Raw genomic sequence first — 82,390 nt, forward strand, 5'->3', positions numbered from 1 at the left:
CGTTGCCGATGTACATGCCGACGTGCGAGAGCCCGACGGTGTAGGTGTTCTGGAAGAAGACCAGATCGCCCGGTTGCAGGTTGCCGTACTGGATCGGCGTGCCGGTGCCCTATTGGGTCCAGGTGCCGGCGCCGATATCGCCGAGCACGTTGATCACGACCCAGTAGGTGAAGCCAGAGCAGTCGAAGCTGTTCGGACCGTGGCAATGCCCAGACATAGGGATAGCCGAGATAGCGCATGGCGAAATCGACCAGCGATTGCCCGGTCGCCGAGCCCAATCCATTGCCCGCGCCCGCGCCGCTCTGGTGCTGCCGCCAGCGCTGCTGTATGGGCCGGTAGTGGAAAGGGCTGCTGCGGTGGTAGCTCTGATAATCCCCGCGCATGTAGCCGGAAACGCCGCCCCACTGGTCCGGATAGAACCCGCTGGACCGGAGAACCGGTTACACGCACCAGTGCCGACCGCTGCCACCCCGAGCACAGTGGTGAGCAGCTGGCGTCGCTGCGGGAAACCAGCGTCGCTTTGACACGCGCGTTGCTGCCAGCGCCGAGATTGGTGCCACCAACACCGGAGAATTGCCGCCCGTGTTCCCTCCGGTTCCGCCGCCGGACGAATTTCGGCTCAGATAGTCACCATAGATGAATCCATTGCGGCCACCATAGGTAATGGCAATCCAGCTACCGGAGCTTCCAAGGTGCAGGGTAACGGTTGTGCCCTCGCTGAGTACGGCAACAACCGCGCCATCGTATCCGGCGCTGGCGCGGAATCGACTCCATCGCTGGTTCCGGACACTGTGGCGACACCGGTGGCCGTCCCAGTCCGCCGGTGGCTTCCGCCATTGGTTCCGCCGGTGTTGGAGACGTTGCCAAGGAAAGCCAGGCGATTGCCGGCGCGTCCTGCGCAGGTGACCGGCTGCCAAACCCCGACTGCCGATCCGCGTGAAGCAACGGACGTTCCTCGGCCAGGACCGTGATGATCGAAGCGGTCAGGCTGGCCCCAGACCGGCAGCGAACGCCGTCGCCATCGGTGTTCTGCACGACGCCGGTGGCGCCGGTCAGCGCTGCTGATGGCTCGACTGGCTGTTCGTCAACTGCCTTCTCGCCGGAGGCCTGCAGGAATCGCGACGCCACGAACCCGGCCTGCGTTCCACAGACCACCGGAGTCCATCCGTTGCTATCCGCGCCCGTGGCCGAAACCTGGGCGCCCAACGGAAGCACGATCAGCACGGGGCTTTCCAGCGACCCGCTGCGGCATCGCAGCCCTCCGCCGCCTGTGTTGTAGACCACGGCAGTGCTCACAATGGACGCCGAAACGACCTCGGAAATCGACTGCTGGACGACCGGCGAATCGACCACTTCCGGAATCGTCTGGCCCACTTCGACCGTGGGAGTCTCCTCGACCACCGTGGCCGTGATTTCGATCGTGGCGGTTTCTGTCACGATGACTTCGGTGGCGGTCTCCTCCGGAATGATTTCGGTGTCGACTGGAGCCGGAGTCTCGGTTTCCGTCACCTCCGCGGTCGGGGTTTCTTCGATGACGACGTCAGTTACCGTCGGCTCGGCGATCTCCGTAGACGTTTCCTCAGGGAGGACAATCGTCTCGGTTGCTTCGGGAATCTCGGTGGCTTCGACAGTTTCGATGACCGTGGCGGTCTCGATCACCTCGGTGGCTTCCTCGGTTTCGACGACCGTGGCCGTCTCGATCACCTCGGTTGCCACTTCGGTCGGTTCGGGAGCCGGGAGATTGCTGGGATCGAAAACGAGGCTGGACGGCAGGTAGCCGAGCTGGCCAGCGCAAATCACTGGCTGCCAGCCGTCGAGCGCTTCACCGGACTTGTCCACCAGACTGCCGCTGCTATAGGTGAAGAGCCAGGCGGCCTCCCAGTCTGGCGCGGCGAGACAGCCGATGTCGGCGCCGTCTGTGCTGATGACCACGCCATTTCCGGTCACGACTGGAGGCGCGGGAGCTGGCTCGACTTCGGGTGTGGTGACTTCTTCGGCGACTCCCCACGCAAGATCGGCCTCGGCGATGTATCCCGTCAGGCCGCTGACCTCGATCTGATACCAGAGGAGGCCGTCAGTTCCGGCCAGCGGGCCGGCAATGATCGTGGGGGAGATGCCGTTGTCGACCTGCACCATTTCGGCCGCCAACGGGTCGGGCGCGGTCCTGATCGACGCATAGGGCGCAGATAGGCTGGAAACCACAGCTGGCGCGCCAGGATAGAGATCGGACGCCGCACGCGCTTCCAGAGAAGGCAACGCGAGGGTGGCGATCAACAGCGCTGCAATAACGTATCGAACAGTCCGACCGACTTCCGTGGGCACCGGCATCTCTCCGAGCGCGAACGCTCCGATTTCGGCGATTCGGTCGGGAATACCCAAGCGCGCGCGGTCGGGGAGCGCGTAGTGGGCCTGCGCCGTAGGTTGTAGCAACGATGGCATGAGCTCGAGGCCTGCCATCTTCTAGACTACGAAGCGGCGTGCTGGCAGTCGAGGAGAATACGTAGCCCGATAGTCCTAGATCGGCCGAGAAAACGGGTGATAGACGAAACCAGGCGGGAGCATCGATGTCGATGGAAACGGTGAAACAATCGCTGGACATGCTTTGGTGCAGCGGTGGCCCGACTGAACGCGGCCAGCAGCATGGAGAAGCGTTGCGCCCTTTGATCGATGAAGGGGTTGGCCGCTGGCTGGACGTGCTGGCGTCCACTCATGGCATCGATCCGGATGAATACATCGTCGAGTTCCTGCGCAATACCTCCTATCGCGCATCGATCGAGCGATGGGCGCCGGAACTGTTGCTGGAGGTGCATGGGATTGCCGCCGGATCGGGTCAATCGGTCGACCGCCTGCTCGTCTATTCGATGCTGGACGAGGAGTGGCACTACTCCAAGACCCGGAGCTCTGCCGAGGCCCCCGGGTGCACCGCGGTCGGTGTGCGCGCTGGGAATGGCCGCCCGACGCTCATCGGTCAGACCATGGATATTCCATCGGTGCACGACGGCACCCAGGTGGTCGTCATCCACGAAGAACAAGGTGCGCCCACCCAGGCAGTGTTCACCGGCGCCGGTATGATCGGGTTGATGGGTGTCAACTCCGCCGGGGTTGGCCTCTGCGTCAACAACCTGGAGATGTTGCCGGCCGCGCGCTTCGGCATGCCGGTGACCTTTCTCGAACGCAAGCTCCTGGACACGTTCTCGGCGGAAGAGGCGAGTTACGCCTTGCAGGCCATGCAGCACACAATTGGACAGCACTACCTGATCGGCGACCCAACGGAGTTGCTTTCCTTCGAGGCCGACGCGGATCGAACCGTCCGGGGCGCAGTCGATCTGCGCGTTGTCCCCCATGCGAATCACCCGCTCTACGAACACTCCGATGGGCCGGACGGAGAGACGTTTGCCATAGGCCCAAACACACTCTCCCGGCAAGCGTGCATGGCCACGCTCACCGAAACGGCCAGCACGATCGATGAGATCGAATCGGCGCTTGCCGACACGACCGCGCCGATCAGCCGTGAGCCAAAGAACGGGTTCATGACCTTCGGCGCCATGGCAGCCGAGCTCTCATCGCCGCCAGTGGTGCGATTCGCGGCGGGGCCGCCGCATCTGTGGCCGTTTGTCGAGGTGTCGTTCGAGCGTTGAGTCACGTGCCGCGTGGTTCGATGCCGCGGGACGTGACACGGGAAGCGCGAATGCGAGACGTCATTGCGCGACAATGACCTCAGCAATCGGGATGTATTCGGGCGGCGGGGATCCGCCGGGAGGATCGAGAACTATGGCGCAAGCGGAATTCGAGTTTCTGGACGACCGATTTGGCAACTGCGTCAACACCAATGCGACGGTCGAAAAACTCTTCACCGGTTGCCGCTGGGCGGAAGGGCCGGCCTATTTCCCGGCTGGCCGCTATCTCGTTTGGAGCGATATTCCGAACGACCGGATGCTGCGCTTCGATGAAACGGACAACTCGGTCAGTGTCTTTCGGCATCCGGCTGGCTACACCAACGGGCACACCATCGACCGTCAGGGGCGGCTCGTCTCGTGCGAGCATGGCGGCCGGCGTGTGTCACGCACCGAGTTCGATGGTTCGGTCACCACGATCGCGGGCTCTTTCGATGGAAAACGGCTGAACAGCCCGAACGATGTGGTGGTCAAATCGGACGGATCGATCTGGTTCACCGATCCGACCTATGGCATCGACTCCGACCTCGAAGGTTTCCAGGCGGAAAGCGAGGTCGGCGACTGTCACGTCTATCGCGTCGATGGCGAAACGGGAGCGATCACGATTGCCACCGATGCGCTCGTGCGGCCGAACGGACTCGCCTTTTCGCCGGACGAGCAGTTCCTCTATGTCTCCGACACCGGCGCGTCCCATGTGAAGGGGCATCCGGCGCAGATTCGCGTTTTCGAAGTCGAGGACGGCAAGACGTTGCGGGGCGGCGGGGAGTTTGCAACCTGCACAAACGGGTTTTTCGATGGTTTCCGGCTCGATACTGCTGGCCGAATCTGGACGAGCGCCGGTGACGGAGTGCACGTCTACGATCCGGATGGCACGCTACTCGGCAAGGTTCTCGTGCCCGAAGTGGTGGCCAACGTCGAGTTCGGCGGCCTAAAGCGCAATCGCCTCTTTATCTGCGGGACCACGTCGCTCTATTCGCTCATGGTGCCGGTCAACGGGGTCAAGAAGGTCTAGACGAGACATTGTGCGGAGTCCTGAGACCGGAGGTTTCGCCCTGGACTCAGGACCTTATTCCTCGACGGCCAACGCTTGCGCGGCCTCGACGATCAGGTCGCGCAGGCCAAATCCGTTGATTTCCCAGTTCGGGTCGGTGATGACCGCGGCAATCGCGAACCATCGCCCATCCGAGGCGCGCTGCAGCAGGAAGTTCTCCGACATCACGCCGGTTTCGTAGCCACCCTTGTAGCCAACGTAGCTCCAGACCGCGGGGTCGAACACGATCTCCGGCTTGAGCGAGAGCGCGTTCAGCACGGTTTCCATACCGGGTTGCGACCCTTTTTCCTGAAGATAGGCGAGAGCGCGGCAAAGGTCTCCCGAGGAGGCAAACCACTCGACATCGTAGGCCCAGCGCGAACCTGGCCAGAGCTCGGTCTCTTCGATCGTGTCGGCAACCGGATCGGCCGTTTCCCGCAGGAAGTCCAGCTTCTCCGCGTCGTCCAGGGCCAGATAGTCTTCGATCTGATCGTCGGTGAAACGCATGCGCAGCGCGAACCACTCGCGGGTCAGCATGAGCGGCACGTTCACGGATGGGTCCGCCTGTCCCATCTCGGCAAAGGCTGACTGGACCGCTTCCCGGCCGAGTCGCCCGATGAGGTGGTCGGTGGCGGTGTTGTCGGATTTCGAAATCATCTGCTCGGCGAAGTGGGCGACGGAATACTCGGAACCAACCGGCAGATAGCGCATTTCACCGTTCGGCTGACTGATGAATTGCGGATCGATCGGCAACAGCTCATCCCAAGAGGCCGTTCCCGCTTCCACCTGGCGCGCTGCCTCCCCGAGCACATACAGCTTGAACGACGATGCGATCGGGAGCACGAGATCAGGGTCGACCCGGGCGATGGGCAGGCACTCTCCTCCGTCGACCTCGGCAATGGTCACGCTCACGTTCGGGGCGATGGCAGCGAAATCGTCCTTCAGGTCACTCCAGCCCCGTGGAACACTCGCGGTCGCGGGGGGAACATAGACCGGCTCGAACCACATCAGGTCGATCTTGTGGGACGGATCGGGCGTGACCGTCAATTCGACCCGCCAGTAGCCGGAGGGCACCTGGACGATCACATTTGTACGCAGGTCAGTGGCCCCACCCTCGTAGCGCACGACGGTCATCGGTCCGGCCGGAGCGATGTACTGCCCGAAGTACCAAACCAATTCGGACGGTTTGATCACGTCGAGATAGGCATCGGAGAAGTGGTCAGGAATATCGGCCTCGGTCAGATCCCCGGCGCCGGAGTTCACCTGATCCAGCGCCCAGATGAGCTGACGGCCGGCCGGAGAGTCGGGGATAGCCAGCTCGGCCGACGCATGATCAGGTGGCGCCAGCAGCCCGATCGAGCAGATGGTCGCGATCAAGAGAGCGATGAGTGGGATTCGGGCGCGTGTCATGAACAACCGGGACGAAAATCGAGATTCCGGAACGAATCGTCACACATGCTGCTACGCCTGAGCAACCAGCCTGGTTTCCCGGACATGCGCGAAATGCGGAATCCGCCATTTCGCTGAGCAAAACCGGGGAAGACACTGGGAATCCGTCGACTTTATCGATCCGTAGACCCCAATGACCAGTGTTTTCGGGAGGCCGTCTGGTCCGGCCTCGAGATCCCGCGGAGGTTGCATGGCTGGCAACGAGGGAAGAACAGCAGTGACCGCGGCCCACAGGGTTGCAGGTCCTATGGAATGGGGGAAGGCGCGCCGACTGGCTGCGGCGCTTCTTGTTGCGTTCTCGATGATGACTGCGGCAAGCGTCGTGTTTGCAGGCACGACCGCCGCTCAAACGGAATCTGATGCGGTCTTGCAGTGGCTGCCTGAGATTCAATCGGCGGCGGCGGCAACGGGCGTTCCGGCTGAGGTGATTGCCGCAGTGATCCGCGTCGAGTCCGGCGGCGATCCGAATGCGGTCTCGGTGGCGGGCGCGATCGGGTTGATGCAGGTCATGCCGGCCGAGTTTCAGAGCCAGGGCATATCGGAAGATCTCTGGTTCGACCCGGCGACGAACGTCATGGCCGGTTCGACCGAGATCGGGAAGTTCCTGGCCGCGACCGGGTCGATCGAACAGGCATTGGCAAGCTACTTCGGAAGCGGGTGCGATGCGGTCGGTACCTGCACCGATGGATACATCAGCACCGTCATGAGCTATGCCGCGGCCTATGCCACCGCCATTGCCAACGGCACCGCGGTCGACCTGTCGGGGGTATCGGTTTCCACCGGAAACGGCACGACGACGGAGGGCGGCTCCACCGACACCGGGTCGTGGACGACCGACGACAGCTACACCGACGATGGTTGGACCGATGATGGTTCCTGGCAAGGCGCGCCACCTCCCGCTGGCGACGGTTCGTGGCAGGGCGGTCCGGGGGGCGACCCGAACTGGGATGACCCCAACGGCGACGGTGATGCGACGGGAGACGACGGCGCCGATACCGGGGACGAATCCAGCGGCGACGGGACCGAATCCGAGACTGATGGCGACGACACTGGAACCGATACGGGCACGGACGACGGAACCGGCATCGACGAGGGCGAAGCGGTCGGCTGATCGCGTCGCGCCATCTGATCGCCCCGGGCGGTGCAACTGCGCTGCCCGGGGTTGCTTTTTGCCCGCTTCGTTCCATTGTTTGCGTTGCTTCGGTGGGATACCATGACCATGTGGGAAAGTGTGCATGAGGGTCACAACCCGTTGTCGGTAAGCCGCACAGTGACTCCTGGCTTCCCCAACCGCATCGCCGGTCTCCTGTACCGGTGCTGTGGCGTGACTTGCAACTGCAACCGGGATAGGGAACGATGGGCGCTCGCTTTCACCGTTTTGGTTTGGCAACGGCGGTTGCCATCGTCTTTTCGCTGCTTGCCGCGCTGATCCCATATCAGCCACCGGCCGCCGTGGCGCAGACCGGGATTCTTCCCGATCTCTTCACACTCGAACCGGGAAACATCCATCTCACTCGTGAGCGGTTGGATGACGGCCAGCTTCACTACTTGCTGCGATTCGACAACACCGTTGGCAATCTGGGCGGACCATTCGAGATCACGGCCGAGATCGGCTACGGCAGCCCGATCTACCAGAATCTCTACAACAAGCTCTCCGGAGGGTCGATCGTCCGTAGCCAGCGCATTGCCACCGATATCGTCTACCACCCGACGCACAACCATTTTCACCTGGGTGACTTCGGGCGCTATGACCTGCTGAAGAAGAGTCCCACGACGGGACGGTATCAGCAGACCGAGTTCCGCGGCACCAAGACCAGCTTTTGCATTATCGACCTGTTGCGCGTAGCCGATAGCGCTCCGGTCAATGGTGGCTACCAATACTGCGATGACACCGTGCAGGGGCTTTCGCACGGATGGGCCGACATCTACGACTGGCAGCTGCCGGAGCAATGGATCGATCTCGGCTCCGGGATGCTGCCGGATGGCGAATATGCCATCCAGTCGACAACCGATCCCATGAACAAGTTGCTGGAATCCGACCGCAGCAACAATGTCGGTATCCATTACTTCACCGTTTCCAATGGGCAGATCGTTGGTGGCGACGAGCAGACCGACTGTTTCGCAACACCCAGCGCAGCCCAGGTCGGGACAACTGTTTCGATTAGTTGCAACCGTCTGAACCCCGGCGATGTGGTCGATTTCCGCATGGATGCGAACACCGGTCCGATCATCGGCACCGCCACGGTGAGCGAAGACACGAAGGCGTTGCTCCAGCTGACGGTGCCAAATGCTCCCCAGGGGCAACATCACATCTTCGCCAACCCGCGGGGTAGCGGAGCCGTGCATTCCACCGTCATCAATATCCAGCCGAATCTGATCCTGGGCGGTAGTTCGGGAGCGGTGGGAACAGTGGTTCCGTTCAACCTGACCGGATTCGGAAGCTCGGAAGCGGTTTCGATCCGTGTCAACAATGTCGAAGTGACCCAGGTGGCCGTGCAGCCGCAGGGCGATGCTGCGGGCTCGTTTGTTATGCCTGGGGCGAAATACGGCAACAACACGATTTCCGCGGTTGGCGTCAAGACGGGCAATAGCTCGACCAAGCAATTCTCGGTGTCTCCCACACTGGTGCTGGGGAACAATTGGGTCGCGGCCGGCGGGTCCTTGTCGAACACGCTGAGCGGATTTGGCGCTTCGGAAAATGTCACGCTTGTGCTCGCTGGCGGGGTTAGCCCAACCGAAGGGAGCCCAGTCGCTGCCGCGGACACCACCCTGGCGACGGTCCAGGTCGCAGCCAATGGCGGATCGACCGGCAACGTCACGATCCCTGGCGGAATCGCGCCGGGCACCTACTCGATCACGGCCACGGGTCAGACGAGCGGCGCCACCTCCACGAGCCCGATTCAGGTGATTGCTGCTGACGCGGAAACGCCGACCGCCACCAATACCCCGACGATCACCACCACGCCGACGACCACACCAACGCGCACCGCCACCCGCACGGCGACGCCGTCCCGAACGCCCACACGCACGGCGACGCCTCCGAACACCGTGATCGGAATCGGCAGCATCGTGCAGAACACCACGGCCACCAATGTGCGCACTGGACCGTGCACGAGCTATGGCGTGATTTACACCGCCCCGGCGGGAACGCGGTTCTCCGTGCTTTCGCTCGGTCAGGTTTGCGACAACTACACGTTCATTCGCGTCCGCCAAACCTCCGGCGGCGCGAACAACGGCACTATCGGGTATCTGGCTGCGCAGAATGTGAGCCTGATTGCCACCGCTACCCCGACCCGCACGCCAACGCCGATTGGGCCGTCGTCAACGTCGACCGCGACACGCACACCCTCGATCACGCTCACCCCGTCGATCACGCTCACCCCGTCGATCACGCTCTCCCCGAGCTTGACAGCGACTCAGGGATCGCAAACAGCGACCCCGCTCGGCGGATGGAGCGCGGGCGATCTCGCGCAGACCACGGCATCCGTGAACTTCCGCTCCGGGCCAGGCACCAACTTCACCGTGATCACCGTGCTCCGGTCAGGGACAGCCCTGCTGGTCACCGGTCCCGCACAGATGGGCACGGGAGGCCTCTTTGCACCTGTTCGCTATAGCGGCCAGGACGGCTGGCTGGCGGCTGCCTATCTGACCAAGACCGGAACTGCAACACCGACTGCAACCGGCACGGCCACGCGCACGCCGTCGGTTTCGGTCACGCCGAGCCAGTCGCCGACCGCTTCCAGCACGGCTTCGATCACCAATACGCCATCATCCACCGCGACCGCTACGGCTTCCAGCACGGCAAGCGCAACCTCGAATGCCACTCACACCGCAACGGCGAGTCGCACCGCGACCACTTCGCCAACACCGCCGGGCGGGTTCGGCATGGGCGACATCGTGGAAGTGCAGGCTTCGCTCAATCTCCGTTCTGGACCGGGAACTGGCTTTAGCCCGGTTACCGTGCTCTCGTCCGGCAGCCAGTTGCTGGTTACCGGATCTGGCGTTTCATCCGGTGGCCGCATCTGGATTCCGGTGACGTTCCAGGGGCAATCTGGCTGGGTCGCGTCGGAGTATGTCGTCAAGGTTGGTGTCGCAACGGCGACCCGCACCTCTTCGGCGACTGTTGTCAACTCGCCCACGCGAACGCCTTCGGTCACGCGCACCCGCACCGTGACAGTCACGCCAATTGGCGGTATTGGAAACCGCGATATCGTCCAGGTGACCGAGGCGGTCAACCTGCGCGACAACCCGGGCCTTTCGGGCAACGTGCTGACGGTGCTCCAGGCTGGCGATCAGTTGCTGGTCACGGGGTCGGGAGTCTCGGCCGATGGATACGTCTGGATCCCGGTGCAGATGGGGGCGACCAATGGCTGGGTGGTGACCGAATTCGTCACCAAGATCGGGGTCGCCACCCAGGTCGCGACAGCAACGCGCACCGCGACCTCGACGCCTTCGAGCACCGTTGCCGGCGGAGCGACCTTCACACCGGGTCCTGGCGGCTTCCTACCGGGAGATGTGGCGCATACCCGGGTGCGGGTGAACCTGCGAACCGCTCCGGGCACCTCGGCGACGGTTGTGATGGTCCTCACCGCAAACACCCAGCTCACCGTGACCGGCTACGGACAACCGGCGAATGGCTACTTCTGGCTTCCGGTCGAAACCCTGGGCGGCATGAGCGGTTGGATTGCCGACAGCTTCATCACCACGGGGGTAACTCCGGCGGTGGAGAACACAGCAACCTCGATTCCGACTGAGGGTCCGGCTGAGATTCCGTCGGCGACAACGGTTCCGAGCGAAACCGCAACGACCGAGACCATCATCGAGAATCCGCGCTACGACGATGCCGTGCTCCGCTGGCTGCCAGAAATCCAGTCGGCGGCCGCGAACAGCGGTCTGAGCCCGGCGCAGGTTGCCGCGCTGGTCGCGCTCATGTCGGGCGGCGAACCGGCTCTCGTGTCGCCGCTGGGAGAAATCGGTCTGACACAGGTCAAGCCGGAAGAGTTTGCGGCCTGGGGTATCGGCGAAGGACTCTGGTACGACCCGGCGACGAATATCTCGACCGGAAGCGCGATTCTTTCCGGAATGATTGCCAGCGCGGGTTCGGTGGATGGCGGGTTGGCCGTCTGGTTCGGCGAGGGCTGCGATGATGGCGGTCTCTGCACAGCCGATTATATCCAGTCGTTCTTCACACTGGCGGCGACATACGACGGCATCCTGGCAGATCCAGCGGCTGCGGGCTATGTGCTCCTGCCGGCTGATTGGACTCCGGTCATCGGCGCTCCATGGGTTGGAGCGGCGCCGTACCGCTTCGACCCGGTTCCGCCGACCGAAGTTCCCACAATCGAGATCGTGCCGACGGAGGAACCGACGATCGAGATCCCGCCGACCGAAGAACCAACGATCGAGGCGCCGACCGAGGAGATTCCTACGGAAGAGATCCCGATCGAGGAGCAGACAGTGGAAGAGGCGACTGTCGAAGCCTGAGTCGGGATACTCCTGACCTGAGCAGATTTCCAGATCCAGGAGGGGCGCCTATTTGGGCGCCCCTCCTGCATTGAAAGAGCGATTCTGGCCCCGAGAGTGCGCAAGATGCGTGCCAGCTTTGCCAGCCATGAAGGTCTGCAACCATGTGGAGACGTCGGGCCGCACGCACCTGCTCGAACTCTTCTCCGGACCCCGGATCAAACATCACACCGGAGGCCAGGTCAACATCCAGCCGCCGTCCACGAAGTGGGTTTGACCTGTGCAATACGACGCCTGGTCGGATGCAAGGAAGAGCGCCATGTTGGCGACGTCCTCCGGGAGCCCGGCGCGGCGCATCACGATCTGGGCTTCCGCCTGTTCCAGATACTCGGGCTCGCTGATGGCGCGGAAGTTCATCGGCGTCAGAATCATCCCGGGAGCGATCGTGTTGACTGTGATGCCGTGGGGACCGAGCTCGGCCGCGGCCGTGCGCGTCAGGTTGCGTAAGGCGCCCTTGGAGCAGTTGTAGCCCGCCGCTCCTGCGGTGCAGGCTTCCTCGTGCACCGATGTGATGTTGATGATGCGGCCGCCCTCGTTGCGGGAGATCATGCGCCGTCCAGCTTGTTGGATGAAGAGCCAGGGACCGTAAAGATTCGTGCGCATCACGCGCTCGAAGTCTTCGAACGGCTGATCGACGATGTTTTCGGTCATGCCGATGCCGGCATTGTTGACCACGATATCGACCCGGCCAAAATCGAGATCGAGTTGCTCGAAGATGCCGCGGACGACCGCGGGATTGCCGATATCGCCTTGCGCAATCCCGGTACGGCGGCCAAAGGCGCGGCAATCGGCGGCGGTTTGCTCTGCCCCGTCGCGGTCGGAGTAGTAGCAGATCATCACGTCTGCTCCCGATTCCGCCAGGCGTAGCGCGATCCCGCGCCCAATTCCACTGTCGGCTCCGGTGATGATCGCCACCTTGCCGTCGACTCGCAACTCCATTCAGTTCTCCTCGCTTCGCATCTCATTCGGCGCGTATTGTCCACGAGCCCGATCGAATCTCCCACCACGGCTGGTACCATCTCGCGGTGGAATCAGTAACGAGTGCGAACAAGGAGCATCCGTGTCGATCGAAACGAACAAGCAACTCGCGATTACGTTCTTCGAGGAGATCTGGAATCAGAAGGACGAATCGGCTATCGACCGCTATGTTGCGGAGAATGCCGCCGGGAACGACAAGGACTTCGGTGTGGGACGGGAGGATTTTCGCGTCCATTGGAAGTCATGGATCGCGGCTTTCCCCGATTTGCACTTCGAGATCGTCGATCTGATCTCGGAAGGGGACAAGGTGCTCACCCGCTGGACACTGACGGGCACCTTCGAAGGTGAGCTGTTCGGCAAGCAGGGTGACGGCCGGAAGATCCGCGTCGATGGAATGAGCCTGGACCGCATCGAGAACGGCATGGTGGCGGAAGGGTTCGACGGCTGGGACAACTACGGGTTCCGCCAGCAGCTCGGTGTCGTCGAGTAAATGCCCGAACCGGCACGACTCTATTTTCTTCGGCACGGACAGACGACCTGGAACGCGGATGGCAACCGCTATGCGGGCGCGTCTGACGTGCCGCTGACCGAACTCGGTGTCCAACAGGCGCGGAGCGGCGGCGATCTGATTCGCGATATCGAATTCGATGCCGTTTTCTGCTCGGGATTGCGCCGCGCTCTGGACACCGCCAGGCTGGCCCTCGATGGGCGAGACATCCCGATCGTGCAGGACCCGCGGCTGAACGAAATGAACTACGGCGATTGGGAAGGCAAGACCCATGCCGAGATTCTGGCCGAACCCGGCAATCGCTGGCTCGACTGGGCTGCCGATCCGGACGCCACACGGCCCGGAAACACCGGCGAGCTGGCCAGCGAGCTGGTGGCGCGGGTGACGGCATTTCTCTACGACGTCATGCAACCGGGCCGGACGGTGCTGGCGGTTGCGCACCACACGACGGGACGCTTGCTGATCGCGCACAGCCTGGAAATGCCGCTGGCCAACTACCGCAGGCTGCAGCTGGACAATGCCAGTCTGAGTCTCCTGGAGCGCAGCGACCGCGGCGACAGCTGGCAGTTCATCAACCGGACTTAGCTGGCAGCACGCGGCAGGCGGCACGCAGAGTCTGGATTAACGGACAGACGTTGCAATCAACGAGTCCAGCCGCCCACGCTCGGGCTTCTGGACTCGTTGCTTTCTGCCTGCTGCGTGCTGCCTGCTGCTTGCTATTCGGCGGCGGTGCGGCTCATGGCCCAGTAGTTGTAGGTGCCGATGTTGACGGGATTGATGAAGATCCCTTCGACATCGTTGCGGAAGTAGACCACCCAGGGCGACTCGACGTAATAGACCGATGGCGGATCGTCTTTCGACAGTATCTCCTGCATCTCGGACATGGCGGACATGTAGGTGGCATCGTCAGGCGCATTCCGAGCGGTGTCGAGGAGTTCCTGGACCCGATCGTTGCAATAGAAGCCCATGTTCGAACCCGCCGATCCCTGCGCATCGCAGGACACCTGCGGATAGAGGTGGTTCCATGCGTCGTTATAGTCGGGCCACCAGCCCCACCACATGAAGTTGGGCCGCTCCTCCGGTCCGGCTTCGCCATACACCAGTGACGTGTAGGATGAGAGATCGATCACCTCGATCGACAACTCGATGCCCAGTTCCGCCAGATTCTGCTGGAAGAGTTCGGCAGCTGCTTTCGGCTGGTCGAGCCCGGTTTGCATCACGAGCGAGAGCTTGGCGCCTTCCTCTACACCTGCTGTTGCCAGCAGCGCCTTCGCTTGCTCGAGATCGGTGGTGTACTGGAATGTCTCCGGGTCATGTCCGCGGATTTCCGGCGGTACCGGGCCTCGCGGCTGGCGGCTGCGGCCACCGTAGACGCCCTCCAGCACCTCCACCCACGGCCAGGCGAAGTTCATAGCCTGACGCGCTTCCGGCGTCTCCAGCGGTCCCGCGACGGCCATGGCGAAGTACTGATTGCGGGTGACGAACTGGGAGAGGATGGTGATGTCCGGATTCTCCAGCAGGGCATCGTACGCTTCGACGCTCAGCGCGTCGACGATGTCCGCGTCGCCCTGCTCCAGGAGCTGGCGGCGGGTTTCCGTTTCGCTGACCACGCGCACGATGACTTTCTCGAAGTGATTGCCATCCCATCCGCGCCAGTAATCTTCGAACCGTTCCATTTCCAGGATCTGGCCGGGTTCGAAGTTGGTGATGCGGTAGGGTCCGCTGCCGGTGCCCTCGGCATTCGTCTGCGCCCAGACATGACCCCAGTCCCCATCCTCCTCATGCTCTTTGAGCAGTTTCGCGTTGACGATGAGCGGGCCATAGGTCGAGGCGATGGCCAGCGGAAAGATCGGCTGCGGCACACCGAGATCGAACACAACCGTCGATGCGTCGGGCGCCGTGATCTTCGCCGGATCGGAGACAAACCGGGTCAGTACGCCGACCGGTCCCAACCCGAGTGTCAAGAACCGTTCGTAGTTGAGGCGCACCGCCTCGGCGTCGACGGGGTCACCGTTCTGAAAGGTGACGCCTGGGCGAATCTTGAACGTCCAGACGCTCATGTCCTCGTTCGATTCCCAGGACTCGGCAATGATGCCTTCGAGCTCGGTCGTGCTATCGCCCTTGAGACCGATCAGTCCTTCATAGGCTCCCAGGATGGCCATGACGGACTGATAGTCATAGGATGAATGCGGATCGATGTCGGACGGCGATCCGGCGGCCGCGACCACCAGAGTCGTGGGGTCGCCTTGCTTCCGGGCAAGAGATCTGGCCGATCCCGGAGCTGGCGCCGCGCCGGTCTCCAGGGTCGGCAATGCCGCCGCGGCGATTCCCGCAGTCCCGGCTCCCTTGAGCAAGGTTCGGCGATCCAGAGCGGATCGAAGAAGCGACTTCTCGGTCACAGGTTGTTCCCTCCCACAAGAAAGGCTTGTTCAGTTTGTGCGTGCACGGGCCGAATGATAGCAGGGGCATGGTTGGACCTCACAACGGAAAGGCTCGGGTATCCTGACGCAACTGATGAGAGAGATTGTTTCAAGGAGCGCGCGAGAACCATGCTGACGACCCTGATTGGCCTGCCGATCGAAGAGCTCGACACCCCGGCGGTGTTGATCGATCTCGATGCGCTCGAATCCAATATCGCCACCATGGCAGCCGATGTGAAGTCGCGCGGGGCCGGGTGGCGGCCGCATTCGAAGTCGCACAAATGCCCGGCGATCGCGCATCTGCAGGTGGAGGCGGGAGCCATCGGCGTTGCCTGCACCAAGCTCGGCGAGGCCGAGGTCATGGCGGCAAACGGCATCCGCGACATTCTCGTGCCCAACCAGATCGTGGGGCCGATCAAGGCGCGCCGGGTGGCCGCCCTGGCTACGCAGGCCGATATCTGCGTGTCAGTCGATGCCATCGAGAACGTGCGCGAGCTCGACGAAGCTGCGCAACGGTTGGGAACCCGTCCCCGCGCGGTGATCGAAGTGGATACCGGCATGCAGCGGGCCGGTGTGCAGCCAGGTGGCGAAGCGCGCAAGCTGGCCGAGCAGATGGCCGCGTGCGAGAGCTTGCGTTTCGCCGGCGTGATGACGTGGGAAGGGCATTGCTGGGCAATCCAGGATCCGGACGAACGGCTCGCCGAAATCAACCGCGCGGTTGGGTCATTGGTCGAGACGGCGGAACAGATTCGCGCTGACGGAATCCCCGTCGACATCGTTTCCGCAGGCGGAACGGCGACCTATCTGACCACCTCGGGTATTGCTGGCGTGACCGAAATCCAGGCAGGCGGCGGCATTTTCGGCGACATCGAGTACCTGCAGCAGGGCGCGAATGTGCAGCCCGCCGTCGCGCTCATGGCGCAAGTGACCAGCCGCCCGACGAAGGATCGCGTCATTACCGACGCCGGCCGGAAGACGATCGATCCCGGCAATCGCCAGCCTGAGCCGCGTGGCCTTTCCCTGAACGGCCCGATCGCCTTTTCCGCCGAGCATGGCATATTGCAATTGGCGAAACCGTCTGCCGAACCGCGCGTGGCCGAGCGGGTCTTCTTCAACGTCGGCTATTCCGACCAGCTCAACCATTTGCACGAGAACTTCTACGGTGTGCGCAATGGGGTCGTCGAGACGATCTGGCCGATTCTGGGCCGCGGGAAGATTCAGTAGTCTCCGACGTTCCTGGCTTGACTGGAGCGTCGACAAGCACGGAATCTGCTTACCCGAGCCGAGGATTGAACGTCCAGGCGCCTACACCGTGAAGCGCGTGAGGTAGCTGTCGAACTCAGCCAGTTCATCCGCGGCGCGGTCTTTCGTCCAGCCGAATTGGGATTGCCCGATGCGAGCGGCGCCTTCGGCAACGGAGCGGCCGAGATCTGCGTCCCAGGCGGCGACCGCGCGGCGGACGACGGCGTCGCTCAAGCCGACCGCCATCTCGTTCTCGAACGCCCAGACGATCTCGGCTCCAATTGCCAGCGATCCTTCCGCCAACGGCGCGGCGAGCGCCGGATCGGACGCGGCCAGTTCCGCGATCTCCGAAGACCTGGCGCCATAGACCGAGCTCAACCGCGTGGCGGCCGGACCGCTCAGGCCGAACGCACTCATCAGTTCTTCCCGCAGCGGTTCGATCCCGTCACCTGGTGAATTCGGGAATGGAAGGTTGCGCGTGCGGCAGGGCTGCCGGTTGCCGAGCTCGTGAGCGATCTTGTCGACGACCTCTTCGGCCAAACTGCGATGCGTGGTCAGCTTGCCGCCAATCACGGAGTAGAGCTCTTGCCGCGATGGCGAGTGATCGATCAGGAAATGCCGCCGGGTGATACCGCCGGGGGACGAGGCATCGACATAGGGCAACGGGCGGACACCGGAATAGGTGAAGCGGACGCGCTCGCGCGCGGTGTCGAAAGCAGGAAGCAGGCGCCTGGTTTCCTGCAACAGGTACGAGATCTCGTCCTCGGTCGCCGCGACATCGTCCAGGTCGCCGGAATAGGGAAGATCGGTCGTGCCGATCATCGTCATCCCGTTCCAGGGAATGATGAAAAAGGGGCGCCCGTCCGATTCGGCTTCGGCATAGATCGCGTCATGCGGTTCCGCGCTCGTGGCGTCAAGAAAGATGTGCGATCCCTTCGTGCCGCCGATCTCGCGTTTCGGCTCCGGATGGAGTGAGGAGAGCACGGAATCGACCCACGGACCAGCAACATTGACCACCGTCCGCGCGCGAACCCGGTGCGTCGTTCCTCCGAGCTCATCGAGAAAGGTCACACCGGTGACGACCGCGCCATCGGCGTCGATCGCGGTGACCCGCGCGTAGTTCAACGCCACTGCGCCGAACGACACCGCCGAAGCGATCTGCTCGATCACCATCCGTTCTGGAAACGTCGCCTGGGCATCGAAGTAGCGAAACGACCCCAGGAGCCCTTCCATAGTCAGTTCTGGCCAACGTGCTCCGGTTTCCTTGCGAGAGAACCACTTGTGCTTGGGCATTGCATCGCCGCGGGAAAAGAAGTCATAGACGTACATCCCGACCCGCAACTTGGACGGCGCGTGCTTGCCGCCACGAAACACCGGGAGCACCAGCGGGAGGGGAGCAACCAAATGGGGCGCGTTTTCCAGCAAGCGCCCCCGTTCGACCAGCGACTCGTGCACCAACTCGAACTCGAAGTGTTCCAGGTAGCGCAGGCCGCCATGAATGAGCCGCGTCGACCAACTGGTGGTGCCAGACGCGAAGTCGTCTTTCTCCAGCAGGATGACCGACAAGCCACGCAGCGCGGCGTCACGCGCGATGGCCGCGCCATTGATGCCGCCGCCGATGATGGCGAGGTCGAATCGGCGGGAGTCCAGGTCGTCGGGCAGCATTCGTTTCATGCGGCTATTGTCCGGCGAAACGGCTCCCTGCGCTAGGATTCCTGCCAATCGATGGATCGCGGCTGGAGGGAACGAGCACACGTGCATGCAGGATTGACGGGACGGACCGCGGTGGTGACCGGCGCGGCGAATGGAATCGGCCGCGCGGTGGTCGAGCACCTGCTGGCGGAAGGCGCCAATGTGGTCGCGCTCGACATCGAACAAGAGTCGCTCGCCAACATGGTGGCTGAGCTGGGCGATCCCGCCGCGCTTCGCGTGTCACCGGGAAGCGTTCGTGTGCGATCCGACGTGCGCGCCGCGATTGCGGCCGCGCTCGATTCGTTCGGCGCGCTCGATGTGATGGTCGCCAATGCGGGAATCGCCGTTGGCCAGAGCTTTCTCGATATCGACGACGAGACCTGGACCCGCATCATCGAAACCAACCTGAATGGCGCGTTCTACAGTGTGCAAGAGGCCGCGCGGGTGATGGTTCCCGCTGGCGCGGGGTCGATCGTGGTCACCTCCTCGACCAACGCCTTCTATGTGGAATCGACACTGGCCCATTACAACGCGTCGAAAGGCGGCATCGACGCGCTGATCCGCTCGGCGGCGCTCGAACTGGCGCCGATGGGTATACGAGTCAATGGTGTCGCGCCGAGCATGGTGCGCACCCGCGCTGCCTTCGTCACCACCGAAGGGTCCGGATCGAGCACCTATCTCGAACGGGTTCCCATGGGCCGGTTCGCGACGCCGGAAGAGGTCGCCGAGGCCGTTGGTTTTCTTGCCTCCGACCGTGCGTCGTTCATCACCGGCCAGGTGCTGGTGCTCGATGGCGGGACGACGCTCGGCATCGTACTCCCCGAGTCCAAGGTGTAACGGATTACGATGGGATCCCGGCTTTCGAGGCGACAGTTCACCGCGGGAGTGCTGACAGCGGGCGCTGGTCTCACGCGTCCATCGCTGCATGCGCGCGCTCAGGACGAGCAACGGGTGCTGCGCATCCTCGGTTGGCCGAGCTACTTCTCCGACGAGATCACCGCGCCGTTTCGCGAAGCGAACAACGTGCGCATCGAGGTCACCGGCATCGCCACACCGGACGACACCATGCTCTTCCTGCGCGCGGGCGGGGTGGGGCTGTATGACATCGTCGCGCCGGTGATCGGCCTGGTCGCGCCCTTGGGAGAAGCGGGACTGCTGGCTCCGCTCGATCCCGGGCTGATACCGAATGCGTCCGGGCTGTTCTCTCAGTTTCAGGATCTCCCGGAGACCCGATCCGGTGATGATCTGTTCGGCATTCCACTGCTTTGGGGCACCTTCACCCTCGCCTATGCCGCCGGTCAGGCCAGCGCGCCGGATGATTGGCAGGCGCTACTCGACGCGGCGTACACGGACCAGTTGGTCATGCCAGACGATGGACTTGGACATTTCTGGATCTGGAATTGGGCGCGCGGCGCGGGCGATCCCACCCGCGTCAGTAAGGATTTCCTGGCAGAAACCGCCGATGTCCTAATCCTTCTCAAACAGGACCGAGCGATATCGTTCGGGGGAAGCACGTACGACACCATGATGAAGGTTGCCAATGGGACCGGCCGGTTTTCGACGATTGGCTGGCAGTCGGCATCCCTGTTGACCACACAGAAGCAGCAAGCCCTCGCCACTGCGCTTCCGACCCCGGGCGGCGCCAGCTTCTGCGACTGTATCTCCATGGTGACGAACTCCCACGATCCGGAGTTGGCTCAGCAATTCATCGACTACATGATCTCGCCAGTCGCCCAGCGCGACCTGGTCGATAGCACCCGTTGGGCCACCGTGGCGCAAGGCGCGCCGCCGATGATCCAACCCGACATCGCTGCCCTCTATCCGTATGACGATATCGATGGCTGGCTCGCCACGGCGCCTGTTCGTGGCTACCCGCCCGTTTCAGCCGATGGCGACATTGCGACGTATCTCGACTGGATCATCGCGTGGGACCGTGTCCGGCAGGCCAAGCTCTAGCTGACTGCTCAAGTCCGTAAGCAGGGAGCCCGACGCAGCTTCGAGTCGTCTCATGACCGAAATCACAGGACTCAGGGCGCGGTCTGGCATACTTTCGGGTCGAGAATAGCCGCGCGCAGGAGCACCAACGCCGTCCATGGATCAGCAAACCGCCATACCGAATCCTCTGTGTGAAGTGGGGCGCACCCACCCCCGAGACAAACACCGCATGAAGCCAGTCGAGGGGTATTCCACCGTTTGGGAATGCACCAAGCACGGTATCTACGCCACGGTGCTGCCAGAAGAAGTCGCCGACGCGATCGAACGCGGTTCGGCGTACACCATGCACAACGGAGAGCAAGGTGTGGCCGGGCGTACGGGCGATGACCGCCCGGGCGGTATCGTCTTCTACTACCGGCCGGAGCGCGGATAGCTCGCCCGCATGCGCTTTGCCCTGTCGTTCGAACATCGCGACTGGGCGCGCGGCGGCGCGGCGAACGCCACCCTGCAGCTCGCGCAAGAAGCCGATGCGGCGGGGTTCGACGCCATCTGGGTAACCGAGGATCCTGACGGCTGGGACGCCTTCGCGTTGCTTGGCGCCATCTCGCAGCGAACCGAACGGATCGCGCTTGGTACGGGCGTCACCAATCCGTATCTGCGGCATCCCAATCTGATCGCAGCCTCGGTCGCGACACTCGATCGCCTGGCCCCGGGCCGGGCGTTTCTTGGGCTGGGCCGCGGGCAACCCGAGTGGTACGAGCACGCGCTCGGGATGGAGCGTGGCCATCCCGTCGCGCGGCTGGAGGAAACCATGCGCCTCCTGCGCCAATGGTGGTCTGCAGGATCAGCGTCAATCGACGGCGAGTTCCGGGTTCGTGAGTGGAAGCGTGTGGTCGGGCCGACGCAGATGCCACCCATTTACCTCGCCGCTGTCGGTCCGAAAGCGCTCGAAGTGGCCGGGCGACACGCGGACGGGGTTCTGTTCAGTCTCATGTCGACTCCGACCTATCTCCAGCGCGCGATCGCCACCGTCCGGACGGCGGCTTTTGCAGCGGACCGTGATCCAGCGCAGCTGCGATTCATCGCCGATCCGGGCATTGTCGTGACCGATGCTCCGGACCGTTTTTTCACGAGTCGGAAACGGTTCGTCGCCAACGTGCTTGCCTTGCCAGGGATGGCGGCGGTGCTGGAGAACCCTGCGCTCGATGTCGAAGGCATCATGCATCGGGTGCGGGCCCATATGCGCATCGACGAGTTGCTTGCCGCGGGGCGCGCGTTTGCCGACTTTGCCGAGCATGGGGACGTGGACGCAGCCGTTGCCGAAATCCCGGACGCGTTGGTCGCCGCCGGAAGCATGGTGGGGCCGATCGATGAGATTCGCGAGCGTATCCGGGGCTATTCAGCGCTCGGTGTGACCGATCTCATGGTGTCGCGCGCCGGCCTTCCGCGCTCGGTCGATGGCATGGCCGAATATCTCGACGCGCTTCGCCACTGAGCCGCGAAACGTTCCTCATGATTCTTGCGTTTCAGCAACAGTCGAGCAAGAGGCAGGCTTGCGGTGCGAGATGCCTCGGGTATGATGAGATGGACCTTGGCGTCCGGTGCGCGGCATTGGACGCGTGAGGGATCTTTCGCGGATCCGATCCGGGTAACTGGATCCCCTCGGGGCGTTCCGATAGGGACGCGGCGAAACCCATTCTCGACCGGGAAGTTTTCCAGCCTGTTGCCGACCATTTGGGGAAGCACGTAATGAGTACTGGTGTGGAGCGGAGGAAACGTATGCGCGCCCGCAGTTCACGATCGACAACATTGTCCGCCGCGAGCAGCCGGCCCGGACCGAACCCGAAACCTCCCGGAGCCGGGAGAGGACGCGCGTTCTCGTTCCTGACCGTGCTGATGCTCGTGCTCGGCATGTTGGTTCCATTCTCCATGGTGCAGCAGGTCGCCGCCGCCCCGGTGGGCGATCCCGATCTCGCGGTCGAGGGAGAGGCACTGCAAGGCGGTCCGCCGCCGTTGCAGGGCGTCTTCGCTGTCACGATTGGGGGCGACGTCGCCAACGTGGTGGGGCCGGTATCGCTGGGCAATCAGGGCAATGGCGTCTGGCAGGGCACCGCGCCGCTGCCTCCAGGGTCCTATGGCTTCAGCGTCATCGTCTCGACCAACGATGGTGATGTGAACGCCGGCAACTCGCAGGTCAACGTGACCGATGACGCTGCTGGCGCTGTCTTCGAATTCGATGCAAACACGGGCCAGATTTCCTCTGGACCACTCCTCGTAACACTCAATACCGACTATGGCGTCTTCAACATGGTTGGTGACGGCGGCGGCAACTTCGTCAGCAACTTCGACGCCAGTCCCTTCTCTCCGGTCAATGTGGAAACCGCCCTCAATGGCGTGCCTACCGGCAGCACCGCGCAGCCGGTGGCCGGTAACGAAGGCCGTGTGCGGGTAGTCTCTGACGCGAACGGCAACATCTTGCAGGCGGGCGGCGTCGATACCGGCCAGCTCCAGGTCTTCAAGACGGACGACGAAGGCAACCCGCAGGCGGGCGCCTGTTTCGCCGTGTCTGGTGGCGGAGGGGTTGCCAGCCAGGCGTGCGACTCCTCGGACGGCAGTCTCGATGGCAGCACCACCCTGTATTTCCCGAACGGGATCCCAGGTGGAGGAAACCTGGTCGAGACCTTCACCCCTGACGGGCAGGACGCGGCGGACCCGCAGCAGATTGGCCTTTCGCCGGGCTTCAATCAGGCGCAGGCCTTTGTCGAAGGCGCCGGGGGCGGCGGAGGCGCTGATCTGGACGAGCCAGGCGACGAACCAATCGGCGATCAGCCGGATCAACCGGATCAACCAGATCAACCGGTCGGGCCAACCACGGCCACCATCCAGTTCATTTCCGTTGATCAGAACGGCAGCATTCTGCCCGGCGCATGCTTCTCAATCGATGGTGTCGGCCAGCAGTGCGATGACGACTTCGATGGAGTCGTGACTTTCAGCAACGTGCCGCTCGGTTCCTACAACATCAGCTCCACGCAGGCGCCGCAGGGTTATCAGAACATTCAGCCGACCCAGATCAACGTCCAGGGCGACCAGCAATTCAACGTTCCGTTCCAGCAACAGGCGCCCCAAACCGGGACCATCGCGGTTACCACCATCGACGAGAACGGCAACGAGCTGCCGGGTGTCTGCTACAACCTGTCGCAGTTCGGCCAGCAATGCGATGGTGACGACCCCGACAATGTCATGACCCAGACGGACGTGCCGGCCGGCAACTACACGATCGAGCTGATCGTGCCGGACGGCTATCAGGCGGTGGGCCAGCCTCAGCAGCAGATCACCGTGCAGCCGGGACAGACGGCCTCGGTGCAGTTCCAGGTGCAGACGGCGGCTCCGACGACCTTCTCGGTCAGCATCACCACGGTCGATCAGAACGGCAGCGTTCTGGCCGGCGCGTGCTATCAGATCGATGGTGTCGGCCAGCAGTGCGACGACGACTTCGATGGCGTGACCACCTTCACGGGTGTGAACGCCGGCGCATACAACATCTTCCAGACCCAGGCGCCGGAAGGCTTCGAGCTCGCTTCGCCGCAACAGGTCGATGTCCAGAGCGATCAGCAATTGGTCTTCGCCAATCAACCGACGGTGGTCGAACCGGAAGCCACCGAGACCAGCGAGGTCCCGGTCGAGCCGACCGAAGAGCCGACCGAGCAAGTGGCGCCGTCCGAAGGATTCACCATCGGTCTGGTGGCGCTCGATCCGGACAACAACATCGTTCCGGGCGCCTGCTATTCGCTCGACAACGGACCCGAACAGTGCGATGACGACGGCGACGGCGCGGTGACCTTCACCGGCGTTGCCGCGGGCAATCACGTTGCAACCATGACCCAGGCTCCGGCCGGGTTCCAGAATGTCGGAGCGCTGGGCGTCGACGTCACCGGCGACCAGCAGTTTGCCGTTCGCCTCACGCCCAGCGAGGAACCGGGCGAGGGCACTGGCACGATCGCAGCCTCCGTCATCGACGAAAACGGCGTCGCCATTCCAGGTGCGTGCTTCGAGATCGTTGGCATCGACCAGGACTGCGATGGTGACGACGATGACGCGATCATGACCCAGCCGGATGTTCCGGTGGGCGCCTACACCGTCAACCTGATCGTGCCGGACGGCTACACCGCGGTTGGGCCGACCAGCCAGCAGGCGACGGTCACTGCCGATCAGATCACCAACGTCCAGTTCCAGGTCACCTCGCAAGCCGAGGCCCCAACCGACACACCGACCGAAGAGGCTGTCGAACCGTCTCCCACCGAGGAAAGCGTGGAGCCGTCTCCCACCGAGGAAACGGGCGTCATCCCGTCGGAGGGTTTCGGGGCGATTCAGGTCGTGGTGACCGATGACGGGTTCCCGATTCTGGGAGCATGCGTCGCCTATTCCGGCCCCGCCAACGGGGAGGTCTGCGACGGCGACCCCAACGATGCCGATCCGAACCAGGCCAGCATCCTGATCCAGGATCTGCCGGCCGGGCAATACCAGGTCGGGATGCCGAACCCGCCGTCGGGATTCGATCCGGCCGCGCCGCAGACGGTGCTGGTCTCGGATGGCCAGGTGCAGAACGTTGTGCTCCAGACCGGCGGCGAAGTGGCTCCGCCGGCCGAGCCGACCGAGACGCCGACCGAAATCGTGCCTCCGACCGAGACGCCGGTTCCAACCGAAACTCCAACTCCGGAACCGACGACCGGCGATCTTGTCATCACCACCACCGATGAGAACGGTTCGCCGTTGCCTGGCGCCTGCTACTCGCTGAATGGCAGCGCCCCGATCTGCGACAACGGCGAAGGCGATGCCGACCCCGCGGTGGGCTCGATTCGCGTGGTCGATGTGAGCGCGGGTGACGTAACCGTCACCGAAACTCAGGCGCCCGAGGGCTTCCTGGCCTCCGATCCGCAGACTGTATCGGTTCCCGCAGGTGGCGAAACTGCCGCGCAGTTCGTCAACGCCGTTGCTCCGCCGCCCACTGGATCGTTCCGGGTGGTCAAGCGAAACGAAGACGGCAACCGCATTGGCGGCTCGTGCTGGACGCTGACCGGTGCAGAGAGCTTCGGCCCATATTGCGACAACGATGCGAGCGATATCGACGCGCGCGACGGCGTGATCGAAGTCGAGAACATCCCGGTCGGGGACTACACCCTGAGCGAGACGACGACGCCCGAGGGATACCTGGCGGTTGCCGATCAGGCCATCACCATCACCGAAGGTGAGCGCACCGGCATTTCACTGATCGATGAGACAGCCGCTGGCTCGTTGGTCATCACCAAGACCGATGATCAGGGTGTCGCGCTCGGTGGTGCGTGCTTCACCGTCGGCGATGTCAATGTCTGCGACGACGGTGATGGCGACACGGCCAACACCACGCCGGGCACGATCCAGATCGATGGCCTCAAGCCGGGCGACTACGACGTGACCGAAACCCAGGCGCCGGACGGCTATGTCGCGTCTGCCGATCCGGTGAGCATCACCGTGACCGCTGGTGAGCAAGCCACGGCGACCTTCCAGAACAGCCGTGAGACAGGGTCGGTGCAGATCACCAAGGTGGATGCGGCCGATGCGAGCACGACGCTGGGCGGCGCGTGCTTCACCGTGGCCGGTCAGTCGGTTTGCGACAACGGTGAAGGCGACGGTGACAGCGCAGACGGCGTCATCCTGATTTCCGGGGTGCCGGTCGGTCCGCAGACCGTGACCGAGACCCAGGCGCCGGAGGGCTTTTCCGCCGGCCAGGACACGAATGTGGAGGTCACGGCGAACGAGACCGCCGCAGTCACCGTTGGCAACGAAAAGCAGGCTGGAACGCTGCAGATCGTCAAGGTCGATGCCGCGGACGGCGCCACCACGCTCGGCGGCGCGTGCTTCAGCCTGAACGACGGCGAACCGATCTGCGACAACGGTGAGGGCGATACCGATTCGAATTCGGGCTCGATCGTGATCGAGAATCTCGCGCCGGGCGACTACACCGTTACGGAAACGCAAGCCCCCGAAGGGTACGCCGCCTCTGGCGATCCCCAGGCCGCGACTGTGTCCGCCGATGAGACGACGACGCTGACGTTCCAGAATGCGGTGGCACAGGGCCAGATCCGAATCCTGAAGGTCGATCAGGATGGCGGCGCCAGTCTCGGCGGGGCCTGCTTCACGATCGATGACGGGTTGCCGGTCTGCGACAACAACACCGGCGACCTCGATCCGGCCGAAGGCGTGATCCTGGTGGATGCCACCGCGGGAGAGCGGACCGTCACCGAAGTGACTGCGCCAGAAGGCTACGATCCGGTTCTTTCGCCGCAGACCGTTGCCGTTGCAAACGGGGAGACGGCGGAGGTCACCTTCGCGAACAGTGCGTTCACCGGCTCGGTGCGCATCACCAAGACCGACAACAGCACCCAGCAGCCGCTCGGCGGCGCCTGCTTCACCTTGCAGGACGCGGAGGGGAACACGGTCGGTCCGGTCTGCGACAACGGTGAGGGCGATTCCGATCCGGCCGAGGGCATCATCGTGCTCCAGGGCGTGACCGCCGGCACCTATGACGTGCTGGAATCGACCACTCCGGAGGGCTATGTCGCGCCGGAGGGCGCGGTCGCCACGGGTGTCCAGGTCACCTCGGGACAGGCGGCGGAGGTCGAGGTTGGCAATGAGCCGGTCGACGTTCCGACGCCGACCCCGCTCCCAGCCGGTTCGCTTCTGATCGACAAGGTCGATGAGAACGGCCAGGCGCTCGCCGGCGCTTGCTTCCAGCTGCTGGGCTCGACTAATGTCGGCCCGGTCTGCGACAACGGAGCAGCGGATACCGATCCAGCGGAAGGCAAGATCGGGATTGCCAACATCCCGGCGGGGGACTACACCCTGACCGAGACCCAGGCCCCGGCGGGCTTCAGCCAGGCCGCAAGTCAGAACGTGACGATCGCAGTCGGCGAAACGCTGGATGTTCAGGTCGTCAATGTGGCCAGCACTCCGGCGGTCGGTATGCTCGTCATCAACGTGACGGACGACGCTGGCAACGCGCTGGGCGGCGCCTGCTTTACCTATGGCGGCACGAACATCTGTGACAACGGCATCGGTGACGAAAACCCGGCGCCAGGGGTCATCCAGGTTTCTGGTGTGGCCGTGGGCGACTACCAGGTGGTTCAGACGGTTGCGCCGACCGGTTTCCAGATCGCCGACGCGCAAGCAACCTCGATCACCGCGGACCAGACATCGGTGCTGGACTTCGTGCAGACGGCAGCCGAGCCGGAGACCGGCGGTCTCCAGATCGACCTGACCGACGACGAGGGCAACCCGGTCGAAGGCGCCTGCATCTCGGTCACCCCGTCCAGCAATGTGACGGGCGGTGAATCGATCGTTCTCTGCGACGGCGGCGAAGAAGACACGAATCCGGCGCCAGGCGTTCTGGTGGTCGAGGACCTGCCGGTCGGCACCTGGACGGTGTCGCAGGCATCGATTCCAGGAGAGGAATCGGCGCAGGTGGCTGGCATCGACTTCAAGGTCCAGCCGTTGCAGGGCGACGTCGCGTCAGCCGCCGCCATCAGCAGCAACTCCAAGACGGTCACGGTCAAGGCGAACGTCATCGTCATCGTGATCATCATCATCATCGTGAACCCGCCGACCGAGGGCTCGCTGCAGATCGTCAAGCGCGCGCAGGACACCAACCTGCTGCAGGGCGGCGCCTGCTTCCGGGTCACCGGCCAGGGTAACGACATCGAGGTTTGCGACAACGACGGGGTCGACCAGAACACGACCGTTGGCGTGATCCTTCTCACCGAGCTTGGCGAAGGGGACTACACCGTTTCGGAAACCCAGGCGCCTGCGGGCTACGATCCGGCTCCGGATCAGATCGCCACGGTGCTTGGCGGGCTCAAGACTTCGATCACCTTCAAGGATCCGAAGTCGAACACCCCGGGCGAGCTGACGATCCTCAAGATCGACAACTACGGCGATCCGATTCTGGGCACCTGTTTCTCGCTCCGTCAGGGCAACAGCACGGTCTACGGACCGGTCTGCGACGCCGACGACGGTTCGAACGACGGGCAAATAACATTCACCAATGTCACGCCGGGCAACTACACCCTGCGCGAGACGACCACGGCCGGGCCGGACTGGCAGCCGATCAACGATATCGCGGTGACGGTCCATGCAGGCGTGAATCCGGACCTGCCGGTGGTCAATACCCTCAAGACCGGTAGCGTTCGCATCACCAAGCAGAACCAGAACGGCACCCAGACGCTGGGTGGGTCCTGCTTCGGTCTCGATCGTGGCAACGGGCTCGAGTTCGTCACCTGCGACAACCAGCCGGGCGATGCCGACCCAGCGGTGGGCATCATCCTGATCAACAACGTTCCGCCGGGCGCCTATGAGCTCGTCGAAACGCAGGCGCCTCCGGGCTACGACGTTGGCCCGAACGCCGATATTGCGGTCGACCCGGCCAAGGTTACGCAGGTTGCGGTGCGCAATACTCCGTCCGCCCCGCCGACCGATGTGGGCAACCTGACGATCCAGAAGAAGGATCAGAAGGGCGCGGCCCTGGCGGGCGCCTGCTTCGTCCTCAAGCAGGGCAACGTGACCAAGTACGGTCCGGTCTGTGATGAAGACGACGGAGCGAGCGATGGAACCATCACGTTCACCGGTGTGGGCGTGGGTGATTACGGCATCGTCGAGACGCGCAAGCCCTCGGCCGACTACCAGACCCCGCCGACGACCTATGTGACCATCACCAAGAACCAGACCAAGACCGTCACGATCACGAACGTGCTGCGGCCGGGCCTGATTCAGATCACGAAGGTCGATCAGAAGGGGCATCCGCTCACGAATGCTTGCTTCAAGATCACACCGGGCAACTTCGCGGTCCAGTGCACCGACGGTTCTGGCACGGTGGTCTTCCAGAATCTGCCGCCGGGTGTCTACACCGTCACCGAGACAAAGGCGCCGTATGGCTATCAGCTGGCGCCGGCCGTCACGAACGTTGTGGTCAATCCTGGCCTGACGACGCCGCTGACGATCGTGAACAAGCTGCTGCCGCCGCCGCCGGATGCAGGCTCGATCAAGTTGATCAAGTTCTACTGCCCGCAGACGTCGAATGCGGAGACATGGACTGTCTACGATTCGTCCGACTCGGTGCAGACGCCGCTGGCGCTGACTGCCAACTGCAAGAAGGGCGATGCGACCTTCACGCTGAGCCGCAAGGACGGCACTGGCACACCGATCACCTTCAGCACCGGACAGGATGGCGAGGCGCACCTGACGCTTCAGTCGGGTGTCTACATCCTGACGGAGAAGGGGACCGGGACCAAGGTCGAGGTGACCGTCTACGTCGGTCAGCAGACGACCGTGGTGGTGTTGAACTACGTCAAGCCGCCGAAACCGGCTCCGGTCACCGTCGAGGTGCGCAAGTTCACCTGCGATCCGGGCTTCAAGGGCCAGTTCTATCTCGACTTCATCAATGCCTGCGGCTCGGCCAGCGCCTTGACCAACGGTGTGGAGGTCCGTCTGAGTGGCGTGTCGATCAACCAGACCCGCTACACCGGCGACACCGGAGTTCAGGGGTTGACCCGGTTCACGCAGCTTCCGGCAGGGAACTACTCGCTGCAGGAGAAGACGCCGGAAGGAACCTCCGTTTACGTCTGGTGCGGTGTTCGGCTCGATAGTTACGAGTTCGGCGCCATCGGCAGCATCATCAACTTCCCGCTCGAGAGCGGCCAGACGATGTACTGCGCCTACTTCAATGTGCCGGATGTGGTGACCGATACGACCGGCACCATCGTGGTCGAGAAGTACGGTTGCGCGCTGCCGGCGGTGAAGCGCCCGGCGAACTTCGATTGGTTCGCCAACTGCGCGCCGCAAACCACCGGCGTCCGCTTCACCATCTCGAAGCTGGTCGATGGGCAGTACGTCCCGACGCTCGCAGGTGTGACGGATGTGAACGGTCAGCTCAAGTTCCCGAATCTCGCGCCGGGAACCTACAAGCTGCAGGAAGTCGGCGCCGACTGGTGCCACGCTGAGTCCGACGCGGTCAACGCCCAGGGCGACGTGGTGGTCACCGCTGGCAAGCGCTCGACGGTCTGGATCTTCAATTGCATCCCGACCAACCAGCCGCCGAACACCGGCGTTGGCTCGACTGCCGGAATCGTCCTGCCGGGCCTGGCTCCTCCGGGAGCTGGCTCGGGGGCGATCCTGCCGAGCGGGATCGCGCTGGAGTACCACCGTCGCTTCGTGGCCATTTTCGGCTAGGCCAGCGATCGCAACGTTCTCGAACAACGCCGGGGTCTCACCGCCCCGGCGTTGTCGAGTCCAGAGGCATCGGCATTCCGGAGAACCGCTGGTGACTCTCTGCCAACAAAGCTCGACCTGAGCTCGATTTGCATAGATGCGGTGTACGTATGGGTGGTCGCCGGGGAAAGCGCGCGCGTATGCTAGAACGCGTGTGGCATGGATCGGATGAAGTCCGATCCCGATTTCAGATGGACAAGCAGGGTTCGGCGCCAGGTAAACGGCAGCTGTGCCCGGAATGGGATCGGTAGGCATGGGTTTCGACACGATCTGGAGTCGAACGTCACTGCGTAGAAGCATGTCGTTGCTGCTGATGACGTTGCTCGTCATCTCCGGAATCAGCGCATCGGTCAGACCGGCGCCGATCGCCGCGCAGGAGCCCCAGCAAATTCCCTATGGAAATGTCATCGTCGTCTTGCAGGACGGCGTCGATCCGTCGCTGTTCGCCTCGGCATCGGGCGTTTCGCCGGCGTTCGTCTATGACACGCTCATCACCGGGTTCGCGGCTGATCTGACCGAAGAGGCGGCACGACGGTTGGCGCAAGTGCCGCAGGTGAGCGGGATCTTTCCCGATCTGCCCGTCGATCCGACCGCGCAAATCATTCCCACCGGCATCGAGCGGGTCAACGCTCCCCGGAATGCCTTTTTCCCGTTTACCAACGGTTCTGGCGGATCGGTCGGCGGCACGGTCGCCGTGGTCGATTCGGGAGTCGCCCTGCTCTCAGATCTCAACGTCGTTGGGGGGTACAACTGCACGTCGCCCGATACGACTGATTGGACCGATGGCTTCGGCCATGGCACCCATGTCGCCGGAACACTTGGCGCGATCAACAACACGGACGGCGTGGTTGGCGTGGCGCCGGGTGTGGGCATCTTCTCCGCGCGCATGCTCAATTCGGGCGGGAGCGGCAGCCAGTCGCAGCTCGTCTGCGCGTTGGAGGCTGTCGCGAACCAGGGCGGAATCAGTGTCGCCAACCTGAGCTTGACCACGAATGATTCCACCCCTGGTACGTGCGGCGTCAACGCATCGGCGCTGCACCAGGCAATTTGCAACCTGGTGGCCGGCGGAACCTCGGTCGTGGTTGCTGCGGGGAACTTCGGTCTGGAAGTGGCGGCAACGACCATGGCCGGGTATCCCGAGGTCATCTCGGTATCCGCGTTCCAGGATTTCGATGGTCGTCCGGGTGGACTGAGCTCGACCCTATGCGCCTCGGGTTCCGTCGATGACACCTTCTGGGCAAGCAGTAACTGGGGTTCCCTGGTCGACATCATGGGACCAGGCGTCTGCATCCGTTCCTATAACCAGAGTGGCACGCAGGTGTATCGCAGCGGCACCAGCATGGCGACGCCGCATGTGTCGGGCGCTTTGGCGCTCTACTACGCGGCGAATCCAGGAGCGTCGGTGAGCGCTGCCCGCAGTTGGTTGCTTGGCACGGCCGCGATCTCCCAGGCTGCGGCAGGGGTTTCTGGTGGGAAGTCGGGCGAGCCGGTCCTCAGTCTCGGGGACGACTTGCCGACGCCAACTCCGACAGCAACGCGGACTGCCACTGCAACGCGGACGCCGACATTGACTTCGACGCCGTCCAGCACGTCCACGGCAACGGCAACCGCCTCGGTGACGAATACGGCCACTGCAACCATGACACCGTCGAACACCGTCACGGCGTCGGCAACCGCAACGCCCTCCAGCACCTTTACGGCGACGTCAACGGCCACTGTGACCAGTACCGTCACGGCGACCAGAACGCGGACGGCAACGCAGACACCATCGAACACCGCGACTGCGACGGCCACTGGCGCAACCTCGACCCCGACGGCTACCGCCACGCGCACACCATCGGTCACTCCGACTCCGCCGTCTGGTCTCGGCCCTGGAGCGGTGGGGCAAACCACGTCCAGCTTGAACTTGCGGTCGGGGCCGTCGACGGGCTACCCGGTGATCGCCGTGCTGCCAAAGAACACGCAGGTGCTGGTGACCGGGTACTCTGTCAACTCCGGAGCCTATGTCTTCATTCCGGTTTCCACCAGCTACGGTGACGGTTGGGTGGCGTCGGAGTACGTCACGCTCGTCGGCACTGCCACTCCGACCAGAACCTCGACCACGACCAGTACCGTGACATCGACGCGCACGATCACAGCGACACCGTCTGCCACCACGCCCGGCGGAACCGCGACCCATACACCGACCGCCAGTGCCACCCGCACCGCTACGACTGCGGGCGGGTTCCCGATCGGGAGCGCCGTGCGCACGACTGCTTCGATCAACCTGCGCACCGGGCCAGGAACCGGGTTCAGCATTATCACCGTGCTTTCGAGCAATTCGTATGGAACTGTGCTCGACGGACCGGTCCCTAGTGGTGGCTTACAGTGGTACCAGGTCGATATGGGGAGCAAGGGCACCGGCTGGGTGGCCGGGAACTACCTGGCGCTTGTTTCCGGGGTTACCACGACACCCACGCGTACACCAACACGCACTCCGACGGTCACACAGACCACCGTGAGCGGCGGATTCCCCGCCGGAAGCACCGTGCGCACGACCGCAGGTGTGAACATGCGCCAGGGACCCGGAACCGGGTACTGGTGATTACCGTTCACAAAACACCAGTTGCATGCGGCCTGTCCGACCCCGGCCAACGGCTACCAGTGGTACCGGCTGAGCTGCTCAGGGTACGGGACTGGATATGTGGCCGGAGAGTACCTGTCCCAGGTTTCCGCCTCGGCCGTGGACACTGAGACGTCGACATCAGTTCCATCTACCGCCACGACGGTTCCGACTGTGGTCGAGACGGCCACAGAAACGGTCGTGGTCATCTCACCGGAAGCGGAAACCGAAACCCCGTTCCCGACCGAGACAGCGACCGAAGAGATCGTGGTCATGCCGCCGTCAGTGGAAACAGAGACTCCCGTCCCACCCGAAGCGACGACAGAGATCGATCTCGGGCCACCGCCAGCCTCACCGGGCATTCAGGAACCGGAGGTGCTGGAAACGCCCACCGACATTCCGGTCACTGAACCGCAACCGCTGACAATTGCCCGCATCCAGCGGAGCGAGGGCTCGAGCGCCGGTCAGGTGTTGGTCGATCATGATGCAGGTACAGTCTGGTCGACAGATGGATCGGCTGTGGTGCCGCTTGCAGCCTTCATCGTCGATCTCGACGCGCCCCAGTACGTCAGTGTCGTCCGTTGGCAGGTGGGAGCGGAAGGGCTGGCGGGCACGCTCTACGTCTCGGTTTCGACCGATAACGAGAACTGGACCGACCTCACCTTCGACAGTATCGCCGCGCCCGGCGAATGGCAGGAGCTGGCGGTTGCCGCGGACGTTCAGTACATCCGCTTCGTCTTCGTCAACGATGACGGGCTACCCACGGCTGGAGGCATTGCCGAGGTGGAAGTCTGGCCGTAGCGGAAAGCGATCTGACATCGATACGAAACGGGCGGCTCAACCGAGCCGCCCGTTCTTGCTATATTCGCTCGTGTTCGTGCTGGCGGCCCTGTCCTCGGCGCCCGATGCTGGTCGACCCGTCAGGATACTGGCCGCGTGCGGTGCCGGGATGCGCCTAATCCTCGAAGCCGAAATCGGACGGCGCCGGCGGAAGTTCCACATCCTGCCCGATACGCTCCGAAAGCCACTCCTGGATGGCTGCGGCGTGGTCGATATGCACGTGCATCATCGAGAACCCAACCAATGCCGGTCCGATCGGATAGTCCGCAATCTGAGGATCGGTCTCGGCAAAGACGCCCGGTGTCAGCAGGCGATCGTCCGGGATTGCCTCCACCGCATGCTGCATGCGGTCGAGCAGTGAGAATGCCTCGGCGACGACCTCGCTCAGAGGCTTGGCGCGGCCCTGCTGCAGGAACCAGGCATTGATCTCATCCACCTCTTCTTCGGTGGTGTCAGTCAGTCTTGCCGGCCAGGGGGGTACCGGGGGTGCGCCATTGGCAGCAGCCTCCAGCCGGGCAACGGTCCATCGTCGCCAACCGTTGACATGCTCGATCACATCGCGAACGGTCCACTCCCCGTCGATAGGCTCATCACCGGTAATCGGGCCGCCTTGCTCTGCCAGATCGACAACCGCGCGCCACCAGACGCGCTCGGTTTCGATCGACCGAATCACATCCATCTTTGTGACTGGTGGTTCGTTCATCGTCGTGTACTCCATTGCAGCCGGTCACAGTATCCAGGGTCTCGAGGCCAGGGTATAGAATCGTGGACGATTTGCGCACGCTCCGCAAAGATTTGATAGAATTAGAACAGAAATTCTAATCTTCTGCTGAGGCTCCAGCCGGATGCGGGGCCCGCTCCACAAAGGACACAACATGGCTCAGGACGACCGGGACAAAGCGCTGGACCTCGCGATCGGGCAAATCGAGCGCCAATTCGGCAAGGGCTCCATCATGAAGATGGGCGAGGCTCATTCGATGCAGGTGGAAGCAATTCCGACCGGCAGTATCGCGCTCGATCTGGCGTTGGGCATCGGCGGCCTGCCGCGCGCCCGCATCACCGAGATCTACGGTCCGGAATCGTCCGGCAAGACCACGCTGGCGCTGCACGTCATTGCCGAGGCGCAAGCGGCGGGCGGCATGGCTGCCTACATCGACGCGGAGCATGCGCTCGATCCCATCTATGCTGCTCGGCTGGGTGTCGATCTGGACGAACTGTTGATCTCGCAACCGGATACGGGCGAGCAGGCGCTGGAAATCGTCGAAGCGCTCGTGCGTTCGAACGCGATCGATGTGATCGTGATCGATTCGGTGGCTGCCCTGGTGCCCAAGGCGGAGATCGACGGTGACATGGGAGATTCCCATGTCGGTCTGCAAGCCCGGCTCATGAGCCAGGCGCTGCGCAAGCTCACCGGCGCCATCAGCCGCTCGAAGACCTGCGTCATCTTCATCAACCAGTTGCGTATGAAGATCGGCGTCATGTTCGGCAATCCCGAAACCACCACGGGAGGCAACGCGCTCAAGTTCTACTCATCGACCCGGCTCGATATCCGCCGAATCGAGACGATCAAGAACGGTACCGATTCGGTTGGATCACGCGTGCGCGTGAAGGTCGTCAAGAACAAGGTGGCGCCCCCCTTCCGCCAGGCCGAGTTCGACATCATGTACAACCAGGGCATCTCGAAAGAGGGGAGTGTTCTGGACGTTGCGACCGATATGGGCATCGTCCGCAAGCAGGGCGCCTGGTTCTATGTCGACGACGACCGCCTCGGTCAGGGACGTGAGAACGCCAAGGAGTTCCTCAAGCACAATCCCGACGTCATGGACGCGATTCTCGAACGGATCAAGGCCGGTTCTCCAGAGCTGAACCGGCTCGCGCTGGATGCGCAGGAAGACGTTGCCGTCGGCCCCAACGGTTTGGAGGAGCCTGCCTTCTAGTCCAGAGCCGTCAGGCGACGCGCTCGGCGGCGATTCTATGTTCCAGGGCTGCAGAAACCCCTCGTCTCCCGAACAGGGCGAGGGGTTCCTTTATCCCCGCTCGATCGAATCGATCGCCCAGACCCCGTCGACCATCGTCAGTTCGTAGACCTCGGTGCTTCGATCGGTATACCCGGCGCGCGCCTTCACTATCTGTCCGGAACCGCCAGTCAGTTCGATCGAGCGCAGTGTAGGGGTGTCGCCCTGGATCTCGGCAGTTCTGAGCACATCGGCCAGTTCGGCCTCCGGGATGCCGAGCTCATCGGCCAGCCGTGCCCGATACCTGGGAGAGCAGACCGCCAGTCCATCTACGAGATTCCCATCTCGTCGTGCGCGCAGGAGGCGCTCGATGGAGGTTGCCACCTCCGCGAGTGTCACATCCTGTCTGGGCGTCGAAACGCCGGTGAGCCACACCGGCGTCACCGGCGGCCGAGAAGTCGGCGGGCGTGAAACGGCCGGAGGACGCTCGACGTGTTGTGGGGCAATGGGAGATTCTGGCGTCCGGGCTTCGGGGGACTCGCGACGCTGCGCGCTTTCGCGTCGGAAAAGCAGAATCGCCAGCGCAAACATCGAGAGCACGAAGCCCGTCAGCAAGACCAGCGTCACTGCATCGAGCGTGCTTTCGTCCAATCCATCTGTGGTTGTTTGCAGCGCCAGCAGCACGGGCACGCCAGGCCTTTGTCCGGTCGGGTCGTCGATGAGGCAGACTCTATCCGATCCTCCCCGCGGGACGGATCGGGCGCGCGCATTTCAGGACCAAAGTACCGCTCGGCCGCTACGACGAAACGGGGAGATTGGCGATCTCGATCACGGGAACGTCATCCGCTGGCACGAAGTCGAACACCTTCCCGAAGAAGTAGAGCGAGCTGTCGAGCGCGTGGCGAATGTTTTCGCTCTTGCGGAAGCCGTGCTGCTCTCCTTCGTAGATCACCAGCGCTACCGGCTTGCCGTTCGCTTCGACCGCGTCATACATCATCTGCGCCTGGTTGGGTGGGACGACCTTGTCTTCGTCTCCCTGGAAGATGAGGAGCGGCGCGGTGATATTCTCGACATAATGCACCGCCGAACGTTCCTTGTATCGATCGATCGCCTCGGGGTAGGGACCGATCAGGCCATCCAGATAGCGGGACTCGAACTTGTGGGTGTCGTGCACCATCGCTTCCAGATCGCCGATGCCAAAGTAACTCACCCCGGCTTTGAAGAAATCGCGGAAGGCGAGCGCCGAGAGGGTGGTGTAGCCGCTGGCGCTCCATCCCTGGATGATGATCCGCTCTGGATCGACCAATCCCTCCTCGATCAGGTGCTTGGCCCCGTTCACGCAATCGTCGATGTCGACGATGCCCCAGTTGCCATTCAACCGGTCGCGATATGCGCGTCCGTAGTTCGTGCTGCCGCCGTAATCGACATCCAGCACGGCAAAACCGCGACTGGTCCAATACTGGATCTGCGCGCGCTGCGCGGTGGAGGTTGCGCCGGTCGGGCCGCCATGGCTTTGCACGATCAACGGCGGCAGCTCACCGTCCGGGGCGGCAAAGTCCTTGTTCTGGGGCGGGTAGTAGAACCCGAACGCGGTTCTGCCGCCGGTGGTGGGGAATTCGATCGCGCCGGGAACCGAAACGTAGCCTCGCTCGAACTCCTGGTCCGAGGTCGCCCGCAGCTTCTTCAGTTTGCCAGTGTCGACATCGAGTTGCACCAGCGCGGTCGGCTCCACCGGTGACCCAGCCTTGAACACGACCTTGCCGTCATGTGCATGGACAGAGCTGATCATGGTCGATGGCAGGTCGACCGGATCGAGTTCCCGTGTTTCCAGATCGATGACGTTCAAACGCCAGCGGCCATCCTTGAACGAAGCGATGGCGACGCGCCCTTCGTCCAGGAAGCCGAACGTCGACTGCGAAAAGACCCAGAGCGGGAGTCCATACTCGGCAGCGTCCTCATAGACGATCTCTACCCCGTTGTCGCCCTCCCGGTAGAGATTCCACCACCCGGTGCGGTCCGAGACGAAATAGAGCCGATCGTCGAGCGACCAGGCCGGTTCGAAGATCGACTCGCTCGCTCCGCCCGCCACCAGCCTGCGGTTGCCAATCGAGCCATCCGCTTCGATATCGCCCACCCAAAGCTCACATCCATCCCAGGGCATGTTTGGATGGTCCCAACTCAGCCAGCACAGGCGTTTTCCGTCGTGGCTCACACGCGGAGTGGCGAAGAAATCATGTCCTCCGACCAGCACCTGTCCGGTTTGGGAGCCATCCAGCGGAATCGAGCCAATCGAGTTGACGGCTTCCTTTGCGCCGGTGGTGTGATCTTCGCGCACGGCGATCAGGCGATTGTGCGCCCGATCGAAGGTGAAATCGGCATGTCGAATATCACTGGCCGGGGTCAGCGGAATGTTGTCGCCATCGACGACGAGCTGGTAGACCCGCTGGTCCGCGTCGTTCACGAAATAGACGGTGCCGTCCACCACGGTGAACGCCGCCCCGCCGTATTCATGCACGCGAGTACGGGCGCTCCATGGCGCGGGGAGCAGTTCCTCGATCGTGCCCCCGGGCGCCCAGCGTTCGATCGCATAACGACCCTTCTCGTTGGGATGTTGCTCGGACCAATAGATGGTGTCGCCGTCTACGACCGTGTCTTCCAGCTGGATCGACGATGCTGTAATGGCTGCCGAGGTGATTGGCGATTTCCATGCGCCATACGGCGCGATTTCGACCACGGGATGTCTGCTCCTTGCTTGCAGCGGCGGTTCTCACTGGAACATTCATAGCACGGGTTGGCCCCCATGCGTGTTCCCGGTGTGGTGTTTGCCTCATCGGACGGTGTTCGCGGGGCGGCCATGCCGGAACGATCGAGAGTGGAGTGACGTCATTGCCGCTGGTAGGTGAGGGATCTCCAATTCGGGTGGGCGGGAGCCGTCCACGGTGCAGCAGGAGCCGACTGCTACAATCGTGGGCTGCGGCGACCTGTCGCATCGTCCAGATCTGGAGACCCGTATGCCGAGTTCGCGTTCCGCTGTGACGCCACGAATCGTGACCGCCCAGGACCTTTCCGCTTTGTCGTTGCAGTCGTTCGGACTCGAGTTCAGCGCTGGCCCCTGGAAGCTGACGCTTTCCAACTTGGTGCGCGGGGCGGACGCAGCCGCCCAGATTGCCGCTGCCTCCGATCAGAACGCGGCGCCAGAGGACGGTATCGACTATCTGCTCTTCCAGGTGAATGCCACCAATGTCGGGCAGGAGCGCATCTGGATCGACTACGACGACTTTGCCGTTTTTGGCGCCTCGGGTATCGTGCGGCGCTCGCTGCAATTGATGCCGCCCGCTCCAATGCTCCAGGCTGCGGTAGAGCCAGGGCAATCGACCTCGGGCTACGTGGTTGGCGCGATCGAGAGCGACGACGCCGCTCCGGTGATCCTATTCGATAGTCGTTTGTTGACAGGCTTCTGGTCCGATAGCGTCGTTGCCGCAGTGGTTGGGGGCTCGCTTCCCGGGGCGCCAGCGCAACCAGAGGCGGTCAATGACGTTGGCACGAGCCCGACCGCGCCGGCCACCGCGAATCAGGCCATCGTTACCGAGGATTGGCAGGTCGAGCTACTCCAGGCGGTATTCGGGCAGGATGTCTACGAACTGACCGATTTCCGGACGCAGGCGGTGGGTGACTCCGATCCCAGCCTCATCCCGCAATGGGCGGCGATCCAGATGCAGGTGACCAACAATCGGGATGGCTCTGCGGTGTCGCATTTCCCGGTGACGGCCTTCGCCCTCTCATATGGCGATGGCGAGGAGATCCTCGACGTCGCTCGTCTCACGCCGCCGTTGCCGGATATCGCGGGAGACTATCTGCCTGGCGCGACCCGCACCGGGTGGGCGGCTTTCGAGCGGCCAGTCGATTTCTCTGGTTCCCTGGTGCGCTTTCAGCCGTTCCGCACGGATGCCGATGTGCGCTACCTGACCTGGGGCGATGGTTCTGCTCCCGAGAATGCCGGACAAGCAACGGCGCAGCAGGAGGAGACACCGGCCGCGCCGTCCGAGACGTTCGCCAATGGAGCCTCGGTCACGACCAACGAGTCCGATGTCAACCTTCGCGCGGAGGCTTCGACCTCGGCGGACATCATTGAAACGCTTCCCGAGGGAACAACACTCACTGTTACCGGCGATCCAGTGGAGGCCGATGGCTATACCTGGTATCCGGTGCAAGACCCCGCCACCGGGAACAGCGGATTTGTCGCCGCCAACTTCCTGCGAGCGGCTGCCTAGCAACGCCGATGAGTTGGCAGCGCTCGATGCTGATCGCCGCCATCCTCCTGTTTGCGGTGGTCTATTACGGGCTGGCCGCAGTTGCGCTGCGCGATCTCTGGCGCCGGCCCGCCGTTCGTGGCGAAAACAAGACGGGCTGGGCGCTGGCGATCCTCTGTTTGCCGATCCTTGGCGCGGTGCTCTATGGCTACCTCGGCGCGCCTGACGGGATTTCCCGTGCATCGCAAGCCGCGGAACCAGAATTCACACCATTCGAGCATCTCTTCGACGATGACGACTTCTGGAAGGAACCGCGCCGATGACCACCGCGCTCTATCGCTCGCCGCGTTTCGCCCAGCATGACGAGCCGTCGCATGTCGAGAACCAGCGGCGATTGAAGGCGGTCGACGCGGAGCTGGAACGATCTGGCTTGCTGGCGACGAACCCGCAACCTGCCTTCGCTGCCGCCACATTGGAACAGTTGTCCCGGGTCCACGATCCGCGCTACATCGATGCGCTAGCGCGTGCCGCAAGCCAGGGCGGCGGCTGGATCGACAACGACACGTATATGGGTCCGCAATCGGTCGAGGTGGCCGCGCTGGCATCGGGCGCGGCAGTGGCTGCGGTCGATGCCGCGCTGGACGGATCGGTGAAACAGGGATTCGTTCTCGCCCGGCCGCCCGGGCATCACGCGCGGCCCTCGATCGGCATGGGATTCTGTCTCTTCGACACCATCGCTGTCGGCGCAGCCCATGCGTTGAATGCAGGCATCGAACGGATCGCCATTGTCGACTGGGATGTGCATCACGGCAATGGCACGCAAGAAATCTTCTGGACAAGCCCAAATGTCTTCTTCGCGTCGATTCATCAGTGGCCGCTCTTTCCAGGAACCGGGGCAGCCAGCGAAACTGGAAAGGACGCCGGAGCGGGCTACACGCTGAATGCTCCGCTGGCCGCCGGAGCGGGCAATGAGCGCTACCTGCACGTGCTGGACGAGGTCATCCTGCCAAGGTTGCGCGCCTTCGAGCCGGAGCTCGTCATGGTTTCTGCGGGATACGACTGCCATCGCGACGATCCGCTCGGCAGCATGCGCGTCGACGAGGATGGATTTGCTGACATGACGGTCCGGTTGCTGGAACTTGCCCATGCGCATGCTGACGGTCGAATTGTCCTCGTGCTCGAGGGTGGCTACGATCCATCGGCGCTGGCGCGCAGCGTGGTTCGCACCATTCAGACACTCGATGGGGCGGTATAGTGTGCGCATTGTGTTGTCGTACGTCACCACGCCCAGAGTGCTGCCTCGATGAGTGATTTCGGATCGTTACCGCCCCAGGGGGGAATGTCGCCATTCCGTCAGGACGATGAACGGAAGCGGGAGCTTGCCCGTCTGGCGACGCTGCAAAACCAGATCGACGAGCTGCGCACCGCGCTGCGCGAATTGGCCAGCCGTCAGGTCCGCCTGGAAGAAGGCGTCAAGCAGATGGAAGGCGGGAACGCCGAGAACCGCATCCTGATCGAGCAATCGCGCCAGGAGAGCCAGGTGTCTGCCCGGGCCCGCGCAATCGACGAAAACCGCACTCGCCAGCAGATCGTCGACATGGATCAGCGACTGGAAGACGCGGTGCGTCCGATCCGCTCTCTGCAAGCGCATGTGAGCGAGCTGCTGGAGGCCTCACGCCGCAAGACTGACGATACCGGCGCGTACAACCGCCGATTCGAGGAGATTCGCTCCGCGATCGAGCATCTGCAAGCCGTTGGCGATCGCAATACGATCGCCGCCCACCAGCTGCGCGAGACGATCGAGAGCTCCAAGGGCGAAGTCGATCTGGTACGGCGCGACATCCTGCGTAACGAGGATGCTGTCAAGATCGTCGATCAGGAGATGCGGCGCCGCATCGCCGAGGTGGCGCAGGCCAGCGAAGGGTTCAATGCCCGATTGGACGATATTCGCGCCGACGTGGCGCATGGGCTCGATCTCATCCAGGACCTGCAACGTGCCGGCGCGAGCGTGGAACCGAGCTTCGAAGAATTGCGCAAAGCCGATGCCGATATGAAAGCCGAGGCGGCGCGCATCAATCAGCAGGCGCTCGAACGGCATGAAACCATCGTCGATCGTATCGACGATCTGCGGCAAGCCACCGATGCGCAGGTCGCGGAGGTGCGCACGTCGCAAGACCAGCGTTTCGAACGGTTGGGGGAGCGGATCGACGAGATCAACGAGCAGTATCGGGAGTTGGGAGTGCGCATCGCTGCCTTCGTGCATCAGCTGGATGAGTTGCGTCTGGTGGATGAGTCCCTTCGGCGTGATCTCTGGCAACTGCACGAACAACGTGTCCGGTTGCGGCTCGAACAGGCGCAGCAAGAGCTGGATCAGCTCAGTGGCACCCGCCGCGAGTCCGAAGACGCTGCCCGCCGACCGGTGGTTGCCTTGCCAAGACCGGCGGATCGATAGCAACGAGGTCCAGCGTCCAGCGTCTGGCGATCTCGGTGCCGGACCCTGGGTTCGCTCGAGGAGTGCTGGTGCGTCGCCGAAACCGCAGTCCGATCGAAATCCGGCGTCTCTCCTACGTCATCATGGTCCTGGCGTCAATGGCTGGCGGGTGGGCGGGAGCGACGGAAGGACCAGTCGCGATGATCGCGGTACTGGTGCTGTCGGTGGCTGCAACGGCGTGCTACGTCCGAGCCGCCGATCTCCTGCTCGATTTCGACTATCGACGCACGCGCAGGCAGGCGGTCTTGTTTGCGATCGTGGGTATGGCCGCAGCGCTCGTCGGCTGCGTGGTTGCCTCGCAAGTGACGAATGGCAGTCGATCTGAGTTGGTGCGGGCGCTGGGGTATGCCGCAATCGGTGGGGGAATTGCGGTTGGGCTTTCCGGGCTCGTGGCGTTGCTTTGGTCGTTTGCCGGAACCTATGCTGGTGAGCAGATCGAGAAACGGAGCAACGAGGAATGGTAGCTCCCGCTCCGGCGGTCAGCGAACCGAAGACGTCCTGGGCGGATCGCCTCGAAATGCGCGCACATGCCGACATCTTCGGGCTCGGAGTGTTGACGGCCATCCTGGCCCTCACCTGCTGGAGACTGCTGGCAGGGGGGACAACAGCCGGCCAGGACGCCATCACCCAGTTCTATCCCTGGTATTCGTATTTGGGCGAACGGTTGCGCGAGTTCGGCATTCCTTCATGGAACCCGTCGCAATTCTCCGGCGCGCCGTTTGCCTCTGATCCGCAATCCGGCTGGTCGTACCTGCCGGCGATGGGGCTGTTCACTGCGTTCCCGATCGGCATTGCGGTACCGCTCTTCATCGTGGTCCATCTCGCGCTGGCAGGCTATGGAACCTATTGGCTCGCGCGTGTGCTGCGCATCGTTCCGCTGGGTGCGTTGGCGTCTGGCGCGGCATACATGCTTTCTGGTCCCATTTTCAGCCGCTCGGTTTGTTGTCCTGCGCAAGTCCAGGTGGGCGCCTGGGTGCCCTTCCTGCTGATTGGGGCCGAACTCGCCTTGCAGCGTCCGATTCTGCGGCGGCGCATTCCCTGGATCGTCCTTTCCGCGCTCGCCATGAGCCAGATCCTTGCCTCCTGGCTGGGACAAGGGTCGTACTACGCGCTCATGCTGATGGGCGCATTTCTTGCCTGGCGTTCGCTGGTGCAGCCAGCGCGACCGAGCGTTCCCTGGCGCGAGCGCTTCTACGACTTCTTCTCCACATCGTTCGTCTTCGGGGCGTTGGCGGCTGGTTTCAATGCAATGGGGCTGCTTCCCCGGCTGGAGTACAACCGGCTTTCCAACGTGGCGGGGGGGAGTTACGACGGTTTGGGCGATTCCGCCGCAATCACGGGCGGTTGGCAAGCAGGTCAAACCGTGTTCGAGCATGTCACACGCAATTCGTACTACCCCGGAGGCGTGGCGATCACGCTCGCGGTGGTGGCGGTGATTCTGGCTCGCGGGCGAAACCTCACGATCTTCTTTTCACTCATCGTGATCTTCGGGTTCGTTCTCTCGTCGAGCCGAAAGACTCCGTTGCACGATCTCCTTTTCGCGATTCTGCCGATGTTCGAGGGCCTGCATTCGCATTGGCCGCAACGTATCGCGCTCGTCGTGTTTCCCGCGGTGGCGTTGCTCGCGGGTGCGGCCATTGGCGCGTTGCCAACGTGGGTGGGCCGCTGGCGGCAGCTGTTGCTGATAGCCTTGCTTCCAATAGGAATAGCGGTTGCGTTCGCGGTGGGGCTGCGGCGCGCGGGAGATGCACTGCCGCTGGTGGTGATTCTGAGCGTGCTGGCCGTGGCGGGCGCATTGGCGGCGCTTGCCACCAGGCGAGCGGAACGACTCTGGCCCTATGTGCCAGGTGTCTTGACCGGATTGCTGATCGTCGATCTCCTGGCGGCAAACCGCGAGATGCTGGCGCATGGCGACTACGGCGGCTTCCACAAGTTTGATATCGCGGCCTACTACTCGATGCCCCCGGGACTGCAGTTCATCGAGGATCAGACCGGCGACGCGGCGGGACGCTATTTCGGCTTCGATCCCATGTTGCGGCATTCGGAAACCGAGCGTCCGGCGCTCTATCGATTCCAGTTTCCAAGTGATCAGGTGCGCCAGCTAGGGGTAAACAACCTGGCGACCGCGCATCGGATGGAGGACGTGCAGGGATACAACCCGGTGCAGCTCCAGGCGTATGTCGACTTCATGCATGACATCAATGGCGAGGCGCAGGAGTACCACGACGCCAACATCTATCCGAGCGGTCTCGATTCGCGTCTGCTCGACCTGCTGAACGCACGCTACATCGTCATTCCCGCCGTGATTCCAGAGGGTAGAGCCGATCTGCAAATGGCGGTCGATCTCTTCCCGACCATTTATCAGGACGAGGACGTGCGCGTGCTCGAACGCACCAGCGCGGCGCCCAAGGGATGGATTGTCCACGAGGCACGGAGCGCGCAACCCGGCGTGGCCCGCGAGCTCGTAGAGAACGGCTCGATCGACCCGTACCAGGTTGCACTCATCGACCGGGATAGTGAGCTCGATGGCACGGTTTCTTCAGATGGCAACGATCAGGTAACGGTGCTGGAGGCCGAGCCGGAGATCATGCGCTATCAGGTGACGACATCCGCTCCCGGAATGCTGGTGACCAGCGAAGTGGCCTATCCCGCCTGGAAGGCGTATATCGATGGGGAACCGGTCGAAATTGCCACAGCGTTCGGATTGTTGCGGGCGGTCGAGATTCCGGCCGGCTCCAGCGAGGTCGAGTTTCGGTTCGAATCGCCGAACGAAGTGTGGGGAATGGCGCTAACCATCGTTGCGATGCTGGCAGCCGGTGTCTTGCTGGCATGGAGCCGACTGGAAGAAAAACCCCAGTAGCTTTGCGGGAAACCCTCAGTTCTGTCGAGTAGGGTTGCGAATTGTATACATGGCTGCTTGACATGCTCGTCACTGTCTGATAGTTTGACGGTCATCCCAAGCATGAGACGCTCCTTGAGCGTCGATATCGTCAGTTGAATGGCACTGACGATTGGGGCTAGCGGTCATCGGTATGGCAACCGACGCCGCCACACAATCTGGGGAGTCCATGGCTGGGCCCCAGTGACGTTCGATTCGCGCGCCTTGGGCGCAATGCCTCACAGGAGGTTCACGACAGGTATTCCAAGACCCGACACCTGCGGGCCGATCAGCGGGCTGGCTGATTGGGGATTTCACTGGAGGAAAGTGATTTGGCTGGCATCACCAAACGAGTTTCGCTGGGACTCGTTGTCGCATTGCTCGGGGCATCGATCGCCTCGATGCTCGTACCCATCGCCGCATCAGCGGACACGAATCTGATCATCGGCCAAGAGGCTGTGATTTCCTACGCCAATGGCGATCAGGTTCGACTTCGAGAAACTCCCGATTACGAAGGCACACTCATCGCCATGTACGGCGAGGGCACCACGGTTACCGTGCTGGATGGTCCTCTGACCGATGCGGCAGGAAACTATTGGTACCAGGTTTCTGTGGGCAGCAACGTCGGCTACATCGTGGCTGACTTCCTTGCGCTCGCGTCGAACGGCGCTCCCCTGGAGGCGGTCGCAGAAGCCACCGAGGAGCCGTATGTCGAGGAAACACCCGTCGACGTTCCCATAGCCGATGTCCCCACCGAAACCGATCCGGTTGCGGTCGTGCCGGAGGCCCCGGTTGCGGGCGCTGTGATCGCGATCGGCTGGGTGGCAGGGACGAATGGGGACGGTGTCCGGTGCCGCGCCGCGGCCGACACCAACGCTCCCATCATCACAGTGCTGCCGGAAGGGACCCAGATCGAAATCACCGGTCCCGCCTTCGACATTTGGCAGCCGATCAACTGCATGGGCGGCGGGGGCTTCATCGCTTCGCAGTTCGTGAGCACCACCGATCCCAATCAGGCCCCGGTTGTCATCGAGGATGGATCGACCGGAGCGGAGACCCCGGTAGCCGAGACTCCGGTTGCCGAAACCCCGACTGCGACGGTCACCCCGGTCGCCACGAACCCGGACGGTTCGGCGGCAACTGAGACCCCGGTCGCCACCGAGACCGCTGTGGCGGAGACACCGGTGGCCGAAGCGCCCACTGAGGTCGTCGACGAGAGCGCCGAGCCGGTGATTCTCGACGAGAGCCTGGTTTCTGGAACCGCTATCGTTTCCGGAACAAATGGCGACGGCGTCCGCTGTCGCGCACGCGCCAGCTCGACTTCGAACACCATCACCATCCTCGCCGAAGGAACGTCCGTGCAGCTCACCGGAGTTCCGAGCGGTGTCTGGCAACCGGTTTATTGCAATGGCTCGGCCGGGTATATCAGCAAGACCTACCTGGGCTCGGGCGATACGGTTTCGTCCACCGATGGCGGCACGGTTGGCTCGACTGACGGCGTGACCCAGCTTGCGGTTGGCGCGGAGGTTTCCGCGGCGGCTTTGACCGGTAGCGCGCTCGTGAGCGGCACGAATGGCGATGGCGTCCGTTGCCGAACCAACGCCAGCTATAGCGGCTCGATCATCGCGGTTATCTCCGAAGGCACCTCGCTTTCGCTGCGCGGACTTGCCACGGGTGAGTGGCAACCGGTCATTTGCGCTGGTTCCAACGGATTCATCCATGTCGATTACCTCAGCTCATCCGGAAGCACGAGTGGCGGTTCCACCTCCGGCGGCTCCGGTGACGTCGATACGTCGGCCGTGACCGGTTCGGCGACGGTGAACAGCGCCCCTGGCGGTCTCAACTGCCGCGCCTCGGGCAGCATGAGCGGATCGATCATCACCGTGCTCGCCCACGGATCGACCGTGAGCCTGCGCGGTGCTGCGAGCAATGGCTGGCAGCCAGTCGTTTGCGCTGGCCGCAACGGATTCGTCTCGTCGCAGTACCTCACCTCTGGTGGGACCAGCGGTGGCGGGACGTCCGGCGGGGGAACCAACGGCGGCGGTACGTCCGGCGGCTCGGCATCCTCCGGTTCGACCATGTACGTCAGCGGCACCGGTGGTGGGGGAGTGCGACTCCGCTCCAGCGGCAGCATGAGCGGCAGCATCCTGGCGGTGGTTCCGGAAGGCGCGTCGGTGACGGTTCGCAACGGCAGCACCAGCGGCTGGATCGCGGTTACCTACAACGGCACCAACGGCTTCATCTCGGCCGACTATCTGGCCAAGAACGGCGGCAGCACGTCGGGCGGCGGAACCTCTGGAGGCGGGACCAACGGAGGCGGAACCTCTGGCGGCAGCACCAGCGGTATGGTGAATGGCGATCACGCCAAGACCAGCGATTCGCTCAACCTGCGCTACTCGGCCAGCTACAGCGCTGGTGTGGCGGCGGTGGCGCCGGCCGGCACCGTGGTGCTCATCACCGGATCGGCCACCAACGGCTTCTATCCGGTCGATTGGGATGGTCTGTCCGGCTTCATGGCCAGCCAGTACCTGACGAAGACGACCGAAGCGCTCTCTGATCGTGGTGGCTCAGGCAACCCCAATGGCGGAACCAACGGTGGCACAACCGGCGGTTCGAGCAGCGGTGGCGCTTCGGGCAACGCGCTCGTGAGCTACGCCATGCGCTACCTCGGCTACCCGTACGTCTGGGCGACGCATGGACCGTCGAGCTTCGACTGCTCCGGCTTCACCTACTGGGTCGTGTTGAACGTCCTCGGACGCGACATTGGCGCGGGCACGTGGACGCAGGTCTCGGCGGGCGCGTCGGTTTCGCGCGGCAACCTGCAGCCAGGCGATCTGGTCTTCTTCCAGAACACTTACACCACCGGTCTTTCGCACGTCGGCATGTACATTGGCAATGACCAGTTCATCCACGCGCAGAACGAGGCGACTGGAGTGGTGATCAGCGATCTGAACTCTTCGTACTACTCCAGCCGGTGGTACGGGGCCGTGCGCCTCACGTAGGCCACGAACTGAACCGCTGCGGTCGCAAGATCGCGAGTGAAACAGAGAACGGGATGGGCAGTTCGCCCATCCCGTTTCTCCTTTCTGAGGGCATGTCGCCTGAACCGCTATCTGCGGGCGATGATATTCCAGACGGTCGCCGCCGCCTGCTGCAGGAGCAGCGGCAATGCGGCGGTGTCGATCTCCTGTGCCGGGTTGGTTGCATCGTCGCCGATCGGGTCGAAGCTGCCCCATTGCTCCTCGACCGTCCAGCCCTTTGTCTCGAGCAGCTGTACAAGCTCCCATGGCGTCACATAGTTGATCGGCTCCGGCTCGTCGGACAGGAAACGCTCCCAGGAATGCCGGTAGATCGGCGAAAGTGAGCCAGGTACGGCCAGCCAGAATTTGCCATTCACTGCGGTGACGCGCCCAAATTCGTCCAGAACAGCGGACAGGTGTGGTGAGAACTGCAGGGACATTCGAGCGAAAACTGCGTCATACGCGCCATCTGGGGCATCGAGGGGCAAGAGATCGCCCACGACGAAGCTGATCTCGACTCCAGCGTCGTTCGCGTTCGCTCTGGCGCGCTCGATCATCGCCGGTGAGATGTCGATGCCGTCGATCCGATAACCCCGCTCAGCGAATGCGATGGCGAAATGCCCCGTTCCACAGCCGGCGTCGAGCAACCTGGCGCCCTGCGGGAGTCTGAGCGCTCGCTCGATGAAGTCGAGCTCGACCTGGCGATCTTCGGCCTGCGCATTGGCGGCCGACCGTGCATCGAACATCTCCGCCCGTTCATCCCACGCCGCGCGTGTTTGGTCGAGCCATCGTCGTTTTGTGCTCTCGTTCATGGTTTCCGCTTCCGTGCAATGTCGGCATCTTGATTGCGCATCATCGCGCATTGTTCATTTATCGCGCGCAACCTGGGTCGCACGTCAGTGCCTGACTCGAGCTCGTCCAGTTTGCATAACCATCATGAATCGCACGCGCTATACTCTTTCACAAGAGAGTCGCTCCTGTAGCGGGAAAATGGGCATCCGCGCCTTTTCAGGAGATCTCCGCCTCGTCCAGCGGAGCAGGGGCCTCTCTCTTACTCCACACCATGCCGGGTTCTCCAGATCTCCGCTTTACGAACGCCTCTCGTTTGGTGCCGAAAACCGTCACCATGTTGTACGAGTTGCGTTCGTCTCGACCAATAAACGCAATGTAGGCGCGAGTGTTCACACGAAAGATCACTTGCCAGGTGCCTTCGCGACCCGCTTGCGGCCCTGCGCATTCCCAATGCTGAAGGTGGGCTTCGAGAGCGAGAATGATCGTCGCGTCTTTGGAATGTTCCTGAATGACGCGTCTGAACTTGGTCGAACTCCAGCGAAGCTGGGAAACCGGTAAGCTCAGCGCCTCCCGCAGGTCATCGGGCAGACGCACGCGTCGCGAGACGTCTTCCCATGCCAGAACGGGCAGATCGTCTTCGGGATCGGATGGTTGGTCCGAACTGTCGCTGGGCATCCTGGTCAGGATTCACGAAAGCGAGGAGTGCGCTGCACCCCTCGCTCGAATCGACATCTGTTTTTCGCTCGAACGCTACACGGCAGCGAGAGAACCGGTCGCGACCGATCGTCCCACTGCCTGCGCCACCAGGCCCAGCCGCGGCATGAGATCGGCGAACTCGTCGAAGTTGAGCGACTGCTGCCCGTCTGAGAGCGCGTGATCCGGATTCGGATGCACTTCGAGAATCAACCCGTCCGCTCCAGCCGCCACTCCAGCCAGGGAAAGCGGAGCCACGTACGGCCGCTTGCCGGCGGCATGACTGGGATCGACGAAGATCGGCAAGTGCGAGAGTTTCTGCACCACCGGCACCGCAGCGATGTCGAACGTGTTTCGAGTCTGGTTCTCGAACGTGCGGATACCACGCTCGCAAAAGATGACGTTCGGATTGCTCTGGGCCAACACATACTCGGCCGCCAGGAGCCATTCCTCGATGAGCATGCTCATTCCGCGCTTGAGCATCACTGGTTTGCCGGTCTTGCCGACTTCCTCGAGCAGGAAGTAGTTCTGGCAGTTGCGCGCGCCAATCTGGAAGATGTCCGTGTACTGGTACACCTGTTCGACGTCGGAGGGAGTCATCACCTCGGTGATGATCGCCAATCCGGTCTCTTCCCGCGCGGTGGCGAGAATCTCGAGCCCCTTTTGGCCCAACCCGCGGAATTCGTATGGCGAGGTGCGCGGCTTGTATGCGCCGCCGCGCAGCGCCTTGGCGCCGGCTGCCTTGACGGCGCGCGCCGTTTCGATGGTCTGCTCCTCGGATTCGACCGAGCATGGTCCGGCAATGACCACCACTTCGTCGCCACCGATCTCGAAGTCCCTGACCTTGATCACGGTCTTCTTGGGATGGAAATCCCAGCCGGAGAGCTTGTACTTCTTGGTGACGCGCAGGACCTGCTCGACCTCTTCATAGGCCTCGAGCATTTCGTCCAGCGTTGGCGGAAGCGGAGTCGTGCCTACCACGCCGATGATGGTGCGCTGTTCCCCGGACGAGAGGTGCGCGTCCAGCCCCAAATCCTTGATGCGGGTGACTACGGCGGAAACCGACCGTTCTGACGCGCCTGGCTGCATTACGACGATCATTGTGGACCTCCTGACCGCGACTCATGCTGCCGGCGCGCGGATTGCCGGGTCTTTCTGATTGGTACGTTCGAAGGACTACCCGCGGATGACCGCAACAGCCTCGTCTTCGTCATACGCCCATTCCGGCCGAAGCTGACGGGCGCCCTTGAGGTAGACGTGACGGATTTCCGATGGCGTCTTGGTCGTGTTGATTTGCAAGAGCACGCGCACCGCCTTCTGCAACGAAGCGGGGACGTCCATTTCGTGCGCGCACATGAGCGGAACCTCGCTCCATCCAATCTCACGCGCGGCAACCGCCGGGAACGTGGCGTTCAAATCCGGTGACGTCGTGAAGATCGCGCTCACGACATGTTCCGGCTCCAGATCGTTGAGTTGGATGAGGATGCGCATCATCTCGCGCGTCGCCTCGAGGATGTCCTCCGAGGTGTTCGACTCGGCGGTGGTGGCGCCACGGATTCCGCGACAGACCAATGGCCGTAGGTCGCTCGCTGGCTGCCCGTTGTAACTCGTTCCCGACATCGATTTCGCTTCCCTCACGCCCCAGGCTTGCCGGTAGCGTCCGCAAATTCGCGCACGAACCGGGTGGCTGCTGCCGGCTGCTCGTCCAGCGGCAGTGTATCGAGATAGTTGATCATGGCACTCGCCACGATCACGCCGTCCGCCAGCGCGGCTGCCTGCCGCACATGATCGGGTGTCGAGATTCCGAACCCGATGACCAGCGGGGCATCGACTGACGCGCGGATCTTCTCCATGTACGGCCCCAGATTCTCGGCCATGCTGGCACGCGCGCCGGTGACGCCGGTCAGCGCGACACAGTAGACGAAACCGCTAGCCCGTTCCGCGACCTGAGCAATGCGTTTGTCGGTACTGGTGGGGGCGATCATATAGATCAGATCGACGCCTTGTTCGGCGAACGGAAGCCGGAAGTCGTCGCTTTCCTCGATCGGCAGGTCCGGGATGATGAATCCATCCACTCCGATCCGCGCTGCGTCGGCCGCCAACGTGTCGACGCCGTACTGGAAGAACGGATTGACATACCCCATGAAGACGAGCGGAATCTCGACCCCATTGGCACGAGCAAACTCCACCAGTTCGAATCCGGTGGCCAGGCTCGCCCCGTTTTCCAGCGCTACCTGACTTGCGCGCTGCACAGTGGCGCCATCGGCGAGCGGATCGGAAAAGGGAATTCCCAGCTCGATCAGGTCCGCGCCACCCTCCACCAGAGCGAGCAGGAGTTTCTTCGACGCTTCGATGGTTGGGTATCCCACCGTCAGAAACGGCGCCAACACTGCCCGGTCTTCATCACTCGCCTTTTCGAACGCCGAGGCGATCCGGCTCGAGGTCGATGTTGTCACAGTGAGACTCCGAGGGACGTTGCGACGGTCTCGAGGTCCTTGTCACCCCGGCCGGAGAGATTGATCAGCACGATATCGTTGCTGGGGCGCGCGCTTGCTTCCTTCAGCCCATGCGCGATCGCATGACTCGATTCGAGCGCGGGAATGATCCCCTCTGTGCGGCAGAGCGCCTGGAATCCTTCCAGCGCCTCTTCGTCAGTGATCGCGACATAACGAGCGCGGCCGGCATCATGCAACCAGGCGTGCTCTGGGCCTACGCCGGGATAATCCAGCCCGGCGGAAATCGAATGCGTTTCGATCACCTGACCGTTCTCGTCTTGCAGCACAAACGAGCGCGAACCGTGCAAGACGCCTTCCCGACCGGCGGTAATCGTGGCCGAATGCAATCCGCTGTCCAGTCCATGACCGCCGGCTTCGACGCCGATCAACTCGACATCCTTGTCCCCCACGAACGGGTAGAACATACCGATGGCGTTCGAGCCGCCGCCCACGCAGGCTACGACCGCGTTGGGCAATCCGCCCGTCTTCTCGATGATCTGCGCGCGCGACTCTCGCCCGATGACCGATTGAAGATCGCGCACCATCACCGGGTAAGGGTGCATGCCGGCTGCGGTGCCGAAGATATAGAAGGTCGATTCGACATTCGTGACCCAGTCGCGGATTGCTTCGTTGATGGCGTCTTTCAGGGTTTTCGAGCCGGACGAAACAGAACGGACCTCGGCGCCGAGCAGCTTCATGCGGAAGACATTCGGCTTTTGCCGCTCGATGTCGATCTCGCCCATGTAGACGATGCACTCGAGCCCGAGGAGCGCGCAGACGGTCGCGGTAGCGACGCCATGCTGCCCAGCGCCGGTTTCGGCGATGATGCGTTTCTTGCCCATCCGTTTGGCAAGCAATCCCTGACCGATGGCGTTGTTGATCTTGTGCGCGCCAGTGTGCGCCAGATCCTCCCGTTTGAGAAAGATGCGCGCTCCACCGGCTTCGGCGGCGAGTCGCTCGGCTTCGTAAAGCGGGGTTGGACGTCCGACATAGTCGCGCGCCAACCGGCGAATCTCAGCCAGATACGCGACGTCGTGCCTGGCGTCCTCCCAGGCCGCTTCGAGCTCTTCAAGCGCCGGCATTAGCGTCTCGGGCGCATATTGCCCACCGAACCGCCCATAGCGTCCCCGCTCGTCAGGATAGGGGGTGATGTTGGTTCGCTCGACGGTTTCGATGACCATGTGTTGCTCCGGGTTGCCGGAGCCGCGCGCAGCACGATTCCGGCGTTGTGAAAACGCAAGGTCGAATGATACCCGCCTTATGGCGACCCTATGCCCCCGTTCCGACTTTCGGGCATCGCGCTATCCAGGCGGAACGCACACTGAGATGCACGGCAGCCCTTCCCCTCTCCGTGGGAATCAACCAAATTGTCCCGAGAAGGGAGGAATCAGGCGCGCGTCCCGGTGCCGGTTGTCTCTGGTTCGACCGCTGTGTCGGAGGTGTAGTGCGCGAAAATGCGCCGATAGAGGCTGCACCGCTCCAGCAGTTCGTCGTGCGAGCCGACGTCCACGACCTCACCCTTGCGCAAGACGACCACCTTGTCCGCCCAGCGGATTTGGGAGAGTCGGTGCGTGATGAGGATCGTGGTGCGGCCTTCGAGGACGCGGCGAATGGCCCGTTGAATCTCGTCCTCGGTTTGGCTGTCGATGGCGCTGGTCGAATCGTCGATGATCAGGATGGCCGGATCGGTGATGAGCGCCCGCGCGATCGCGATGCGCTGGCGCTGCCCGCCGGAGAGCGTCACCCCGCGCTCGCCGATGACGGTGTCGTATCCATTTGGCAACTCACGGATGAACGCGTCCGCCTGCGCGTCCCGCGCGGCCAATTCGATGGTGGCGGGATCCACATCCTGACCCAGGCTGAAACCGATGTTCTCCACGACCGGACGAGAGAAGAGGACGATGTCTTGTTCGATCGTGGAGATCTGCGATCTGAGCGAATCGAGATTCCACGCTCGCACATCGGTTCCGTCGACCAGCACCTGGCCTGAATCGACATCGTAGATGCGGTTGATCAGTTTGGTGAGCGTGCTCTTGCCCGAACCCGTCTCACCGACGATGGCCACCGTCTCGCCCGGCTTGGCATGGAATGAGACATCTTTGAGCACGGGCTCGCCGCCGTAGCTGAAGGTGACATGCTCGAAGCGAATGTCGCCGGCGATCCTGGCGCTCCGGCCCTTGTCGTTGCTGTCCAGATCGGTTTCGTCATTGAGGATATCGAGAATTCGGCGCGCGCTCACCATGCCGATCTGCACAAGCGAGAAGGTGAAGATAGAGATGAATGTCGGGAAGCGCAGCAGCGAGACCAACCCAATGTAGGTAACGAGCTCCCCAATTGAAAGCATGTCGCGCGAGTGGTAGAAGAGGCCAAGCAAGAGCGCGCAGGCGATCGTCATGGCCAGGATGAGCGGTGGCAGATAGCGTGCTTGCGCCATGCCCTGCTCGACAAAGGCGTCACGAAACGCGCCTGCGTTGGCTTCGAACTTACCGTCTTCCTGCTCTTCCTGCGCCATCGACTTGACGACTTCGACCCCGGTGACGGCTTCCGCCAGGCCCGAGTTCAGTTGACCGAAGCTGGCGCGCATCGCTGTCGAGGCGGGCGTCAGTTTCTTCATGTAGTGCCGCAGCGACAGGAAGAAGAGCGCCGTGAAGATAAGCGGCGGGGGGAGGAGCCTGGGATCGAGCAGCGCGATCGTCACGATCGGCACGATCAGCGCGGTGAACGAATCGATGATCAGCGCCATTCCGGGATTGACCATCATCCCGAGCTGCCGCACATCGTTGGCGGTGCGCGCCATCAGGTCGCCCACCTGCTGCCGGTTGTGGAATGTTTGGCTTTTCCCGAGCAGACTCAGGTAGATCTCGTCACGCGCATCGCGGGAAAAGCGCTGCGCCACAGTCTCGTTCGCCAGACTGGCTCCGAGATCGATGAGCCCACGGAGCAACACGATTGCCAGCAGCGCCAGGGCGATCAGGGTCAGGCGGTCGCCGTCTGGCGGCTCCTCCAGCACGGCGGTGAATGCCGCGCCCACCATGATGGGAATCACGCTCCCCAGCACATTCTGCGTGATCATGCCGCCCACCGAGGCGAGCAACAGCAGCTTGTACCGTGTCAGGTGCCACAAGATCCAGCGCGCCGCACTGCTGCGGTTGCTGAGCTGTTGACCCTCGATAGAAAACTCGGTCGCTGCCACGTAACGATACCTGGTTCAGTTCCATGGGAGGCACTGTCGCCCCGCGTCGATCATCGATCCTGTTCGACGCGGGGCTTTGGCGCCCGTGAAAAACGACGTCTTGCTCAGGAAATGCTCACCGGCTCGCCGAATCCGTAGATATCGAGCCGCCGCACCACATCGTCCGAGTCTTGTGAAACGAAGGCTCCAGCGAGCCGTACCGAGACGATCAGGCCGTTCTCGTCGATGGCCACGTCCACCGGCCGGGTGCCGATGCGCTGCGTGTAGCCGCGCACCGCTTCGTCCTGGATCAGGTTCGGGTCGAAGGTTCCAGTGATCCAGGTGAGTTGCTTGCCGTCCTTGGTGGTTTCTATCTCGGTCACCACTGGGTTCTCGACCGCGCTGACGATATCAGGTAGCAGCAGCACGGGATCAGAAATCAGGTGAGCGAGATCGTCGGGCAGGGTGTAGTCCTCTTCGATGCCGACCGCGCGCACTTCGGCCTTGTCGCCGATCACGGTTGCTTTCACTTTGATCTTGACGAAGCCGACCTTGGTTTGCACGGTTGCCCGCATCTTGCCCGGACGCTCGATCTCGCCGCTCGCATTGGTCATCTTGATCCCGGTGAAGAGCTTGGTGCTCCCCTTCTCGTAGATCAGATCGAACTTCATCGTGTCATACCCGAGCATGAGCTGGGCCGCACCGGCCAACATCTGGTCGGCCGGATCGCCCACCGATTGCGCAAGCGCGACGTGTCCGGGAGCCGCGGTTGGCGTCAACCCCATTGTGATCAGCAAGGCAGTCAAGACCGATACGGAGAGCGATCGTAGCCATTTCATCCGCGTTTCGTCCTTTGTGTTAGGAAGCCTGAGCCGGGGGCTCGATCGTCACGGCCGAGTCGAACTCCGAAAAAGTTACGCGCCGCACGAGGCGCCCTGAGCCTTCCTCGAAGGCAAAGAGCGGACCGATGAAATCAGCTCGCACAAGTCGGTTCTGATCGTCGATCAAGAGCTCGACATCGAGCGGTTCCGACGCCGGGGAAATGACGCTCGCCGCCGTTCCCGGAGTCGCCGGCGCGATCACGCGAGACGGGTCGAAGGTTCCGGTCAGGACGGTCACATCCTGGCCATCGAACGATTCAGTTCCTGTGATTTGAGGATTCTCCAGATACTTCAATGCCTCTTCCACCAACAGGTCGGGGTTGAGCAATGCCATCGGAGGAAGCTGGAACTCGGAATCTTCGCCGGTGACCTGGATGAACGAATCGTCGCCACCGATCGGGTTCTTGACCCAGATGGCGCCGTCGACACTCACGACCTCGAGTGTGAGGTCGAGAATCGCGACCTTGATGGCCACTGATGCCTGGAAGTTGGCTGGCCGCACGAGATCGCCCTCGACCGTCTTCAACTCGAAGGCGTCCTGAAGGACCGTTTTTCCAGCAGTGGTTTCGAGCTTGAAGTGAAACGAGTCGAGCGCCAGCATGGCGTCGGCGGTTGCTTCGAGCTGCGCCTGGGCGTCGTCCTGGGCGGAAATGCCGCGCGCCGGCGCCAGCACCACCGTACAGAGAATCAGGGCCACGATGGCCCATCGGAACAATCGATTCATGTGATCTCCGGATTCGAGTTGCGTACTGCAGCGACGTCGAGATAACTCGGGAAACGATTGTACGCCCAATGGCCAACGCAAGCCGACGTCCCAGCTGGGCAGATTGTTGGGTTCAGGCAACGTTGCCCCCGATCGCTTTGCTGGCTGACCGCAAGGGGCGACCCGATCGTTCCAGGGCATTCCCGGCGGCCAATCCACGCTAGACTACGCGTTCGCCCGCAAACGGGTGGGAGGGTTCCTGCGTGGGTTTCATCATGGAAGGGCTCGACGCTGAATCGTACGATCGCACGTACGACGATCGCGGACTGATCGAGCGCATCCTCAACTACTTCAAACCCCAGCGCCGCGCGATGGCCATCATCGTGGTCATGATCGTGCTCAACTCGGCCATGGATGCGCTCCTGCCGGTGCTGATCTCGGACACGATCAACCAGATCGACGGCTCGGGCGAGCTCTTCGGTCCACGTGTCTGGGGGCTCTTCGTCGCCATTCTGCTGGCAGGCGGTCTTGCGTGGCTGTTCAACTACGTGCGTCAGTCCCGCTCAGCCCGGGTGGTTGGGCATGTCGTTTTTCGCTTGCGGGTAGATGCCTTCAACGCCGTCATGCGTCGCGACATGTCGTTCTTCGACGAGCAGCAATCCGGCCGAATCGTCTCCCGGGTGACATCGGACACAGAGGAATTCGCCAATGTCGTCACCCTGACGCTCAGCCTGGCGAGTCAGGTCCTGTTGGTGGCGATGGTGGCGGCATTTCTCTTCTACAGAAACTGGCAACTCGCCCTGATCGCGCTCTCCATCGCGCCGGTGATCATGCTGGTGGCGCTCGCCTTCCGCAGGATCGCCCGCTCCACCTCCACCGGTGCGCAACGCGCCATGGCGAATGTCAACAAGACGATCCAGGAGACCATGCGTGGCATCGCAGTTGCCAAGAACTTCCGCCAGGAGGCCCAGGTCTACCAGGAGTTCGATGACGTCAACCGCCAGGCCTATCGGGTCATGCTGCGGCAAGGGTTCATCTACAGCGGTATCTTCCCGATTCTCTTCATTGTTTCCGCCTTCGGCACCGTGGCGATTCTCTATTTCGGCGGCCAGATGGTGGTCGATCGCACCATCAGCGCAGGTGACTGGTATCTCTTCCTGCAAGTCATCGCGCTCTTCTGGTTGCCGCTGACCAGCATCGCCTCGTTCTGGAGCCAATTCCAGCAGGGGCTTTCGGCGTCGGAGCGCGTCTTCGCCTTGATCGATGCTCCCCCGCGTGTGGTTCAGATCGCGGACCATGAGCTGGTCGGATTTACCGGCGATATCGAGTTTCGAAATGTCGACTTCTCCTATGTCGACGGCCAACCGGTGTTGCAGAACTTCTCGCTGCATATCGAGCCGGGTGAGATGATCGCGCTGGTTGGGCACACCGGCGCCGGAAAGTCGACCCTCGGCAAGCTGATCGCCCGCTTCTATGAGTTCCAGAGCGGCGAGATTCTTCTCGACGGCAAGGACATCCGCACGTTCGATTTGCAAAGTCTCCGCCGGCAGATCGGCATGGTGCCGCAAACGCCATTTCTCTTTGCGGGCACGGTGGCCAGCAATATCCGTTATCCGCGTCCAGAAGCGACCGACGCCGAGGTCGAAGAGGCCGCCCGGAGAATCGGCGGAGGCGACTGGCTCGATGTGCTGGAAAACGGTCTGCAAACCGAGGTGGGGGAGCAGGGCCGCGCGCTCTCCATGGGGCAGCGCCAACTGGTCGCGCTGGCGCGACTCCTGATCCAACGTCCCCAGGTCGTGATTCTCGACGAAGCCACGGCCAGCGTCGATCCGCTCACCGAAGCACAGATCCAGGAAGGTCTCGATACGGTGCTCGACGCACGCACATCCATTGCGATCGCGCACCGGTTGGTGACAGTCCGCCATGCCGACCGGATCATCGTGCTCGACCACGGTCGCATCGTGGAAGAGGGGAGTCACGACTGGCTGATGAAGCAAGGCGGCCACTACGCAGAGCTCTACAACACGTACTTCCGCCACCAATCGCCCGACTATCGGCCTCCGGAGCCTCCGCTCGAACCTGCTCCAGTCCTCCCGGAAACCGATCGTTTCCCCGGCGGTCTTTCGGTGCCTGCGGACTATCTGGTGTAGATGAGGCAACAGGCAACAGGCAATGGGTAAGGGCACGTGGGGAGTTTCTCGCACCTATCACCTGTTTCTGTTATTCTTGATCATGAACTAACGAATCGTTAGCTTCTCATGTTCGCACGACGATGAAGGGGAACCGCACAACCGTGTCAGACAATACCGTTATTCCTGATTCTCATAAGGACTTGCTCGAATCGACCGCGCTGGCGCATGTCGCCACCATCGGCCCAAATGGCGGGCCGCAGGTGAACCCGGTTTGGTTCGGCTGGGACGGCGACCTCATCAGCTTTAGCCAGACAAAGAGCCGCCAGAAGCTGCGAAACCTCCAAAAGGACAACCGCATTTCCCTCTCGATTGTCGATCCGGTCAATCCGTATCGCTATCTGGAAGTGCGTGGCAAGGCGATCGAGGTCATCGAGGATCCAGACAAGGCATTCATCGATTCCATGGCGCAGAAGTATCTGGGCCAGGAGAAGTACCCCTGGAGCCAACCGGGAGACCAGCGTGTGATCGTGGTGGTCGAACCCGAGCGCGCCCTGACGATGGGGTAGGCCGTTTGCGCCGAGCCAATGAATCGAGCCCAGGGTGTGTGCCCTGGGCTCGATCCATTTCCACCGCCTCCCGGAAAACGTCGTTTGTTACATCGACATCAGGAACGCAATCAGATCGCCAGGATAGTCGTCCATCGGGGCGTCCGCATCGAACGGTCCCCAGATCTTGATGTCGATCGCGGAACCCTCCGCATGCGGCTCCCAGAGATCGCTTCCCCAGCTTGTGCGGCAGGCCAGCTCAGCCGACCGCACCAGGAGGGCGACTGCTCCATCGGACCGCCGACTTGGATGGTTGCATTGCCCGGAGCAACTGTTCGTCCCTGAAACATGATGAACACATGTGCCGCACCTGCGGAGTACTGGCATCCTCTCCACCCCTCGACCCGCGAATCGGGCCATTCCCGTTCCCTCTTGCTTCCCCACCCCTAAGGAAGCGCGTCCAGGCTCACGAAAACCAGTGCTGCGCGTCACCGGACGCGAGCGCTGCCCTCTGCTTCGCTCTGCCTCAATGTCACCGATGCTAACTGAGACCGGGATGAAGGTCAACTGAACGAACATGTTTGCCGGAAAAATGGCGATGTTTGGAGGTGTTCGGTCAAGTGTTCACTGGACTTGGCGGATGCACGGACACATGCCCTTGCCTGAAAGACCCTGAATGTGTGGCATGCGACAACATCACTCCGTCGGTACACTAGCTTCATTGTCGGATTTCGATGACGCTACAGCGAGGGTGCGGGATGGCTGAACGAGGCACACGAGTGGAACGGGACAGCATGGGAGAGATGGATGTCCCAGGAGATGCGCTCTATGGAGCCACCACAGCCCGCGCGATTCTGAACTTTCCCATCAGCGGGATCGTCTTTTCCCGCTCCTTTCTGCGCGCGCTAGGAATCATCAAGGCCGCGGCCGCAACCGTCAACGGCAATCTGGGCTTGCTCCCGGCCGAAAAGGTGAAGCTCATCGTCGCGGCTGCCAACGAGGTCGCCGCCGGGGATTGGGACGATCACTTCCCAATCGATATTTTCCAGACTGGTTCCGGCACCTCGACCAACATGAATGCCAACGAGGTGATTGCCAATCGAGCCAATGCGCTTGGGAACGGCGCGGTCAAGATCCACCCGAATGACGACGTCAATATGTGCCAAAGCAGCAACGACGTCATTCCTGCCGCGATCCACGTAGCGGCTGCGCTGGAAACCACCGAGCTCTTGCTGCCGGCGATGCGTCATCTCCTGCTGGTCACCGCGGGTCGAGCCGAGGAGTTGCAATCGGTTGTCAAGACCGGCCGCACCCACCTCATGGATGCCACCCCGGTCACGATTGGGCAGGAAGCCGGTGGCTGGGCTGCCCAGATCGAGCTGGCCATCGAACGCATCGAGTCGACGCTGCCCCGCATCGCTGAACTGGCGATCGGGGGCACCGCTGTCGGCACCGGCATCAACGCGCCAGCCGAGTTTGGCTCGGCGGTGGCAGCGGAACTTGCTGCGGCAACCGGATTTCCGTTCGTCGAAGCGCGCAATCATTTCGCCGCGCAGGCCACGATGGACTCCGCCGTCGAGTTGAGCGGACAGTTGAAGGCGTATGCGGTCGGGCTGATGAAGATCGCCAACGACTTGCGTTGGATGAATAGCGGTCCGCAGGGCGGACTGGGCGAGATCGTTCTTCCCGCCTTGCAGCCGGGCTCCTCGATCATGCCCGGCAAGATCAACCCGGTCGTCTGCGAGGCCACCATGATGGTCTGCGCCCAAGCCATTGGCAACGACGTTTCGGTCAGTGTTGGTGGCCAGATGGGCAATTTCGAGTTGAACGTCATGCTGCCCGTGATCGCGCACAACCTGCTGCAATCGATCGAGTTGCTGGCGAAGACGTCTGAGGTCCTGGCAGACAAGGCAATGGCTGGCTTCACCGTCAATCGGGAGCATATTGCCGCTCTGGTCGACAAGAACCCGATCATGGTGACCGGGCTGAACGCAATTATCGGCTATGAGCTCGGAGCCAAGATCGCCAAGCAAGCCTATGCCGAGAATCGTCCGGTCAAGGACGTAGCCGCAGAGCTTTCCGACCTGACGCTGGAACAGCTCGACGAACTGCTCGATCCGCTTTCGCTCACCGAAGGTGGCGTGAAAGCCGGCGCGTCGGGTGGCGGTGGCTGAACGCGCACTGCCGGTCATTCCGAGCGGACGTGACGACGAGCGTCGTCACGACACTCACAATGACCGATTGGCGCTACACACCTGCGGATACCGGGATCGCGCACGAGAACTCGCTGTACTCGATTCCATCGAGCGACCTCGGACCGTTTGGGCCGCACATCGGACAGCTGGGATCCTTGCGGATGGGGATCTCGCGAAATGTCATGGGCAGCACGTCCAACGTCAGCAACCGGCCGATCAATGGCTCGCCAATCCCGAGAATCAGCTTGATCGCTTCGGCCGCCTGAATGAGTCCAATGATGCCCGGCACCACCCCCAGCACCCCGGCTTCTGCGCAATTGAGCGCGGTGCCGGGCGGCGGCGGCTCGTCGAACAGGCAACGGTAGCACGGTCCTTCCAGGAGCGAAAAGACCGTGGCCTGTCCTCGGAAGCGATCGACTCCGCCATGCACGTTCGGTTTTCCGAGCAGCACGCAGGCATCGTTGATCAGGTATCGCGTGGCGAAGTTGTCCGCGCCGTCGACGACCACGTCGTAACGGTCGACCAAGTCGAGAACGATCTCTTTTGACAACCGCTCCTGTATCGGTTCGACGACGACATCGGGATTCAGATCGGCGATGGCGCCCATCGCGGAGTCGACCTTCGGTGTGCCAATGCTTCGGGTGGAGTGGATCACCTGGCGTTGCAGGTTGCTCTCATCGACCACGTCGTCGTCGATCACGCCAATATGCCCAATCCCGGCGGCGGCCAGATAGAGCAACGCCGGGGAACCGAGGCCGCCTGCCCCGACCACCAGCACCCGGCTGGCGAGCAGCGTTTCCTGGCCTATCCTGCCCACTTCTGGCAGCAGCAAATGCCGGCTGTATCGTTGCGAAAGCGCCGCGGTCATTGGGCCGGGTGTGGTCCAGGGCAATCCGGCCGCCTTCCAACCAATAAAGCCGGGGGCCAGCGAGATGGGATCGGCATAGCCGAGCGCCCGCATGATCTCGGCTGCCGCATAGGAGCGCATTCCTCCGGCACAGTAGACGAGCACGGGCATCGATTTCTGCGGCAGTTCTGCTGTGACTCGATCGGCCAGCTGTCCCAACGGAATATGAATGGCCCCGTCGATCATCCCCTGTTCGACCTCGAACTGCTCGCGCACGTCGAGGATCGGAACATGATTGGCGATCAACGCACGGGCGTCGTCGAGCCCAACTTCCTGGATCGCGGTATCGGTGTCAGTCGGCGGTTGGTGGTAGTTTTTCGGCATACATCTGGTTCCTTTGTTGGCAAGCGACTGCCACCAGCAACCCTACCGCACTAACCAGCTCGATCGCTACGGACACGACCAATGAACGAACGTTCCAGCGCCATTCGAATTGCCGTTCGCGACGATCACAACTGTTTTGGATGTGGCGCCGGCAATCCGTGGGGACTGCATCTGATCTTTTTCGCCGAACCGGATGGATCGGTGTTCAGCCATTGGACGCCGCAGGTCAACCATCAAGGGTACGACGGCATGGTCCATGGCGGCATCATCTCGACCGTCTTCGACGAAGTCATGGCCTGGGCGGTCACCAATGCGGGCATCTGGGCCGTCACGGGCAGATTGAGCACGACCTACCGAAAGCCGGTCGAAGTAGGTGTTCCCACCATCGCACGCGCTGAGCTCGGCGCCATCACTACGCGCACTGCTGACGTTTCCGCGACGATCTCCCGTGAATCGGACGGGTTGCTTCTCGCGGAGGCGACCGGGCTTTTCATTCGCGTCTCGCAAGAACAGGCCGATGCCTGGAAAGCGAAATACGCCCGGGCCGACACCGGATCCTGAGCATTGGGCCGTTCGCCCGGCAACACGCACATGTGGTCCGGGTCACTTGTTGCGGAGATGTGCGTCAGCCGGAGGCCGCTGGACACGCGGCCACGAACCTATTCGGGATCCAGACCGTTCTGACTTGGCAGGTCCGCCCGCGCCGTTTGCACCATCAGATTCAGCACCTGCAGCAGTTGGCGGATGTTGTTTTCGTCCAACAGGAAGAGCGCCAGACCGGTTTCCTCCGGATGGAAATCGACCTGTTCGGTGGTTGTTGCTTCACCTGAAAGCTGCATAGCGGCGAGCCAGTCCCGAGCCTGCGCGTTTGCCTCGGTGAGCAGCTGCAGCAAATTTGCGGCGGTTTCCTTGCGAATCTCGTCGCGTTGCTCGAGCGGGATAGGAGGCGCCGTCTCATCAGATCCAGCTCCGGTGAGCGCGCGATGCGTCGCAGGGGTAGTGGCGAGAATGTACGCCTCCTCGTCGGTCACGGCATGAGCAAGGATTCGGGGACCGGGCGTGTTCAGGGTGGCAGCCCGTTCGAGGGTGCGCAGATCGCTTTGGAAGAGCTCGCTGCCCTGCCGGCCCTCGTCATCGGGTGTGTTCAGTTCATAGTGATAGATGAGAAACGCCGCGACGCCGATCGACGACTCGAGTTCGATGGTCGAGATACCAGCATTCGAATCGCGCTTGAAGGCCAGAATCTCCATGGCAAGTTCAGCGGGGTCTTCGTCGAGCTCCAGCGCTTCGTTGACGAAGGCCGCGAGGCGCAAGGCAATCGGTTCGATCGGTTCGGACATGGTTGGGTCGCTTTCTGGGCACGCGCTATGGTTCGCACCAAAGGATAGCGGGTCGAAAGAAGGGACAGGATGAGCACGAAGCCAAGTGAAGCCATGGTCGAACAGCTCATGGAGGCGGCGATGCGCGCCGCCGACCGAGCGTATGCGCCGTACTCGAACTTTCCGGTGGGAGCGGCGGTGCTGACAGCGGACGGCGCGATCGTCACCGGCTGCAATGTGGAAAACGCCAGCTATCCGGTCACCAACTGCGGCGAGCGGGTGGCCATTTGCACCGCGGTGGCAGGGGGAGCGCGCACCATCACCGCCGTCGCGGTCTATGCACCGCGAGTGGAAACCGTGACACCCTGCGGCGCCTGCCGCCAGATCATCAATGAGTTCAAGCCTGCTGACGATGAGCTTTGGATGATCTTCAGTTCGGCCAGCGGCCCATTCGTGGTCCCCTTCTCGGAGATTCTGCCGCGGGCGTTCGGCCCACGTGACCTGCAGGACTGGGGCGACGGTCCCCCGGACTGGAGCTAGTCGCGCAGGCCACGGCCCAGGATGTACGACGGGAGTAGATGTTGCCGGGCGCAGAAACCGGCACTAATTCGAAACCGCCTCGACCAGCGCATCCGAGAGCGTGGCCCAGCGCGGGGGGACGAAGGGCCAGAGATGGAACGTGGCGCGGTTGGCGAAGATGGCAGCCGCCAGATCGATCGTCGGGTCGGCCCAAAGCAACGTCCCCGCCGCGCCGAAATGGCAGAACGTCTGGGGGGAGGTGAGATTCCCGGTCCAGTGCTTCGCTTTGGCGCCCTTGATCTCCCAGCCGAGCCCCCAGGAGGCGACCGGCCACTTCACGCGCGCGGCTTGCACCTCGCCTTTCAGGCCATGCACCTGGTCGGTGACCATCTCCCGGGCAAGTGCCGGTAGGATGAACCCATCCCCCTGCCGCAGGAAGGTCGCGGCAAAGCGCACTGCATCGTCGGGAGAGCCATAGAGCCCGCCCCAGGGGATCGCGAGGTCGCGCCAATACTGGCTGTTGTACGACTCGGTCGGCCGTCCCTGGCCGTAGACATCGCGCACGCGGCCAATGCGCCGGTCGAGCTCAGGGCCGGGCCGAGCGATGGTATCGTGCAGCTCCAGCGGCTCGAAGACGTTGTCCCAGGTGAGCTCCCAGAAATCGCGCCCAGTGACGGCTTCGGCCAACCTGCCCAGGATGCCGTATCCCGTATTGGAATAGATCAGCTCGGTTCCCGGCGCGGTCCAGAGCGGCTGGCGGAGCATGGCGTCGGTGATTTCGCGCAGGGTCGGCGCCGCCCGGCTGCCAAAGGTGCCGCGTGGCAGGTCTTCCGGCAGTCCCGACGTGTGTGAAAGCAACTGGCGCACGGTGATCCGGCCGCGCAGCGACCGCAGGGAATCGTCGCTCGACGTCATGCTGGCATACCCGGGAAGATAGCGATCCACAGGGGCATCAAGCTCGATCAGCTCGCTCTCGACCAGGGTCATGATGGTCGCGGCAGTCATCGGTTTGGTGACGGACGCCAATCCGAAGAGCGTCGTGGCATCGACGGGAATGCCTGGCTGGGCCTCTCCGGCGTATCGCCGGCCGACGATCTCGCCGCGGTGCCAGATCACCGCGGCTGCGCCCGGCACCCCCGATTCGCCGATCCAGCCATCGATCTGCTCCAGCGCTGTTGCGATCCTCGTAGGTATGGACATACTGCGGAGCTCGACTCCTGTAGTGGTACGTGTACTGCGCGGTATTATCCCCGGCTGATGAACATATGGTTTGCATGGGAGTGAGCATCGGGATGGCGCAGGAACCAACGTTGGTGGTTGTCGAGGACGCGGATGAGATGAGCCGGATGGCCGCGGAGATCGTGGCCGAGGTGCTGACTGTCCGTCCGACCGCCCCAATTTCGCTGCCAACGGGCAGCACGCCAGTCGGAATGTTCGACAATCTGATCGCCGCGTCGCGCTCCGGCGAACTCGATCTCACACGGTTCCAGCTCTTCTGTCTGGACGAATATCTCGGTGTGACGCTGGACAACCCGAACACGCTCACCGCATGGCTCAAGCGTACGCTCATCGAGCCGGCAGGCATTCCGATGGAGAACGTGCATACGCTGCCCGTCGATGAGGCCGATGCGGCGGCTGCGGCCAGGCGCTATGACCAGTCGATTGCCGATGCCGGCAACCTGGCGTTGGCGGTGCTTGGTATCGGAAACAACGGGCATATCGCCTACAACGAGCCGGGATCGGAGGCCGATACCCGCACGCGCGTCATCGATCTCACGCAGGAGTCGATCGATCAGGCAGCGGGCTACTTCGAGGGCGCGTCTGTGCCAACCAGGGCGATGACGGTCGGCGTCGGCACCCTGCTGGAATCCGACCGGATCGTGCTCATTGCCGCCGGGGAAGGCAAGGCTGAGATCATGCGCCGCGCGTTGCGAGAGCCCATGTCTGCCGACGTCCCCGCCTCGTGGTTGCGGCTCGTGCCGGAGCAGGTCACGATCATCCTCGACGAAGCGGCGGCATCGCTGCTGTAACCGGGCCATAGCGCCCGGCGCCGAGCGCGCGCGGCCCCAGTTCTGGGTGTTCGCCGATCGGGGCCACTTGATGCAGGTGGGTTCGACCTACCCCTGGACCGCCTGCTCGAGCGCGATCGCATCGACGACGCGCGCGTTGGTGATGGGATCGACGCTAAAGATCACGCCTCGTTCGTTGCGCGGCACGCGCTTGTTGTAGCGGTGCAGATGCCCGTGCAGGTCGGTCATCTTGCCGCCGGCCTCCTGGATGATCAAATCGGGGGCGGCGAAGTCCCACTCCCAGGCGAAGGTTTGCTCCTCGATCGTGCGGCCCAGCTTGTAGCCGATCACCGCATCGGCCTGTTGGGTCCCCGGCATGATTCGACGAAGCGAGATGCCGGTCGTGGACACCAGCGGAGCGGGTGCTCCCATTCGAATTGCCATTCGCTCGAAGAATGGGAAGTTCTCCGGGTACCCCAGCCAGACCGAAGTCATCAGCCGTGGCGGTGTCTCTTGCGAGAGGGGAGTGAGGCGAAGGGGCGCGCTCGCGCCATTGCGCTCGATGGTGGCGCCGTGGCCCGCTACGGCTGAAAGCAACATGTCTTCCGTCGGTTGATACGTTACCGCCACAACCGGACGGCCATCGACGATCAGCGCAATGAGCATGTCGAATTCGCCGGTCCGTTCGACGAACTGGTTTGTGCCGTCGATCGGATCGACGATCCAAACCCGCTCATTGCTCAAGCGAGCTTCGTCGTCCGCGCCTTCTTCGGTGAGCAGGGCATCGTTTGGAAACGCGTTGAGGATGGTGGAACGGATGATGCTATCCGCGGCCAGATCGGCATCGGTAACGACCGAGCCGTCCTTCTTGACATACTTCTCGGCAGACTGCTCGACGTAGAACTCCATCACTGCCGCACCTGCAGCGCTGGCGGCTGCCTTGGCCACATCGAGTTCGGGCGCCCAGGGGGTTCGTGATTCGCTCATGTGCTCCGACTGTGCTCCTGCTCTAAACTCCAACTCGCTGCCCGCTTCGATTCATGCTCCGCGACATCATGTCGGGAAGTGTCATGCCCGGATTATCAGACAGCCAACGCCGCATCGTTGAATACGATCGCCTCGACTGGCATATGCTGGTCATCGCGCCCCCTGGCAGCGGCAAAACCCACACGATCTCGCAGCGGATCGCATGGCTGCTGAACAGCGGTCATGCCGAACCGGAAGCGATTCTGGCGCTTACCTACACCAACAAGGCCGGGCACGAGCTCAAGGATCGCATTGCCAAACGGGCGAATCCGCACGTGCATGCCTCGACGATGCACAGTTGGGCGTACGATCTGCTGCGCGATCATGGCCGGGAAATTGGGCTGTCGGACGGATTCCAGGTATGCGATGAGTTTCGGCGGGGAGACATCATCCGGCTGGCGCTGCACGCGGGCGGCTACGATCAGGTCGACAACAACGAAGTTATCCAGGTTGGCAAATGGATCAGCCAGCACAAGTCCAATCCTGCCGAAGTCCCGTCGCAGCGGCCGCCGTTTGGTCAGGAAACGATGGCGGCGGTCGAGGAGTCATATCGGCGGCAACTGCGAGATCAGGAGCTGCTGGATTTCGAGGACCTCATCTGGTTCGCCGGCGATCTTCTTTGGCAGTTCCCGGACGTCGCCGATCCGCTGCATGAGCGTCTCCGTTTTGTCTTCGTCGACGAGTTCCACGACCTTTCCCCCGATCAGTTCCGGCTTCTGACCGCCATCGCCCCGGGTCGAAAACCTGGCCGGCAAGTGCTCGCGGTGGCCGATCCCAATCAGGCGATTTACGGGTTCCGTGGCGGAAACGCCAGCGAGATGCTGCGGCGCTTCCGTGCGGAGTACCGTCCGGAAACGTTCAGCCTGCGCGAAAACTACCGCTCGACCGGGCGTCTGGTGGAGACCTCAAACCACTTCATTGCAGCTGGCGATGCGCCTGCCAACAGCGTGCCGGTGCGACCCGGTGTGGACACGCCTCACCTGCATGGTCTTCCGACCGATGTGGAAGAAGCGGAATGGGTCGCCAGCGCAGTCAGGGCCGCCAACGCGAAGGGACGGGATTTTCAGGATATCGCCATCCTTTATCGCACGCATAACCGCGCCAATCTCGTCGAGCACGAGTTGTTGAGAACTGGCATCCCCGTTGCGCGTATCCAGGCCAACCGTTTCTTCGACGATCGGCATGTGATCGAGGGATTTCGCTATCTGCAGTTGATTGCCGCACTGGACGATCTCCAGTTCGAACCGGCAATCAACTGGCCGCGCGTGCTCGTCGACGAACTGACCATGATGCAATTGCGGGAAGCAGCCCGCGTGCATGACCTGCGTCTGGTGCAACTCGCGGCGCACCCCGAACTCCTGCGTGAGACGGTCACTCCGCTCTCCGCCCTTGGGGTCGAGCGCTTCATGCGCGACCTCGATCAGCAAGTTGGCACGGTGGACCATGCCCGTCAGGGAGTCGAGCGAATCCTTCCCATGGTCCGCCGGCGCCGCGACCCCATTCCCCAAGGGGAACGAGACAACTTCCGTTCTACGTTGCACGAGTTGGCGCGCGCGGTCGACAGCATCGCCGACACGTTGGTCGATGCGGTCCACGACGGGTTGGCGGTCCGGCTGGTGTTCGATCCGGACAATGCCGACCATTGTCTGGCCGCGGGCATGCTGCAGCGCACGCTCGAATCGGGCTTCGGGCTGGCGGTGTTGCTCGGCGACACGTGCGAGCAACGCTCCATCCCGTTCTCCCTTGTCGATCTGGAACGAAACGCCGGTCACTTTACCTGCACCGCGTTGGTCTACCGACTGTGCCAGCGTCTCGATGAGCGATTCGACCGGTCCCGCAAGCAACGATTCGTCGTGTTCGATGTCGAAGCCACCAGCACCCATATCGCCAGCGCGGAACTGCTGCAGATCGGCGCGGTCGTGGTCGAGGACGGCCGCATCACCGGCGAACCCTTCATGCGCTGGGTACGCCCCTCCGGGCCGGAGGCGCTGTCGGCCGAAGTGCAGCGCATTACCGGCATTCGCTGGAACGATGTCGCCGACGCGCCTCCACCCGCTCAGGCACTGGCCGACTTCCTCGCCTTCGTGGGCGATACGCCGTTGGTGGGGCACAACATCGATGCGTACGATCTACCGCTCATCCGACGTTTATGCAGCGAATTCGATCTCGCCCAGCCGCCTCGCTTCTCGATCGACACCATCAAGATCAGGAGGAGGCTGCATCCAGGCGAACCTGCGGGCCTGGATGCGCTGCTCAGGCCGGAGGAAAGGCGACTGCGCCGGGAGCACCGGGCCGATCTCGACGCGCGCCTGACGGCCCGGGTCTTCATCGATCTGATGATCGAGATCGGATCCGAACGAAGGGTCAGTTCACTCGGTCACGAATTGCCGCAGGTGGCGGCCTCGGTGGCATTGCGGGGGCGCACCGATCCCGACAGTGCCTTGCTGCAGATAGCGGGGCGGCGCGCGCTCGAGCTAGGGCACGGACTCGCGCTGACCGCAGAAGGAACGCAACTGCAAACAGGTGTAACCGCGAGCGCCGAACGGGCATTGCGAATGATCGATCTGGTCACCGACCCAGAGGATGCCCACTGGGATCGGATCGAGCAAGAATGGGCGACCGCGCTCGGTAGCTTCGAGCGCACGCACAATGACCACGATTTGCAGACATTTCTGCGTTGGTTCCAGCTCGCGGTCTCGACCGACATCGAGCATGCGGACGTGAACCGGGTGGTGATGATGTCCATTCATGCCGCCAAGGGCCGTGAATGGCCGGTGGTGTTCATGCTCGGATCGGAAGATGACCAGTATGTCTTTTCCACGGATCTGGATGACGCCGAGTCACGCCGCATGTTCTATGTTGGCATGACCCGTGCCCAGGATGTGTTGGTGGTCACGCACGCCGCGCGGGTCAATGGCCGCGCGAAGAACCCGAGCCGTTTTCTGCGGGACTTGTTGTTGCCTGATTAGGCTGGATCTGGGGCCACAGCGCTGGTCTCAACGCAAGGCGCGCACCCGGGGCGCTACCTCACGACCCAGGAGCTCGATGCTTTCGAGATCGCCCGCGTCCTGAGTTTGCATGACGAAATACTGCACGCCAGCATCGACCAGTTCCGCGCAATAGGCGATGATCTGGTCTGGGGTGCCAAAGATGCGCGTGTGCACTTGCTCTTCGGTCAACCCGTTCGGGAAGTACTTCTTTTTCTTGGCCGCAACGTCGGATTCTGATTCCGCGATGAACAGCCACGCCGTGAAATGCGTGCGCAGGATTTCATCGTACGGGCGCCCGATAGCGTCACAATGCTGCCGCAAGATTTCGAAACTGCGGCTGACTCCCTCCACGCCGCGCACCGCGCCGGTGTTCGCGCTCGCCCCGAAATTGCATGCATCGGCGAACTGCGCTACCTGGCGCAATGTGACCTTCGCTCCGGCGCCCGCGATGATGATCGGTGGTCGCGGTCGTTGCACCGGGAGCGGATAGATGCGCGCGTCCGCGGTGGAAAACGTCTCTCCTGCGAAGGAGAACGGTTCCGGTCCATATACTCCTTCGACGATGTGGACATACTCTTCGAGCGCGCGTTGCCGTTCCGGGACCGGCGGCAGCGCCATTCCCAACCGCCCGAATTCCGGTGCGTTCCACCCGATTCCAAGTCCGATGAGCGCCCGGCCCGAGCTCAACTGGTCGAGATCGGCAATCTGCCGCGCGAACATCACTGGATGCCGGTGGTAGATGCAATAGACGATCGAGCCAAGCTCGATCCGGCGCGTCGCTTGCGCAAGCGCAGCCAGATGCACGAAGGCCTCAGGCGTGTTGCCGGGATGATCGCCGATACAGAATGCGTCGAGACCAACTTCCTCTGTGAGGAGACCAGCGCGCATGATCACCCCATTGGGATCGGGATCGTTCGGGGCGGCGCCGCCCTGGACGGCAAACCCGATTCGATGCTGGTGGCGCTCCACCCAGGGATGTTTGCTCACATTCCTCCTCCTTCACGTTCGTCGGACCGGAGCTCGCGCACGAACTCGCGGAACTCATCCGGCCCGCGCAGATAGGCCACTTTCAGCCGGTTTTCCGAGGAGTCGGCGTTGAAGGCGCGGTCCTTGCCATCGCGCCCGAATGCCGCGATCCACCAGCGCGCTTCCGCCTCATGCGCCACGATCTCTTCCTCCAGCGCCACGCCGTTGGGCAAGGTCGTGCAGGCCTCGACGAAGTAGCACGCGGTACCGTTGACCGCACGGTCGATATGCGTCGCTTCGTGGGCCAGAATAGCTGCGATCACATCCGGATAGAGCCAGTCAACGTACGTTTCACTGATCACGATCTCGCTCGTCGACCAACCGTCGAGCGGAGTCCAGCGCGATGTCGCGTAGGCGGAGTTGAAATCCAGATCCTGCACGCCAATGCAAACGCCATTGTCCACCAGCACTGCATAGAGACGTGCGCCCTCAGCGGTCCCACGCAGCAGGGCGACTCCTTCGGCAATGGCGTGCTGCGGTCGCTCGGAAACGCCGTCGCAGTACTCGATTGGGTGTGCGGGCGGGTTCGGCGCGAACGCAGGGGACTCGCCCAGATCGGCGATGCCGACGCGCCAGCTTGCCGCGGCGCGATCGGGAAAGCTGTCCGCGGCATGCACGAAGGGGGTGCGGATGAACAACCAGACCATACCGGTCAGCCCTGCCATGAGCAGGATCGCGAGCACAATCGCTAATCGCGATGTCCGCGTCGCTTTGCGAGGGCGGCGTTTGGATTTGGTAGTCTGCATAGGCAAGCGACAGTATTCCGGTAGTGCCGTCAGGGGGCACGGTCTTCTCGACGGATGACAGGCAACGCTGATCTGACGCCGACAGCCAGCAGGAACAGCGAGCAACGGACCTTGAATCGCCGGCGTTGGGGATGTACGGGGTACACCTGGTGAACGACGAGGACATCCAATCCTTCGATATTGGGCCGCTCGACCCTGCTGATCCGGTTCCGCTCTATCAGCAGTTGCGCGATCGCTTGCGCGTGAAACTGACCGAAGGCTGGCCGCACGATCGGCCAATACCCTCCGAACGCCAGATCATGCAGATGACCGGGCTGAGCCGGATGACGGTGCGCCAGGCGATTGCCGAATTGGTGCACGCGGGAATGCTACGCCGCGATCATGGCCGTGGCACCTTTGTCTCCGATTCTCGCATTTCGCGGCCGCTGACCGGGCATGCCACGTTCCGCGACGTCGTTCAGCGGCAAGGGGGAACTCCGAGCACAAGGGTGGTTCGCCAGAAAGTCGTGACCGCAAACGCCGCTCAGGCGACCATCTTGCAGATCGAGCCGGACGAGGAACTGCTCCACCTGGTGCGTGTACGCATGGTCGACGGCGATCCGATCATGGTCGACTACACCCACGTTCCGCTACGTGTCTGCCCAGGATTGCCGTCTGCTGACCTGAGCGGCTCGCTTTATGAGTACCTGGGGAACATGTGCGGCGTTCCCGCCCAGTATTCGCTCGATACGATCGAAGCGGTTGCCGCATCCGGAGAGGTGGCCGAGCTGCTGGAAGTGCCCGAGACGACGCCCATCTTGCTCATGCGTCGGCTTGCGCGGACAATCGGCAGTGTGCCGCTCGAGGTCACCGACGAATTCGTACGTCCCGATCGATGCCTCTATCGCGTCGAGAACCCGAGTGGGTTCACGGGTCTTGATTTGGTCGAACGGATCCATTCGACCCCAGTGGAGGCAGTCTGATGAGCAGCGCCATCGCCCCTGATTCCATCGAGGGAACCGTCCAGGGGTATACCTATCGGCAGATCGCCAAAGCGATCGACCATTCCCTCCTCAAGCCCGAAATGACCGAAGCGGAGGTGGAAGAAGGTTTGCAGCTGGCGGTGCGCTATGATGTGGCCGCGGTCTGTTGTCGTCCGTGCGACATCCCGCTGGCGGCGCGTATCCTGGCCGGTTCCGATGTGCGGGTCGGCAGTACGGTTGGTTTTCCGCACGGAGCCAACACCACCCTCACAAAGGTCTCCGAGGCCGAACAGGCAATGGACAGCGGGGCTGTCGAGCTGGACATGGTGCTGAACATCGGGCAGCTCCTGTCGGGCAACATCGACTACGTGCGCGCCGATATCGCCGCGGTGGTCGCGGTGGCCCGCGGCCGCGCGCTGGTCAAAGTCATTCTGGAAAATGCCTACTTGACCGAGGATCAAACGGTGAGCGCCTCCAGGACGGCAGCGATTGCCGGAGGCGACTTCGTCAAGACGAGCACGGGCTTCGCCCCAGAAGGCGCCAAAGTGTCGGATCTGATCCTGATGCGCGCATCGGTGCCACCAAACGTGCAACTCAAGGCCGCGGGCGGGATTCGCTCGCTCGATGCCATGCTGTCGATGATGGACGTTGGCGTCACGCGCGTCGGCGCGACCGCCACGAAGCAAATACTCGACGAATTCCGGGCGCGCGTGGCGGGAGAAGCTCCTCCAGTTGCGCCCGAACCAGGGCCGAACGACTACTAGCCGCACGCACCTCGAGGAGACCTATCGATGACGAGAACACTCCGGGCAGCAGTGATCGGCACCGGATTCATTGGCCCGGTGCATGTCGAAGCGTTGCGCCGGATCGGTGTCGAAGTGGTTGGCATTCTCGGCTCTTCGCCCGAGAACGGAGCTGCACGCGCCGCGGCAATGCGTCTGCCGCGCTCGTTCGACGCGCTCGATGACTTGCTCGCATATCCGGGGCTCGACGCGGTCCATATCACGACCCCGAACTACCTGCACAAGCCGATGGCCCTTGCAGCGATCGCCGCGGGCAAGCACGTCATCTGTGAAAAGCCGTTGGCGATGGATGCTGCGGAGGGCAGAGAACTGCTCGCCGCCGCCAACGCCGCAGGGATCGTCCATGCCGTGAACTTCAACCTGCGTTTTTACGCTCAATGTCACCAGGCGAAGTCGCTGGTGGAAAGCGGCGATCTTGGCAACGTCCTGCTCATGCATGGGCAATATCTGCAGGATTGGCTATTGAACGAGACCGACTGGAACTGGCGGCTGGAACCGGGGCTCGGCGGCGAGATGCGCGTCGTGGCCGACATCGGCTCGCATTGGCTCGATCTGATGACCTTCATCGGCGGAAAGCGGCTCCGGGAGGTCTGCGCCGATTTCGCAACGCTGATGGAAAAGCGCAAGAAGCCAACCAAGCCTGTCGAGACGTTCGCGGGCAAGACGCTCGACCCGGCCGACTACGAGGAGATCTCGATCACCACAGAGGACTATGCCTCCATCCTGCTGCGGTATGAAGACGGGGTCCATGGCGTTTGCACGGTTTCTCAGATGAGCGCTGGTCGCAAGAACCATCTTGCCTTCGAAATCGACTGTTCCAGGGCCTCGGTTGCGTTCAACTCTGAGAACCCGGAACAGCTCTGGATTGGCCGTCGCGACCGTCCGAGTGAAACGCTCTTGCGCGATCCCGCGCTGCTCTCCCCCTCCGCGCGGAGCACCACCGACTATCCAGGTGGGCATGCGGAAGGGTTCCCTGATACCTTCAAGCAGCTCTACAAGAAGGTCTATGCGGCTATCGAGGCCGGTGGGCCACCCGAAAAACCCGACTACCCGACATTCGCCGACGGGGTTTATTCACTGCAAGTGGGCGAGGCGCTTCTGCAAAGCGCGCGCGAAAACCGCTGGGTGACAATTCCGCCAGCGTGACGGTAGTCCAGGGGTCAATCCGGGTGCTCGGAGCCCTGGGTCCAGGAAGGAGATACGCATGAAACTCGGGCTCTTGACGGCCGCGCTGCCGCAGGCATCGTTGACAGACATTGCCACGTGGGCAGCCGAGAGTGGGTTCCGGACATTGGAAGTCGCCTGTTGGCCGGTCAGCAAGAGCGATCGCCGTTATGGCGGCGTCACCCATATCGATGTCGACGGACTGAGCAAGTCTGCTGCCCGGGAAGCCAGGGCCATCGTCAAGGACGCCGGACTCGATATCTCGGCGCTGGCCTACTATCCGAACATCCTCGGCGCGACCGGGAAGGCGCGCGCGTTTCAGATCGAACATCTGAAGCGGGCGATCGACGCGGCGGTTCTCATGGAGGTGCCGATCGTCGGAACGTTCGTGGGCGCCGACATGACCAAGTACGCCACAGAGAACCTGGAGGAATACGCCAAAGTCTGGCCGCCTATCGTGAAATACGCCGGGGAGCGGGGTATCAAGATCGCCATCGAGAACTGCCCGATGCTCTGGGACGACACATGGCCCGGTGGGCAAAATGTTGCGTATTCCCCGTCCATCTGGAAGCGGATGTTCGAGATCATTCCGGACGACAACTTCGGGCTCAATTACGATCCTTCCCATTTGATCTGGCAATTCATCGACGAAATCCGCCCGATTCGGGACTTCAAGGACCGCATCTTCCACGTTCACGCGAAAGACATGTGGATCGACCGTGAGATGCTCTATCAGGACGGCATCCTCGCTCCCGGGTTCAGTTGGGCGATTCCCAAGCTGCCAGGACTCGGCGATGTGCGCTGGCCGGAGTTCATGTCTGCGCTCTACTCGGTCGGCTACGACTACGTCATCAGCATCGAGCACGAAGACCGCACCTTCGAAGGAACCGAAGAAAAGGTGAAGCGCGGGTTTTATCTCACCCGAGATGTGCTGAGCCCGTACATCAAGTAGTCCTGGGAAGGGAAGCGGGTGGAGAAGGTCAAGGTTGGGATCGTCGGTTCGCGCTTCGTCGCCGACATCCATGCGGAATCGTTCGCGCGCGTGCCCAATTGCGAAGTGGTTGCGGTCGCGTCACCGAACCTTCACCATGCGGTCGACTTCGCCAAACGGCACGATATTCCGCGCGCATTGACCAACTTTCGCGAACTGCTCAAGATCGACGAGATCGATGTGATCTCCCTCGCGTTGCCGAACGATCTGCATGCCGAAGTGACGATCGCTGCCGCGGAAGCTGGCAAGCACGTCATTTGCGAGAAACCGCTCGCGACCACGCTCCAGGAAGCCGATGCCATGATCGCTGCTTGCGAGACGGCCGGCGTGCAGTTGATGTACGCCGAAGCGCTTTGTTTCGCGCCGAAGTACGTGCGAGCCAAGGAATTGATCGACCAGGGCGCGCTCGGCGATATCTTCCTCGTCAAGCACAGCGAAGAGCATTCCGGTCCACACAGTCCATGGTATTGGGATGTCGAGCGCTCGGGTGGCGGCGCGCTCATGGATCTGGGTTGTCATGGGATCGCGCTTGCCCGCTGGCTGCTGAACGGCGCCGCCATTACTCATGTCACCGCCAATCTCGGCACCTTCGTCCATGGCGACAAGACCCAGGGCGAAGATCACGCGGTCACGGTGCTCAACTTCGACGGCGGCCAGATGGCGGTCGTCGAAAGCTCCTGGGCCAAGGGCGGCGGACTGGACGACCGGGCCGAGATCTATGGCACGAAGGGCCACACCCGGGCCGATCTGATCCGGGGCAATTCGTTGGCGACCTATTCCGCTGTCGGAAATGACGCCGCGGGCAAGAGTGGGGGCGCACCTGCCGGCTGGTCGCACATTACGTACGAGGACGCCTGGAACTCAGGCTTTCCGCAGGAGATGCAGTATTTCGTCGACTGCGTGCAGCGGGATGAACCGAGCTTCCTCACCGGGAGCGACGGTCGGAACGCGCTGGAAGTAATCTACGCTGCCTATCAATCTGCCCGAATCGGAGCCACCGTGCGATTGCCCGTCAAGGTTCCGAAGAACGTCAAGAAGCCTATCGATCTCTGGATCGGAGCGAGTGCAATCTGATGCCTAGTTCGAACGCGTGCTACATCGGGGTCGATCTCGGCGGGACCACCATCAAGTTTGCGCTCATCGACAACGATGGCAATGTGCTTCAGCGCAGCCGGTGTCTCACCGAAGGAGACGAGGGACACGATGCGGTGCTGGAGCGCATGATCGCTGGCGCGCGCGATATCTCCGCGCTGGCCGAACCCGGACAGGTCATCCGCGCCGTCGGCGTCGCTGCGCCAGGTGTGCTCGATATGGAGCGCGGCTACACGCTCTTCCTCCCCAATCTTCCGGGTGATTGGCCCGACGTCCCGGTTGGGCCGCGCATGTCCGAAGCGCTTGGGTTGCCCGTCTTCCTGATCAATGATGTGCGCGCGTTCACCGTAGCGGAGCTGGAGATCGGCGCCGCCAAGGGTGTGCAAACCGCGCTCTGCTACGCCATCGGCACAGGCATTGGCGGCGGCATCGTGGCGCATGGCCGGGTCAATATGGGGCTCGGTGGCGCGGGCGGCGAGCTGGGGCACATGATCGTAAACACCGCGGGCCGCCACTGCGGCTGCGGGAATCAGGGATGCGCCGAAGCGTATGCGGCGGGGCCTGCCATCATTGGCGACGCCAACCGGCTGATCGTCATGGGCGAAACCACCATCCTGCGCGAGATGATCGGTGAAGACCTCAACAAGATGACACCGGAACTCGTTGAGCGAGCGGCGGCTGACGGCGACCCAATTGCCAGACAGGTGCTCGATTTCGCCGGCTTCCACATGGGCATTGCCATTTCGAATGCCATATCGGCGCTCGCCCCGAACGTGGTTGTGCTCGGTGGCGGCGTGCTCAAGCCATATGGGTACTACTGGGAACAGATCGAGAAGGCGGCACGGGCGCATTGCCACGTGACCGAAATCGACAAGATCGAGTTTCGGCCCGCCCAGCTTGGATTCGAATCCGGCGTTGTGGGCGCGGCGCTTTGGGCCAAATCCGAATACGAGCGCACCCAGGACCTGGATTCGTGACTGAATTGTCGGGTTCTGGCCGCTATCTCGCCGAGGCCGCCGGCATCATCGAGCGGATTGCGGCCACGCAGCTGGCGGCCGTCGATCGTGCCGCCGAGATCTGCGCGCGGAGCATTGCCGCCGGCGGTCTGGTGCATGCGTTTGGCACCGGGCATTCGCGCATTCCGGTCGAGGAGCTCTTTCCCAGGCACGGCAGCTTTCCCGGGTTCCATCCGATCGTCGAGCTCTCGATGACCAACCATACCCAGATCGTCGGGGCCAATGGACAGCGGCAAGCTATGTGGATCGAAAAGCAGGAGGGGCTTGGCGAGGTCATCTTGCGCAACTTCAACTTCGGGCCGGATGACGCCATGCTGATCTTCTCGAACAGTGGCGTGAACGCGGTCGTCGTCGATGTTGCGCTGGGCGCGCACGCGCGCGGCTTGCCGGTGATTGCGGTCGTCTCATTCGACCATGCCAGCCGAAGCGATGCCAAGCATTCCTCGGGCAGGAAGTTGATCGACATCGCGGATATCGCCATCGACAACTGTGTGCCTGCGGGCGATGCCATGATCGAACTGGACGGGCTGGACGATCCGGTTGGCCCAGGGTCGACAATCGGGTTTGCGGCGATTGCCAACGCGCTCAAGACGCAGACGGCGCAGAACCTGGTCGCGCTCGGCCAGCCGCCCCTGGTGCTGTCCTCCTCGGTCGTGATTGGCGAGGCAGCGGCGCAACGCTTCGACGATTGTTACGACGAACAGTCCCGCCGCGTCAGCCGCCTCTATGCCTGGCCCGGGCGTTCGTGAAATCGTCCCGGCAGGTGCGGCAGCAGCACCTCGGAAATCTTGTGATTGAACGCCAGCAGGATCCATATGAGCTGACCAAAGCCGGGGAACGCAAAGGCTGCCGGGATCGAGAGTAGAAAAATCCCCGCGGTGACCAGATGACGCGTCTTTGCGCGTGGAAAATCGAAACCCTTCCCCCTGCGGGTCATCAGTTCCCGGTGCTGGTCGAGATGATCGATGATCACGATGAAGAGCACGGAAATCGTCAGAAGGATGACGGCGTAGAACACTGCTGGAATGGCAAGGTCCCCATACTCGCCCAGGATTCCAGTCGGGAACGGCAAGAACGCCACGAACATGAGCAAGAGGATGTTGAGTTTGACCAGCGTGTCGTCGTAGTCCCGAATCCGCGCGAACGTGCGGCGGTGCGATCCCCACATGAACGCGATCACCAGAAACCCAATGACATATGAGATGACCTGTGGCCAGGTGTCCCACAGATCGCGAGCCAGCACGCCTTTCGCGTCGCTGTCGCTCAGATCGGGAATCTCGATGCTGACGACGAGCAGTGTCATGGCAAACGCGAAAACGCCATCGCTCAAGCTGATGAGTCGGCTCAGCTCGCCGACCCGCTCTTCTCGTTCTTCTCCCGCAATCTCGACCTTTTCGGTGCCGGGAGCCTGCTCGTCACGATCGACCATGGCGTCTGTCTGGGCATCGGAAGGAATCTTGCACAAGGCAGTGTATGCCAGATGCGGGCGCTCCTTCGTGACCGTCGAATTCCTGTAGGTGTCCTGAGCGATGGGAATAGCGCAAAATGTTGGAGTACACGCGGTTCGAGTTGGTGAGTCCGCACACCACCGAATAGCCAAGGGAGACACGTGCATGAGCACAGGATTGACGCCGGGGGTCCATTGCATTGCCGCGACCCCGTTTCTGCCGGATGAGTCGCTCGATCTCGCCAGTGTTGGCACTCTCATGTCTTATCTGGCGCAGGGTGGATGCAGGGGCGCGCTCGTGCTTGGCGTGCTGGGAGAAGCAGACCGTCTCAGCGACTATGAGCGTGATCAGGTTCTGAATGCTGCCCTCGAAGCGGGGGGCGACGATCTGCAAATCTCGGTTGGCGTGACACACAACTCGACGGTCGTTACCAGGGCGCGCGCCGATGCCGCCCAGAAAGCTGGCGTCGCGGCCGTGATGGTTTCCCCGCCACCGGGGAGTTCGGCGGGACCAGCCTTGAAGGAACATTTCAAGCGCGTCGCGGCTGATCTCACCATTCCGTTCATCGTGCAGGATCACCCAACGTCGAGCGGTGTGAAGATGCCGGCCGAGTTCATCGCCGGTCTGTATGAGTTCTTGCCGCCTGGCTCGATCTGTAAACTCGAAGATCCGCCCACCGCGGTCAAGATGCACAAGCTGCGGCAACTGGAACCCGGCTACCAGCTCTTTGGCGGTCTGGGCGGCGTATCGCTGTTGCATGAGCTCGATGCCGGCGCGGCTGGCGTGATGACCGGATTTGCCGCGGTGGAGGCGTTAGTCGAAATCGTCTCCGCATACCAGGCAGGGGACCGCGAACTCGCCAGTGCCGCGTACGAGCAGGCATTGCCCCTGATGGTCTTCGAAGCGCAACCCGGCGCCGGTGTGGCGCTCCGGAAGGAGATCCTCCGCCGCCGTGGCGCAATCGCGCACGGAACTGTTCGTCAACCGGCCCCGACTCCGGACGCATTCGCGCTTTCCTTGCTCGACGACCTGATGAGCGCGCGCTCGAGCGGGGTGCCCGCCTGAGCGAGACCCCCTGGAGGGGTGCGGCCATCGAAGTTCGGCACACGAGTGGCTCGTCGAAACCGATAACCGGGCGGCTGGATCCGGAGACGGTCAATCAAAGGGAGATCGACCAATGGCGCAAACGCCGGCTGAAGCGTTTTCACTCGCGGGAAGAGTTGCGATCGTCACCGGCGCTGGCGGCGGACTCGGACATGGCATCTGCGATTCGCTCGCGGCGGCAGGAGCCACGGTGGTGGCTGCCGGACGAACCAGGGAGTCGCTCGATGACACCGTCGCGCTGGTCACCGGCAATGGTGGCACGGCCGTCGCCCGGGTCTGCGATATCTCGAACGAAGCCGACATCGCGGCACTGATGCGTTCGGTTGCGGAGGAATTCGGCCGCATCGACATTCTCATCAACAATGCCGCCATCTATCCGCGACGCGAATGGACCGAGATCACCGCAGAATCCTGGGACGAGGTGATGGCCACCAACCTGAAGGGGTATTTCCTTTGCTCCCAGGCCGCGTTCCCGTATCTGAAAGCCAATGGCACGGGACGCATCATCAACATCGCGTCGATCACCTTCTTCGGGGGATGGTCGATGCTGCTC

At 62.7% G+C, this 82,390-nt stretch carries 64 protein-coding genes (1 of these 64 cut by a window edge); 38 read left to right on the plus strand and 26 right to left on the minus strand.

Annotated features, from left to right (window positions below):
* Both R2855_04990 and R2855_04995 read right to left on the minus strand, forming a co-directional pair.
* A protein-coding gene (locus tag R2855_04990; GenBank protein ID MEZ4530369.1) for an NlpC/P60 family protein crosses the window boundary here: on the minus strand, nucleotides 1–94 show its beginning. It extends 104 nt beyond the left edge of the window; the window shows 94 of its 198 coding nt (coding positions 1–94); the start codon lies at nucleotides 92–94; its stop codon lies beyond the left edge, outside the window.
* Between the two features lie 581 nt (nucleotides 95–675).
* The gene (locus R2855_04995) at nucleotides 676–2,430 is read right to left on the minus strand and encodes a hypothetical protein (protein ID MEZ4530370.1); all 1,755 of its coding nucleotides are present in this window, start codon (nucleotides 2,428–2,430) and stop codon (nucleotides 676–678) included.
* A 134-nt stretch (nucleotides 2,431–2,564) separates the two neighbouring features.
* Between R2855_04995 and R2855_05000 the strand changes: the two genes are divergently transcribed.
* Both R2855_05000 and R2855_05005 read left to right on the plus strand, forming a co-directional pair.
* The gene (locus R2855_05000; GenBank protein MEZ4530371.1) at nucleotides 2,565–3,638 is read left to right on the plus strand and encodes a C45 family peptidase; all 1,074 of its coding nucleotides are present in this window, start codon (nucleotides 2,565–2,567) and stop codon (nucleotides 3,636–3,638) included.
* A 133-nt stretch (nucleotides 3,639–3,771) separates the two neighbouring features.
* A complete protein-coding gene (locus tag R2855_05005) occupies nucleotides 3,772–4,686 on the plus strand; it encodes an SMP-30/gluconolactonase/LRE family protein (protein ID MEZ4530372.1) in 915 nt (304 codons plus the stop codon).
* Nucleotides 4,687–4,740: 54 nt separating this feature from the next.
* Here R2855_05005 and R2855_05010 read toward each other — a convergent pair whose 3' ends face one another.
* The gene (locus tag R2855_05010; protein MEZ4530373.1) at nucleotides 4,741–6,114 is read right to left on the minus strand and encodes a serine hydrolase; all 1,374 of its coding nucleotides are present in this window, start codon (nucleotides 6,112–6,114) and stop codon (nucleotides 4,741–4,743) included.
* A gap of 256 nt (nucleotides 6,115–6,370) precedes the next feature.
* Here R2855_05010 and R2855_05015 point away from each other — a divergent pair, with 256 nt between their 5' ends.
* Both R2855_05015 and R2855_05020 read left to right on the plus strand, forming a co-directional pair.
* Complete coding sequence (locus R2855_05015; protein MEZ4530374.1) at nucleotides 6,371–7,264, plus strand: transglycosylase SLT domain-containing protein; 894 nt, start codon at nucleotides 6,371–6,373, stop codon at nucleotides 7,262–7,264.
* 245 nt (nucleotides 7,265–7,509) lie between these two features.
* The gene (locus R2855_05020; GenBank protein ID MEZ4530375.1) at nucleotides 7,510–11,637 is read left to right on the plus strand and encodes an SH3 domain-containing protein; all 4,128 of its coding nucleotides are present in this window, start codon (nucleotides 7,510–7,512) and stop codon (nucleotides 11,635–11,637) included.
* Between the two features lie 204 nt (nucleotides 11,638–11,841).
* On the opposite strand, the gene R2855_05025 is transcribed toward R2855_05020, so the two are convergent.
* On the minus strand, nucleotides 11,842–12,615 hold the full coding sequence (locus tag R2855_05025; GenBank protein MEZ4530376.1) for an SDR family oxidoreductase: 774 nt from the start codon (nucleotides 12,613–12,615) through the stop codon (nucleotides 11,842–11,844).
* A gap of 121 nt (nucleotides 12,616–12,736) precedes the next feature.
* Between R2855_05025 and R2855_05030 the strand changes: the two genes are divergently transcribed.
* Complete coding sequence (locus tag R2855_05030) at nucleotides 12,737–13,144, plus strand: ester cyclase (GenBank protein ID MEZ4530377.1); 408 nt, start codon at nucleotides 12,737–12,739, stop codon at nucleotides 13,142–13,144.
* Nucleotides 13,145–13,747: a histidine phosphatase family protein gene (locus tag R2855_05035; protein MEZ4530378.1), complete on the plus strand. Its 603-nt coding sequence runs from the start codon at nucleotides 13,145–13,147 to the stop codon at nucleotides 13,745–13,747.
* A 131-nt stretch (nucleotides 13,748–13,878) separates the two neighbouring features.
* Here the strand turns inward: R2855_05035 and R2855_05040 are convergent, their stop codons facing one another.
* Nucleotides 13,879–15,561 (minus strand): ABC transporter substrate-binding protein, encoded by a 1,683-nt coding sequence (locus R2855_05040; protein ID MEZ4530379.1) that lies wholly within the window; start codon nucleotides 15,559–15,561, stop codon nucleotides 13,879–13,881.
* A gap of 150 nt (nucleotides 15,562–15,711) precedes the next feature.
* On the opposite strand from R2855_05040, the gene R2855_05045 reads away from it, so the two are divergent.
* The gene (locus tag R2855_05045) at nucleotides 15,712–16,806 is read left to right on the plus strand and encodes an alanine racemase (protein MEZ4530380.1); all 1,095 of its coding nucleotides are present in this window, start codon (nucleotides 15,712–15,714) and stop codon (nucleotides 16,804–16,806) included.
* Between the two features lie 81 nt (nucleotides 16,807–16,887).
* Here R2855_05045 and R2855_05050 read toward each other — a convergent pair whose 3' ends face one another.
* Complete coding sequence (locus tag R2855_05050; protein ID MEZ4530381.1) at nucleotides 16,888–18,498, minus strand: glycerol-3-phosphate dehydrogenase/oxidase; 1,611 nt, start codon at nucleotides 18,496–18,498, stop codon at nucleotides 16,888–16,890.
* An 81-nt stretch (nucleotides 18,499–18,579) separates the two neighbouring features.
* On the opposite strand from R2855_05050, the gene R2855_05055 reads away from it, so the two are divergent.
* The 7 genes from R2855_05055 (at nucleotide 18,580) to R2855_05085 (ending at nucleotide 34,150) form a co-directional block, all read left to right on the plus strand.
* Nucleotides 18,580–19,353 (plus strand): SDR family oxidoreductase, encoded by a 774-nt coding sequence (locus tag R2855_05055; GenBank protein ID MEZ4530382.1) that lies wholly within the window; start codon nucleotides 18,580–18,582, stop codon nucleotides 19,351–19,353.
* Between the two features lie 9 nt (nucleotides 19,354–19,362).
* Nucleotides 19,363–20,472 carry a PotD/PotF family extracellular solute-binding protein gene (locus R2855_05060; GenBank protein ID MEZ4530383.1) on the plus strand — a complete coding sequence of 370 codons (1,110 nt, stop codon included), beginning with the start codon at nucleotides 19,363–19,365 and terminating at the stop codon, nucleotides 20,470–20,472.
* Between the two features lie 136 nt (nucleotides 20,473–20,608).
* Nucleotides 20,609–20,884 carry a hypothetical protein gene (locus R2855_05065; GenBank protein MEZ4530384.1) on the plus strand — a complete coding sequence of 92 codons (276 nt, stop codon included), beginning with the start codon at nucleotides 20,609–20,611 and terminating at the stop codon, nucleotides 20,882–20,884.
* Between the two features lie 9 nt (nucleotides 20,885–20,893).
* The gene (locus tag R2855_05070; GenBank protein MEZ4530385.1) at nucleotides 20,894–21,946 is read left to right on the plus strand and encodes an LLM class flavin-dependent oxidoreductase; all 1,053 of its coding nucleotides are present in this window, start codon (nucleotides 20,894–20,896) and stop codon (nucleotides 21,944–21,946) included.
* Between the two features lie 314 nt (nucleotides 21,947–22,260).
* Nucleotides 22,261–30,708, plus strand: a complete 8,448-nt coding sequence (locus R2855_05075) for a SpaA isopeptide-forming pilin-related protein (protein ID MEZ4530386.1) — start codon at nucleotides 22,261–22,263, stop codon at nucleotides 30,706–30,708.
* Nucleotides 30,709–31,000: 292 nt separating this feature from the next.
* Nucleotides 31,001–33,331 carry a S8 family serine peptidase gene (locus R2855_05080; protein ID MEZ4530387.1) on the plus strand — a complete coding sequence of 777 codons (2,331 nt, stop codon included), beginning with the start codon at nucleotides 31,001–31,003 and terminating at the stop codon, nucleotides 33,329–33,331.
* 192 nt (nucleotides 33,332–33,523) lie between these two features.
* On the plus strand, nucleotides 33,524–34,150 hold the full coding sequence (locus R2855_05085) for a discoidin domain-containing protein (GenBank protein MEZ4530388.1): 627 nt from the start codon (nucleotides 33,524–33,526) through the stop codon (nucleotides 34,148–34,150).
* Nucleotides 34,151–34,304: 154 nt separating this feature from the next.
* Here R2855_05085 and R2855_05090 read toward each other — a convergent pair whose 3' ends face one another.
* The gene (locus tag R2855_05090) at nucleotides 34,305–34,892 is read right to left on the minus strand and encodes a ClbS/DfsB family four-helix bundle protein (GenBank protein ID MEZ4530389.1); all 588 of its coding nucleotides are present in this window, start codon (nucleotides 34,890–34,892) and stop codon (nucleotides 34,305–34,307) included.
* A 172-nt stretch (nucleotides 34,893–35,064) separates the two neighbouring features.
* Here R2855_05090 and recA point away from each other — a divergent pair, with 172 nt between their 5' ends.
* The gene (gene recA / locus R2855_05095) at nucleotides 35,065–36,126 is read left to right on the plus strand and encodes a recombinase RecA (protein MEZ4530390.1); all 1,062 of its coding nucleotides are present in this window, start codon (nucleotides 35,065–35,067) and stop codon (nucleotides 36,124–36,126) included.
* A gap of 90 nt (nucleotides 36,127–36,216) precedes the next feature.
* On the opposite strand, the gene R2855_05100 is transcribed toward recA, so the two are convergent.
* Both R2855_05100 and R2855_05105 read right to left on the minus strand, forming a co-directional pair.
* Nucleotides 36,217–36,834, minus strand: coding sequence for a hypothetical protein (locus R2855_05100; protein ID MEZ4530391.1), 618 nt, complete (start codon nucleotides 36,832–36,834; stop codon nucleotides 36,217–36,219).
* A gap of 106 nt (nucleotides 36,835–36,940) precedes the next feature.
* The gene (locus R2855_05105; GenBank protein ID MEZ4530392.1) at nucleotides 36,941–38,878 is read right to left on the minus strand and encodes a S9 family peptidase; all 1,938 of its coding nucleotides are present in this window, start codon (nucleotides 38,876–38,878) and stop codon (nucleotides 36,941–36,943) included.
* 277 nt (nucleotides 38,879–39,155) lie between these two features.
* Between R2855_05105 and R2855_05110 the strand changes: the two genes are divergently transcribed.
* The 7 genes from R2855_05110 (at nucleotide 39,156) to R2855_05140 (ending at nucleotide 48,765) form a co-directional block, all read left to right on the plus strand.
* Entirely contained in the window at nucleotides 39,156–40,415 is a 1,260-nt protein-coding gene (locus tag R2855_05110; GenBank protein ID MEZ4530393.1) for an SH3 domain-containing protein, read from the plus strand.
* A gap of 8 nt (nucleotides 40,416–40,423) precedes the next feature.
* Nucleotides 40,424–40,717, plus strand: coding sequence for a PLD nuclease N-terminal domain-containing protein (locus R2855_05115; GenBank protein ID MEZ4530394.1), 294 nt, complete (start codon nucleotides 40,424–40,426; stop codon nucleotides 40,715–40,717).
* On the plus strand, nucleotides 40,714–41,649 hold the full coding sequence (locus R2855_05120; protein MEZ4530395.1) for a histone deacetylase: 936 nt from the start codon (nucleotides 40,714–40,716) through the stop codon (nucleotides 41,647–41,649). Before R2855_05115 ends, R2855_05120 begins: the two co-directional genes overlap by 4 nt.
* 48 nt (nucleotides 41,650–41,697) lie before the next feature.
* On the plus strand, nucleotides 41,698–42,846 hold the full coding sequence (locus R2855_05125; GenBank protein MEZ4530396.1) for a hypothetical protein: 1,149 nt from the start codon (nucleotides 41,698–41,700) through the stop codon (nucleotides 42,844–42,846).
* 68 nt (nucleotides 42,847–42,914) lie between these two features.
* A complete protein-coding gene (locus tag R2855_05130) occupies nucleotides 42,915–43,349 on the plus strand; it encodes a hypothetical protein (GenBank protein MEZ4530397.1) in 435 nt (144 codons plus the stop codon).
* On the plus strand, nucleotides 43,343–45,745 hold the full coding sequence (locus R2855_05135) for a hypothetical protein (protein ID MEZ4530398.1): 2,403 nt from the start codon (nucleotides 43,343–43,345) through the stop codon (nucleotides 45,743–45,745). The genes R2855_05130 and R2855_05135 overlap by 7 nt, the downstream gene beginning before the upstream one ends.
* 350 nt (nucleotides 45,746–46,095) lie before the next feature.
* Complete coding sequence (locus R2855_05140) at nucleotides 46,096–48,765, plus strand: SH3 domain-containing protein (GenBank protein ID MEZ4530399.1); 2,670 nt, start codon at nucleotides 46,096–46,098, stop codon at nucleotides 48,763–48,765.
* Between the two features lie 107 nt (nucleotides 48,766–48,872).
* On the opposite strand, the gene R2855_05145 is transcribed toward R2855_05140, so the two are convergent.
* The 9 genes from R2855_05145 to R2855_05185 all read right to left on the minus strand — a co-directional run bounded on the left by R2855_05145 (nucleotide 48,873) and on the right by R2855_05185 (nucleotide 57,540).
* The gene (locus R2855_05145) at nucleotides 48,873–49,595 is read right to left on the minus strand and encodes a class I SAM-dependent methyltransferase (GenBank protein ID MEZ4530400.1); all 723 of its coding nucleotides are present in this window, start codon (nucleotides 49,593–49,595) and stop codon (nucleotides 48,873–48,875) included.
* Between the two features lie 196 nt (nucleotides 49,596–49,791).
* Complete coding sequence (locus tag R2855_05150) at nucleotides 49,792–50,250, minus strand: hypothetical protein (protein MEZ4530401.1); 459 nt, start codon at nucleotides 50,248–50,250, stop codon at nucleotides 49,792–49,794.
* 75 nt (nucleotides 50,251–50,325) lie between these two features.
* Nucleotides 50,326–51,369: a 3-deoxy-7-phosphoheptulonate synthase gene (gene aroF, locus R2855_05155; GenBank protein MEZ4530402.1), complete on the minus strand. Its 1,044-nt coding sequence runs from the start codon at nucleotides 51,367–51,369 to the stop codon at nucleotides 50,326–50,328.
* Between the two features lie 75 nt (nucleotides 51,370–51,444).
* On the minus strand, nucleotides 51,445–51,888 hold the full coding sequence (gene aroH / locus R2855_05160) for a chorismate mutase (GenBank protein MEZ4530403.1): 444 nt from the start codon (nucleotides 51,886–51,888) through the stop codon (nucleotides 51,445–51,447).
* A gap of 14 nt (nucleotides 51,889–51,902) precedes the next feature.
* The gene (gene trpA / locus R2855_05165) at nucleotides 51,903–52,724 is read right to left on the minus strand and encodes a tryptophan synthase subunit alpha (protein ID MEZ4530404.1); all 822 of its coding nucleotides are present in this window, start codon (nucleotides 52,722–52,724) and stop codon (nucleotides 51,903–51,905) included.
* Entirely contained in the window at nucleotides 52,721–53,944 is a 1,224-nt protein-coding gene (gene trpB, locus R2855_05170) for a tryptophan synthase subunit beta (GenBank protein MEZ4530405.1), read from the minus strand. Before trpB ends, trpA begins: the two co-directional genes overlap by 4 nt.
* A 206-nt stretch (nucleotides 53,945–54,150) precedes the next feature.
* Nucleotides 54,151–55,956, minus strand: coding sequence for an ABC transporter ATP-binding protein (locus tag R2855_05175; GenBank protein ID MEZ4530406.1), 1,806 nt, complete (start codon nucleotides 55,954–55,956; stop codon nucleotides 54,151–54,153).
* A 104-nt stretch (nucleotides 55,957–56,060) separates the two neighbouring features.
* Nucleotides 56,061–56,774: a hypothetical protein gene (locus R2855_05180; GenBank protein MEZ4530407.1), complete on the minus strand. Its 714-nt coding sequence runs from the start codon at nucleotides 56,772–56,774 to the stop codon at nucleotides 56,061–56,063.
* Between the two features lie 19 nt (nucleotides 56,775–56,793).
* Nucleotides 56,794–57,540, minus strand: a complete 747-nt coding sequence (locus R2855_05185; protein MEZ4530408.1) for an LppX_LprAFG lipoprotein — start codon at nucleotides 57,538–57,540, stop codon at nucleotides 56,794–56,796.
* Nucleotides 57,541–57,782: 242 nt separating this feature from the next.
* Here R2855_05185 and R2855_05190 point away from each other — a divergent pair, with 242 nt between their 5' ends.
* Both R2855_05190 and R2855_05195 read left to right on the plus strand, forming a co-directional pair.
* Nucleotides 57,783–59,669: an ABC transporter ATP-binding protein gene (locus R2855_05190; protein MEZ4530409.1), complete on the plus strand. Its 1,887-nt coding sequence runs from the start codon at nucleotides 57,783–57,785 to the stop codon at nucleotides 59,667–59,669.
* A 143-nt stretch (nucleotides 59,670–59,812) separates the two neighbouring features.
* The gene (locus R2855_05195; GenBank protein MEZ4530410.1) at nucleotides 59,813–60,217 is read left to right on the plus strand and encodes a PPOX class F420-dependent oxidoreductase; all 405 of its coding nucleotides are present in this window, start codon (nucleotides 59,813–59,815) and stop codon (nucleotides 60,215–60,217) included.
* Between the two features lie 87 nt (nucleotides 60,218–60,304).
* Here the strand turns inward: R2855_05195 and R2855_05200 are convergent, their stop codons facing one another.
* Nucleotides 60,305–60,469 carry a hypothetical protein gene (locus tag R2855_05200; GenBank protein MEZ4530411.1) on the minus strand — a complete coding sequence of 55 codons (165 nt, stop codon included), beginning with the start codon at nucleotides 60,467–60,469 and terminating at the stop codon, nucleotides 60,305–60,307.
* A 485-nt stretch (nucleotides 60,470–60,954) separates the two neighbouring features.
* Here R2855_05200 and R2855_05205 point away from each other — a divergent pair, with 485 nt between their 5' ends.
* Entirely contained in the window at nucleotides 60,955–62,370 is a 1,416-nt protein-coding gene (locus R2855_05205) for a class II fumarate hydratase (protein MEZ4530412.1), read from the plus strand.
* A gap of 73 nt (nucleotides 62,371–62,443) precedes the next feature.
* Here the strand turns inward: R2855_05205 and moeB are convergent, their stop codons facing one another.
* Nucleotides 62,444–63,622, minus strand: a complete 1,179-nt coding sequence (gene moeB, locus R2855_05210; GenBank protein ID MEZ4530413.1) for a molybdopterin-synthase adenylyltransferase MoeB — start codon at nucleotides 63,620–63,622, stop codon at nucleotides 62,444–62,446.
* An 81-nt stretch (nucleotides 63,623–63,703) separates the two neighbouring features.
* On the opposite strand from moeB, the gene R2855_05215 reads away from it, so the two are divergent.
* Complete coding sequence (locus R2855_05215) at nucleotides 63,704–64,183, plus strand: PaaI family thioesterase (GenBank protein MEZ4530414.1); 480 nt, start codon at nucleotides 63,704–63,706, stop codon at nucleotides 64,181–64,183.
* A 98-nt stretch (nucleotides 64,184–64,281) separates the two neighbouring features.
* Here R2855_05215 and R2855_05220 read toward each other — a convergent pair whose 3' ends face one another.
* Nucleotides 64,282–64,962 (minus strand): hypothetical protein, encoded by a 681-nt coding sequence (locus tag R2855_05220; protein MEZ4530415.1) that lies wholly within the window; start codon nucleotides 64,960–64,962, stop codon nucleotides 64,282–64,284.
* A gap of 69 nt (nucleotides 64,963–65,031) precedes the next feature.
* Between R2855_05220 and R2855_05225 the strand changes: the two genes are divergently transcribed.
* Nucleotides 65,032–65,481, plus strand: a complete 450-nt coding sequence (locus R2855_05225) for a cytidine deaminase (protein ID MEZ4530416.1) — start codon at nucleotides 65,032–65,034, stop codon at nucleotides 65,479–65,481.
* 63 nt (nucleotides 65,482–65,544) lie between these two features.
* On the opposite strand, the gene R2855_05230 is transcribed toward R2855_05225, so the two are convergent.
* Entirely contained in the window at nucleotides 65,545–66,660 is a 1,116-nt protein-coding gene (locus R2855_05230; GenBank protein ID MEZ4530417.1) for a serine hydrolase domain-containing protein, read from the minus strand.
* 92 nt (nucleotides 66,661–66,752) lie between these two features.
* Here R2855_05230 and R2855_05235 point away from each other — a divergent pair, with 92 nt between their 5' ends.
* A complete protein-coding gene (locus R2855_05235) occupies nucleotides 66,753–67,490 on the plus strand; it encodes a glucosamine-6-phosphate deaminase (protein ID MEZ4530418.1) in 738 nt (245 codons plus the stop codon).
* Nucleotides 67,491–67,577: 87 nt separating this feature from the next.
* On the opposite strand, the gene R2855_05240 is transcribed toward R2855_05235, so the two are convergent.
* Complete coding sequence (locus tag R2855_05240; GenBank protein ID MEZ4530419.1) at nucleotides 67,578–68,456, minus strand: 3'(2'),5'-bisphosphate nucleotidase CysQ; 879 nt, start codon at nucleotides 68,454–68,456, stop codon at nucleotides 67,578–67,580.
* 83 nt (nucleotides 68,457–68,539) lie between these two features.
* On the opposite strand from R2855_05240, the gene R2855_05245 reads away from it, so the two are divergent.
* On the plus strand, nucleotides 68,540–71,464 hold the full coding sequence (locus R2855_05245) for a UvrD-helicase domain-containing protein (protein MEZ4530420.1): 2,925 nt from the start codon (nucleotides 68,540–68,542) through the stop codon (nucleotides 71,462–71,464).
* A gap of 27 nt (nucleotides 71,465–71,491) precedes the next feature.
* Here the strand turns inward: R2855_05245 and R2855_05250 are convergent, their stop codons facing one another.
* Together R2855_05250 and R2855_05255 are read right to left on the minus strand one after the other, a co-directional pair.
* Nucleotides 71,492–72,472, minus strand: coding sequence for an LLM class flavin-dependent oxidoreductase (locus R2855_05250; protein MEZ4530421.1), 981 nt, complete (start codon nucleotides 72,470–72,472; stop codon nucleotides 71,492–71,494).
* Nucleotides 72,469–73,176: a hypothetical protein gene (locus tag R2855_05255; GenBank protein MEZ4530422.1), complete on the minus strand. Its 708-nt coding sequence runs from the start codon at nucleotides 73,174–73,176 to the stop codon at nucleotides 72,469–72,471. Before R2855_05255 ends, R2855_05250 begins: the two co-directional genes overlap by 4 nt.
* Nucleotides 73,177–73,406: 230 nt before the next feature.
* Here R2855_05255 and R2855_05260 point away from each other — a divergent pair, with 230 nt between their 5' ends.
* From R2855_05260 to R2855_05290, 7 genes are read left to right on the plus strand one after another with little or no spacing between them, the layout of a single operon-like run.
* Entirely contained in the window at nucleotides 73,407–74,219 is an 813-nt protein-coding gene (locus R2855_05260) for a GntR family transcriptional regulator (protein ID MEZ4530423.1), read from the plus strand.
* Nucleotides 74,219–74,983, plus strand: coding sequence for a deoxyribose-phosphate aldolase (gene deoC, locus R2855_05265; protein ID MEZ4530424.1), 765 nt, complete (start codon nucleotides 74,219–74,221; stop codon nucleotides 74,981–74,983). The genes R2855_05260 and deoC overlap by 1 nt, the downstream gene beginning before the upstream one ends.
* Nucleotides 74,984–75,010: 27 nt before the next feature.
* The gene (locus R2855_05270) at nucleotides 75,011–76,168 is read left to right on the plus strand and encodes a Gfo/Idh/MocA family oxidoreductase (protein MEZ4530425.1); all 1,158 of its coding nucleotides are present in this window, start codon (nucleotides 75,011–75,013) and stop codon (nucleotides 76,166–76,168) included.
* A gap of 58 nt (nucleotides 76,169–76,226) precedes the next feature.
* A complete protein-coding gene (locus tag R2855_05275) occupies nucleotides 76,227–77,138 on the plus strand; it encodes a sugar phosphate isomerase/epimerase (GenBank protein ID MEZ4530426.1) in 912 nt (303 codons plus the stop codon).
* Nucleotides 77,139–77,156: 18 nt separating this feature from the next.
* Complete coding sequence (locus R2855_05280; protein MEZ4530427.1) at nucleotides 77,157–78,251, plus strand: Gfo/Idh/MocA family oxidoreductase; 1,095 nt, start codon at nucleotides 77,157–77,159, stop codon at nucleotides 78,249–78,251.
* Nucleotides 78,251–79,246, plus strand: a complete 996-nt coding sequence (locus tag R2855_05285) for an ROK family protein (protein ID MEZ4530428.1) — start codon at nucleotides 78,251–78,253, stop codon at nucleotides 79,244–79,246. The genes R2855_05280 and R2855_05285 overlap by 1 nt, the downstream gene beginning before the upstream one ends.
* A complete protein-coding gene (locus R2855_05290) occupies nucleotides 79,243–80,034 on the plus strand; it encodes an SIS domain-containing protein (protein ID MEZ4530429.1) in 792 nt (263 codons plus the stop codon). The genes R2855_05285 and R2855_05290 overlap by 4 nt, the downstream gene beginning before the upstream one ends.
* Here the strand turns inward: R2855_05290 and R2855_05295 are convergent.
* Nucleotides 80,010–80,750 carry a TMEM175 family protein gene (locus R2855_05295; GenBank protein MEZ4530430.1) on the minus strand — a complete coding sequence of 247 codons (741 nt, stop codon included), beginning with the start codon at nucleotides 80,748–80,750 and terminating at the stop codon, nucleotides 80,010–80,012. The genes R2855_05290 and R2855_05295 overlap by 25 nt on opposite strands.
* A gap of 148 nt (nucleotides 80,751–80,898) precedes the next feature.
* Between R2855_05295 and R2855_05300 the strand changes: the two genes are divergently transcribed.
* Nucleotides 80,899–81,798 (plus strand): dihydrodipicolinate synthase family protein, encoded by a 900-nt coding sequence (locus R2855_05300; protein ID MEZ4530431.1) that lies wholly within the window; start codon nucleotides 80,899–80,901, stop codon nucleotides 81,796–81,798.
* Between the two features lie 112 nt (nucleotides 81,799–81,910).
* Nucleotides 81,911–82,390, plus strand: a 480-nt coding sequence (locus tag R2855_05305; protein MEZ4530432.1) for an SDR family oxidoreductase, incomplete at its 3' end; no start/stop codon positions are given.

Source organism: Thermomicrobiales bacterium (assembly GCA_041390825.1).
Lineage (GTDB): Bacteria > Chloroflexota > Chloroflexia > Thermomicrobiales > UBA6265 > JAMLHN01.

What these genes read in the sequence shown, in the direction of transcription:
- R2855_05000 (MEZ4530371.1), top strand. Translation starts at nt 2,565, where the DNA reads ATGTCGATGGAAACGGTGAAACAATCGCTGGACATGCTTTGGTGCAGC.
- R2855_05005 (MEZ4530372.1), top strand. Translation starts at nt 3,772, where the DNA reads ATGGCGCAAGCGGAATTCGAGTTTCTGGACGACCGATTTGGCAACTGC.
- R2855_05010 (MEZ4530373.1), bottom strand. Translation starts at nt 6,114, where the DNA reads ATGACACGCGCCCGAATCCCACTCATCGCTCTCTTGATCGCGACCATC.
- R2855_05020 (MEZ4530375.1), top strand. Translation starts at nt 7,510, where the DNA reads ATGGGCGCTCGCTTTCACCGTTTTGGTTTGGCAACGGCGGTTGCCATC.
- R2855_05025 (MEZ4530376.1), bottom strand. Translation starts at nt 12,615, where the DNA reads ATGGAGTTGCGAGTCGACGGCAAGGTGGCGATCATCACCGGAGCCGAC.
- R2855_05035 (MEZ4530378.1), top strand. Translation starts at nt 13,145, where the DNA reads ATGCCCGAACCGGCACGACTCTATTTTCTTCGGCACGGACAGACGACC.
- R2855_05045 (MEZ4530380.1), top strand. Translation starts at nt 15,712, where the DNA reads ATGCTGACGACCCTGATTGGCCTGCCGATCGAAGAGCTCGACACCCCG.
- R2855_05050 (MEZ4530381.1), bottom strand. Translation starts at nt 18,498, where the DNA reads ATGAAACGAATGCTGCCCGACGACCTGGACTCCCGCCGATTCGACCTC.
- R2855_05060 (MEZ4530383.1), top strand. Translation starts at nt 19,363, where the DNA reads ATGGGATCCCGGCTTTCGAGGCGACAGTTCACCGCGGGAGTGCTGACA.
- R2855_05065 (MEZ4530384.1), top strand. Translation starts at nt 20,609, where the DNA reads ATGGATCAGCAAACCGCCATACCGAATCCTCTGTGTGAAGTGGGGCGC.
- R2855_05070 (MEZ4530385.1), top strand. Translation starts at nt 20,894, where the DNA reads ATGCGCTTTGCCCTGTCGTTCGAACATCGCGACTGGGCGCGCGGCGGC.
- R2855_05080 (MEZ4530387.1), top strand. Translation starts at nt 31,001, where the DNA reads ATGGGTTTCGACACGATCTGGAGTCGAACGTCACTGCGTAGAAGCATG.
- R2855_05090 (MEZ4530389.1), bottom strand. Translation starts at nt 34,892, where the DNA reads ATGAACGAACCACCAGTCACAAAGATGGATGTGATTCGGTCGATCGAA.
- recA (MEZ4530390.1), top strand. Translation starts at nt 35,065, where the DNA reads ATGGCTCAGGACGACCGGGACAAAGCGCTGGACCTCGCGATCGGGCAA.
- R2855_05110 (MEZ4530393.1), top strand. Translation starts at nt 39,156, where the DNA reads ATGCCGAGTTCGCGTTCCGCTGTGACGCCACGAATCGTGACCGCCCAG.
- R2855_05115 (MEZ4530394.1), top strand. Translation starts at nt 40,424, where the DNA reads ATGAGTTGGCAGCGCTCGATGCTGATCGCCGCCATCCTCCTGTTTGCG.
- R2855_05120 (MEZ4530395.1), top strand. Translation starts at nt 40,714, where the DNA reads ATGACCACCGCGCTCTATCGCTCGCCGCGTTTCGCCCAGCATGACGAG.
- R2855_05125 (MEZ4530396.1), top strand. Translation starts at nt 41,698, where the DNA reads ATGAGTGATTTCGGATCGTTACCGCCCCAGGGGGGAATGTCGCCATTC.
- R2855_05135 (MEZ4530398.1), top strand. Translation starts at nt 43,343, where the DNA reads ATGGTAGCTCCCGCTCCGGCGGTCAGCGAACCGAAGACGTCCTGGGCG.
- R2855_05145 (MEZ4530400.1), bottom strand. Translation starts at nt 49,595, where the DNA reads ATGAACGAGAGCACAAAACGACGATGGCTCGACCAAACACGCGCGGCG.
- R2855_05150 (MEZ4530401.1), bottom strand. Translation starts at nt 50,250, where the DNA reads ATGCCCAGCGACAGTTCGGACCAACCATCCGATCCCGAAGACGATCTG.
- aroF (MEZ4530402.1), bottom strand. Translation starts at nt 51,369, where the DNA reads ATGATCGTCGTAATGCAGCCAGGCGCGTCAGAACGGTCGGTTTCCGCC.
- aroH (MEZ4530403.1), bottom strand. Translation starts at nt 51,888, where the DNA reads ATGTCGGGAACGAGTTACAACGGGCAGCCAGCGAGCGACCTACGGCCA.
- trpB (MEZ4530405.1), bottom strand. Translation starts at nt 53,944, where the DNA reads ATGGTCATCGAAACCGTCGAGCGAACCAACATCACCCCCTATCCTGAC.
- R2855_05180 (MEZ4530407.1), bottom strand. Translation starts at nt 56,774, where the DNA reads ATGAAATGGCTACGATCGCTCTCCGTATCGGTCTTGACTGCCTTGCTG.
- R2855_05185 (MEZ4530408.1), bottom strand. Translation starts at nt 57,540, where the DNA reads ATGAATCGATTGTTCCGATGGGCCATCGTGGCCCTGATTCTCTGTACG.
- R2855_05205 (MEZ4530412.1), top strand. Translation starts at nt 60,955, where the DNA reads ATGGCTGAACGAGGCACACGAGTGGAACGGGACAGCATGGGAGAGATG.
- moeB (MEZ4530413.1), bottom strand. Translation starts at nt 63,622, where the DNA reads ATGCCGAAAAACTACCACCAACCGCCGACTGACACCGATACCGCGATC.
- R2855_05215 (MEZ4530414.1), top strand. Translation starts at nt 63,704, where the DNA reads ATGAACGAACGTTCCAGCGCCATTCGAATTGCCGTTCGCGACGATCAC.
- R2855_05220 (MEZ4530415.1), bottom strand. Translation starts at nt 64,962, where the DNA reads ATGTCCGAACCGATCGAACCGATTGCCTTGCGCCTCGCGGCCTTCGTC.
- R2855_05225 (MEZ4530416.1), top strand. Translation starts at nt 65,032, where the DNA reads ATGAGCACGAAGCCAAGTGAAGCCATGGTCGAACAGCTCATGGAGGCG.
- R2855_05230 (MEZ4530417.1), bottom strand. Translation starts at nt 66,660, where the DNA reads ATGTCCATACCTACGAGGATCGCAACAGCGCTGGAGCAGATCGATGGC.
- R2855_05235 (MEZ4530418.1), top strand. Translation starts at nt 66,753, where the DNA reads ATGGCGCAGGAACCAACGTTGGTGGTTGTCGAGGACGCGGATGAGATG.
- R2855_05240 (MEZ4530419.1), bottom strand. Translation starts at nt 68,456, where the DNA reads ATGAGCGAATCACGAACCCCCTGGGCGCCCGAACTCGATGTGGCCAAG.
- R2855_05245 (MEZ4530420.1), top strand. Translation starts at nt 68,540, where the DNA reads ATGCCCGGATTATCAGACAGCCAACGCCGCATCGTTGAATACGATCGC.
- R2855_05255 (MEZ4530422.1), bottom strand. Translation starts at nt 73,176, where the DNA reads ATGGCAGGGCTGACCGGTATGGTCTGGTTGTTCATCCGCACCCCCTTC.
- deoC (MEZ4530424.1), top strand. Translation starts at nt 74,219, where the DNA reads ATGAGCAGCGCCATCGCCCCTGATTCCATCGAGGGAACCGTCCAGGGG.
- R2855_05270 (MEZ4530425.1), top strand. Translation starts at nt 75,011, where the DNA reads ATGACGAGAACACTCCGGGCAGCAGTGATCGGCACCGGATTCATTGGC.
- R2855_05275 (MEZ4530426.1), top strand. Translation starts at nt 76,227, where the DNA reads ATGAAACTCGGGCTCTTGACGGCCGCGCTGCCGCAGGCATCGTTGACA.
- R2855_05285 (MEZ4530428.1), top strand. Translation starts at nt 78,251, where the DNA reads ATGCCTAGTTCGAACGCGTGCTACATCGGGGTCGATCTCGGCGGGACC.
- R2855_05300 (MEZ4530431.1), top strand. Translation starts at nt 80,899, where the DNA reads ATGAGCACAGGATTGACGCCGGGGGTCCATTGCATTGCCGCGACCCCG.